Origin of the sequence: Clostridium phoceensis, from assembly GCF_001244495.1 — a bacterium.
GTDB classification, from domain to species: Bacteria; Bacillota; Clostridia; order Oscillospirales; family Oscillospiraceae; genus Lawsonibacter; species Lawsonibacter asaccharolyticus.
Genome location: NZ_LN866274.1, coordinates 2798323 through 2906945, shown reverse-complemented (window position 1 = coordinate 2906945; position 108623 = coordinate 2798323). Strand labels below are relative to the sequence as shown.

General features: G+C 61.1%; 130 protein-coding genes and 2 pseudogenes. 33 read left to right on the top strand and 99 right to left on the bottom strand.

Annotation, left to right across the window (positions count from 1 at the left end; genetic code table 11):
- Window positions 1-55: 55 nt before the first annotated feature.
- Genes BN1969_RS15065 through BN1969_RS15050 form a run of 4 tightly spaced genes read right to left on the bottom strand, consistent with a single transcriptional unit; the run spans window position 56 to window position 2803 of the window.
- Window positions 56-1210, bottom strand: coding sequence for a helicase RepA family protein (locus BN1969_RS15065; RefSeq protein WP_019541683.1), 1155 nt, complete (start codon window positions 1208-1210; stop codon window positions 56-58).
- 7 nt (window positions 1211-1217) lie between these two features.
- Window positions 1218-1538: a plasmid mobilization protein gene (locus tag BN1969_RS15060; protein WP_016412726.1), complete on the bottom strand. Its 321-nt coding sequence runs from the start codon at window positions 1536-1538 to the stop codon at window positions 1218-1220.
- Window positions 1538-2614, bottom strand: a complete 1077-nt coding sequence (locus tag BN1969_RS15055; RefSeq protein ID WP_016412725.1) for a site-specific integrase — start codon at window positions 2612-2614, stop codon at window positions 1538-1540. Before BN1969_RS15055 ends, BN1969_RS15060 begins: the two co-directional genes overlap by 1 nt.
- Window positions 2615-2803 (bottom strand): helix-turn-helix transcriptional regulator, encoded by a 189-nt coding sequence (locus BN1969_RS15050; protein ID WP_016412724.1) that lies wholly within the window; start codon window positions 2801-2803, stop codon window positions 2615-2617.
- Window positions 2804-2992: 189 nt separating this feature from the next.
- On the opposite strand from BN1969_RS15050, the gene BN1969_RS15045 reads away from it, so the two are divergent.
- Window positions 2993-3526: a helix-turn-helix domain-containing protein gene (locus BN1969_RS15045; protein WP_016412723.1), complete on the top strand. Its 534-nt coding sequence runs from the start codon at window positions 2993-2995 to the stop codon at window positions 3524-3526.
- 352 nt (window positions 3527-3878) lie between these two features.
- Here BN1969_RS15045 and BN1969_RS15040 read toward each other — a convergent pair whose 3' ends face one another.
- The 72 genes from BN1969_RS15040 to BN1969_RS14705 form a co-directional block, all read right to left on the bottom strand.
- Window positions 3879-4907: an N-acetylmuramoyl-L-alanine amidase gene (locus tag BN1969_RS15040; protein ID WP_050625028.1), complete on the bottom strand. Its 1029-nt coding sequence runs from the start codon at window positions 4905-4907 to the stop codon at window positions 3879-3881.
- Entirely contained in the window at window positions 4900-5268 is a 369-nt protein-coding gene (locus tag BN1969_RS15035) for a phage holin, LLH family (RefSeq protein WP_050625027.1), read from the bottom strand. The genes BN1969_RS15040 and BN1969_RS15035 overlap by 8 nt, the downstream gene beginning before the upstream one ends.
- An 18-nt stretch (window positions 5269-5286) precedes the next feature.
- Window positions 5287-5607, bottom strand: coding sequence for a hypothetical protein (locus BN1969_RS15030; RefSeq protein WP_050625026.1), 321 nt, complete (start codon window positions 5605-5607; stop codon window positions 5287-5289).
- Window positions 5608-5617: 10 nt separating this feature from the next.
- The gene (locus BN1969_RS15025; protein ID WP_242850356.1) at window positions 5618-5965 is read right to left on the bottom strand and encodes a serine/threonine protein kinase; all 348 of its coding nucleotides are present in this window, start codon (window positions 5963-5965) and stop codon (window positions 5618-5620) included.
- Window positions 5966-5978: 13 nt separating this feature from the next.
- On the bottom strand, window positions 5979-6755 hold the full coding sequence (locus BN1969_RS15020; RefSeq protein ID WP_050625025.1) for a hypothetical protein: 777 nt from the start codon (window positions 6753-6755) through the stop codon (window positions 5979-5981).
- 12 nt (window positions 6756-6767) lie between these two features.
- Window positions 6768-8465, bottom strand: a complete 1698-nt coding sequence (locus BN1969_RS15015) for a DUF6273 domain-containing protein (RefSeq protein WP_077138779.1) — start codon at window positions 8463-8465, stop codon at window positions 6768-6770.
- On the bottom strand, window positions 8407-9513 hold the full coding sequence (locus BN1969_RS15010) for a reverse transcriptase/maturase family protein (RefSeq protein WP_050625023.1): 1107 nt from the start codon (window positions 9511-9513) through the stop codon (window positions 8407-8409). Before BN1969_RS15010 ends, BN1969_RS15015 begins: the two co-directional genes overlap by 59 nt.
- Before the next feature lie 71 nt (window positions 9514-9584).
- On the bottom strand, window positions 9585-9800 hold the full coding sequence (locus tag BN1969_RS19120) for a DUF6273 domain-containing protein (RefSeq protein WP_367711460.1): 216 nt from the start codon (window positions 9798-9800) through the stop codon (window positions 9585-9587).
- A 42-nt stretch (window positions 9801-9842) separates the two neighbouring features.
- Window positions 9843-10262 (bottom strand): four helix bundle protein, encoded by a 420-nt coding sequence (locus tag BN1969_RS15005; RefSeq protein ID WP_050625022.1) that lies wholly within the window; start codon window positions 10260-10262, stop codon window positions 9843-9845.
- A gap of 220 nt (window positions 10263-10482) precedes the next feature.
- Entirely contained in the window at window positions 10483-11211 is a 729-nt protein-coding gene (locus BN1969_RS15000) for a hypothetical protein (protein WP_050625021.1), read from the bottom strand.
- Window positions 11212-11215: 4 nt separating this feature from the next.
- On the bottom strand, window positions 11216-11905 hold the full coding sequence (locus tag BN1969_RS14995; RefSeq protein ID WP_050625020.1) for a hypothetical protein: 690 nt from the start codon (window positions 11903-11905) through the stop codon (window positions 11216-11218).
- Window positions 11905-13092 carry a baseplate J/gp47 family protein gene (locus tag BN1969_RS14990; RefSeq protein WP_050625019.1) on the bottom strand — a complete coding sequence of 396 codons (1188 nt, stop codon included), beginning with the start codon at window positions 13090-13092 and terminating at the stop codon, window positions 11905-11907. The genes BN1969_RS14995 and BN1969_RS14990 overlap by 1 nt, the downstream gene beginning before the upstream one ends.
- Window positions 13089-13463 (bottom strand): contractile injection system sheath initiator, encoded by a 375-nt coding sequence (locus BN1969_RS14985; protein WP_021750534.1) that lies wholly within the window; start codon window positions 13461-13463, stop codon window positions 13089-13091. Before BN1969_RS14985 ends, BN1969_RS14990 begins: the two co-directional genes overlap by 4 nt.
- Window positions 13464-13466: 3 nt before the next feature.
- On the bottom strand, window positions 13467-13805 hold the full coding sequence (locus BN1969_RS14980) for a PAAR domain-containing protein (RefSeq protein WP_077138778.1): 339 nt from the start codon (window positions 13803-13805) through the stop codon (window positions 13467-13469).
- Window positions 13806-13819: 14 nt separating this feature from the next.
- Complete coding sequence (locus tag BN1969_RS14975) at window positions 13820-14356, bottom strand: Gp138 family membrane-puncturing spike protein (RefSeq protein WP_050625018.1); 537 nt, start codon at window positions 14354-14356, stop codon at window positions 13820-13822.
- 15 nt (window positions 14357-14371) lie between these two features.
- On the bottom strand, window positions 14372-15217 hold the full coding sequence (locus BN1969_RS14970; protein ID WP_050625017.1) for a phage protein: 846 nt from the start codon (window positions 15215-15217) through the stop codon (window positions 14372-14374).
- Complete coding sequence (locus tag BN1969_RS14965; protein WP_050625016.1) at window positions 15214-15570, bottom strand: phage baseplate plug family protein; 357 nt, start codon at window positions 15568-15570, stop codon at window positions 15214-15216. The genes BN1969_RS14970 and BN1969_RS14965 overlap by 4 nt, the downstream gene beginning before the upstream one ends.
- A gap of 6 nt (window positions 15571-15576) precedes the next feature.
- Window positions 15577-16173: a phage baseplate protein gene (locus BN1969_RS14960; RefSeq protein WP_050625015.1), complete on the bottom strand. Its 597-nt coding sequence runs from the start codon at window positions 16171-16173 to the stop codon at window positions 15577-15579.
- Between the two features lie 42 nt (window positions 16174-16215).
- The gene (locus BN1969_RS14955) at window positions 16216-18708 is read right to left on the bottom strand and encodes a phage tail family protein (protein ID WP_050625014.1); all 2493 of its coding nucleotides are present in this window, start codon (window positions 18706-18708) and stop codon (window positions 16216-16218) included.
- A 39-nt stretch (window positions 18709-18747) separates the two neighbouring features.
- Window positions 18748-18882: a hypothetical protein gene (locus tag BN1969_RS18100; RefSeq protein WP_021750527.1), complete on the bottom strand. Its 135-nt coding sequence runs from the start codon at window positions 18880-18882 to the stop codon at window positions 18748-18750.
- A gap of 46 nt (window positions 18883-18928) precedes the next feature.
- Complete coding sequence (locus tag BN1969_RS14950) at window positions 18929-19198, bottom strand: hypothetical protein (protein ID WP_021750526.1); 270 nt, start codon at window positions 19196-19198, stop codon at window positions 18929-18931.
- Window positions 19199-19276: 78 nt separating this feature from the next.
- Window positions 19277-19690 carry a phage structural protein gene (locus BN1969_RS14945; RefSeq protein WP_050625013.1) on the bottom strand — a complete coding sequence of 138 codons (414 nt, stop codon included), beginning with the start codon at window positions 19688-19690 and terminating at the stop codon, window positions 19277-19279.
- Between the two features lie 19 nt (window positions 19691-19709).
- Entirely contained in the window at window positions 19710-20786 is a 1077-nt protein-coding gene (locus BN1969_RS14940) for a DUF3383 family protein (protein ID WP_050625012.1), read from the bottom strand.
- Between the two features lie 5 nt (window positions 20787-20791).
- The gene (locus BN1969_RS14935) at window positions 20792-21334 is read right to left on the bottom strand and encodes a phage neck terminator protein (RefSeq protein ID WP_050625011.1); all 543 of its coding nucleotides are present in this window, start codon (window positions 21332-21334) and stop codon (window positions 20792-20794) included.
- Window positions 21331-21720, bottom strand: coding sequence for a hypothetical protein (locus BN1969_RS14930; protein ID WP_227126817.1), 390 nt, complete (start codon window positions 21718-21720; stop codon window positions 21331-21333). The genes BN1969_RS14935 and BN1969_RS14930 overlap by 4 nt, the downstream gene beginning before the upstream one ends.
- Window positions 21720-22361: a hypothetical protein gene (locus BN1969_RS14925; RefSeq protein WP_050625010.1), complete on the bottom strand. Its 642-nt coding sequence runs from the start codon at window positions 22359-22361 to the stop codon at window positions 21720-21722. Before BN1969_RS14925 ends, BN1969_RS14930 begins: the two co-directional genes overlap by 1 nt.
- A 4-nt stretch (window positions 22362-22365) precedes the next feature.
- Window positions 22366-23019 carry a head-tail connector protein gene (locus BN1969_RS14920; RefSeq protein ID WP_242850355.1) on the bottom strand — a complete coding sequence of 218 codons (654 nt, stop codon included), beginning with the start codon at window positions 23017-23019 and terminating at the stop codon, window positions 22366-22368.
- Window positions 23020-23051: 32 nt separating this feature from the next.
- Window positions 23052-23174, bottom strand: a complete 123-nt coding sequence (locus BN1969_RS18930) for a hypothetical protein (protein ID WP_272867233.1) — start codon at window positions 23172-23174, stop codon at window positions 23052-23054.
- A gap of 36 nt (window positions 23175-23210) precedes the next feature.
- A complete protein-coding gene (locus tag BN1969_RS14915) occupies window positions 23211-23627 on the bottom strand; it encodes a hypothetical protein (RefSeq protein WP_050625009.1) in 417 nt (138 codons plus the stop codon).
- Between the two features lie 58 nt (window positions 23628-23685).
- On the bottom strand, window positions 23686-25254 hold the full coding sequence (locus BN1969_RS14910; protein ID WP_050625008.1) for a phage major capsid protein: 1569 nt from the start codon (window positions 25252-25254) through the stop codon (window positions 23686-23688).
- Window positions 25255-25268: 14 nt separating this feature from the next.
- Window positions 25269-26258 carry an HK97 family phage prohead protease gene (locus BN1969_RS14905; RefSeq protein WP_021750516.1) on the bottom strand — a complete coding sequence of 330 codons (990 nt, stop codon included), beginning with the start codon at window positions 26256-26258 and terminating at the stop codon, window positions 25269-25271.
- A 12-nt stretch (window positions 26259-26270) separates the two neighbouring features.
- Window positions 26271-28508 carry a phage portal protein gene (locus BN1969_RS14900; RefSeq protein WP_242850354.1) on the bottom strand — a complete coding sequence of 746 codons (2238 nt, stop codon included), beginning with the start codon at window positions 28506-28508 and terminating at the stop codon, window positions 26271-26273.
- A 2-nt stretch (window positions 28509-28510) separates the two neighbouring features.
- Entirely contained in the window at window positions 28511-28684 is a 174-nt protein-coding gene (locus tag BN1969_RS18095; protein ID WP_154669738.1) for a hypothetical protein, read from the bottom strand.
- 10 nt (window positions 28685-28694) lie between these two features.
- Complete coding sequence (locus tag BN1969_RS14895; protein WP_021750513.1) at window positions 28695-30131, bottom strand: hypothetical protein; 1437 nt, start codon at window positions 30129-30131, stop codon at window positions 28695-28697.
- The gene (locus BN1969_RS14890; RefSeq protein WP_050625007.1) at window positions 30115-30630 is read right to left on the bottom strand and encodes a hypothetical protein; all 516 of its coding nucleotides are present in this window, start codon (window positions 30628-30630) and stop codon (window positions 30115-30117) included. Before BN1969_RS14890 ends, BN1969_RS14895 begins: the two co-directional genes overlap by 17 nt.
- 33 nt (window positions 30631-30663) lie before the next feature.
- On the bottom strand, window positions 30664-31359 hold the full coding sequence (locus tag BN1969_RS14885; protein ID WP_021750511.1) for a methyltransferase domain-containing protein: 696 nt from the start codon (window positions 31357-31359) through the stop codon (window positions 30664-30666).
- Entirely contained in the window at window positions 31356-32915 is a 1560-nt protein-coding gene (locus tag BN1969_RS14880) for a ParB N-terminal domain-containing protein (RefSeq protein WP_050625006.1), read from the bottom strand. Before BN1969_RS14880 ends, BN1969_RS14885 begins: the two co-directional genes overlap by 4 nt.
- 176 nt (window positions 32916-33091) lie before the next feature.
- Window positions 33092-33775 (bottom strand): ParB N-terminal domain-containing protein, encoded by a 684-nt coding sequence (locus BN1969_RS14870; RefSeq protein WP_050625004.1) that lies wholly within the window; start codon window positions 33773-33775, stop codon window positions 33092-33094.
- Window positions 33765-34376, bottom strand: coding sequence for a ParB N-terminal domain-containing protein (locus tag BN1969_RS14865; RefSeq protein ID WP_021750508.1), 612 nt, complete (start codon window positions 34374-34376; stop codon window positions 33765-33767). The genes BN1969_RS14870 and BN1969_RS14865 overlap by 11 nt, the downstream gene beginning before the upstream one ends.
- A gap of 74 nt (window positions 34377-34450) precedes the next feature.
- On the bottom strand, window positions 34451-34927 hold the full coding sequence (locus BN1969_RS14860) for a hypothetical protein (protein ID WP_021750507.1): 477 nt from the start codon (window positions 34925-34927) through the stop codon (window positions 34451-34453).
- 199 nt (window positions 34928-35126) lie between these two features.
- Window positions 35127-35636, bottom strand: coding sequence for a hypothetical protein (locus tag BN1969_RS14855; protein WP_021750505.1), 510 nt, complete (start codon window positions 35634-35636; stop codon window positions 35127-35129).
- Between the two features lie 80 nt (window positions 35637-35716).
- Entirely contained in the window at window positions 35717-35944 is a 228-nt protein-coding gene (locus tag BN1969_RS14850) for a hypothetical protein (protein WP_050625003.1), read from the bottom strand.
- Between the two features lie 59 nt (window positions 35945-36003).
- Complete coding sequence (locus BN1969_RS14845) at window positions 36004-36321, bottom strand: hypothetical protein (RefSeq protein WP_050625002.1); 318 nt, start codon at window positions 36319-36321, stop codon at window positions 36004-36006.
- Window positions 36322-36338: 17 nt separating this feature from the next.
- Window positions 36339-36824: a Gp49 family protein gene (locus BN1969_RS14840; protein ID WP_021750502.1), complete on the bottom strand. Its 486-nt coding sequence runs from the start codon at window positions 36822-36824 to the stop codon at window positions 36339-36341.
- Window positions 36821-37045: a hypothetical protein gene (locus BN1969_RS14835; RefSeq protein ID WP_021750501.1), complete on the bottom strand. Its 225-nt coding sequence runs from the start codon at window positions 37043-37045 to the stop codon at window positions 36821-36823. Before BN1969_RS14835 ends, BN1969_RS14840 begins: the two co-directional genes overlap by 4 nt.
- A complete protein-coding gene (locus BN1969_RS14830; RefSeq protein WP_021750500.1) occupies window positions 37042-37269 on the bottom strand; it encodes a hypothetical protein in 228 nt (75 codons plus the stop codon). The genes BN1969_RS14835 and BN1969_RS14830 overlap by 4 nt, the downstream gene beginning before the upstream one ends.
- Window positions 37266-37802: a Holliday junction resolvase RecU gene (locus tag BN1969_RS14825; protein ID WP_021750499.1), complete on the bottom strand. Its 537-nt coding sequence runs from the start codon at window positions 37800-37802 to the stop codon at window positions 37266-37268. Before BN1969_RS14825 ends, BN1969_RS14830 begins: the two co-directional genes overlap by 4 nt.
- Window positions 37768-38085: a hypothetical protein gene (locus BN1969_RS14820; protein ID WP_021750498.1), complete on the bottom strand. Its 318-nt coding sequence runs from the start codon at window positions 38083-38085 to the stop codon at window positions 37768-37770. The genes BN1969_RS14825 and BN1969_RS14820 overlap by 35 nt, the downstream gene beginning before the upstream one ends.
- Window positions 38086-38103: 18 nt before the next feature.
- On the bottom strand, window positions 38104-38295 hold the full coding sequence (locus BN1969_RS14815) for a hypothetical protein (protein ID WP_021750497.1): 192 nt from the start codon (window positions 38293-38295) through the stop codon (window positions 38104-38106).
- Window positions 38292-38588, bottom strand: coding sequence for a hypothetical protein (locus BN1969_RS14810; protein ID WP_021750496.1), 297 nt, complete (start codon window positions 38586-38588; stop codon window positions 38292-38294). Before BN1969_RS14810 ends, BN1969_RS14815 begins: the two co-directional genes overlap by 4 nt.
- A 15-nt stretch (window positions 38589-38603) precedes the next feature.
- Window positions 38604-39431: a DUF5131 family protein gene (locus BN1969_RS14805; RefSeq protein ID WP_021752045.1), complete on the bottom strand. Its 828-nt coding sequence runs from the start codon at window positions 39429-39431 to the stop codon at window positions 38604-38606.
- 7 nt (window positions 39432-39438) lie between these two features.
- Window positions 39439-39792 carry a hypothetical protein gene (locus tag BN1969_RS14800; protein WP_021750494.1) on the bottom strand — a complete coding sequence of 118 codons (354 nt, stop codon included), beginning with the start codon at window positions 39790-39792 and terminating at the stop codon, window positions 39439-39441.
- 3 nt (window positions 39793-39795) lie between these two features.
- Complete coding sequence (locus BN1969_RS18090; protein ID WP_021750493.1) at window positions 39796-39957, bottom strand: hypothetical protein; 162 nt, start codon at window positions 39955-39957, stop codon at window positions 39796-39798.
- A complete protein-coding gene (locus BN1969_RS14795) occupies window positions 39954-40868 on the bottom strand; it encodes a DUF6273 domain-containing protein (RefSeq protein ID WP_050625001.1) in 915 nt (304 codons plus the stop codon). Before BN1969_RS14795 ends, BN1969_RS18090 begins: the two co-directional genes overlap by 4 nt.
- Window positions 40869-41081: 213 nt before the next feature.
- Window positions 41082-41705 (bottom strand): DNA cytosine methyltransferase, encoded by a 624-nt coding sequence (locus BN1969_RS18380; protein ID WP_207642599.1) that lies wholly within the window; start codon window positions 41703-41705, stop codon window positions 41082-41084.
- Between the two features lie 3 nt (window positions 41706-41708).
- A complete protein-coding gene (locus tag BN1969_RS17640; RefSeq protein ID WP_021750489.1) occupies window positions 41709-42299 on the bottom strand; it encodes a cell wall hydrolase in 591 nt (196 codons plus the stop codon).
- A complete protein-coding gene (locus BN1969_RS14780) occupies window positions 42287-42985 on the bottom strand; it encodes a DnaD domain protein (RefSeq protein WP_021750488.1) in 699 nt (232 codons plus the stop codon). Before BN1969_RS14780 ends, BN1969_RS17640 begins: the two co-directional genes overlap by 13 nt.
- 60 nt (window positions 42986-43045) lie before the next feature.
- Window positions 43046-46831, bottom strand: a complete 3786-nt coding sequence (locus BN1969_RS14775; RefSeq protein ID WP_050624999.1) for a metallophosphoesterase — start codon at window positions 46829-46831, stop codon at window positions 43046-43048.
- Window positions 46824-46964, bottom strand: a complete 141-nt coding sequence (locus BN1969_RS18335; RefSeq protein WP_021750486.1) for a hypothetical protein — start codon at window positions 46962-46964, stop codon at window positions 46824-46826. Before BN1969_RS18335 ends, BN1969_RS14775 begins: the two co-directional genes overlap by 8 nt.
- On the bottom strand, window positions 46961-47989 hold the full coding sequence (locus BN1969_RS14770; RefSeq protein ID WP_021750485.1) for a hypothetical protein: 1029 nt from the start codon (window positions 47987-47989) through the stop codon (window positions 46961-46963). The genes BN1969_RS18335 and BN1969_RS14770 overlap by 4 nt, the downstream gene beginning before the upstream one ends.
- A gap of 64 nt (window positions 47990-48053) precedes the next feature.
- On the bottom strand, window positions 48054-48503 hold the full coding sequence (locus tag BN1969_RS14765; RefSeq protein ID WP_050624998.1) for a hypothetical protein: 450 nt from the start codon (window positions 48501-48503) through the stop codon (window positions 48054-48056).
- Between the two features lie 318 nt (window positions 48504-48821).
- Window positions 48822-49724, bottom strand: a complete 903-nt coding sequence (locus BN1969_RS14755; protein WP_050624996.1) for a DUF8626 domain-containing protein — start codon at window positions 49722-49724, stop codon at window positions 48822-48824.
- Window positions 49721-49990 carry a hypothetical protein gene (locus tag BN1969_RS14750; RefSeq protein ID WP_050624995.1) on the bottom strand — a complete coding sequence of 90 codons (270 nt, stop codon included), beginning with the start codon at window positions 49988-49990 and terminating at the stop codon, window positions 49721-49723. Before BN1969_RS14750 ends, BN1969_RS14755 begins: the two co-directional genes overlap by 4 nt.
- Window positions 49991-50001: 11 nt before the next feature.
- The gene (locus BN1969_RS14745) at window positions 50002-50358 is read right to left on the bottom strand and encodes a hypothetical protein (protein ID WP_050624994.1); all 357 of its coding nucleotides are present in this window, start codon (window positions 50356-50358) and stop codon (window positions 50002-50004) included.
- A gap of 43 nt (window positions 50359-50401) precedes the next feature.
- Complete coding sequence (locus BN1969_RS14740; RefSeq protein ID WP_050624993.1) at window positions 50402-50791, bottom strand: hypothetical protein; 390 nt, start codon at window positions 50789-50791, stop codon at window positions 50402-50404.
- Between the two features lie 229 nt (window positions 50792-51020).
- Window positions 51021-51248 (bottom strand): hypothetical protein, encoded by a 228-nt coding sequence (locus BN1969_RS14735; protein ID WP_021750479.1) that lies wholly within the window; start codon window positions 51246-51248, stop codon window positions 51021-51023.
- A 3-nt stretch (window positions 51249-51251) separates the two neighbouring features.
- Window positions 51252-51467 (bottom strand): toxin-antitoxin system antitoxin component Xre domain protein, encoded by a 216-nt coding sequence (locus BN1969_RS14730; RefSeq protein ID WP_021750478.1) that lies wholly within the window; start codon window positions 51465-51467, stop codon window positions 51252-51254.
- Between the two features lie 63 nt (window positions 51468-51530).
- The gene (locus BN1969_RS14725; RefSeq protein WP_021750477.1) at window positions 51531-51956 is read right to left on the bottom strand and encodes a hypothetical protein; all 426 of its coding nucleotides are present in this window, start codon (window positions 51954-51956) and stop codon (window positions 51531-51533) included.
- A gap of 5 nt (window positions 51957-51961) precedes the next feature.
- Entirely contained in the window at window positions 51962-52660 is a 699-nt protein-coding gene (locus BN1969_RS14720; RefSeq protein WP_021750476.1) for a DUF2786 domain-containing protein, read from the bottom strand.
- A 43-nt stretch (window positions 52661-52703) separates the two neighbouring features.
- Window positions 52704-52940, bottom strand: a complete 237-nt coding sequence (locus BN1969_RS18080) for a hypothetical protein (protein WP_036630961.1) — start codon at window positions 52938-52940, stop codon at window positions 52704-52706.
- A complete protein-coding gene (locus BN1969_RS14710) occupies window positions 52933-53148 on the bottom strand; it encodes a hypothetical protein (RefSeq protein WP_021750474.1) in 216 nt (71 codons plus the stop codon). The genes BN1969_RS18080 and BN1969_RS14710 overlap by 8 nt, the downstream gene beginning before the upstream one ends.
- A gap of 5 nt (window positions 53149-53153) precedes the next feature.
- Entirely contained in the window at window positions 53154-53666 is a 513-nt protein-coding gene (locus tag BN1969_RS14705; RefSeq protein WP_021750473.1) for a hypothetical protein, read from the bottom strand.
- A 319-nt stretch (window positions 53667-53985) separates the two neighbouring features.
- Between BN1969_RS14705 and BN1969_RS14700 the strand changes: the two genes are divergently transcribed.
- The 4 genes from BN1969_RS14700 (at window position 53986) to BN1969_RS14685 (ending at window position 56905) form a co-directional block, all read left to right on the top strand.
- Window positions 53986-54384 (top strand): helix-turn-helix domain-containing protein, encoded by a 399-nt coding sequence (locus BN1969_RS14700; protein WP_021750471.1) that lies wholly within the window; start codon window positions 53986-53988, stop codon window positions 54382-54384.
- A gap of 27 nt (window positions 54385-54411) precedes the next feature.
- A complete protein-coding gene (locus BN1969_RS14695; RefSeq protein WP_021750470.1) occupies window positions 54412-55185 on the top strand; it encodes a type I restriction enzyme HsdR N-terminal domain-containing protein in 774 nt (257 codons plus the stop codon).
- Between the two features lie 251 nt (window positions 55186-55436).
- Complete coding sequence (locus BN1969_RS14690; RefSeq protein WP_050624992.1) at window positions 55437-55697, top strand: hypothetical protein; 261 nt, start codon at window positions 55437-55439, stop codon at window positions 55695-55697.
- Between the two features lie 146 nt (window positions 55698-55843).
- Window positions 55844-56905, top strand: coding sequence for a site-specific integrase (locus tag BN1969_RS14685; RefSeq protein ID WP_227126848.1), 1062 nt, complete (start codon window positions 55844-55846; stop codon window positions 56903-56905).
- A gap of 76 nt (window positions 56906-56981) precedes the next feature.
- Here BN1969_RS14685 and guaA read toward each other — a convergent pair whose 3' ends face one another.
- The 4 genes from guaA to BN1969_RS14665 all read right to left on the bottom strand — a co-directional run bounded on the left by guaA (window position 56982) and on the right by BN1969_RS14665 (window position 64096).
- Entirely contained in the window at window positions 56982-58523 is a 1542-nt protein-coding gene (gene guaA, locus BN1969_RS14680) for a glutamine-hydrolyzing GMP synthase (protein ID WP_050624991.1), read from the bottom strand.
- 260 nt (window positions 58524-58783) lie between these two features.
- Window positions 58784-59680, bottom strand: a complete 897-nt coding sequence (locus tag BN1969_RS14675; protein ID WP_050624990.1) for a hypothetical protein — start codon at window positions 59678-59680, stop codon at window positions 58784-58786.
- Window positions 59681-59804: 124 nt separating this feature from the next.
- Window positions 59805-63014 (bottom strand): carbamoyl-phosphate synthase large subunit, encoded by a 3210-nt coding sequence (gene carB / locus BN1969_RS14670; RefSeq protein WP_050624989.1) that lies wholly within the window; start codon window positions 63012-63014, stop codon window positions 59805-59807.
- Window positions 63014-64096, bottom strand: coding sequence for a carbamoyl phosphate synthase small subunit (locus BN1969_RS14665; RefSeq protein WP_050624988.1), 1083 nt, complete (start codon window positions 64094-64096; stop codon window positions 63014-63016). Before BN1969_RS14665 ends, carB begins: the two co-directional genes overlap by 1 nt.
- Window positions 64097-64302: 206 nt before the next feature.
- Here BN1969_RS14665 and BN1969_RS14660 point away from each other — a divergent pair, with 206 nt between their 5' ends.
- On the top strand, window positions 64303-65034 hold the full coding sequence (locus BN1969_RS14660; RefSeq protein ID WP_242850353.1) for a YetF domain-containing protein: 732 nt from the start codon (window positions 64303-64305) through the stop codon (window positions 65032-65034).
- Window positions 65035-65037: 3 nt separating this feature from the next.
- A complete protein-coding gene (locus tag BN1969_RS14655) occupies window positions 65038-65427 on the top strand; it encodes a DUF4363 family protein (RefSeq protein ID WP_050624987.1) in 390 nt (129 codons plus the stop codon).
- Between the two features lie 83 nt (window positions 65428-65510).
- Here BN1969_RS14655 and BN1969_RS14650 read toward each other — a convergent pair whose 3' ends face one another.
- The 4 genes from BN1969_RS14650 to BN1969_RS14635 form a co-directional block, all read right to left on the bottom strand.
- Entirely contained in the window at window positions 65511-66833 is a 1323-nt protein-coding gene (locus BN1969_RS14650) for an MATE family efflux transporter (protein WP_147577114.1), read from the bottom strand.
- A 310-nt stretch (window positions 66834-67143) separates the two neighbouring features.
- Complete coding sequence (gene buk / locus BN1969_RS14645) at window positions 67144-68235, bottom strand: butyrate kinase (protein ID WP_050624986.1); 1092 nt, start codon at window positions 68233-68235, stop codon at window positions 67144-67146.
- 25 nt (window positions 68236-68260) lie between these two features.
- Window positions 68261-69163, bottom strand: a complete 903-nt coding sequence (locus tag BN1969_RS14640; protein WP_050624985.1) for a bifunctional enoyl-CoA hydratase/phosphate acetyltransferase — start codon at window positions 69161-69163, stop codon at window positions 68261-68263.
- Window positions 69164-69310: 147 nt separating this feature from the next.
- Entirely contained in the window at window positions 69311-70945 is a 1635-nt protein-coding gene (locus BN1969_RS14635) for a class I adenylate-forming enzyme family protein (protein WP_050624984.1), read from the bottom strand.
- 650 nt (window positions 70946-71595) lie between these two features.
- Between BN1969_RS14635 and BN1969_RS14630 the strand changes: the two genes are divergently transcribed.
- The 8 genes from BN1969_RS14630 (at window position 71596) to BN1969_RS14595 (ending at window position 77166) form a co-directional block, all read left to right on the top strand.
- Entirely contained in the window at window positions 71596-71919 is a 324-nt protein-coding gene (locus BN1969_RS14630; RefSeq protein ID WP_050624983.1) for a YerC/YecD family TrpR-related protein, read from the top strand.
- A 61-nt stretch (window positions 71920-71980) separates the two neighbouring features.
- Entirely contained in the window at window positions 71981-73723 is a 1743-nt protein-coding gene (iorA, locus tag BN1969_RS14625) for an indolepyruvate ferredoxin oxidoreductase subunit alpha (RefSeq protein ID WP_050624982.1), read from the top strand.
- A 3-nt stretch (window positions 73724-73726) separates the two neighbouring features.
- On the top strand, window positions 73727-74299 hold the full coding sequence (locus tag BN1969_RS14620) for an indolepyruvate oxidoreductase subunit beta (protein ID WP_050624981.1): 573 nt from the start codon (window positions 73727-73729) through the stop codon (window positions 74297-74299).
- 15 nt (window positions 74300-74314) lie between these two features.
- Window positions 74315-74878: a GNAT family N-acetyltransferase gene (locus BN1969_RS14615; protein ID WP_050624980.1), complete on the top strand. Its 564-nt coding sequence runs from the start codon at window positions 74315-74317 to the stop codon at window positions 74876-74878.
- Complete coding sequence (locus BN1969_RS14610) at window positions 74875-75078, top strand: hypothetical protein (RefSeq protein WP_050624979.1); 204 nt, start codon at window positions 74875-74877, stop codon at window positions 75076-75078. The genes BN1969_RS14615 and BN1969_RS14610 overlap by 4 nt, the downstream gene beginning before the upstream one ends.
- A gap of 44 nt (window positions 75079-75122) precedes the next feature.
- The gene (locus BN1969_RS14605; protein WP_050624978.1) at window positions 75123-75335 is read left to right on the top strand and encodes a hypothetical protein; all 213 of its coding nucleotides are present in this window, start codon (window positions 75123-75125) and stop codon (window positions 75333-75335) included.
- A 73-nt stretch (window positions 75336-75408) separates the two neighbouring features.
- Window positions 75409-76710: a phenylacetate--CoA ligase family protein gene (locus BN1969_RS14600; RefSeq protein ID WP_050624977.1), complete on the top strand. Its 1302-nt coding sequence runs from the start codon at window positions 75409-75411 to the stop codon at window positions 76708-76710.
- A gap of 24 nt (window positions 76711-76734) precedes the next feature.
- Window positions 76735-77166, top strand: coding sequence for an ACT domain-containing protein (locus tag BN1969_RS14595; RefSeq protein WP_050624976.1), 432 nt, complete (start codon window positions 76735-76737; stop codon window positions 77164-77166).
- 61 nt (window positions 77167-77227) lie between these two features.
- Here BN1969_RS14595 and BN1969_RS14590 read toward each other — a convergent pair whose 3' ends face one another.
- The 3 genes from BN1969_RS14590 to BN1969_RS14580 form a co-directional block, all read right to left on the bottom strand.
- Complete coding sequence (locus BN1969_RS14590; RefSeq protein WP_050624975.1) at window positions 77228-78013, bottom strand: enhanced serine sensitivity protein SseB; 786 nt, start codon at window positions 78011-78013, stop codon at window positions 77228-77230.
- 67 nt (window positions 78014-78080) lie between these two features.
- On the bottom strand, window positions 78081-78311 hold the full coding sequence (locus BN1969_RS14585) for a DUF4177 domain-containing protein (RefSeq protein WP_050624974.1): 231 nt from the start codon (window positions 78309-78311) through the stop codon (window positions 78081-78083).
- 93 nt (window positions 78312-78404) lie between these two features.
- On the bottom strand, window positions 78405-79253 hold the full coding sequence (locus BN1969_RS14580; RefSeq protein ID WP_050624973.1) for an amidohydrolase family protein: 849 nt from the start codon (window positions 79251-79253) through the stop codon (window positions 78405-78407).
- Window positions 79254-79477: 224 nt separating this feature from the next.
- Here BN1969_RS14580 and BN1969_RS18700 point away from each other — a divergent pair, with 224 nt between their 5' ends.
- The 3 genes from BN1969_RS18700 (at window position 79478) to nrdR (ending at window position 82397) form a co-directional block, all read left to right on the top strand.
- Window positions 79478-80068 (top strand): hypothetical protein, encoded by a 591-nt coding sequence (locus tag BN1969_RS18700; RefSeq protein WP_050624972.1) that lies wholly within the window; start codon window positions 79478-79480, stop codon window positions 80066-80068.
- A gap of 235 nt (window positions 80069-80303) precedes the next feature.
- Entirely contained in the window at window positions 80304-81791 is a 1488-nt protein-coding gene (gene gltX / locus BN1969_RS14570; protein ID WP_050624971.1) for a glutamate--tRNA ligase, read from the top strand.
- A 150-nt stretch (window positions 81792-81941) separates the two neighbouring features.
- Window positions 81942-82397 (top strand): transcriptional regulator NrdR, encoded by a 456-nt coding sequence (gene nrdR / locus BN1969_RS14565; RefSeq protein WP_050624970.1) that lies wholly within the window; start codon window positions 81942-81944, stop codon window positions 82395-82397.
- Between the two features lie 304 nt (window positions 82398-82701).
- On the opposite strand, the gene BN1969_RS14560 is transcribed toward nrdR, so the two are convergent.
- On the bottom strand, window positions 82702-83133 hold the full coding sequence (locus BN1969_RS14560) for a hypothetical protein (RefSeq protein ID WP_050624969.1): 432 nt from the start codon (window positions 83131-83133) through the stop codon (window positions 82702-82704).
- Window positions 83134-83320: 187 nt separating this feature from the next.
- Between BN1969_RS14560 and purF the strand changes: the two genes are divergently transcribed.
- Entirely contained in the window at window positions 83321-84706 is a 1386-nt protein-coding gene (gene purF, locus BN1969_RS14555; RefSeq protein ID WP_050624968.1) for an amidophosphoribosyltransferase, read from the top strand.
- Window positions 84707-84793: 87 nt separating this feature from the next.
- Here purF and BN1969_RS14550 read toward each other — a convergent pair whose 3' ends face one another.
- The 6 genes from BN1969_RS14550 to glnA form a co-directional block, all read right to left on the bottom strand.
- Window positions 84794-85333: an FUSC family protein gene (locus BN1969_RS14550; RefSeq protein ID WP_050624967.1), complete on the bottom strand. Its 540-nt coding sequence runs from the start codon at window positions 85331-85333 to the stop codon at window positions 84794-84796.
- Window positions 85334-85583: 250 nt separating this feature from the next.
- Entirely contained in the window at window positions 85584-86093 is a 510-nt protein-coding gene (locus tag BN1969_RS14545) for a hypothetical protein (protein ID WP_050624966.1), read from the bottom strand.
- Between the two features lie 143 nt (window positions 86094-86236).
- Window positions 86237-87460 (bottom strand): LL-diaminopimelate aminotransferase, encoded by a 1224-nt coding sequence (locus tag BN1969_RS14540; RefSeq protein ID WP_050624965.1) that lies wholly within the window; start codon window positions 87458-87460, stop codon window positions 86237-86239.
- A 67-nt stretch (window positions 87461-87527) separates the two neighbouring features.
- Window positions 87528-88322: a diaminopimelate epimerase gene (dapF, locus tag BN1969_RS14535; RefSeq protein ID WP_050624964.1), complete on the bottom strand. Its 795-nt coding sequence runs from the start codon at window positions 88320-88322 to the stop codon at window positions 87528-87530.
- An 82-nt stretch (window positions 88323-88404) separates the two neighbouring features.
- Window positions 88405-88944, bottom strand: a complete 540-nt coding sequence (locus BN1969_RS14530) for an ANTAR domain-containing response regulator (RefSeq protein ID WP_050624963.1) — start codon at window positions 88942-88944, stop codon at window positions 88405-88407.
- A 36-nt stretch (window positions 88945-88980) separates the two neighbouring features.
- Window positions 88981-90312, bottom strand: a complete 1332-nt coding sequence (gene glnA, locus BN1969_RS14525) for a type I glutamate--ammonia ligase (RefSeq protein ID WP_050624962.1) — start codon at window positions 90310-90312, stop codon at window positions 88981-88983.
- A gap of 509 nt (window positions 90313-90821) precedes the next feature.
- On the opposite strand from glnA, the gene BN1969_RS14520 reads away from it, so the two are divergent.
- The 9 genes and pseudogenes from BN1969_RS14520 to BN1969_RS14480 all read left to right on the top strand — a co-directional run bounded on the left by BN1969_RS14520 (window position 90822) and on the right by BN1969_RS14480 (window position 100407).
- Entirely contained in the window at window positions 90822-92930 is a 2109-nt protein-coding gene (locus tag BN1969_RS14520; protein WP_050624961.1) for a glutamine synthetase III family protein, read from the top strand.
- 205 nt (window positions 92931-93135) lie between these two features.
- Entirely contained in the window at window positions 93136-93702 is a 567-nt protein-coding gene (locus tag BN1969_RS14515; protein WP_050624960.1) for a sugar O-acetyltransferase, read from the top strand.
- Window positions 93703-93704: 2 nt separating this feature from the next.
- Window positions 93705-94232, top strand: coding sequence for a GrpB family protein (locus BN1969_RS14510; RefSeq protein ID WP_050624959.1), 528 nt, complete (start codon window positions 93705-93707; stop codon window positions 94230-94232).
- Window positions 94233-94569: 337 nt separating this feature from the next.
- Entirely contained in the window at window positions 94570-96402 is a 1833-nt protein-coding gene (glmS, locus tag BN1969_RS14505; RefSeq protein ID WP_050624958.1) for a glutamine--fructose-6-phosphate transaminase (isomerizing), read from the top strand.
- Between the two features lie 89 nt (window positions 96403-96491).
- Window positions 96492-97937, top strand: coding sequence for a M48 family metalloprotease (locus BN1969_RS14500; protein WP_050624957.1), 1446 nt, complete (start codon window positions 96492-96494; stop codon window positions 97935-97937).
- A 24-nt stretch (window positions 97938-97961) separates the two neighbouring features.
- On the top strand, window positions 97962-98612 hold the full coding sequence (locus BN1969_RS14495; protein WP_050624956.1) for an RNA polymerase sigma factor: 651 nt from the start codon (window positions 97962-97964) through the stop codon (window positions 98610-98612).
- Between the two features lie 71 nt (window positions 98613-98683).
- A complete protein-coding gene (locus tag BN1969_RS14490; protein WP_050624955.1) occupies window positions 98684-99022 on the top strand; it encodes a PadR family transcriptional regulator in 339 nt (112 codons plus the stop codon).
- A gap of 28 nt (window positions 99023-99050) precedes the next feature.
- Window positions 99051-99158, top strand: a pseudogene (locus tag BN1969_RS19115) (hypothetical protein); the annotation flags it as partial.
- 367 nt (window positions 99159-99525) lie between these two features.
- Window positions 99526-100407 (top strand): FtsW/RodA/SpoVE family cell cycle protein, encoded by an 882-nt coding sequence (locus BN1969_RS14480; RefSeq protein ID WP_050624953.1) that lies wholly within the window; start codon window positions 99526-99528, stop codon window positions 100405-100407.
- Window positions 100408-100680: 273 nt separating this feature from the next.
- On the opposite strand, the gene BN1969_RS19195 is transcribed toward BN1969_RS14480, so the two are convergent.
- Window positions 100681-101499 (bottom strand): cadherin-like domain-containing protein, encoded by an 819-nt coding sequence (locus tag BN1969_RS19195; protein ID WP_423243662.1) that lies wholly within the window; start codon window positions 101497-101499, stop codon window positions 100681-100683.
- A 912-nt stretch (window positions 101500-102411) separates the two neighbouring features.
- Here BN1969_RS19195 and BN1969_RS14470 point away from each other — a divergent pair.
- Window positions 102412-103272, top strand: coding sequence for a patatin-like phospholipase family protein (locus BN1969_RS14470; protein ID WP_050624952.1), 861 nt, complete (start codon window positions 102412-102414; stop codon window positions 103270-103272).
- Here the strand turns inward: BN1969_RS14470 and BN1969_RS14465 are convergent.
- The 3 genes from BN1969_RS14465 to BN1969_RS14455 are packed head-to-tail and all read right to left on the bottom strand — an operon-like array spanning window position 103253 to window position 104518.
- On the bottom strand, window positions 103253-103459 hold the full coding sequence (locus tag BN1969_RS14465; protein WP_050624951.1) for a hypothetical protein: 207 nt from the start codon (window positions 103457-103459) through the stop codon (window positions 103253-103255). The two genes, BN1969_RS14470 and BN1969_RS14465, sit on opposite strands and share 20 nt — an antisense overlap.
- 55 nt (window positions 103460-103514) lie before the next feature.
- The gene (locus tag BN1969_RS14460; RefSeq protein ID WP_050624950.1) at window positions 103515-103949 is read right to left on the bottom strand and encodes a hypothetical protein; all 435 of its coding nucleotides are present in this window, start codon (window positions 103947-103949) and stop codon (window positions 103515-103517) included.
- Window positions 103946-104518: a type II toxin-antitoxin system RelB family anti-toxin gene (locus BN1969_RS14455; RefSeq protein WP_050624949.1), complete on the bottom strand. Its 573-nt coding sequence runs from the start codon at window positions 104516-104518 to the stop codon at window positions 103946-103948. The genes BN1969_RS14460 and BN1969_RS14455 overlap by 4 nt, the downstream gene beginning before the upstream one ends.
- A 142-nt stretch (window positions 104519-104660) precedes the next feature.
- Between BN1969_RS14455 and BN1969_RS14450 the strand changes: the two genes are divergently transcribed.
- Complete coding sequence (locus BN1969_RS14450; protein WP_050624948.1) at window positions 104661-105368, top strand: ClpP family protease; 708 nt, start codon at window positions 104661-104663, stop codon at window positions 105366-105368.
- Between the two features lie 256 nt (window positions 105369-105624).
- On the opposite strand, the gene BN1969_RS14445 is transcribed toward BN1969_RS14450, so the two are convergent.
- Window positions 105625-106953 (bottom strand): acetyl-CoA hydrolase/transferase family protein, encoded by a 1329-nt coding sequence (locus BN1969_RS14445; protein WP_050624947.1) that lies wholly within the window; start codon window positions 106951-106953, stop codon window positions 105625-105627.
- A gap of 282 nt (window positions 106954-107235) precedes the next feature.
- Between BN1969_RS14445 and BN1969_RS14440 the strand changes: the two genes are divergently transcribed.
- From BN1969_RS14440 to BN1969_RS18330, 3 genes and pseudogenes are all read left to right on the top strand, one after another.
- Window positions 107236-107607, top strand: coding sequence for a GntR family transcriptional regulator (locus BN1969_RS14440; protein ID WP_050624946.1), 372 nt, complete (start codon window positions 107236-107238; stop codon window positions 107605-107607).
- Entirely contained in the window at window positions 107604-108311 is a 708-nt protein-coding gene (locus BN1969_RS14435; protein WP_050624945.1) for an ABC transporter ATP-binding protein, read from the top strand. The genes BN1969_RS14440 and BN1969_RS14435 overlap by 4 nt, the downstream gene beginning before the upstream one ends.
- Window positions 108305-108623 (top strand): annotated as a pseudogene (locus tag BN1969_RS18330) (hypothetical protein); the annotation flags it as partial. The gene BN1969_RS14435 and the pseudogene BN1969_RS18330, both read left to right, overlap by 7 nt.

Below are 108623 nucleotides of genomic sequence, written 5' to 3'. Positions count from 1 at the left end.
GATGTTTCAGACACCGCCGCCACTCTCAAAAAAGCCGTCACAGCCGTCACGGTCGTCACGCCTGGGACGGTTCCAGCGTCAGGCTGATACTTCTCCCGGCGTGGCTCCTGCTGTTCTCATAGCGGATGTGGTAGTCTGTCAGCAGCTTCCCGGCCCGGACGTTTAGCCGCATCGCCAGGGCGTTGGGCTTCATGTCAGTCTGGAGCGCCGCTACCAGCTCGGTGGCCGTACCACCCCAGGTCGGCTTCTCCACCGTCACAAGGGCGGCTATGGCCTCCAGCACCGGGTCGGGCGGCTCTGTCCATGCCTCCGTTTCCGTACGCTCCAGCGTCCATATCAGCCGTTCCTTGTCCTTGGTAAGATAGAATCGCTGGTCTTGCTGGTCACGCCCGGCCACGTCCAGAACGGCGCTGCCGTCTGTCCGCTTCTCCTTTTGAAGAAGAAAGGCCCCGTCCGCCGCTCCGAGCAGGCCGTTGGTGCCGGAAATCATATCGAACTTATCATCGGCCTGTTGTTTGCGGGTGTGATGTACCAGCAGGAGGCAGACGCCGCAATCATCGGCAAGGCGTTTCAGTTTCCCCACCACTTCGTAATCATTGGCATAGCTGTACTTATCCCCGCCAGCCTCCCGGATTTTCTGGAGAGTGTCAATGATAATCAGCTTGGTGTTCGGGTGTTCCCGGACGAACTTCTTTAGCTGTTCCTCCAGGCCAACGCCAAGCTGTTTGGCGTAGACCGCAAAGAGCAGATTGTCGGTGCCCTCTGTGCCGAACATTCGGTATAGCCGCCCCTGCAAGCGGCGGTGGTCGTCCTCCAACGCCAGGTAGAGGACAGTCCCCTTGTGAACAGGATAGCCCCACAGGGGGAGGCCCATGCTGACATGGTAGGCAAGCTGAGCCATCAGGAACGACTTGCCCACCTTGGGCGCTCCCGCAAAGAGGTATGTCCCAGGGTAGAGCAGACCGTCAATGACGGGCGGTCTGCTCTGGTAGATGTTCTGGTAAAGGTCGTTCATAGAAACCGTGTGGAGGTAGGCCGGGTCGCTCATGCGCCGCATATCTCGGAGCATTTCTTCCAAACTTTCCTCTTGGGGGTTGTTTTCAGCCGTTTCCTCTGCTATACTTTTGGCAGTTGTTTGTGAAATGGGCTGTTCCCCGTCTGTTGGCGCAGACGGAACCGGGACAGTCCTTTTCGTTTCTCTGGAATCCATCAATCTATCAATCCTCCTTCATGCCGCCCATGATAGCGGCGATCATCCGAATGGTGTCCAGCAGCTCGCTGTCCACGTTGGCCCCGTCCCTGATCCGCCACAGCTCGGCCAGCACAGTGGCCAGTTCGTCCCGCAGGGCCTTATACACCCTGGGATTGCCCTGCACTACCACGTCCCGGCACAGGAGCCGCTTGGTGATGTAGTCTTGCTTCGTCAGGCCAGAGAGCCGCACAGCGGCGTCGATCTGCTCGTTTTCCTCCGGGGATACCCGGAAGGCCACGGTCTTGTTCCTCCAGCGGTTGTGAGTGTCCAAATTCTTAGCTGACATTACGCTCCCATCCTTTCAAAGTCCAGTTTGTCCGCCATCTCCGTCTGCTTGGACGGAAACAGGTGGGCGTAGCGGTAGGTGATCTCGATACTCTCATGCCCCACGCGGTCAGCAATCGCCACAGCGGAGAAGCCCATGTCAATCAGAAGTGAGATGTGCGAATGCCGGAGGTCGTGGATTCTGATACGCTTGACCCCTGCCGACTTCGCCCCTCTGTCCATCTCATGGTGGAGATAGCTTTTCGTGATGGTGAAAATGCGCTCCTTCTTCTTGATGCCGTAGAGCATCCCCAGGTAGTCCTTCATCTCGTCACAGAGGAAGTTGGGCATTTTAATGGTGCGGTTGCTTTTCTTCGTCTTTGGCGTGGTAATGACGTCCTTGCCGTGGAGCCGCTGATAGGACTTGCTGATTTTCACCGTCCCGGCCTCAAAGTCAAAGTCTGCCGGGGTCAGGGCCAGCAGTTCCCCCTCCCGAATACCACACCAGTAGAGCATTTCAAAGGCGTAGTAGGAAACGGGCTTGTCCATCATGGCGTCCGCAAACTTCTGGTACTCCGCTTTCGTCCAGAACAGCATTTCCTTCCGTTCCTCTGACCCCATGTTTCCAGCCTTGGCGGCGGGATTGGAGCGCAGCTCATAGAAGCGGACGGCGTGATTGAAGATGGCGCTAAGCTGGTTGTGCAGGGTTTTGAGATAGGTAGCCGAATAGGGCTTGCGCTTCTCGTCCCGGTAGGCCAGCAACTCGTTCTGCCATGCGATCACGTCCTTGGTGGTGATCTCGCTAATCTTCCGCTTGCCAAAGTAGGGCAGAATTTTCTTCTGGATGATGTTCTCCTTGGTCAGCCAGGTGTTCTCCTTGAGCCGGGGTTTCACATCCTTGGTGTAAAGCTCGGTAAAGGCTTCAAAGGTCATATCCAGGTCGCCGGAGGTCTGCATCTGGAAACTGCGCTCCCACTCCTGGGCCTCCCGTTTGGTGGCAAAGCCACGCTTGCACTTCTGTTTGCGCTCCCCCGTCCAGTCCTGATACCGCACCATGACGTACCATGTTCCTCTTGCTTCGTCCTTAAAGACTGGCATTTAGTTCCCTTCCTTTCTGGCCCCGTAGAGCCGTTCGTTGAAATACTGGCGGTTGACCCGCCCTGCGATGGTGATGAAGCCCTTGTCCTTCAATTCTTCGTTGAGCTGCCGGATGAGTTTATAGGCGTAGGGCTTCGATACACCCAGCTCGTCCGCAACTTCTTCCGCCCGGATGAATCTGTTCTCCATATGGATTCCTCCTTTCTTTTGATTTAACGCTATTTGCTTAACGTAGTCCTATTATACTAACTCTATTCCGTTATGTCAAGACCTTCCAACGAGAAAATATAAACAAATTTATTTATTTTTCTCTTGACTGGTCTAAACATATCTGTTATACTTCAAGTGTCCCCATTACATAGATTGGAGTTGGCAGTTATGGCGATTGGTGAACGTATTCGTTTCTTCCGCAACATGAAGGGCATCACACAGAAGTATCTTGGCATGGTGGTGGGTTTCCCGGAACGCTCCGCCGATGTGCGTATGGCACAGTATGAAACCGGGAGCCGCACCCCCAAGGCCGACCTGACAAAGACACTGGCTGACTTCTTTGATATTTCCCCTGATGCCCTGACCGTCCCTGACATAGATACCGACATCGGCCTGATGCACACCCTCTTTGCTTTGGAGGATATTCGGGGGCTGACTATTGGGGAGATTGACGGCGAGGTTTGTCTGCGTCTGGACAAATCCAAAGGCAAGACCTATACCAATATGCTTGATATGCTGTCCGCCTGGGCGGAGCAGGCCAAGAAGCTGGAGGCCGGGGAGATCACCAGGGAAGACTATGACCGCTGGCGGTACAACTACCCCAAGTACGACACCACTCACCGCTGGGCCAAAGTCCCCTCCAAAGAGTTGAGCGATTTTCTGGTAGAAGCGTTCCGGGACAGGCTTGACATAGACGAATAGACAGCAAAAGCCCTTACCGACGTTGCCATCGGTAAGGGCTTTCTAATATGGTTGTCCTCACTTATAAGCCGTAAAAAAGCATTCTTTACCCGCAATCCAGTGGGAATATAGAATGATACGGTATATGGGGAGCGTTATCAAATCGTTATCAAAAGAGAGATATAAAACCGTAAAATCGTTGTGCCACAACGGGTTCGGAGTTTCAAAAAATCACTCCCACTCGATTGATGGGGGCTGTTTCGCCTTATTTTTCGCGGTATTTCGGTCTATCTGCCTGTCCTGTGTTGCGGTGTTTCTCCATAGTCTCCACCGCTTTCAGGCGGCGTAATGCCAAAACAATTCCACGCGCAGATTATACCACGGTCAGGTAGGACAGCGCAACCCAGGACGTGATTTCCTTGAGAAGCGCCTCCTGGACCCCCTTGTGGGTGGCGATCTGCTTCACGGTGTACCGGCGGTTCTTGCCGCTCACGTAGTCCGGGACCTTGGCCCCTCTGGAGGTGGCGAGGCCGCCGTAGACGGCCCCGGCCTGGATGGTGACGGTGCTGCCCACCGTCACGGCCTTGGACGCCGTAGAGCTGCTGGTGCCGTTCTTGGTGGCGTAGTCCAAAGAAATCCACCCGGCTCCGCTCTTGAGCTTGCCCCACTTGGAAGCGCCGGTGCCGCCGGCCTCCGCAACGATGGTGTAGACGCCGGGGTTGATAGCGCCCTTGCTGCCGTAGTTGGTGCCGGGGCCGGAACGGATATTGAGGTCCGTCGCTGTCACTTTCACCGTGTAGTTTACGGCTGTCTGAGCGCTGCCGGATGCGCCGGTGCCGGTGCTGGGGCTGGTGGTGCTGGAGCTGCCACCCAGCCGCTTCGTGACCTCGGCGGCAATCTCGCCGTGGAGGTTGTAGAGGTAATCGCCGGGGCAAGACTTGTTCGCAAACCAGCGGTGAACGGTCATCACCATCTCCCCGGACTTGGGGGCATAGGCAAGGGTCTTCGCCTTGTCCCCGAACCAGAGCAGCTTCTTGGCCCCGTTCCGGCGGCAAATATCCGTCACAAGGTCCAGCAGCGCGGCATAGGCCGCCGCCGTGACCTTGTAGGGGGCCTTGTTCTCGCTGGCCGTCTCAATGGTAATGGCGCGGTGGTCGTTGGAGGAGCTGGAGGTACACCAGCTCCGGTCCTTTTCCTCCACGCACAGGCCGATGGAGCCGTCATAGCCCACAACGTAGTTGCAGGACGCTTGCTTGCTGGAGGGCTGGAAGACCTCACACCCGCGCTTAGCGGTCACTTGGCCGACGAAACAATGGATGCTGATGGTGTCGATTTTATGATTGCGGGGACTGTTCTTGTTGGGGCTGATGAGGGTATAGGTCGCAAGGCTGCTGTTACTCATGGTTGGTTTCCTCCTTGTCCTCGCTGACTTCGGTAGTGGTCTCAATGGCGATGCCCTCCAGAGGGATGATGCCCTGGGTCAGCTCATAGACGGCGGCCTCGATGAGCGCGTCAAGCTCATTCTCATTCACAGTGACGCCGCGCTCTTTCAGCCAGGCAATAACGTACTGCTTCTTCTCTTCTCCGTGCCCGCTGCCCTTGAAAATCTGCTCAGCAGCGGAGACGGCGATTTTGACCCAGGCGTTGATTTCCGCCTGCTGGGATGCCGTGGTCTTGGACTTGATGAACGGGATGAGCACACAGGTAACGATGACGCCGATCAGAGCGGCCACAGCTTCGATGATAGGGGTGATGTCGTACATGATAAATCCTCCTTGTTTTTATCCGAGTGTAGGTCCGCTGGTGTCGGACCCGCCCTCTGTGTTGTTGGTTTGGAATGGGTTTCCGTCAGCGTCCAGCCCGTGGCGGTTTCGACTGACTTTTTCGGTGGTGGATGCCGCCGCATAGCTCACCAGATAGCCGATGCAGGCGGTAAAGATGGTGGTGGTAACATCGCTCGCGGTCTGCTTGTCCAGGTAGGCGAGGATGTAGGAAGCTACGGCGGTGGCCGTGGCAATAAGGACGGCCCACGCAGCGAGCTTCTTTTTGAACTCCCATGGGCGGCGCGTCTTGGCGCGTTTCCCCTCATACTTACCAGCCATAGCGTCCCCCTCAGTCCATCAAGGAGGAAACGCCTTGCCGGGTGAGGAAGTCCTTTTGCTTGTGTTTGATGTCGGCGGCGTAGTCCAGGGCGTCGTGCATATCCCCGTTACAGTGGGCGTCGGGGATGCGCTGGACGGCCCTTGCAGTCGCTTCCCCCAGGGCAATAGCGGCATTGGTCCCCTGGACAACCAGGACGAAGAGGTCCTTTTGGCCCTGTTCCTGGGCCGCCTGTTCCTTTTCCCGCTTGTCGATACGGCGCTCCAGACGCCAGATGATAAGGCCCATGATCGCGCTCGGAATACCCATAGCCGCGACAAAAGCAAGCACCATCTGGCCCAGGCCGATGTTTACTTCCATTGGTCTCACCCCTTTACTCCGTCACGACCTTGTAGTAGTCGTCCAGGAGCGCCGGGGGCGCCCAACCATCCTGCTTGGTGAAGACACGCAGGACCTCATACTCCGTGCCGTCGTGGGTGAAATGGTCGCCTACCTGGAACGTGTGATTGGCCTCCAGTTCATCCCAATCCGGGACATTCCCCGGCTCCGGCCCCGGTTCTGGTTCCGGCTCCGGCTCTACTTCTTCGTAGAGCTTGTACTCAGAGGGGACCAGGTGGGGGTAGTGCGGCTCATAGAGCGTGACGCCCGCCTCCTTGATGGGGGTATAGAGCTTCTGGTCCACGGGGTCCCGGCGCACCGCTCCGTAGGGGACGTGCTCGCCCCACATGAAGTCCAGATACCCTCCGGGTTCCTCCGGCTCGCTACGAAGCGGACGGAACAACGTCCGCCCGCCCACGGTTCCAGGTGCCCAATCCGCCTGCGCCTGGTGCTGCGTGGTGCAGATGTAAAGCTCGCTGTCCGGCCCCACGATAGGCTCATCCTTGAAGATGGTCCCCATGGTGGCACTCCAGATGCGGGTGCCGTCCGCCGCCGCGATGATTTTCAGCTCGGCGTCGGTGTAGTCTCCGCTCTCAACCTGTCCGGCGCGGATGAGGTTCGCCCGCGCCCGGTTCACATGAAGCTCCGGGAGGCCAGGGCCGCCCATCTCCACCAGAGCGTCATGGGTGGCAAGGATGGCTGCCCACAGCTCATAGGTGTCCACGCTCTTTTCCTGCTTCTGGTAGGCGCGGGCTTCGTCAAGACTTCTCATAGTCATTCCCCCTTAGATGTAGCTTGCGGACAGAGAGTAGCAGGCGATGCTTTCATACCCTCCGACCTTGGTGATCTGGACGCGGACACCCACCGCAAAGCTATCCGCAGTCTTCGCGGAATTGCTGAAAATGTGCTTGAGGCCGAGCTGTGCAGTCTCCCAGGTCGGCTCTTCGTCGTTGTAGTTGTTGCAGACCTGGATTGTCACGCCGTCCTCGTGGGCGTTGTACCGCATGGAGACAAGGATTTTCTGAGCGGCGGCGCTGGTGTCATCCACCTTCCAGTCAAAGTCGATGATGGAGACGGACCGGGTAAAGGTGATGGTACGGGTGACGCTGTTCCCGGCGCTGTCCGAGACCTTGATAGTCATGGTGTGCGGCCCAGTGAGGGCGGCGAACTGCGCCGCCGTGAGCGCAAAGGTGTATTGGTGGTTCCGCTCTGCCGGGGTGATGGTATTAAGGGTCACACCATCCAGGCTCTCTACGATGGTGAGCGTGTCTCCGGCGTCCCCGTCGTTGACCGTGTACTGGAACGAGGGCGGCGTAGTCACCACGCCGAGCTGCTGATCGCTGCCGCTCACTGTCGGGTCTACATTGTGGGTGACGGTCCGGGTGGGGCTGGTGGTGTATGCGCTATACGCGGCCTTGCTGTCCTTGGCGCGGACCCGGTAGGCTACCGTGTTCATCGCCGTGGTGATCGTGTCGCTGAACTGCGTCGCAGCCCCGTCGTAGATTTTGGACCATGCGCCGCTATTGTACTGCCGCTCAAGCTCGTAGCTTACGGCGTCGCTGTCCGGGTCCACCGACGCCGCCCAGGAGACGGTGAGACCTTTACCGCTCCGCACGTCCTCCGGCACGGTGATGGACGGGGGCGTGGTGGGGGCGTTATTCCAGATAATCGTGTAGTACCCCTCTCCATCCGGTGTATCAGATACCAAGATGTCAGAGGACAGATTCAAAGCCGGGCGCACACCCCCGTTGCCGCCGTACGCGTAGCTGCTGCCGAGGCTCCCGCCCGAGCCCACGCAGCGCACGCTGTACGCGTACGACGAATACGGGGAGCGGAGCCACCAGTACCAGAACTGCGACGCGCTCAAGCTGCTATTGGTGTACTCGCTGTTGCTCACGGCCTGAGCTGTGGGCTTGCACTGGCGGCTTGCGTTGTCGCTGAACATAGCCAGCTTCGTGCCCTCCGCGACGCCGTTCTCCGAACCGAGGCCAACCTCTGCCATGGACAGCAGAAAAATCTTGTCTTGGACGGTCTCGGACCCGCCGCCGTCCGTGCCGGGCTTTGCGACGGTCAGGGTGGTGGTGAGCAGCGCGGCCAGCATCTCCGCGCCGAAGCCGGTCAGGAAGCCGGATTGTGCGTCGTACGCGTTGTGGCCGTTCCAGACGTAGGAATTGGACGGGGGCCGGTCATAGCTGTGCTGGGCCTGATACCAGCCGGTCCCGCTCTTATTGAGCCACTGGCGGATGTTAGCCAGGGAATAGCGGTTGTTGCCGTATCTCTCCCGGTCCAAGATGCCGTCGCTCTCCATAGCGTCGAAGCAGCAGATTTTGATGATGCTCTCGGCCACAAGGGTTGTGCTGTTGGCCGGATAGCCTGCGTGGTTTTTATCACCGATTTCCCAGCCGATGGGGATGCCGTAATACTTAGTCTTTGCGTCCCGCACTTTCGCCTTTACGGGTAGGGCGCTGATTTTCTGCGGCATGGTTTGACTTTACACTCCTTTCAAAGATGGAGGCGCAAACCGCGTCGTACTTGGTGATGAGTTCCCGGCATTGGCCGTGGGAAGCATGAGACCTCCAGCTCTGGTAGCTCTCTTCAATCTGCTTCCGGGTCATAGCGCCGTTTTCATACATCACCGCGTATTTCCGCAGCTTGCGCCTCATACGGTCTTTGCTGGAACGCCTAACTTTCCGTATTACCTTTCCGGTGTCGGTCAGGTATGTGTGGAAGCCCAAAAAGTCCAGGCCGTTCCGCAAGGGGAAGATCTGTGTCTTCTGGTTTAGCTCAAGACCTCTCGGGGTCAAGAACTGCTCGACTTTCCTCCACGCTTCACGAAGCGCCTCCTTGCTCTCGCAGATGATATAAAAATCATCCATGTAGCGGCCATAGTACCGCATTCGGAGGACTTCTTTGACGTAGTGGTCGAGTTCATTCAGATACAATAGGGCGTACACCTGGGACGATTGATTGCCTATGGGGATGCCGACATTACCAGGGGTGCTATCTATGATAGCGTCGGACAAGGCCCGGCTCCGTGGGTCTGTGAGCAGCTTATTGACATCTCGCTTGAGAATGTCGTGCCGGATGCTGGCGAAGTAGTGCCGGACATCCGCTTTCAGGACCCAGCCGTCGGCGCTCCCGTGCTTCCGGTAATACTCCCGCATGAAGTCACGGAGGCGGTCGAGGCCGAAGTGGGTTCCCTTTCCGACTTGGCTCCCGTAGTTATCCAGGATAAAGGGGCGGCTCAGGACGGGGTAAAGGATGTTGTCGCAAAAGGCGTGTTGCACGATTTTGTCCTTGACGCTGTTCGTCTGGATGAGGCGTCGCTTTGGCTCAAAGACGTAGAACTCATGGTAATTTCCAGGCTTGTAGAGACCGTCCCGCAGCTCAGCTTGCAGGACGGTGATCGCCTCCAGAGTGTTCAGCTCCACTTTGGCAACGGAGTCTTTCCATCGCTTGCCTTTCCTGGTTGCCCGATACGCCGCATAGAGATTAGCGAAGTCATAAACGACTTCAAAATTCTGTTCCATAATAGGCTCCTTGCGCCGCTGGTAGCGCCGAAGCTCCAATGGGCGAGCCTCAGCGCGTCGGCGCTATGTGTTTATCCCTGCCCTGTCAGGCCGGGACCGGATACGTCCTCCTTTGATGGTGGGCTTCTGCTTTCTCCCTTTCGGGTTACTCGGTCACGGTATTCCACCGAAGCCGGGCGCACACCCCTGTTGCCGTTGTACGCGTTGTTGTTGTTGAGGCTCCCGTCCGAGTTCACGTAGCGCACGTTGTTCGCGTTCGACGAATTCGGGGAGCGGACAAGGCACACCCAGGGGGATGCACGTACAGGACGCACCCGCGGCCTCTCAAATCATCGCCGTGCGCCGCCGGTCTGAACTTGCTGCCGGAAGCGCTCGGCGTCCTTTTTACGCCACGACGCGGCAAGGTTCTTTACGTCGGTGGTGAGGCCCGTCCAATATTCACACCGCCTGATGTCGATATACCCCTGCTCCAGAGCTATATCCAGGAAGTTCAGGAAGACCTTGCAGTTGGTCAAGACCTCTTTCTGGAGGTCAAGGCGCGTGTTCATCTCAGCGACGGTCCGAGGGTATATCTCGTTGGCCGCTATGATGTCATGCAGGATTTGGATTGAGAGGTTCTGCATCCTCTGGCAGAGGGTGAAGCGCACCTTTTTAGGGAACAGCTTAGTGTTGTTCGTGAGCTGCAAGGTATGGTTTACCAGGTCTTTTGCCTTGCAGATGATGGTGAGTTCACCGTGCCGGTTCTGCAAACAGGACACCTCCTTTCACGCAGGGCCTCCAGCTCATCAGCCGGTACGCCGTCCACTTCGAGGACGCCGGGCCGGACGCGGATAGTGACCCTCTGGCCTTTATATCCCAAACCGCAGAGCACAAGCCCCTCCAGGCCCTCGCAGGGGCAAGGGGTCTCCAGCTCTGCGATAAGGTTCGGAATAAGACAGCTCGCCTCTTCGGGGCTGCAAAGTAGCCCCGTCATGCTGTGATGGAGCGTCCGGTCTGGCTCCAAACTCCGTCGCGCATGGCGATACCGGCGAGGGTGGCAAAGTCGGCGGTCTTGTTGATGCCTCCGGGCATATCGCCGGACACCAGATCGTTGAGTAGGTCGATTGCGGCCGCATGGTCGCTCAGGGTGTTGGCGAGGCCGGAAACGTCGCTGATTTCATGGCTGTGGCCCAGGAGCGCATACTTTTCCAGGTCCACCACGCGGGCCAGGGCGTCCGGGTCAATGATGGCCGAAACGCTCGCCGCCGCGCCCACAATGTTGATGATGTTGAAAGTCACCATCTTGTTTACCGGGCTGCCCTGGGGCCTCATCCACTCCGGCTTGCTCTGGAGGGGAAGATAGGAATAGGCAACGTCTCCATCGCCCTCCGGGTCCTTGATGTAGAGCATGACGCCTTTGACGTAGAAGCCGGTCTCGACGCCCACGCTGGTAGCCTGGACCACCACCGTAGCCTCGCCGGTGCCGGTGTTCTCGCACTTGGCAATCATGGCGTCTCCGGCATATTCAACCGGGGCGGTCAGGTCCTCAACCGCCGTTCCCTCCGGGAGATCGCCGCTGTCCAGCTCCGCTTTTGTGAACTGGATGCCGCCGCTCCCGGCCATGACTTTGCCCAGGGCGGTGTAGCCGCTGTTGAGCAGCACCGCGCCCTCTTCGCTCTCCGCGATGTCAGGAGAGGCCAGGATTTCTCTGTTTGGCATGGTATTACCTCGCTTTCATAGATGCAGTTATCGACACGTCCTCCCACACGGCCAGACCCACATAGCTGCGGGAGGTTGCCGTGCGGAATGGGGTTGTCCGGGGTTTCGCCTCAATCTCGTTGTAGATCAGCGCCGGGACCGCGTAATAGCTCCGGGACCGTGCTGTGTGGTAGGTCCGCAGGAAAACACGGGTCCCGACGCCTGCCGCCGCGATGCGCTTCATCAGCTCCGCTATCAGGGGCGCGGCCTCCAGGCGCTCATAGTCCAGGACAGCTTCATCGACATAAATCCAGATTTTCGCCGGAAACAGCTCTCGGACCTCTATCTCCGATACGTCCACGTTGAAGAGCGAGGCCGCAGCGGAGATGATGGTGTCGATGTCACCGCCGGAAAGCAGCGCAATCATCTTGATTTTGATGAGCAGGCGGTAAAAGGTATCGTCCGCTCCACCGCGAGCGACGCCGAAATTGGCCCCGTAGCGGTCCAGGACGGACCCTCTGGCATTGTCTATGTCATCCCATAGCTTGAGCCGGTCCGCGTTCTCGTGGATGATTTCAAGGCCCCAGGCAAGGGTCCCGAATAAGCGCCCGATGTTCGTCTCCATGGGGAGGCTGTGTCGGCTGTTGCGGATGTCCGACCGGGCATAAGCCCCGGTCAGATACTCCAGCATTTGAGACAGGTAGCCGTAGCTCATCAGCTCACCTCCGCAATGGTGATTTTGTCGGTCGAGGTCACGGCCTTTTCCCTGGTGTCAATGACGATGTTCTCTTCCCCGTAGTCACTGGCGGTCTCGCTGATGCCCAGGTCGAAGTCCACCACACCGGGGACAGACAGGATGACACCGGGCAAGGCCATATAGAGAACGTCCGAGCCGATAGTCAGGCCGCCCCTCACATCGCCGCCGATGTACTCCACCAGGGCCTCCTTGATGCGGTCCTGCCCATCGCCCGGAAAGTCGCTGTTGGTCTCCAGGTTCTTGATTTGAATATACACGGCAACGGTGGTCGGCCTGGAAAACTTGATATTGATGCTCTGTCCGCTCTTGGCGATGACGGCGATAGAAGAGCTGCCGGAGGTCTGGATGCCCGCCGCCTTGCGCCGGAAGATGGCCTGCGCGATGTCGGCGTCCAGGCCGCCGTAGACGATGGCCTCAATGCTGTGCGGGGGGAGGCCCAGGGCGTCGGTTTCGTCGGTGTCGTTCTCGTAGCAGATCGCGGAGTAAACCGCGTCCACGTTCTGCATGATTTCACCGGCGATGGCGTCCGCGTTGACGCCGCCCGCATAGTCCACGGACTGATAATAGCGGTCCCGGAACTCTTCATCGGTTTCCCGGCCCCGCCCGCCGTCGATGGCTGCCGGGTTCGTGCAGGCGCTCACGCCGTCCATGGGGTTTGTGATTTCCTTGACCGTCTCGGCGGCCACGTTGTAGTCCGCTCCGGTCTCAACGGCCTGGACCGGCAACGTGACTTTCCCGGTATCGTCGATGCGGCCGGCGGCCAGGACTGCATACTGCAATCCGGCCACGGTGCGGACCAGGAAGCCCACGGGGATAGGAGTACCGGCGGCGCCGGTGAACTCGACGTAGCCGGACGCCTTTTGCGCGGGAAGCAGGGACAAGCCGATAGCTTTCCCCAGGTTGTAGAGGCTGGTCCCTACCGCCGTATCAACGAAACGGCTATTGTAGACATCTTCCATGAGGCTGAACAGGATGTTCAGCATCCATGCGAAAATCCGTAGGAAGATGCCCAGGGGGGACCGGACGGTCAGGTTGGCCTTGCTCCCGAACAGCTCCCGCGCCTTGTACTCGATGGCGTCCAGAAGCTCTACGTAAGTAGGCCGGTGGAAGCCGCGCTCGGTCACGCCCCATTCTTGATTGCTCATGCTGTGCTCACCTCCGTAGTGATGGTATTGCCGCTCTGGAGGCGGCCAGTCACAGAGACCTCCAGGCCCCGGCCCACAAGCTCATAGTCCACGGCGCTCACTTCGGCAACCTGTGGCTCCTGGAAGACGGCGTCCCGAATTACCTCCGGGATTTCGTCATCCTCCAGCTCGCTCCGCTTCTTGCCCATGATGCGCTCATACTCCGTGCCGTGGGTGGGGTCAAAGGGGAACTCCCCTCGGTAGACCTCCAGCGTCAGCCGGACGGCCTGGGCGGTGGTTTCATCGCCCGATATGGTCTCCAGCGCTCCGGCGTCATCGAGGATGAGGTCTCTGCTTTCGGGGTCAATTTTAAGGGTCCAGTTATCTTGCATATCTCACCCTCCGATCAGAACGTCCCCGCTGCCATCAGAGACGGCCCCGGTGCCATTGTGGGCGGCCAGGGTGTCCCCGATACGGGCGGCGGGTTTTCCGTTGATGAAGACGCTGCTGCTGCCCTGGGCGATGCTCCCTTGGCTGCTCCCGCAGCAGGCGTCATTTTCGGTTGTGGTGCTTCCGACATAGGCCGCCGGTCGCCCGTTGATGAAAACGTCCCCGGAGCACCCACCGGAGATCGTTCCCGTGATAGGGAGGGGACCGTGCGGGGTGGCGTGTCCGTTGTGCTCCCCCGCTGTGGTGCCTTGTATGGCGTCCCCTTGCCGTGCAGCTCCAGGCATAGCGCATACCTCCCTCAGTTCAGGTTGACCACGCCGCCAGTAACGGTCAGGTCCCCGGTGATGGTCACATTCCCCTTGATGTCGATGCCGCTTGGCGAGATGGACAGGTACACGCCGCCGTCGGATGTCCCCAGGCTCAGGGACCCGGCGGGGAGGCCGGATATGGAGTTGCCGCCGGTGCGGATGCCGCCCACAAAGACAGCATCATCCCCGCTGTGCAGGCGCTCGGTGTTGGGGTCTGCCTCCGCACCTCCAGCGATAACGGCGTCACTGTCCCGGTCCAGGTAGACCACCACGCCGATGTCCCCGGCCTTGTAGACAGGACGGATGACAAAGCCGCCCCCGTAGATGGTAGCCACGGGGACGGCCAGGACCGGCGGCTTGGTCTGGAATGTGTCTTCGTCGGGATAACGGGTGATCGGCTGAACATCGACGGTCAAGGCCGCCTCGTCAAAGGCAAGGACCTTTACAACGTCCGCAACGCAAAGGCCCGCCGCGTCCGCCTGTTTCTTGGCGTCCTCATAGGCTTGCTTTCGGTTTTGTCTCGGCATGGTAAGGTCCCTCCTTTACGCCGGTTTCATTTCGATGGTGGTTTTCCAGTTGCCTTTCGGTGTGCCGGTGTGCTTCCCCTTGGCAACGATGAAGCGCCCGTTGAGGCTATGAGACTGGATGACAACTTGCTCAGCCGGTCCGATGTGGTAATTGAGCAGGCACTCACGGGTCACATAGTTGCCCTCTCCGCTCTTGGTGGCGCTGCTTTTCTGGCTGTCGCTGCCCACGGCTATGACGGTTTCCTCAACCTCATTCCCGGACAGCAGCAAGCCGCTCTGAGGGGTAAGGACAAGGCCATTTGCGATGCCCTTAGTCGGGTCATTGATGAAGACGCTCCCGTTGCGTATAAGGAACCGGCTCTTGCAGTCGTTCACCACAATGCGCTTGAGTTCGTCCTTTACCTTGCCGTTGCACACCAGCCCCCGGTCATAGACCTTGTTCGTGGCGAGGGAAAAATCCCCGATTTCAACCCCAAAGATATTGAGCAGATCGGAGACAATCTCTTTCGCCGTGCTGCCCTTGGCATAGGTCTTGGAGACCTTGGAGTTGAGCCATTGGTCCATAGCGGCGGTTGCTGAGATTTCGGTGATCCACTCGGTATTTTGGTGCTTGTGGCTGCAAGCGCTCACTTGGCCGACGAAGATAGCCCCCACGTCGCCCTCGTAGCCTGCGTTGAGGATGATAACGTCCCCGCGCTTGATACCCTTTCGGGTGCTCTCAGACAGGTTGTAGGCTTTGAATTTGGCCGTCTGGATGGTGTCGCTGTCCTCAAAGGGGACCTCAAACTCAAAGTACAGATTGTCCATACTGTACTTCTTGCTCCCAATCTGGAGACTGGCCTCTCTCATCCAGAAGCTCATTCCGTTCCCTCCCTGTCGAAGAGATAGAGCTTGACCTCTTCCCCCAGGTTCTCCCACGTCACGGCGTCCACATCGTCCCCCGTGAGGCACAAGGGAATGATGACCGGCAAAGGAAAGCGCTCATCCTCAATGGGGCCGAACAGTGGCCGCCCGTAGCGGATGGGGTCTCCGTAGGCAAGCACTTCGCCGGTGGCCGTCACAGACAGGTCCAGGGTAAAGAAACCGCCGGTGTCGTTGTACCGGATGGTAAAGGAATAGGTCTTGTCGCTGAGTTTCACGGAAAAGGTGTAGGGGACCTTGCTCACGTCGATGTCGATATACTCAACCTCTTGCCCAAGGTCAATAAGCTGCATGGTCCGTTACCTCCTCCCGGTGTTGCTGGGAGTAGCGCGGGACGTTGGCCCCGCGCTACTCTTCGGCTTGCTGTTGAAGCTGTTTACATAGGACATATAGGCGCTGGATGAAATCGTGGTGGAGACGGTGGTTTTCAGGCCGTCCGCCTTAGTGCTGGAGGTTTGGGAGGAAGACTTCTGCGCCGCCTTGGTGGTTGCCTTGGGCTGTGACGCGGAGGCCGCAGCGTCCATACCGGCCATAGTAGAGGCCGTTCCACTGTCCACGGAGCTACCCAGGGTGACTTGCTTTAGGGTGGCCGTAAACGTGAAGCCCCCACGGTTCTTGGCGTCGTGGGTGCTCTGGAGCTGCTGGATGACAAGGTTGCTGATGCGGTTCCTCCCGGTGTAGGTGATGATGTCGCCGCTCTTCCACATCTTTTGCAGGGCGGCGATGGTGTCCGCGCCATTGATGGCCGTCCCGCTGATCTGGAAGCTCAACGGCTGAGTAAAAACATGGTCTTGGATATTGGAGCCGCCCTCAACCGGGTTATCGGTGATCGTGCTGCTCCGGCTCACGCTCTCGGAGGTCACTACGCCGGTAGTCAGAGGCTCGAAGCGGACCACTCCGCATTTTCTTCCCTCAAGTGTGTAGATAGTAGCACCCCCTTATGCAAAGCCAGCCTGCATAGCGCGGTCCGTGTAGTCCTGGGCCTGGGCCTCTTGGTAAAGCTCATCGAACAGGGCGCGAAGCTGCTCTTTCAGGTTGGCAACGGTGGAGCTGTCGGCATTACCCGCAATCGTGATTTGGACGCTGGGGGCAAAGCTGACGCTCCGGCTGCTTCGGTTGTTGGTCGTGTTGTTGGTGTAGGATTTCATCAGGCGGTCAGTCTGGTCCGCCGGAATGATGGCAGAGCCGCCGGGGAGGATGGCAAGCTCGCCGCCCTCTTCGTTCATCCACGTGGGACCGCCCTCAAAGTTATCCGTGCCTCCGGCGTTGTGCGGGATGCTCGCTCCTATCTGGACATTGGAGGCGTTGCTCGCTTCACGGGCCGCCGCCGTGATACGGGAAAACTGTGCGACGATGGCGTCCGTGCCTGTGGTGGCTGCGGTCTGCATGGCGCTCCAGGCCGTCTCCGCGTCGGTCTGCATGGTCCCATAGGCCGCCGTAGCGGACGCGCCCATAGCCATGAAATTTACGTCGGTTATCTCGGCGGCCTGGTTGGAGCTTTCGGTGACGGCCTCGGTGGTGGTCTCCGCTGCTCCGGTGACTTCCTCCTTGTACTGCGACGTATCGACCACAAGGGAAGTCTCCTTGCTCGCGGCGTCATCAAGGCCATTGATGGACCCGCTCAGGTCGTTTACCGCCTCTTCGCTGTCCTTGGCTCCGCCGAACAGGTTAGAGAAGAAGCCTACGACCTTGCCCACGCCGTCGGCCAGCCAGCCTACCACTTTGCCCAGGACCTCAGCGATGACGCCCAGGACATCTCCGATGACCTCAAGCACAGGGCTTACGGCCTCCAGGATGGGGGAGATCAGGCCCAGCAGTTGCGCAATGGGCGGTAGCAGCGCCTCGGCCAGCTTTTGAATGACCGGCACAAGGGGCTGAATGATGGAGGTATTTAGGGTGTTCAGGATGTCCACCAGGGGCGGCATGACGGTCTCGGCTATCATGCCTATGATGTCCGCCACAGGCGGTAGGATGGTCTGCGCCAGGTCTCCGAACACTTGCAAGAGTGGGAGGCCGGCCTCGAACACGGTCCCCAGCACGTCCGTTAGGACGGGCAACAGGGTCATGCCCAGCTCCGTGATGACCGGCATAGCCTGGGCAAGCCCGTTGCTCAGCATATCCACGAACTGCATGAGCATCGGCTCTATGGTCGGCCAGCTATCCAGGATGGTGCTGAACAGGCTTTCGATGACCGGCGTAAACCGGCTGCCAGCGTCGGCCATGAACTCGCTCCAGATGCCCTTGAGGTCTTTGGTGCTGTTCACCAGGCCGCCGGTGCTGTTGGCCGCCGATTGCTGGATTTTCTCGGTCTGCCCCAGCAGGGCATTCATGCGGACCTGGGCCAGAGTAGCATCGTCCATTTCGTCTATCTGGTCTCCCAGGCCCATTGAGAGCGCGGTATTTTTCAGGGCCACTTCATCAATGTGGATGCCGTACTCTTCGAGTGCCGCATTGTTCCCGCTGATGTAGTCCTGGACCACGCCCAGGGCCTCGGTGTCATCCATGGCAAAGGCGTTGCCGAAGTCATAGGCAAGGGACGTGGTGGCCTTGGACAGCTCTGCGGCCGCGTCCCCGGTGATGCCCATTTCCCCGTATAGGGCCTTATTGGACACCATGAAAGACTTGACCTCATCGCTGCTCCGGTGGATGGCGTCGGCGTAGTTCTCTGCCCACTCCCCGGCGTCGGTGCCTGAGAAGTTGGCCTCAAACTTCCGGCCCACATTCTCAGCGGACCCGGCTGCTTCGATGGCCGCCGCGCCCAGCTCCTTGAGCATATCAATACCGGCCTGGATTGCCTCAAAGCCGATAAAGGCGGCGAGGGCGCCCTTGATGGCCTCTTTGATTTCGCCTCCGGCCTTGTCGCCCTCATCCCCCATATCGTCCAGGTCTTTTCGCGCATCGTCGGCCTCATCGCCCACATTGTTAATCCTGTCGGCAGCGGCCTCCACCGCGCTCAAGAACTTCCCCCGGATGGTGTTTATCGGGTGCGTGAACGCGGTCCCGATGCCCTTTACTCCGGTCTTCACCTTGCCGGTGAAGTCGGAAAACTTCTTTTGGGAGTAGCCTATGGCCCCGTCAAATCCGGCCTTGATGGTCTTGGAAACGCTATTGGTCTCTTTGGCCGCAGCGCCCATAGATTTTCCTACGGCAGCACCGAAGCTGTCCGCCTCTCTGCCAATATCCCGGAAGCTGGTGCCTACATCGTCGGCGTCATCCTCCAGGTCATCCAGGGCGTCGCCTGCATCTCTGGCTCCGTCTCTGATCGCGTCAGTACCGGCGCGGACGCGAGCGCCCATATCCTGAGCGGCGTCCTCAACGTCCTGGGCGCGGTCCACGATCTGCTCCAGGCGGTCTATCGTCTCGCCCAGGCGGTTTATCGCGTCATCCAGGCCAAAGTCCATGCCAAAGGTAAGCTCCCGGTTGTCTGCCATTGGCTCCACCCCCTTTCTGCAAAAAGTAAAGCAGCGGGGTCACTCGCCCCGCTGCTTGCTCCAGTCTTCGTTGTAGAGTATGCGGGCCTGCACCGCCTCCTGGTACTCAGCCAGGTCCATGCCCTTGAAGTCGGCATAGCACAGGCCGCCGCCGGTGAAGATGAGGACCCACATATTCCGGTTTCGCTTGGCCTTTCTGATTGCGCGGTCTACGTTAAGCTCACTCTCGCAGAAAGGTTTCGATGGCCTTAATCAGCTTCTCCGGGGTCTTGATGTCATCCTTTTCATCGAAGTAGCTGATGCCGTCGGCCTTGACCTCGGCGGGAGAAATGACCACGTTCTTGAGCATGGTGTCAATGTACTTGGTGGTGTCCCGGCGTCCGCCGCCGGTCATGCCGCAATCGTCATTGACGCCGAAGTACCAGGTGGGAGAGACGGACTGGAGGGTGTATTCCTCGCCGTTGACGGTGACTTTCTTCTGCTTAGCCATAAATTTTCGGTAGCCCCTTTCAGATAGTGATTTTGGTTTGTTCGGCCAGTTGGGATAGCCTTTCATGGGTAGCCCCCCTTAGCGGGGGACTACCGACGGTGCATAGATGTTGACGGTGATCGTGCTCTGCTCCTTATTGCGGGTGAGGTCGGGCATTTTCATTACCCGGCAGTTGTCCGCGCTGAGGGTGAACGCGTCCGCGTCGTTCACGTCGGAGATCGTCACGTTGACGGCCCGACGCTTCGCCTCCAGCTCCCGAAGATAGGACAGGCTGGAAGACGTGGACATGAGGGTAATAGCGATGGTGCCGCTCTCGTTGGCGTTCTCGGAGTAGGTCACGTCGCCCTTTGCGCCTACGGCGGGGGTGATGCTGTCCTCGTTCTTGGTGACGGACACGACACCATCAGCAGCAAAGCCGGTGATGGTGCGGCCCCCGACAATGACGTTGACCTTTTTAGGGTCATAGCTCGCAACTTCGATGCCTTTAGCCATGATGAATTACGCTCCTTTCTCACGCGCTCAGGGTGGCCCGCAGTACGCCCTTGACTTTGACGGTGTGGACCGCGCCCTCAAGCTGCGCCTCCCAGGTGATGTCCGGCATTTGCCGGGCGCGGGCCTCTTCGTCGGTGGCCTGGGACCGCTTGGGGACTACAACGGTAAAGACGCCCTGCTCGCTCTCCGGGTCCAGGGCGATAATGCCCAGGTCGGTAGCGCGGTTCAGGGCGGAGAACACACCGGCAGCGACCAGGGCAAAGCCCGCGTCGGTGTAGCCAATGGTGGGGTTCTCCAGGAAGATGTCGTAGAGGTTTTCCCTCATGTTCTTGGCGATGTAGTCAGCGCCCATCTGGACGTCGATAAATTCGCCGTCGGCGCACACGCCGTTCTTCACATACTCCCGCTTGTACTCGACGGTCAGGAAGTTCACGTTGGCCTCTTCCAGAGCGTCGCGCTCGGCGTTGGTGAGGTCCGGGACGGTGAGGCCCTGGGGCCGCTTGAACTTCCACGTTACGCTCTCAGGATAGAACGGACCCACGTTGCCCACATAGGCGGCGTCGGGGTATTCCTCATCCTGGTCCCCGTAGATGACGATGGACCGGCGGTTGGTGACGGCAAGGCTCTTGTTCTGGGTGCGCCCAAAGTAGAGCTTGCGGTGGTCTTCCTCGCCCGCGCCCAGCTCCGCTTCGGTAGGCTCGGTAGCCTCGGCCCAGGCGCAGAGGGCTTTCACGGCCTCATCGCCGTCCTGGTCGGTCAGCAGGATATACCAATCATCATCGGTCTCCCGCAGGGTCTCCACGGCCTGCACCAGAGCAGATGCCTTTTCGGTCTCACCGCTCCCGGAGGGGGCAGCGATACCGGCGATTTTCACTTTGCGGATAAGGGTCTCCGCAAGGGTGGTCTTGCCCTGCTCAAACAGGGCTTCGGCCATAGCAGCGACCTTTTTCCCGGTGAACGCCTCCTTGATGACGTCCAGATCGCGGTAGACGGCCACGTCCTTAGCGCCCTCGGTGGACAGCAGCAGAATGTCCAGGTTCTCCGTTCCGCTGGGCTTGGCGTCGATATTCACGACCACAACAACGTCTTTCGGCATTAAAATCACTCCTTTACGTTTCCTTTGATTGTGGGTTTCTCAAGTTTGCTGATGGCCGCCGCGTCGGTCCGGGTGTACCGGAGCCGGACATCGAAACCGAACCGGCGGCCCATTTCGTCAAGCTCCAGGGCGTCCCGGCTGGTGGCGTTGGTGACATCAACAACGACGAAACCGGCCCCCGCTATGGCGTCTCTCCCGGTATGCAGGAAAAAGCCCTGGGCCAGCGTTGCCAGCTCCAGGGCCTCATCTGCACCCAGGACTTGCACCTGGGAGCCTTTATCGTCGTAGCAGCGGTTCACGCTGCAAGCAGTAAATGACAGGGTGGCGGTGGGCTGCTCTTCCCGGACCTCCACCAGATCGTCTTGCGTCGCACCCTCACCCAGCGAGTAGTTGCCCAGGCCGCCGTCCGGGATGTAGTCTGCGGTCACTGAGTAGACGATGAACGGGGGTTCTGCCTCCGGCTGGACCTGGGAGGCCAGCAGGACCGGGACGCCCACGGTCTTATGAAGCGCGGATATGAGGGCATTCCGCTTCGTGACGAAACTCACGCCCCACCGCCCCCTTTCGGCGCCGCGCCGGTTCTGGCCTCTACCAGATACCGCTTCATCGGGTGGATGCTGTTGTGGCCCAACTCCTGGGTCACGGTGTAGGTGTTTCCGCTGTCAGGGTCATAGACCTGTGCTCCCACCTGGAGCGCATGGCCGTTGGTATAGATTTTCTCGCTCAGATCGGACACGGTGCCGGTGATTTCACGCCGTAGGTCCTTGTCGCTCACAGGGAGGACCGCGCCCTCAAAGGGGACGCGCACAGGCTCACCGGCTACCCACTGGCCGCCCTTGTCCTGGTCGTAGTGGCCTCCCGCCTGGACCTCGTACATGGTATGCAGCAGGCCGCCCGGTATCATGGGCTGCGCCATTTTGAACGGGACGCCCATTATTCCTCAACCTCCCACGTGATCGAATTTCGGAGCCGTCCGGTCACCATGAGAGGGCTGTCCGCATAGGACGGATAGCGCTCCCTCTGGATTTTTCCTTTCGGCTCAAAGTTGCTCGCGTCGCTCATAAACTGCTGGATAAGGCCCACGGCCTGCCCGCCTATCCACGATATGGCCCCGTCCGCCGTCTGCTGACCTTGCCAGATGCGGGCAACCTCATTCTGGACGATTTCGGCCAGCTTGTTCTTGTTGTGGTCGAAGCCCGCCCGGATGAAGCTGCGCTCCGGTATGGTGACGGAGGGCAGCAGCAAGAACAGGAACTTGAGGTTATTCGGATTATCCTTGTCCCTCCGTCCCTTTTTGGCTACGACGCCGAACAGGTAGCCGTCCCTGGACCGGATAAAGAAGAGGTCCTGGAAGTCCCTGGGGCTTTTGTCGTAGCTGTCCTTGTGGATGGGTATGCAGAGGTTTCGGGTGGCCTTGGGCGTGATGGTGGCCCCGTACTCATGGACACGGGCAATCATCAGCAGCTCACTGTCTGCGTTGCCCTGGATGCCTATTTTTATCCGGGTGTGGTTCAGTTTCTCCAGCTCGGCCTTGACCCGCCGCAGGTGCGGTAGGACGTTATCGCGGACCTGCATAGGCTCACCACCTCATGTAGTGGGCCAGGGTCTCCATCCAGGAGGCGCGGGGTTCCTTGTCAAAGGTCCACGACACGTCGGAGATGGAGAACGCCGCAAGGCCCTGAGCGCCGTTCCGCAGGATGGAGAACTCCTGTTCCGCGATGCCCCAGACAATCGCCACGATGTCCTCCGGTAGATCGGATGGCTCATCTTCGGTCGCGTCCTTGGGCAGCACGTACCCGGCGGTGAACTTTACTTCCAGGTAGCGCCGGGGGGCTATGTAGTCGTTCGCAAGGCCGCCGACATAGCCGCGGAATACCCATCCCTCATCGCGGTACAGTACGCCCACGTCTCCGGTCATGGTGAAGTCGTAGCTGCCGGGGGCAATGTCCACGCCGTTCTCGGTGTCCCGGACGTACTCAACCGCCCGGATAGGGTACTGAGTGAGCACAAGCTCCTGAGCACCGGGGGCAACATATCTGTGGGTGTAGGTGGCCTTGCCGAACTTTCGCCCGGTGATGGTCTCAATCCAGGCAGACGCCGAATTGATAAGCCGGATGATGTTGTTCTTTACGGCGGTGTCTGCCGCCTCCGGTGGGATGCCCAGGCGCTCCATCGTGTCTTCGAGCGTTGTCATGGCGTTTGAGGCCAGCTTTACAGTCGGTTCATTTTCCACGGTGTCGCCTCCGTTCTCAGGGGAGGCGCGGGCTACTCGCCCGCGCTCTCCTTTTTGCTGTCGTTCTTAGGGGTTTCCGATTTCTTCTCCTTGGGGCCTGCCTCCCACTTGTTCTCGGCGGGTTTCACACCCTCAGAGGGATAATGTCTTGCCATAGCAAAAACCTCCTTGTAGGGCCTCTCAGGGCCTAATTAAACGGGGACCTCGGAAGCGTCGCCCAGGGCCAGGGCGGCAGTCGCGGTGCAGGACGGAGAAGAGCCGCCGGTGCAGACCATTTCCACCTTGACCTTGACGTACTGCTTGAGGCCCACCAGGTCCAGGTCGAAGTTGACCAGCTCGCCGCCCTCCGCGTCAGTGGAGACGGAGATCGCGCCCGCAGCGTCCAGGGGCGCGTTGCCCACGCAGACCAGCTTATCCTTGACGGGCGCGTAGCCGGTGCTCTGCTGGTCGCTCTCGGTGATGGTCAGCTTCACGGCCATACCCGTAGGGGAGCCGGAGGGAGAGCCGACCTTGACGGCCAGGATGCCGGAGAGGAAGCCCTCGCGGTTGATGGCGTCCTCGCTGGTGTACGGGGTCACTTTGACACTCTGAATAAGTGCGCGTTTCATAGTTGAAATTCCTCCTTGTTGAAATTATAGGGCCGGGGCGGTATGCCCCGGCCTCTGATTAAAACGCCTTGATGTTCTTGACGTGCAGGAAGCTCTCCTTGTGACGGGCGGCGATGTCCACGTACATGAGGGCGCGGGTGGCGGCCAGGTTCTCTTCAAAGGCGTTGTGCTGGTTGCCCTCTTCATCGACCCAGGAGCCGTCCAGGGTGGTGTAGGTCTCAAGGCCCATCTGCTCGCCCACCAGGAGGTCCGCCCAGTTGCCAAAGGCCAGCTCAGTGAGGCCGGTGGTGTCGGTGGTGATCTGGTTGGACACGCGATAGGGGAAGCCCAGCAGCTTGCCGGTGTTCATCTCATCGCGGTAGATGTACGCGCCGGTGGTGGTCTTGAGGTTCATCAGGTAGCCCTCCAGGACGGAGTTGAACGCCCAGCCGAGCTTGTTATCGTCCACGTTCTTTGCCAGGACCTTAGAGCGGACGAACACGGGGAAGTCGGCAGTAATCTTGCCGTTGCTGTCGGCCAGGTCCTCGTTGCTCAGGGTCTTGGCGTCCACGTGCTCAACCTCCTTGTCGGTGAACACGCCGAGGGGCTGGAACTCGCCGCCCTTGCCGAACATAGCGCCGAAGTCAAGGCCCAGCTCCATGCGCCGGGTCAGGTCGTTGGCGAAGAGCTGATCGGCGGAGTAGTTGGTGCTCATCAGCAGCTCGCGGGTCTGAGGCACGATGGCCTCCAGGCGCTTTGCGGACAGACGGATGTTGCCGTAGGTGGGCTGGGTCTTCGCAATCTTGCGAGCCTCACCGCCCCAGGTAGCGCGGGCGCCGCCGGTCATCTTGGGGATGTTCAGGTTGCCGTTGGCCATGGGGACTTTCTGAGCGCCCAGCTCAAAGATGACGGTCTTGGAGTACAGCAGCTCGATGATCTGGTCCAGGTAGATTTCGGGGATGAGGTAGCCGCCGGCAGCAGGGTTGGTGGCAGACAGGGCCTTGAACTCGCGGGCCATGTCCGCATCGTCATACTTCCGCTGCGCGTAGAAAGAGGCGGCGTCGGGGTCATGCTTGCCGAACACGTCCAGGCACTTGATAGCGCGGGCGAGCTGGATAGCAGGCGGGACGGACTTCTTGGCGGTGCTGGTGGGGGTGGTACGGCTCATGTAAATGGAGCTGTACTTCCGCTGGACGGGGGAGGCCGCGCTCTTGCGGGCGCTTTTGGTCTGGTGCTTGCGGGCGGCGGCCTTGCGCCCCTTGGCCTCATCAGTCACTTCCTCATCCTCCTTGACCTCTTCCTCAACGCCGTCATCCTCCTTGGCCTCGCCCTCGGTGGCGTCGATAATCTCACCGACGGCCTCCATGACTTCCTCGGCGGTGACGTCGCCCAGCTCTTCGCCGGCCTCCTTGCGGCTCTTGCGCTTCTCAGCGACAACGGCCATAGCGTCCTCAATCAGACCGGAGATGTCAGCGGGGGCAACCTCGGCAACAGCGTCCTCGGTCCCCTCTTCGCCCTCGGCCTTGGCCTCGGCCTGCTCATCCAGGGCCTCCTTGACGCAAGCCTTGATTTTCTCGGTCAGCTCATCGGCCTCCATCTTCATAGACTTGCGGCCAGCGGGTGCGGTTCCTTTCTTGGGAATAGCCATTTGTAATTTCCTCCTTATAGCAGAATTTCATAGGTGATGCCGGTAGTCGGCGCGGACTTCTCGGCTCTGGTGTTGGCGGTACGGGAGATGGATTTCTCGGTGTCGCTTGCCTCTCGGATGATGCCGTCAAGGACCTTGGTAGCGGCTTTCATGGACGCGCTCGCGTCCTTGAGGGCCTTTAGCCGGGTCCCGCTGATTTTCCGACCGGCCTTGACTTCGGCGGTGGCTGCCTCCAAAAAGGCGTCCAGGAAACCGGCGGCGTCGGTGGCCTGCTTGTAGTCGGTGATCGTCGCCTCCGGGTTCATGGCCCAGGTAACGACGGAGACCTCCCACAGCTTGACTTCCCGCAGATGCCGGATGCCGTTTTCGTCGTAGTCAAAGACGATGGGGTCATATCCGATGGACAGCTCAGTGAGAACTCCATCTTTCAGCAGCACTTTGATGTCGCGTCCCATCGAAGTGTCGCTGATTTTGGCCTTAATGAAAAGGCCGTTGCTGTCTTCCCTCAGCTCCAAAGGTCTGCCAATGGGGAGCCAGCAGTCGTTGTGCAGGGCGAGTATCTTCACCCTCTCCCAGCCCTCGGCGATTGTCTTCGTGAAGGCACCAGGCTCAATTATGTCCCCGCCACTGTCGATGTTGCCATAGACGGCGGCGTAGCCACTAAAGATGCCGCTCTCTTCGTCGTACTCTTCGGTACGGAAAGACAGCGTTTTGTGCTCCGTCTTGGAGCTTTTCACTTTCACCCCTCTACGGAGCGAAGCCTCCCACGCTTTCAGGCCCCGCCCGGAGGCATAGTAAAACGGCGAGACCCGCAGATGTGCCGCTGCGAGCTTCGCCGTCATAACGGGGTCATCGTTGGTAATATTCGTGTCCGGGTTTGCGGTGCCGTGTTCAAGCTCCGCATTCATCCCGGCTGTCAGGGCTTTCAGGTCGAACCGCTCTTTCTCCAGGTCGATACCCGCAGATCGGGCGGCCTCCTGAGCCTGCATCTCGGTAAATTCCATCAGGCGTCCTCCTTATTTGTCGAATGTCAGGAAACAGTGGCAGTTCACGACCTCGGCGGGGTCCGTGCAATCCGGGTCACAGGGCTGCATGAGGCCGTTTGAGAATTTGGCGTCAATAGGGACCCGCTCACCGTTCAGGCGCTTGTGGGAGGGTCTGGCGGCGCTCATGTTGGCAACGTGCCAGGTCTTCCAGGCGGCCCCGGCCTTTCGCATCATGTCGTAGTGGCCGGTCAGGAGTGAGGTATTGCACTCTTGGGTAGCGATGGTACGCGCCCTGGATGCCGTGGTCTGCATCTCCTGTTCAATCTGCTTGGCGATGGTGGCCCGGCTGTCTCCGTGCTCCAGGCCAGCGGAGACGATACGGGCGATGGACTGCTGGGTGGTCTCTGTGATGCCTTTGACCCGGACGCCGCCCCGCAGCTTCGCCGTGCTGACAAGCTCCGGCCTCTGGACCGCCTGGAGGTTGTAGAGCTTGGCAGACACCCCAGCGCCTTTGTCGTAGCTCTCTTTCCACAGCGGCTCAAAGATATTCAGCAAGGCCGTTTCCTCCTTGGGCCAGTCGATGAGGCCCAGGGTAAAGGCGCTCACAAGGCGGGTGCGGTCTGCCTCGCTCAAAGAGGACCACGCCGCCGCGCTCTGCTCCGCTGCGTCCTCGCTGTTCGGGTCATAGCCGGGGATGGCCCCCATGAGAATGTCCCAAACGCTCCGCTCATCCTTGGTGGTGCCGCCCATGGCGTCACTCACCCGGCGGCCCTGCTCCCGCAGATATTTGAGGGTGGCAATCTCAAAGCGCTGGGTCTGCTCCCTCTCAGCTTGCAGCAGGGCGCGTTGTGCGGCCTGCACCTGGAGGCTTTTCCGCTCTTCCGGGGACGTACCCTTGGAGGACACGATTTCTATGCCCTCTGTGCCGTCTCCCGCCCCCTCTGAGCCGTTTTCGGCGTCCAGGGGTATTCCGTTATCTGTTATCTCAATGTCCTGTTCTCCGCCCGTCTCAAGCGGTGGTGCGCTCTCTGCATACTGGAGGTTAGCCGCCGCCGTGGAGATCGCCACAGGGTCATCGTCTTCCCGGATGTAGACATCGGAGAACTGCGTCTTGTAGACGTCGCCGCCCACCAGGGCCGGAGGCATACCCAGCTTCTCGCGGGCCTCATCCTTGGTGAGTAGTCCGGCATTCCAGCCGTCGATGCCCAGGGCCTTGTCAAACTCCTGGTTCCGGGGGATGATGTCATCGAAGCGCCACACCAAGTCGTTTCCGAAATACGGGATGATCTGGTTGTTGATGGCCTCTTCCCGGCGGCGTAGGTTGGGCATAAGGACGTTTTGGGCATAGATGAACTGAGCCGCCTCCGACGTGGCCCGGTTGCTGCTCTCCGTGATACCCATAATCTCACGGGGGACGCCGAAGTGCTCAAGGACGGCATTCCGCAGGAATGTGCGCCCGTTCACCATGTCCATGTCTTTCATGCTGTCTCCAACCTTGTTCACCGTGACCTCGCCGTTGACAGTAGCGACGCCGTGGCTCTGGAACACTCCCCGGAAGCGCTCAAGCCATTCAGACCGGAAGCGCTGTCGCTGCTCCGGGGTGGACTTGGGCATACCGATGATGAGGTTCGGCGTGGCGTCGTTGAAGAAAAAGCGCTTTTGGAACTTGGCCGCGTATTCGTCGGTCTCAATCTCATCTGCCAGGGCCTCAGCTTGCCCCAGGCCGCGCTTGAACGGGTCTATCGGGTTCAGGTCTTTCATCACGAACATATCATCTACGGACACGTTCATCAGCAGACCGTTGGTGAGCCGGACGGTGTAGTACGGGTGGTCCAGGTACGGGGTCATCTGTACCCAATGGACAGGGACCGGCCACAGCTCCACAGGGACGCCCAGGGGCGATTTCTCCATGATGAAGTACCCCTCTCCCTTGAGCTTGAGGTAAATCTCCAGGAGCCGCCACAGGGCCGCGTTGCTCATCTCATGCAGCGGGTTTGGGTTCGCCCAAAAGTCCAGGAACGGGTGATGAGTAAGCTCCTGTTCGTCTCCGTTCTCATCCACCCGGTAGAGCTTGCCCTCTGCAAAAGACAGATCGGAGGCGATGCGCTCCACGACGGACAGGCGGGGGTTGGTGTGAAACGCGTCTATCCATTCCTGGGTGTTGCGCTCCGGCGGGTTGGTCCACCTGGGCAGCATAACGCTGTCGCTCCGGTAGGTCTGGCTCGCCCTCCCCGCACCACCCCCTCTAAATCGGTTCCAGAATGGCACGGTTATTCGCCTCCCTCGCGCTTCGGCTTTTTACCGAGCACCTGGGAGACAGCGGGGTTTTTGGGGCCGCCGGTCATCTTCTGCCAGCGGCGCCGGGCCTCTGCCGCCGTATTTGCCCGGATGTACTTCATCGGCCAGCCGTCAGCCGATACAAGGTAACTGCATTTCGCTTTCATGGTGTCCTCCTTAGTCAATGCTCCAGTCGCTTACCAGCGGGTCATGCAGGGCCAGGGCCAGCGCGTCTCCCATATCCGGGGAGGACAGGCCGCGCTTTTTCATGGCCTCTTTCCTCTCCAGCTCAATCTTGCCTGCGCTGTTCACCACGTATTTCCGGTTGGAAAGTTGGCTTATCTGCTTATCATCGGGATATAGTTTGATGCTCTGCGTCCGCAGGGCCTCCCGGACCGCGCCCCACATAAGGCCGGTGCTGTTCTGGTAGTCGATGGGGTCATCGTCGCTGATGGTGCCGCCCTCGCCGCCGAAGTGACACTCCACGATGTCCAGGGAGAACGGGGGTGGGGCGTCCTCATCGTCGGCATACCGGCGGTCTCGCTGGGCCTGAACTTCCTCCACGATCTGCTCCCGCAGCTCCATGAGGCGGTCAAAGACGCCGACGCCCAGGCCGTCACAGTCGATTTTGACGTGTATCTCTGCCCAGGGCTGCTCCAGGGCATAGCGCTTGATGAGCTGGACGGCCTTGCCGCTCAGCTCCATTGTGTCGTTGTGGTGGTATATCTCCGGCTTTTCCTGGAGCTTCTTGTCCAGGACAGGGGATAGGACGCTGCTGTCATCGCCGTAGCGGGCGACGTCAATCCCGATGTCCACGCGGGCCGCCCGGTCAATCTCCGGGGCCTCAGCCTCGCTTGCCCGCTCTGCCCACTCCATCGGTATGAAGCTGTCAGGCAGGGCCTTGGGGAACTCCCCAGCCACACGGACTCGAAAGACGTCGCTGTCCTCACCAAACATATCAATGATGGTGTCGATGAACTGCTGATCTACTCGGCTGCTGTCCCGCCCGTCAATGTGCATGGCGTTGTAAAGCTCGCGGGACTTGTGGTGGCTGTCATAGAAAAAGCCGGTAATCTTCGTGGGGTTACCACACATTACCAGCTTTGCGCCCTCCGTAGATAGTGCGCCGAGGACCGGCTCGAATATCTCATCTCGGACGCCGGAGGCTTCGTCGATGATGTAGAGCACGTGCTCGGCGTGAAAGCCCTGGAGGGCGTCGGGCTTACTGGCCGTCCGGCCTACCGCGAACCACTCTTCCGGGTGGCCTCTCATGTAGACCTTTTCCTTGGTCCATATCAGCTCTTGAGACAGGGCCGGGTTACTGCGGAGCCATTTCGCAATCTCGGCCCACAGGATGTCCCATAGCTGGTGCTGGGTGGGGGCGGTGCAGGGTATCTTGGGATATGGCCTGGTAGTCAGAAACCAGATGGCAAGCCAGCTCTCCACCGCGCTCTTGCCGATACCGTGGCCGGAGCGAACAGAGGTCATGGGGTACTGCGCTACACTGTTCAGGATGGCCTTTTGATTGCTGTCCGGCTTGGCCCGTATAATGTCCTCTACGAAGTCCACCGGATTGTCGGCGTAGTAGAGGATGGCGTCACTTGTCAGGTTCATTCTGCTGCTTCCTCCGTTCCCACGCCTCAGAGATGACGGCGGCAAGGCTGCTGTCGGCCTGCTCATTCGCCTTGCCCGGTGCTGTGTCGGCCTCCAGCTCCATGCGGTTCTCACGCTCCAGCTTGGTAGCCTCCCGGATGAACGCCACAAGGTTCTTCGGGTCTATCTCGCTGGGGTCCATGTCCTTGAGGGCCCGCAACGCCTTTTCCTGCAATTTCAGGGCGATGCTGATATGACGGTCAGCCATTTTCCGGCGCTTCTTGACGGCCTGGGCATGGGCTTTCCTCTGGACGTCAACGTCGTATGCGGCGGTCCGCTCCACCCACTGATAGGTGCGGCTCCATCGGCCTATGAGCGTGGTACTTTTGTTTAACTGCTTAGCAACCGCCCGGATGCTGCGCTCTTCCCCCAGCTCCAGGTAGACCGAAAACGCCTCATACGCTTTGACACCCTCGCCCTCCAGACGCTCCCACGGCTCGGTGTCTCTGTGCTTCGGCATTCCGATCTACCCTCCTTTCGGGGCCGGTAGCCGTCACTTAACGGCTATCCAGCCACAGAAATTCAGGCAGCGCCAAAACATATCGACTTGCCGAAAACCGGCGGTCCGCATCATGTCCACGCTCCACTCGGCCTTGAGCGGAGACAGCACATTTTCCAGGCTGCGCCGCTTGGACATGATTTGCTCATCGGTATAGCCGTTCTCCCGCTTCATCTCGTAGTAGAGGTCCACCATCAGGTCATCCATGTTTTCACTGAGGATTTTCTCTACAAAGATGAGCGCCCCGCCGTCGGTCAGGCCGTCGTAAATCTGCTTGAGCATCCGGGGCCGGTAGGACGTCGGCATGAACTGCATGGACAGGACGGAGAGGACCAGGCTGCTCTTTTGCTCAAATGGCAAATACTCCCAAATATTCCCTTGCCGGACCGTGACGTTGACGTCTGCCCGGAAGCGCTTCTCGCAGGCTTCCACCATGGCCGGTGCGTTATCCACCAGCAGAAAGTTGTTGCTCTGGCCGTACTTCACCACGAATGGCTCCACGGCCAGGCCGGTACTGCACCCGACATCCACAATCAGGGTCTCCGGCTGGATGAAGCGCTCGCCCAGCTTGTAGGTAAGCGCCCGCATAGATCGGTAGTCCGGGATGCTGCGCTCAAGCATATTGGCGAAGCAGGCGGCCACTTCTCCGTTGAACTCCCATTTCTCCCCAGGGTGTACGTTGTCTCTCATTTTGCCTCTCCTTTCGTCGGAGGGGGCAGGCGAATACCGAGCCGGTGCTCAAACGCTTCCCGCGCTCGCTGAGACAGTCCCATGCGTGAGCCGTCCGGGTAGGGAAGCTCAAATTCAAAGTCCAGCGCAGCGGCCAGGGCCGCAGGGTCCACAATCGGGTCTGCCGCCTCCATGTACCAGAATTTTGTTATCATCTCCAGGCGCTTCACGGTACGGAAGCACGGGGCGAAGATCGCCCGCATCTCTTCCTCGGTGTGGCCCTTTTGGACCTTGGGGTGTGCTCCGATGTCCCCCAGGATGGTGTTAGGCTCATAGTCCAGGTCAAAGGTCAGGATTTTTTCTGCGGCCATGAACTTTTTCTTCGTGTTCACGAACTGCGGGGCCTTGTTGCTCTGGCACCAGCAGACCACCATCCCGTCCGGGGCGCACAGGGCTGCCGCGATGACCGCAATCTGCTTCCGGTCCGCCATAAAGGGTACGCTGTTGAACACGCTGGAGATAAAGACGCTGCTATACGGCGTCCCGGCCTCAACTTCGTCCAGGAAGCGGGCGGCAATCTCCAGGCTCTTTTCCTTGTGGATTTTCTCGCCCACGGTCACGAAGTACGGCTCAAAGGCTGATACCTGAATACCGGCCTTGCGGAGCGTCCTGGTGTTGTTGAGCTTCCCGGCTCCAAAGTCTACCACGCTGGACCCGTAGTGTCGGCGCCAGGTCTCCAGGGCCGCGCCCTCCAGCTTGCAGAAGTCCCGCCCGCAGTTTTTCGGGAACACGCCCTTAAAGAAGCCGTCCCCCAGGGCGGCGTTGCCCTCGGCGTCGGTCTCCCTGGTGTTCCGCTCCCGCATGAAGCTGTTGAAGCGCAGATCGTCGGCGTAGGTGCTCTCCATGTCAAAGTCCATGGATAACAGGTTGAGCATGGAGGACGCGAAAGCCTCTTGCTCCGGCCTCACCTTGACGCAGGCGATGACCTTTCTGCCGGCCTCCGCTGCTACTTGCAGGCGGCCTATCCCGTTGATGACGTTCCCGGCCTCCCCGATGACTACCGGCATGGCGTTCCCGATTCGGCGCTCCAGGGATTTTGCAAGCTGCTTGATGTGGGTGTCGAAGCTCCGGTGATTGAGCTTTGCCAGCTTCACGACGTCCATCCGACGCAGGGCGTAGACGCAGGGGAATGATGCTTCGGTCCCCGGCTCGATGTCCGGCAGCTCCCCGGTCATGGCCTCGATGTCCATTTCATAGAGGCGGCGTCGGATGATGGCGCAAGTGTCCTGCTTCTGGAGGTCATTCGTGGCCCGGTTGAACAGGACGTTCACGGCCCGCCGCTCGCCCAGGGTCTTTCCGCTCACATACTCCACGGGTATCTGCCGGAAGCCCATGCGGGAGGCTACAAGGTGCCGCTGGTGTCCGCTCAGGATTTCGCCGCTCTCATCGGCGTAGATCGGGAGCAGAAAGCCCAGCTTACGGAGGGACAGCTCTGTGAGGGCAAGGCGCTTTTCGTCGTTGCGCCGGGGGTTATACTCCGACGCTCGCACAGCGTCGATGGGGACAAGTTTAATCATGGCGCAGCAACCTCCGTTTCATCTCCTGGGCAATTTCTCCCTGGTCGAAGATACCGGCGTCCCGGATGCTCTCGACCAGGCGCTTGTAGCGCGGGACCTCGACCTTGAAGTGTANCTTTTCGTCGTTGCGCCGGGGGTTATACTCCGACGCTCGCACAGCGTCGATGGGGACAAGTTTAATCATGGCGCAGCAACCTCCGTTTCATCTCCTGGGCAATTTCTCCCTGGTCGAAGATACCGGCGTCCCGGATGCTCTCGCCCAGGCGCTTGTAGCGCGGGACCTCGACCTTGAAGTGTAGGTGTCCAATTCGGACACCCGTAGTCCCCATGGCGGGCTCATCGTCCCCGCCGGCGGGTTCGTCCTCTTCCTCGCCGTCGGCGTCCTCGGCGTCCGGGTCTTCGTCCTGGTCCCAATCCGGGTCATCGTCGGCGTCCTCGCCCTCGCCGTCCCCGCCGAGCTGCCGGTAGACCAGGACCTCGTCGCGGTCAAAGCCGGTCTCAAACTCCAGGACCTCATCATCCCGCAGCAGCTCGCCCAGGCGGTCGGTGTCCCAGCGGCCCTCGATGCGGTTCAGGGCAAGGCAGAGCTTCATCTCCTTGCTTTCGTCCGGCTGGTCGATGACGGAGCAGAGCACTTCTTTCCATCCCAGGTCCCGGAGGACCACAAGGCGCTGATTACCACCAATGCAGCGCATATTGTGGAGGTTCACGACCGGCGGCTCCACCATGCCGTTAAGCTCAATACTCCGGCGCAGGGCCTTGTACTCATCGCTTCCGCTCTCGATGTCTTCACGGGGGTTATACGGGGCGGCCACGATGTCGGAGAGCTTCAGCATCTCCAGTCTGGTTTCATACTTCATCGAAAAGCCTCCCTTTCAGCTCCGCGCAGACAAGCTCCTGAGTAAAGCCCACCTTTTCCCGGACGTCTGCCATAAGGTCCTCAAACTCCGCTTCCTCCAGACGGAAAGAGAAGTCGCCCACGATACACTTAATGCCGTCGGCGGTGTCCTCTTTCTTGCCCAGGGAGGGCGGTTCCTCATCCTCGCCCAGCTCACCGCCGATTTCCCCCAGGAGATCGTCAATGTCTGCCTGGGTAAAGCCGGTGGCGAGTAGGTTCTCTCCATCGTCGATGAGCTGCTGGATGATGTCGGCCAGTTGGCCGTAGTCCCATTCGCCGTCCAGCTTGTTCAGGGCGATGCACAGCGCCTTGGCCTGGGCCTCCGGCATATCCACCACGACGGCGTTTGTCTCCGTCTCCCCGGCGGCCAGCAGGACGGAAAGCCGCTGGTGTCCTCCGATCAGGCAGTTGTCCCGGATGTTCACGATGAGAGGCAGGACCAGGCCGTTTTCCTCAATGCTCGCGTCCAGGGCTTTATACTCCTGGTCCTTGGGCGTGAGCTGCACCCTGGGGTTATAGGGGGCCGGTTTGATGTCGGCCAGCTTGATTACTCTGGTTTCCACGCTTCCACTCCTTTCAGATTTGGGCAATAAAAAAGCGGGGCGCTCTCGCGTCCCGCCTGGTGGCTGATATTCAGTTATCCGAATAAGCTGCATTGGTCGAAAGCCGGGACCCTCGCCATGCCCGCCGATTTGATGAAGCGGTCATAGGGGGCGGCCTCAATACCGAACCGCGCATACATGGCCCGCGTCTTCGGATTGCTCTCCACCGCGTAGTAGTGCGCCCCCTCCGGGCCGTTCTGTGCGCCGTGCCGGGGCAGGATGAAGCGCCGGAGGGCGCTCTCCTTGAAGACCGGAGGCTCCGCGTTGATGTCGTTGAAGTACCACTCCTGGGGCTGCCAGCCGGTCTTCCGCTTGATGTTCGCCATAGTCTGCTTCATCTGGTAGTCCGGTCTGGCCGTCACGATGATAACATAGTCATCCCGGATGGCCTCAATCAGATCGGCCCGGTACTCTTCGGCCTCCATGCGCCGGGAGAATGGCCGGAGCATTCGCGTGTCCGCCTGGTTTCCTACCAGGGTGTAGTTTAGATCGAGTAGGCAGATGTTTTTCATAGGTTAGTTACTCCTTTGCTTTTTCCTACCGTAATTATACCACATTTCAGGGCTTTTGTCACAGGTTTTCCCAAAAAATATGCCGTGAACTTGGTATTTATGACGGTTTTCTCTACCCACACTCTTTCATTGTGGATGAGTATAACACAGATAAATTGCACCGTCAAATTGTAAAATTGCACGGCAAAATTGCAAGCCCTTATCTCAAGGCTTCCGCGCCGTATAGCCAGACTGCGACGCGCTGCACAAGCCTCTTTCGGTGCCGCCAGACGGTGGAGGTATCACACTCCAGGGCCTCAGCTATGTCCCTATCGTCCACGTCATCCAGGTACTTCCCGGACAGCGCCCGGTAATAGGGGTCATCCCGGACCGTGGCGAGCGCACGCTCCAGGGTCTCAATCTCATAGCGGTCCGCCGCGATGGTGGCCTCCATGTCCATGAGAACGGCCTCCCATATCTCATCCGGGGTGAGCCGGTTCCCGTTCTTGACAAACCGGGTGATGCTCTTGCTCCGCTCTCGCGGCCCGTAGAGCTTGAACTCTTCCAGCCGCTCAAGGTCATCCTCCAGCTTGATTTTCAGGGTGGGCAGGCCGTAGAGACGGCGCTCAGTAGCCTTGAAAGCATCTTTGGCGGTGCGCTCGGCAGAGATGCGTCCGGCTTCAACGGCCTGCATGATGATGTCCCTGATGTTCTCCTGTGATTTGCCCATTGATTTTGTCGCCTCCCATGTGGTAAAATAGCTTTGTCACGGGCTGTCTTCCCTCCGGGGGAGGCGGCTTTTTTATTTGCTCAGGGCTTCCCGCCCTTTATGATCTGGAAGTTTCTCCGGCGCGTCTCTGCGGCCCTCGCTCTCCGCTGTTCGACTATCCTCTGCATCTCAAGGTACTTTTCCGGGAGCTTGTGCCTTGGGCAGTCCGGGCGCCACTGGCTGCGCTTGGAGAAGTCGCCGTCGTAGTGCTTGCACTCATCGCAGCAGAAGCAGATGTCCTCGGCGTTCTGGACCTCGCCCGGCGTCATGTACCACGCCTCAAGCTCCGAATTGTAGAGACAGTGATCGCAGGCGCACCCATAGCAGCTCATGGCAGATTGATGTCTACGGCGATGCACTCCACCCAGGGGAGGGCGTTGTAGGCTTCCTGGGCCTCCTTATCCGTCATGGAGAGAAATTCATCGTACCCCTTTACTTCGATGAGGACGGCCTCAACATCTTCATCGTCAAAGAAAAAGATGTGCTCTTCCGACACCAGGTACTTTGTGACGCTGGCCGCGCCCCAGGACCCCCGCCAGCGGGCGTAGCCCTCATCACAGACAATCTCGCTGTCCACCATCGGGACGATGGGCAGCTCCGGGTGAGCCTTAATCAGCTCCAGCAGATCGGCAATATTCTTATCCATACCTAAACCTCCACAGCTCACTTGACGCCATTAACCGCAGTCTGGAGCAGAAAGCCCAGGAGATACCAGACGCGGTCCTTGATTTTCTTCATGCAGATTTCGCGGCCCAGCTTCTCATCGTAGTTTTCAGGGCTTACGCAGGAAGACGCCTCCACCAGCTCAAAGCCATTCCGCAGCATGGCCCGGACGATGGTAGTCTTCTCCCCAGCGGTCTGCGTCCAGGTCTCCAGGATGAAGTTGTCCACCATCTCCTGACTGATGCTGGGCTTGCCGGTCCGCAGCTCCTTGTTGGTCTCCAGGGGAAGATAGGCCCGCTCAAACGTGTCCTTGGGGGACCAGCTCACATACCCGTCCGCATACCGGACGCGGTAGCCGTCCTCCACGCTGGGGAAGTTGGGGAACGCCTCGGACGGGTCATCGGTGATGGTGACGCGCCCCTGACCGTCCATGCAGCGGTAGGCAGGCTCGGCCTCAATAATCTTGGTCCCGATGTACTGTTTCATTTCTCATGTCCTCCAGTAAAGATATTTTTGAGCCGGTCCAGCAGGCTCAGCCGCTTGTCGGGGTGGGTGTCGGCTTCCTCCTTGCTCCACACGGCTTCCAAAACGTAGTCCTCTCCGCCGTCTCCCTTGGTGTGGATGAACACCGGAGTAGCGGCGATGGTCTCCAGCTCCGCGACCCGGCGCTCCAGGTTGCGGAGACGGTGCTCCCGGCGGGCGCTCATCTCTGACCCTCCATCAGCTCGCCCAGGCGGTTTTTCACCCGGACCAGGATGTCAAGCTCACGCTGGGCCGCTTTCTGTGCGGCCGGCATAGCGGCCCGCAGCACCGGCGAGATCGCGCCCATGATGGCGGTGCTGCCCTCCGGCGGGTTGACTTGCTTCTCCCGCTTCTCAATGAGGCCCTGGAGGTCCGCAAGAAGCTGGACGTCTTTCTGGAAATTACTCATGGTCTGTCCTCCAATCCCTCCAGGAACAACAGCACACCGGGGCCGCCGATGCGGACCTCATAGGGCGCTGCCTCCTGGGGCGTGATGTACTTATGCCCAAACCGGCCTTTCATGTCCCGCCACACTGTCCATGGGATGCGGTAAAATCCCACGGACCCAAAGGAGCACAGGACAAAGGCCACGGCTCCGAATTGATGCGCCCGCTCCAGGCGCTCCGTCTGGTCCGCTGTCACGCGGTCCTGGGTCATCTTCTCAACGTCGGTGTACTTGGCCTCGAAGTTGACCGCCCGGCCTCCGAACAGAAAGCCCTTGTAGTCGGCCTGAGCCGTGCTGGTGTAGTGCGCGATGAACTTCCCGCCGCCCAGGTCCTTAGTCGGCTGCATCGGCTCCGGCGTCTTCTCAATGTCAGCGATCTGGCGGCTCCGGTAGAAGTCGCAGGCCCCGTTTATCATCTGCTCAAAAAAGGCTCCCTGGGCGCGGTTCTTCCGGTTCTGGTATCTAAGGGCCGCTTTCGCCCTCTCGCTTGGTGTCATGCTCTAACATCGTCCTCCCCTCAGCCTCGGTGGAGAATACGGTCTTTCCCCAGGCGTCCAGCAGGGCCAGGGTAAAGGGCGTAGGCTCCACGATGCGGCGCGGGGTGACTACTCGGCCAAAGAGGAATTTCTCAGCCTCCCGGACCCCATAGTGACAGGCCGGGTTATCCCGTACCCGCCATACCGTAGCCCCCAGGGGGACCGGCAGGCGCAGCAGCAGGCCCGCCGCCTCATCCCTCCGGTATTGCTCAAGCTCCCTCAGCGCCGCACCGTAGATGCCCATTGTCTACTCTCCTAACTTTTAAGGCTTATTTGTTTGCTTTTTGTGGTGTTTTCCACAAATTCCACACACTTCTCCACAGAATTTGGCCGCCCTCATCAGCTCATCCACCACGCGCCCAGGGGATATGCCCAGGCGCTCAGCCTCGGCCTCCAGGTGGTAGGCTGTCTGCGACGATACGCGGATGGTGATTTTCTTTCGGTGCTCGCTCATGCCTCGCCTCCGCCAGTAGGCCGGAGGTAGCCATTTTCAACGGCCATGGCCCGGATTTTGCGGATGGTGGCGTCGCTGACCCGCAGGCCGGTGTCGCTCCTGGTAGCCAGGCTGTCAATAAAGCCGTTGATGACTTTCTCAAGCTCATCCTGCGAGATGACGATGGGCTGGTTGCGGGCCTCCAGCTCATCCAGGTAGGCACAGAGCTGAGCGTCGGTCATCTTCCGCACCCGGATTGCCCGGTCGTGCTGCTCCTGTTCAAAGCCGGTCCTCCGGCAGCTTCGCTTCTTCAATAGTTCTCCCTCCAGTTATTCTCCGTCTACCCGCACCATACCCTCGGGGTACTCCTGAATGAGAGGGCCGCCCCACAGGTCTTTCAGACTGTTTTTCATAAAGACGGGGACCCCGGCAGACTGAGCAACTTCCGTGATGGCCGCTACCCATTCCCGCTTCGGCTGCTTTCGCTTGCTCCCCGGTCCGGTCATGGCTCCGATGATGACCCAAAGAGGCTCACCGAGCCGCCGGAAACCGGCGCAGTCATCCGCGCTGAACGGCTCCAGCAGCGGCTCGATGCTCAGGAACGTGTTGACGCAGGAAGCTCCAAAGTATTCCGTCTCAGGGCCGGTGATCGTGGTCCCGTACCAGAAGTTCCGCTCCATGGGGAGCTTCCCGGCATGGCCCATGTCAAGATACCTCTGCGGGTTCTTGGTGAGGAACAGGTAGGTATGCTGCGGCGCTCGCTTGCAGGCAGCGAAGACATCCTCAATCCAGATGTCCGGCACCCACTCCCCAAACAGGTCTCCCATGCTGGAGACGAATATCCGCGCAGGCGTCTTCCGCTTCTCAGGATAGTCCATGGTGTAGGCGTGATAGGTGGGGGCAAAGCCCTTGGGGTACGGGGTGGAGCGCACAGGCTCCCCGTTTTCGTCGCAGAGCTTGGTAGGCTGCTCCACGTAGTAGCACCCGGTCCCCTTGGGCAGTACCTCCAGCGGCTCAATGATGGGCCGCTCGCAGGGGTGCGGGCCAAACCTGGACACCATGCGCCGGGCGTAGCAGTATTCGCACCCGTGCTTACACCCCGTTACAGGGTTCCATGTGTGGCTGCACCACTCAATGTCGGTCTTGTGAATATTCATAGGTCAGTTATTTCCTTTCCCTGAGCCAGCCGCACCGCATATTGCAGTCAGAGGAACAGGAGGCGCAGCAATCGTATGGCTCCGAGCAGTAGGCGGCGGCCCCACAATGCCCGGTCGGGCTTTTCCCCGTGATGCACTTCCCGTTCAGCGGCCCTTTCTCAGTTTCGGCCTCGCCGCCGCCCGGCTTCACAATGTCAAATAGGCTGCATTGGTTCTCCATCATCTTCCGGTCGGCCTCTTCCTGCTTTATCTTCCGCAGGCAACAGGGACCGTACCCATCCCGCAAGCCCTGGGAGGATGTCAGCAGACCTCCACACCGCTTGCACCGGCGGGCGGGGATGGTGAACACTTCATCGTGCATAGGCTACACTCCAAACGCGATTAGAATAGACAGGGCCAGCATACCCGCAGATGTAACCTTTGCGCCGTTGCTCCGGTCATTCATGGTCTTGCCCCCAAAGGCGTAGCAAAAGCCAGTGAATGTAATCAGGATGAAGAGGGTCCACGTAAACAGCAGCATCGTCATTCACCCAGCAGCTCACAAAGGTGCTCCAGCTTGGCAATCTCCATGTCGGTGTTGTCACCGAAGATGACGTGGAGCTGGTTCAGCATGATTTCCACGTCGGCCCTCTCTTCGGAGATCGCCGCCAGGATTTCCGCCTCATCGCCCTGCTCATGGTCCTTGAAGCGCAGATACTTGAGTAGGGCCTTTTGCAGCTCGCTCATCTCTTCCACCGCCATGAGGATTTGAGCGCTCTCCCCGAACTGCTCCACGGCCTGCTCATAGAGGGCCATTTCCGCTTGCTCCGGCGTCTCATCCACCCCAGGCTGAGGACCGTCGGCGGGCCGGATTTCCGCCGCTCTCTTCTTGTCCTCGGCGTCGAGGATAGATGCCAAGATGTCAGATTTCAGAGTTAAAGCCGGGCGCACACCCCTGCGGCCGTTGCACGCGCTGTAGCTGTTGAGGCTCCCGTCCGAGCTCACGTAGCGCACGAAAGAGGTCCCGGAACTCTTCGGGGTCCCGTCCGGCGTGATGAGCCAGCGCCAATGCTCCGGCGCGGGGTGCAGATCGCGGGTCTGCCGGTATTCTTCGGCGGTGAGCATCGTTACCTTGTCCAGACAGTTTCCGTAGTCCCGGAGGCCGTCATCGGCGGTCAGGTCGCGGTAGGTGGGGACGATGGCGTCTTTCAGGCCGGGGCATTCAGCGATGAGCTTATCCAGGAACTCGCCGTTGAGCTGCTTCCGCAGGCTCGCCTTGTTCCAGTCGTTGCAGTCGTTCTCATCAAAGGGGGCCTGGAAGACGTCTTCGGTGGCCTCGCAGAAGTGGAGATCGGAACAGTCCGGCGTCGGCGCCGGGGTGGTCCGCAGCACAATCCAGTCCAGACCGGCCACGTGGAACACGTCTCCGTACTTGAAAGTCCTCTTTTGCTCTTGCATGGTAAATTCCTCCTGATTTTTATTTCCCCGGCTTCTGGCCGTGGGCTGTCTGTGGCGGCTTGACCTGTCCGCACCGGGTCGGGTGGTTCAAGCAGGGGTTCTTGCAGTTCTTATCCCGGTAGCCGCAATCGGCGCAGCAGATGTTACCGTGCCGCCGGTCGCAGTTGAAGATATTGCATCGGCGTGGATATGTTTTCTGCATGGCGTCTCCTTTCATGGGTTCGCCTCGTAAAACGCCTGAGCGAATCCAGGCGGGGTGATGGCTCTGAAATCGGCATCGCTTTTCGGTTTGGCCCACGCAAGCTGAGGGATAAGGGACTGAGCCGATTTGTGTAGGTATGCAAAATTTGGTTTCCCTCTTCCCGGCCTTGTGTATAGGGGCAGCTTGTCAGGTACGTCCTCCCACCGCTCATATAGCTTTTTCGGCGGGGTGAATGTACCCCAAAGCTCGGTTCTCTTGGTCCAGGGGTCTCCGTACTCCCATGGCTGGAAAATCATTGTAGACGGCCCCATGTATTCCCGCAGATGTCCAACGGGGTTTTCCATGGCCCACCATTCAGGACGGCACTTTTCAATAATTCTCAGACAGGCCATCACGACTTTCAGGCCCTCTTCCGGGTTCCGCGCCCGCGCCTCTGCCTTGCAGTTCAAGACCGAAAACTCCGTGCATGGAGGGGCCGCAAGAACGCCGTGGACTTTTTGGGGCGGTTCGTAAGTCAGTACATCATAGTCCGGTAGGGTTATGTTTCTAACGTCGTACCCCCCCCCCGCTACATACGGCCTCGACCAGCTACCGGAACCTCCGCATAGGTCGAGGATGATTTTCTTCTCGCTCACCGTCTACCTCCCAAAGTAGATGCCGCAGTCCTCGCAGCAGATGACGTCGGCTCCCTGTTCAAATTCGGCCTGGTAGATGTACCCCTGCCCGTAAAGGTCCGAGTGTTCGCCGCTCAGGACGTCCCGTGCGGTCTCCCAGGCCCGCGCAACGGCGTGGGCCTCTCCAGGGTTTTCAGCCCGGTCCGGCCACACTACGCCGGTCCAGTAGAAGCGCCCGTACTGCCGGTAGGCCGTGAGCACTTCCTCCACGGTGTCCGGGAAGCGGTCATCCTCCATCCGGTTCAGGATGACATCGCCCACACGATGGCGGCACAGGTCGCAGCAGGCGTCACCGCCCGCCTCCTGGTAGATCGCGCAGGCCAGCATCTCAACCTCTTCCTCGGTCCAGCCGAAATAGGGCGAGACAGTGGGGACCGGCGATGCGGTGAGGGTAGGCGTCGGGTCCAATACCTGGACCGGATGCGCCGCCGTGTCCTCTTGCTCATCAAAGGCCGCGCCTCTGGCCTGCCCCGGCGTAAACAGGGCACTCACGAACACCAGGGCGCACAGGGCGCCGCAGGCAAGGGTTATCGTCCGTTCTTTCACTTGTTCCATCCTCTCCGTTCATAGAATTTTTCTTCGTTCTCGTAGGCTTCCTCTACGGTTTTAATGCCACAGTCCCTAAGATTTCGCATGACGCTCTCAATGTACCCCCAAAAGAGCTTCCCGCGCTTCCGGCCCTGTTCAAAGGCGTAGCCCAGCAGCTCCTTGTTTTCCTCCGGGAACGATATAGACCACTCATCTGTTTCCTCATCATGGTACTGGACCATGATCTGGAAGAACGTCCGCTTCTCATCGTATGGTCCAGGGGTCTTGCCTGGAAAGAACTCTGCCCACAGGTGGGCGGTTGTCTCCGCAAGCTCCACCCCCAGGGCCTCCGTGTAGCCGAAATAGCTTGTCGGGTCCTCTTTGAACTCTGCCAGGAAGTCTCCCTCCAGGTCATCCGGGGGCGGCTGCCAGCCCTCCATCTCTTCCACTGAGCGGAGATGGTAGGTGCTGGGCCGCCCCTTGATGCCAGGGGTGAAGTCCAGATAACCGCCGTCTATAAGCTCCTGTCGGGCGGATATGGCAGTCCGTTTTGCCGTGGTGTTTATCATCGTGCATAGCCTACTGTTGTCCAATGCGAAGTGCTCCGGCCAACGCAGGCTATTGGCTAAATCCATCAGCTTGTACCATAGGAGCTGCGCGGCCATGGATAGAGGGGTCCGCCTCATGCGGTTGGCGAAAGCTCGGTGCTCCATGATGTACCTCAGGCGGACCCCTCCTTTCCGTGGATTTGAGGCCGCCCGGCCTCATGGGTTTCACTCCATCGTTACAGAGCTACCGTCTTCGCCGCCGGTCACGATGATATTTTGACTGAACCGCGCTTTCATGGTCGGGTCATGGGAGATAGCCAAAATCCGCATATTGGGGTTTCTGGCCGCCATGTTCACCAGCGCGTCCGCGTAAGCCTCCGTCCCGTCCGCGTCCAGGAAGGGCGGCTCGTCGATGAAGAGCATACCGAGCTGGACGCCCGCCCGCCGTGCCTTGACGTCGGCCAGGCCCAGGGTGACGGCCAGGGCAATCTTGACCTTTTCGCCGCCGCTGTGGGACTGATAGGGCCGGTTCCCGCCGGTGATGGTGTTAATCCAGACCTCCAGGCTGTTGACTACCGTTTTCGTGCTCTTCTGCTCGCGCTCGGTGCGGATGTCAACGGCCATGCGCCCGCCGGTCATGGCGGCCAGGATGTCGTTGCTCTGCCTCATAATCTCCGGGACTACGCCCCGGATAATCATGTACTGAATACCGTCCAGGCCAAAGGCTTGAGTGAGCACCGTGTAGTCATTCAGGGTGGCCGCCGCGTCCTCGATGTCCCGCCGGAGCTTTGCCGTCTGAGCTTCGGCCTCGGAGATCGCCTCCAGCTTGGCCTTGATGACCCCGCGCTGGGTGGCAAATTCGGTGAGGCTCTTCCGGCGGCTCTCCAGGACGGCCCGCAGGCCCTTAACGTCCCCAGGCGCTTTCGGTGCTCGCTGCCGGATGTCCTCGGCCTCCTGGTGCGCGGTGATGACTTTCCGGGTCAGCTCTGCAATCTCCAGGCGCAGGCGCTCAAGCTGCGGCTCCAGGGCGTCGGCGGTCGCGCCGGCCGCTTGGCAGTCGGCCAGATGTCCGGCGATGGGTTCATCGTCTTCGATGCTCTTCTGCGCGGCCTGGTACTCGATGACCGCCAGCCCCAGGGCCGCCCGCTCCGCGTCAATCTCCACAGTCCGCTCCTTGGCGTCCTGGGCGGTCTGCTCGGCGGTCTGGATGGAGGCGGTGATTTCCTCCAGCTTCGCTTCCGCCGCCGCGATCTGCGGCGCGATGGCGGTCATGGTCCGGTAGGTATGCTCCTTGGCCTCCAGCTCTGCTAGGTCCCCCGACGGATTGCCCAGGGCCTCATGCGCTGCCAGGGCCTCTTCATAGGCTTTCGTCAGCTCTTCATACCGGGCGCGGTCCTCCGCTTTCATGGTCTCCAGGGAGTAGGACAGCTCCGGGATGGCGGCCTGAGCCGCCACAGCGGACACCAGGAACTTGCAAGTAGCGGTCTCCGGCACGGGGCAACCGCTGTCGGCCAGCTTCCCGGCCTCCGCCTGGGCCGCCGCAAGGCGGGATTGCAGCTCCCCGATGCGGACCCGGCTGTCTGCCAGGTGCTTGTCCTTGGCCTCCCGTGCGGCCAGCAGCGCCTTGGTGGTCTCAAAGGACTTGGCAAGCCGCTCCTGAGCCTCCGCTTTCGCCGGGGCCAGGGCGTCAAGCGCGGCCTGGGCCGCCTCCACGTCTGGCTTTCTGCCGATGATGTCCTGATACTGCCGGAGCTTTCTCCGGGCCGCCTCCGCGTCCAGCTCCGCCTTGCCGATTGCTTCCCGGAGGCGGGCCAGCTCTTTCAGCAGCTCCTTGTCCCGGTCCACCTTGGGGGAGAGGTCCTGGAGTTTGGCCCGTGCCGCCTTGACCCTCTCAGCGGCGTCCTGGGCGTCTCTGAGGCCGTTTGCAAGGTGGCGGGCGTCCTGGTATTGGCCCTCCAGCTTCTCCAGCTCCAGGGCCTTTCTGTCGCGCTCCCGGTCATATTCCTTGGCCTGGGCGTCCTTGTCCTCGGCCTGCCGTATCACTTCGGCAAGCAGGGCCTCGGCACTCTCCAGCGCCCGGATGTCCGCCTCGCCGGATGCTACGTCATGGACAGCTTCGTCCATCTCTTCGGACAGCACCATGTCCTCATCCAGCAACTCATCCTTTTCGCTGATCTGCTCGCCCAGGACGTTGATGCGCTCCTTGAGGGCGGCGATGGCGCGGCGCTGCTCCGTAGCGGACGCCTTGGCGATGTCCCCCATCCTGCCGTAGATGTCCAGGCCCAGGAGCGCGGACAGGACCTCCATGCGCCGGTCGCTGTCGGCGTCCAGGAAGAGGCCGTAGGCGTCCTGCCGGATGAGGGCGATACTGCAAAAGGTGTTGCAGTCCATACCGAGCAGCCGCTCAATGCGGGCCTGGGTCAGTTTCATGGTGGTGTCGCTCTCATCTGCCCAGGCGTCCCCCTCCGGGTTCCACCGCTGGAGGGCCAGGGTACCGCGCCCGCTCTTGGTCCTGGTGCGGATGACCCGGTAGTCCTGCCCGCCCAGGGCAAAGGTAAAGGTGATGCTGCCGCTCTTCGTCCCGTCGCGGACCCAGCCGCCGATGTCCTCTTTCCGGGTCTGCTCATAGAGGCAGTCCGCGATGGCGTCCATGAAGAGGGAGGACTTGCCGACACCGTTCTGGCCGTTCACCATTGCCATGTGTACCGGGGAGAAGTCAAAGGCCGCCTCCGTGTAGCTCCGGTAGTTCTTGACCTCAATCGTCCGGGGCATAAATGCTCCAGCGTGTTTGCTGTCCTCGCGTCCATCGTCGGCCTGCTTGATGATCGGCGCGGCCAGCTCCATGAGGCGGGCCGCTTTCTCGCCTGTGATGTCGTTGGTCTCCAGCCAGCGTGACAGGCACTCGGCGGGGCCGTCGTGCTCCGTGAGCTGGTCCTTGGCGTCCAGGGCCTCCACGTCATCCGGGATAATCTCGGCCACATAAAACGCGCCAGCGTCCATCAGGCGCTTTTGCAGCTCGGCCCGGTTAAAGGCTTTTTCCTGCTCCAGTGTGCAGGAATACCGGACCCGGACCACGCGCCCCTCCACGTCCCCAGGATTGAGGGTGCCGCTGGAGATGAAGTCTGCCACGTCCTGCTGCTTCATCGTCACCGTCCGGTGTACTCGCTCCGGGGTGCGCTGGAACTCCGAGACAACGCTCCGGTCCCCGTCTGAAAGCTGGTGCAGCCAGAAGCCGTGAGCGGTCCCCTCATCGTTGAAAGTGAGCTGGTTCACGCTCCCGCAGTAGTAGGCCGGTGTGGTGGAGCTGAGACGCTGGGGCTTGTGGATGTGGCCGAAGCAGGCCAGGTCCACGCCCGCCGCGTCGATGGTAGCCGGGAGGACCACCACATCCTGTCCAGCAAGGAACGTGCTGCCGTTGTCTGCCTCGCTCCCGCTTACCGTGTAGTGAGCCGTGAGAATGGAGGGGAGGCTCCTGTCCAGCTCCGTAGCCAGCCCCAGGATGATGTCGTTGACAAGGGCGGTGGCGTTCCGGTTCTCCGTCTCCTTGTCGGCGCCGGGGCAGAAGAGGCGCAGCCGCGCCTTGTCGAAGCCGGGGACGGCCATAATCTGGACCGGCCCCTCCGATGTCACCAGGCGTTCCACCCTCGGCTCGGTGTAAATGTGTAGGTTCTTGAGGTCCGGCGTTGCCTTGCGGATGACCTCAAAGGCGCGGGGGTTATCATGGTTCATCGTGCCGAACAGCAGCACCACCGCGTCGCTGTACTCGCACAGAGGGACGATGAAGCGGGAAATGGCGTCGTTGACGTCATCCAGGGCGGTATCGGCCCACACGCGGGACCGATTGAAGAGATCGCCCGCGATGATGGTCACGGTCGGCCCCTCCGTCCGGGCCTTGTTCACAATGGCGTCCATGCACCGCAAGGTGTCTTGGCGGCGCAGATTTGCGCCGTCCTTGGTGGGGCCTGCCAGGTCCCCCAGGTGAATGTCGCCGGTGTGCAGTATCTTAATCATGGCCTTTCGCCTCCTCATCCTCTCGCTTCTGCGCCCTCGCGCCGTCCAGGTAGGCCGCCCAATAGCGGGCATCGTCAAGGTTGTAGCCGCTCTCTTCCTCCAGCCGCTTTTCCGCGAACTCAATAACCGTCATCTCCGCGCTCCTTTCATCTTCTCCTGACACTCAGGGCAGAGGACCCGCCCATAGGTGCGCTGACTATACCCGGCAATGTCCTCCGCGCTCCACTTACGGCCATTCCTGCTCTGACCGCCGGTAATCTCCCGGCGGCACTCCGAACAGAACACGCCCTGCGGCTCCGGGTCCGCCCAATCCGGGGCAGCTCCGTACTCCGGCGATCTGCTCCAGCTATCCTCCGGCTCTTCCGGTGCCTCATCCCAGGGCATAGGCCCCTCATCCTCGTAGGGGGTGACGGTCTCGGCGGCCTGCGCCGCCGGGAGGCTCGCCCTGGACGCCTGGGTGGGCATCTCAAAGAGCATACCCATCGACTGGAGGTAGTTGCTCGCCACGGCCTGCTTGATTTCCGGGGCGTCCAGGTTGGGGACCACGCGGGCCACGACAAAGGGCTTTTTCAGTTCCTCGTAGGCGTAGGTCCCGGCCAGGCCCAGGGCGGCCCGGATAGCCCGCATAAAGGCTTTGCTCTCAGCCATGGCGGTGCGGTGGGGGAGGAAGCGCCTGAACTGTTGACCGTTGGCTCCGTCTTTCATCCCGGCGGCCTCCAGTGTGCAGTCAATCTCCTTGGTGGCTTTCATCAGCCGGAAGCCGCCGGACGGCTCCGGGACCCGGATAGTCACGGTGACAGCTACGTCGTGGACGTGCTCACAGGTGCCGCATACCCTGGGCTTTCCGGTGGCCCGTGCCATTTCAATGCACCGCTGGCAACCCTCGGTCCGCTCGGTGGCGGTGTCCACGATGCTGATGTTGGCCGCCGCAGCCAGCTTCATGCCGCCTACCTTGGTGATGGCAAAGGCGCTGCTGGACTTCTCGTAGTAGATGTCCTTGCTCGGCCCCCGGTTGGAGCTGTCCTGCCGGACGTCGAGCTGGACCTCGGAGACGGTGATCCGCTGGAGGTTGCTCGCTACCTGCATGGTGGTGACGGGGACCAGGACGTTGTACTTGTCCTTGGGGTACTTGTTGAGTTGGACGATGGCATTTTCCATATTGGGTAATCTCCTTTCGGCTTGACAGGGCCGGTAGGAATGTGCTACAATAACTCCAGGTTAGTTATTTTCGCGCTTGGCCGCTTCCCGTTGCACCGGGGGCGGCCTTTTCCTTTCCTAAGCCAATCAAGATGATGTCGTTGATACTCTCTTCCAGCTTCCGCAGGAAGTCCAGGGCCTCCATGAAGTCGGTCCGCTCGGAGGCATCTATCACGCCGTCAAAGGCGATTTCCTCCAGGCGGTCGGCCACGTCTTGACCGTCCTCGATGAGCCGCCGGACCCTGAGCGTCGCATGTGCAAGAGGGCGGTCGGTGGCCGTTCTCCCGATTGCCCGTCCTACCGGACAGGTAGCGCAATACCTGGGTAGGATGTCCGGGCTTTGGTAGCACTCTGCATAGACCAGGGCGTCTTCCGGCTCCATCTCCACGTCGCCGCGCTCATGGCGTCCTATGGTCTCCGGCGAATACGGAACAACGGTTGACGCCGTTCCCCGGCTGACAAATCCAGCCCTCATCCTTGCCTCCCGCAGATACGCGGGGGGCTTTTTTGTTGCTGCGATAGCCACTCTCATTCACCCGCTTTCTGGTATGATTTTGGTAGATGGTTCAGACCTGGGGCGCGATGCACTTCAACCGGCGGGCGGCTCTCATGGCGTTGTCGGTCAACTGCCGCTGCCATGCCCCCTGCGACGGCGCCCACCGGAAGCCCTCTCCCTTGAGTTCAGTTCGGATGTCCGCGTCGGGTTTCCCATCGAAGATGATCTGGAGGCGGTTCTCCGCGGTGTTCACCACGACCCGGCCCCCGTCGAACTCCCAGCCCTNTGGTAGATGGTTCAGACCTGGGGCGCGATGCACTTCAACCGGCGGGCGGCTCTCATGGCGTTGTCGGTCAACTGCCGCTGCCATGCCCCCTGCGACGGCGCCCACCGGAAGCCCTCTCCCTTGAGTTCAGTTCGGATGTCCGCGTCGGGTTTCCCATCGAAGATGATCTGGAGGCGGTTCTCCGCGGTGTTCACCACGACCCGGCCCCCGTCGAACTCCCAGCCCTCCGGGGTGTTCTCGGTCCGCTTCTTGAGTTCTGCGATCCGGCCACGGATGCGCCGGATATTGGCGTTGTTGTTCTGGAGCGCGTAGGCCGGATAACCGATGCGCCCGCAGAAGTCCGGCGCTCTGAGCTTGGCGATGTCCTCCGGGGTGTAGCCCAGCTCCGCGAGCTTGGCGTCTCCCTTGGCCGGGTCTTTCATACGGATGGCGGCGTTGGCCGCTTTCATCATCTCCTGGTTCTTCTCCAGGGCGGCGAGCTTCGCCTCCAGCTTCTCCACGGCCTGCGGGTCATCGGAGCTGATACCGCCGGTGCCGACGCTGCGGATTTTATCAAGCAAGCCCTGGATGTGCTTCCACTCTTCGAGCCTGCGCTCTTCGGCCGCATTCTGCTTCTTTTTCTTTTGAACTGGGAAGTTCGCTCTGCCAGATACCAGCATAGAGGGGCAGCGGGCGGCAATGGCATACTTGTCATTCAAATTTTCTGCCAATTTCCGACAGTAGAGGTCAAGAAGCCGGTCGATTTTCTCATGGTACATGGGGTCCACGCGCTTCTTCTGGCGCTCGGCCAGCTCGGTAGCCTCATCCACCTGCCTCCGGTATGAAGCCGTGGCGCTTCCCTCGCGGTAGGTATAGTGGCTGTTTAAGTCGTTGGCGGTGCGGGCGGCCTCTTCATTGATGGTGTAGTAGCTCATTTCTTCGCGGCTCCTTTCTTAGTCTTCACAATGCAGATCAGGGCCTCGCTTCGCCACATATCGTAGATGTCCTGGAGCTTGTTGGCGTTGCGGTAGTTCCGCATACTGTCATAGCGCTTCTTAGCCTCTTGCGGGGTATCGTACTCAAAGACCATGTTCTTTTTCTCGCTGTCCGCGAGGAATGCCTTGAGCGCGGTTGTCTCTTCGCTGTCCTTACGGCTATTCTTCCGCTGGGGAAGCACTTGCAGATTGTAGGTTATTTTCACGCTTATTCCTCCTATGCCGAGTACACAAGATGGTCCTCGGTGATGATGTCTTCCCAGGTCATGCCGTCCGTGCCTGGGATGGGGTCATCCAGGCTCACGGTCTTAATGCGCCTGGATTGCTTGCGCTGCTCGTTGCCGATTGCACTCCGCATGGCAGCACAGGCGATGGTGGTAAACTCATAACGGTAAAGGTCCGGGCGGGCAAACCACCGCTTCACAGCCAGCAGATAGCCGAACACGGCAACATCGAGGTATTCATCCACCGGGAGGCCCCGATGTCTGACGTACCACTCCACAAGCCGGTAATGCTGCTCGGCTACGCTCCGTTCCGCCGGAGACAGGGTCGTGAGGGTCTGACGCCTGCACATAGTACCCCCCCCCGCAGCTTCGCTTCATCGTTTCGGCCCCCTCTCAGCAGTAGATCGGGTCCTTGCCACGGGGGACGGTCTCGCCCTGGAAGCAGCAGCCGCAGAATTGCCAGATACCGTTAGGCCACTCTCCGGCCACACGCTTGAACGTGTAGTAAGTAGGCCGGAGCCGCCCGGTCTCCGGGTCCTCCCGGTGGGAGTACGGTTCGCCCATCTGAGCGCACCGGGCGCTCATCGAGGCCGGAGGCAGACAGTCCATGGCGTCATCCACAACGGCCTGCTCCACATAGTCGCCTATCTTGGCCTCGGAGTAGTTGAAGTTCTCCTGGGTGAAGATCGGCTTGCCGTTGTACTTGGCCGGGCGGTCCTGGCAGTCGCACCGCTCTCCGGGGTCAAGCGCCGCTCCGCAGCGGTCACACTTGTAGGTCCACATGATTTTTTCTCCTTTCCTTGACCGGTCCAGGTTTTCAGCTCCCAGCCGGTGAATACCAAGATTGCCGCGCTCGCGGGGATTGAAAAAGCCCCGGCGGTCTGGATTTGAAGCTGGATAACATCAATCATCAGTAGAATGAGGCGGGCCGTCACCATGGCCGCAAGGCAGAGGACGGACAGCCGGTAGTAGGCGCGGGCATAGCTCCGGCGTCTCTTGCTCTTCTCCATGGCTACGCCCCCCGTCTCACGGGCGCGTTCAGCTCATCCAGGCCGTAGCGCTCATGGAAATACCGCTTGATGACGCGCCCGTCACAGGTGCATTTGCCCTGGTCCTCCAGCTCGCGGTTGAGGCTCTTGATGACCTTGTAGCTCTTGGACTTGGAGTAGCCCAAAATCCGCATCACGTCCTCCACGAAGTAGAACATATCGCGGGCGGTCTTGAGGGGCTTCGTCGCCATGGGTCATGCCTCCTTTTGCTCGTAGTTCGCCATGTACTCCCGGACAATGGGGATGAGCTGGTGGCCCGCACAGCGGCCCGTGGTGGTCTCGATCAGCGTCGTGTACTTGACGCCGGACCGCTCGGCCAGCTCTTTCACCGTCATTCCGGTCTGTGCGGTGAAGAGCCGGACCTCAATGCCGAAGTCGGTCTTCGGCTTAACTCGGTTTGCCGTTCTCATGCTTGGTTCCTCCTTGTGTCTAATTTATACGGCTTGTTTTTTGGGTGGTTTTGGTATATACTGTTACCAGGTGTCCCGGCGCGGAATGAAGATAAAATCTCCATCTACCGGGTCGCAGGGTTCACCGTCAAAGGCGTTGCCCTGCTTGGTGCAGATGTCCGGTTTCCGGCCAGCTCGCGGGTCCACGTCCACCAGGAGGCGGCCCGTTCCGTCATCGTAGACCGGGCGGCTCCAGCTATCTCGGCCACGGTGGAAGATGGGCAGCAGTCCGCAAGTGTGGGGGTGGTAGGCCACGCCCACGGCGTTCTCCAGCTTTCCAGCCGGCGTCCCGTAGATGCTTTCCCCGTTGGGGGTCAGCAGGGACAGCATCTCCGACATCGCGGCCCCGTCCCGGACGTGCCAGTAGGTGATCGGGGCGGCGTCGCAAACGACGCTGCGCCCTCCCGACCGGATGCGGATGACTTCGCACCCACAGTTCTTGCACTTCATCGGTATCAACCTCCAATCGCGGCCCGCTCCGGCGCACCGGACAGGCGAGTTGTCGGGTCAAATTGCTTGCCGTCCTGGTAGCCCAGGGCGCGGTAGGCGTCGCGCCAGCCGCCGGTCTTCTCCTTGCCGAAAGATGTCTTCTTGCCCATGTCGGCCATGTTGTCATCTACGGCCTTGGGGACCACCATCACAAGGCCCCATTCCTGGTGCTCTTCTTCCTGCTCGCGGAAAGCAGCCGCCACGCCACGGGTGAAGCCCCATCCGTAGGCGTTGCACTTCTCACGGTAGGTCCCGGACGGGTCGCTGGGGTCCCGCTTGATGTTGGCCTTGATGGAGGCCATCACGCAGTCGTAGGCGTAGAGGAAAATCCTCTTTGCAATCTCGAAGTCCTCTTCCAGCCCCACCAGGCCAATCCTGTTCGTCTTGCAGCCAGCGCCCCGGTTCCGGTAGGCCCGGCAGCAGTAGTGCTCCGCGATGATAGCGGAGAGGGAGACGGCCCAGGGGTTCGTCATAGCGGTGCAAGTGACGTCCAGGACCTCCCGGATGACTTTCACCTTGTCGGCCTTAACGACCTCTTCCGGCCTGAGCTTGTGCTCAGCCATGAGTTCGCGGGCCTTGAGCAGCGCGGCCTTGGCCTCGTTCTCATTCGGGCTTTCTGCCAGGGCCAGCAGCTTAGCGATTTTGTCCTTGATGTTGGTTGCCATTTGGTTAGCTCCTTTCGCACTTGGCCGCCGTTGCACCGGCGGTTTACGGCCTCTTGGTGTTGTAGTCCTTGAGCCTGATTTGGAGGGTGATTTCCTGCTTCCCGATGACCGCATACTCCAGGCGGGCTTCCAGAACTCCGGGGGACCCGTGCAGCTCCAGCCACCGCAGGCTCTTTGCGGTTCCGATGGTCTTAGGTCCCTCCTTGACGGTCACGGGAATATCATCGCTCGCCGCTCCGATGCAGCAGAGGAAAGACAGGACGCTTAGCCTCTTAGCCAACTTCATTCTCTCCTTTCAGCCATTCCAGGCACTCGGCCTTGGTTCCAAACTCTTCCGTCCAGGCATGGCCGGTGCTGTTGTCAATCCCGGTCCAGGTGCCGCCGGCCTCTCCCACCAGGAAGAGGCCCAGCGGCTCATACCGCCCGGTCTCAAAGCCGGAGGCCAGCAGATCGGCGGCCTCGGCCTGGGTGATTTCCTGCGGCTCCATGGCGTCTACTCCTTGTGGGCCGCCCGGTACGCCCGGTTCCGGGCGGTGAGGGCCTGGAAGAACTGCTTGCCGTTCTCAATCCCGCCCAGGATGCAGTCAAGCTCCCGCTCACAGGCCGCCTGCTTGTCTGCGTCGCCGCTCAGAAAGTGGGCCGCGATTTCGGCGTCCAGCTCGCACAGCCGCATTTCCGTTTCATAGTCAATCTCGGTGCTGCTCAAGGAGTAGATGTCGGTCTCAGTGACATCCACCCACCGGACGCCCTTGTAGACCTTGCCGGTAAACCGGGTGACGATACCGTCAATCTCGGCTTCCTGTTCCTGCATAGCCTTGTTGACCGCGCAGCAGGCGAAGCTATTTTCCATGCCGCTGTCCCGCATGGCCTCGCAAGCGCCGATGAGCTGCTGGTAGCAGTTCCAGGCGATGCGCCGGTCATCATGGGTTTCCTCGAAGCTCTTGAGGATGTCCGCGTACTTGTGGGTGAGGACTTCGCGGTGCAGATCGTACTTGTTGCGTTCCATAGGTCAGTTATCCTTTCCGCCGGTTGCACCCGGCCTTGTGGCTTCGGGATGGTCCAGAGGTTGCCGTTCGTACCGCCGTTACCGCCTGCCGGTCATCCCCGGAGCTATGCCCGCTTCCGACCCGGCTTTCACTGCCGCTTCCTGTTTTATCCTCTGGCCCGTTCCCTGGGCCGTTTGTTTTTGGGTTTTTACCTTATTCCTTTGGCTTGATTATATTATACCACATATGCGTGTTAAGTCAATAATATTAGCAAGCGAATGTGAGAAAATTTTTACCTTATTTTTTGGGTATTTTGTATTCCAGATTGGAGGTGTCTGAATGACGATTTGCGAGCGACTGTTTGAAGAGCTTGACCGGCGCGGCCTGACGGCCTACGGTCTTTGCCGACACCTCGGAGTGGCTACAAGCGTCACTACTGGATGGAAACAACGTGGGACGGACCCGCCTGCAAAATACGTGGTACGCATTTGCGAGTTTTTGGGGTGCTCAATCAGCTACTTCCTGACCGGCAGCGACACGGAGCCAGAAACAAAAAAATCGCCCGCCCCCGGAATATCCGAGAACGGGCGAGAGATGCTGGAGCTTTACGAGAAGCTGCCGGAACGGGAGCAGATACTCTTGATAGGCCGCCTCCAGGAAATGACCGCGCCCCTGCTGGGCGAAGTCAAAAAGGGCGGAACCACCGAGGCCGCGTCCTCAAGCGGACGGGCCGTGTAATCTACGTCGATTTCAGGGGGTGATACCATGCAGAAGATAAGCCCGCAGACCGAGGCGCGTCTATCGGCCGGCGTCCAGAAGTTCCAGCCTATCCTACGCCGCGCCCAGCTTGCGGGCCGGAATGAGAGCGACACGGTAATGATAATCACGGACATTCTCTGTGAGGTCTTCGGCTATGACAAGTACGAAAACATCACTTCCGAGCTGTGCATCAAGCAGCAGTTTTGTGATCTGGCCGTCCAGCTCAACGGCAAAGTCCGCCTGTTGCTGGAGTGCAAGGCGGTGAGCGTGGCCCTCCGGGATGTCCACGTCTCCCAGGCCACAGGCTATGCGGCCAGCGCGGGGATTGATTGGGTGGTGCTCACCAACGGTATCACCTGGAGAATATACCAGGTCCTCTTCGGGAAGCCGGTGGAGACGGTGCTTGTCTGCGAGTTCAACTTCTGCGAGCTGAATGTGAACCGGCCAGAGGACTACGCGCCCCTCTACGCGCTGAGCGTCGAGGCTTTCCAGGAAGAGGGCAACGCGGCCCTGTCCCAGCTCTACGCCCAGCGCCGGGTCCTCAACCGCTTCATAGTGGGTCAAGTCCTCTTGAATGACTGGATGATTGGGACCATTCGCCGCTCCCTGGAGCGCCACTACCCAGGCGTGAAGATGGATGACGGGGAGGTCCGGCGCATACTCCGGGAAGAGGTCTTCCGCCATGAGATCGTCGAGGGACCCCAGGCAGAGGACGCCCGCCGGGACGTGGACGCCGCCAACGCCCGGATGCGGGCCGCGCAGAAAGAGCGTCGGAAATAGCCTGTTGAAAACTCTGTGGAAAAGCTGTTGAAAACTGGACCACCGAGAAAGCGGCCCGGAAAATAGGGTATCAATTGATACCGCATTTCAGAAAATAGGGTATCAATTGATACCGCAAACCCAAAAAATGTGGTATCAATCAGCACCCCATAATAAGACAGTATGTATATAAGACTTAGTAATTATAATATTCCTCTATGCGCGTGCGCGTGCGCGAATAGAGCGTACATCGGTATTGGAGGTTGTGAACTGTGGAAAACTTGCCTATCGGCTATCTGAGCTGTCGGAGCTGCGGCTCCATCGAAAACTGCGCGGACCTGGTCTCCGGCCTCTGCCCTGTATGCCGGAGGGAGAGGGCAGCCCACCTTGCCCAGCTCCAGAGCGACTACCAGGAGGCGCTGCAAGCCGGGGACCCCGCCGCCTCTGTGGAGATCGCCCAGCTCATCCGGGACTACCAGCAGTCCGAGGGCGTCCGGCTCAAGAACGTGCCAGAGGCCTACCGGGTCTCCTGAAAAGGGGCCTGTGCGTATTTGGCCCGTGGGAGGTCCTATAAGCGCTTCTCCGTTCTGGGGGTCCTGGTATATTCATAGACCCCCTATCGTGGCTCCTGGGCCGTCCTGCACCCGCTCTGGCATGAATTTGGGAGACTTCCGAAAGGGTGATTGAAATTCCAGCATACAAAGACGAACTGAGGAACACATGGTACGCGTCGTTTTACTACACCGACTGGCAGGGCAAGCGACGCCTCAAAAAGAAGCGGGGCTTCCAGCGCAAGAAGGACGCCCAGGCGTTTGAGGAAGAGTTCTTGCGGACCCGCGCCCGGAGCTGTGACATGACCTTTCGCTCTTTCGCAGAAATCTACCTGGGGGACATGGAGCCGCGTCTCAAGCGGACCACCATGCAGAACAAGCGGTATCTCATCGAGCACCGGGTCCTCCCGTTCTTCGGGGACCTCCCGCTCAACGAGATTACCCCGGCCCACGTTCGCAAGTGGCAATCGCAGCTTCTCGCGGACAAGGTGGCCCCGACCTATGCAAAGACCATCAACAACCAGCTTTCGGCCATATTCAACTACGCCTGCAAATACTACGGCCTGGGTATCAATCCGGCCCGCCTCGCCGGTAGCGTGGGCAAGAAAGACGCCCAGGAGATGTCATTCTGGACGGTGGAGCAGTTCAACCAATTCATCCCCCACGTCAAGAAGCTGCCCGCCCGGACCGGCCTATCGGTTCTGTTCTGGACCGGCCTGCGGATAGGGGAGCTGCTGGCGCTCTGCCCGGAGGACATCGACCTGGAGGCCCGGACCCTTACCGTCCGCCGGAACTTCCAGAGCGTAGAGGGCGAAGAGGTCATAACGGACCCAAAGACCCAGCGAGGCCGCCGGGTGATACCGCTGCCGGAAAAGCTGTGCGATGAGATACGGGCCTATGAGAACGCCCTATACGACCCCCAGCCGGATGACCGGCTATTTCCGTTCACGAAGCACTATTTCCGGCGGGCGATGCTCAAGGGGTGCGCGGAGGCCGGTATGGACCCAATCAGGCTCCATGATCTGCGTCATTCCCACGCGGCCCTACTCATCCACCTGGGGACGCCTATTCTGCTGGTGAAAGAGCGCCTGGGCCATGAGGACATACAAACGACGCTGCGGACCTATGGGCACCTGTACCCCACCACCAGCGATGAAGCAGTCAAAAAGATGGATGATTTGATGCGTTAATGCCAAAGTAATGCCACAGAAACAGGAAAAGCCCCGCAAACCCTTGATTTATCAGGGCTTGCGGGGCTTTTGTACTTTATTCCCACTCGATGGTGGCCGGGGGTTTACTTGTGATGTCGTAGACGATGCGGTTGATGCCCTGGACCTCATTGACGATGCGGGTAGAGATCCTGTCCAGTACGTCGTAGGGGATTCGGGCCCAGTCGGCGGTCATGAAGTCGCTGGTGGTGACGGCACGGAGGGCCAGGGTATAGTCATAGGTCCGGCCGTCACCCATGACACCCACCGAACGGGTGTTGGTGAGGACGGCAAAATACTGGTTGATGGAGGCACCCAGGCCGGCAGCGGCGATCTCCTCCCGGTAAATGGCATCGGCGTCCCGCAGGCGGTCCAGCTTGTCCTTGGTCAAGTCTCCGATGACCCGGATGGCCAGGCCGGGACCGGGGAAGGGCTGACGCATCACCAGATATTCCGGCAGCTTCAGCTCCCGACCCAGCTGACGGACCTCATCCTTGAACAGCAGACGCAGGGGCTCGATGATCTCCTTGAAGTCAACGTAGTCGGGCAGCCCTCCTACATTGTGGTGGCTCTTGATGACGGCGGCATCTCCGGCTCCCGACTCGATCACGTCTGGGTAGATGGTGCCTTGGACCAGGTAATCCACCCGGCCGATCTTCTTGGCCTCCTCCTCAAAGACCCGGATGAACTCCTCGCCGATGATCTTCCGCTTGTGCTCCGGCTCAGATACCCCGGCCAGCTTGATGAGGAAGCGCTGCTCCGCGTCCACGCGGACGAAGTTGATGTCCCACTTGGAGAAGGCGGCCTCCACCTCGTCTCCCTCATTTTTCCGCATGAGGCCGTGGTCCACAAACACGCAGGTGAGCTGACTGCCCACCGCCTCGGCCAGCAGGGCCGCGGCTACGGAGGAGTCCACTCCGCCGGACAGGGCCAGCAGCACTTTCCCGCCGCCGATCTTCTCCCGGATCTGAGCAATGGCGGTCCGGCAGTAGTCCTCCATAGTCCAGTCGCCCTTGGCGCGGCACACCTCATAGAGGAAGTTGTGGATCATGTCGATGCCGTGCTGGGTGTGGTTGACCTCGGGGTGGAACTGGACCCCATAGAAGCCCCGGGCCTCGTCCGCAATGGCCACATTGGGGCAGCTGTCGCTGTGGGCGGTGAGAGCGAAGCCGTCAGGCACCTTGGCCATGTAGTCCCCGTGGCTCATCCAGGAGATACCCTCCTGAGGCAGGCCCTTGAAGAGGGGAGAGGTGGTGTCGTAGTAGGTCTGGGTCTTGCCGTATTCCCGAGCGGAATCGTCCTGGGCCTCGGTGACCTGGCCGCCCAGGGTGTGGGCCATGAGCTGGCAGCCGTAGCAGATGCCCAGGATGGGCACTCCCCAGGTGAAGATCTCCGGGTCCACGTGGGGGGAGGAATCCAGATACACACTGTTGGGGCCGCCGGTGAAGATGATGCCGATGGGGTCCATGGCTTTCAGTTGGGAAAGGGGCGTGGTGCAGGGCATGACCTCGCAGTACACATTGCACTCCCGGACCCGGCGGGCGATCAGCTGATTGTACTGGCCGCCGAAGTCCAGAACGATGACGGTCTGATGGGACATAGACTCATCCTTTCTTCAGTGAGTAGATTTTACAGAAATTTCACCAAACTTCCCTTGTATCCCCGGGAAAAGAGGAGTATGCTGAAGGCAGACAGAGGGAAAGGAGATGATCATATGATGCAATTCCAGGAAAACAGCCGGATCGACCTGGAGGACCTGCTCTACGACGGACAGGAGCCTGCGGTCAGCGAGCGGTAAAGGGGCCCCCTGCAAGGAACCACACCACTTTGGTGTGGGTTTTTTGTTTTCAGCAGACAGACCTATGATATATCCGGACAGAAAAACAGGCTGTCCTGTATCTGAAATTCTGCCGCAGAAAATCCGGCATCCTGATATGTATCGGTTTTATGGTCATAGATGTGGTAATGAAATACGATGCGGTAACAGCCATCCGGAAAGCCGTCTCCGTAATGCTGGGGCAGCTGGGATATGGAGGTCCGGCCGCCCGGTTCTAAAGTGTAGGACTCTGCGGTGACACCGTAGTTCAAATCTGTTTTCCACGGAACGCCATACCACAGACCATCCAAAAGGACTTCTAGACCCGCGCTGCCGGAATTCCCGTGTAAAAGGGCGTCATTGCTTTGATTGGAGACGCTCCATTCCAGGGTATGGCCTGCAGGGGAAGAGAGAATCATGGGGACGTCTGCTCTGGGCGTCCCCAGGGAACCCTCCGGCAAAAACCGGCAGTCCCACTGACCTGACAGAAGGGCAAGCTCACGAAGGCAGGGGAGAGAGGACATGCCCTCCCTGGTATGGGTGTCAACAGAAAGCTGCTCCCAAAGAGAGGAAAGGTCCAAATCAGTGGAGAGGACCCGGCCGCTGTTATCGATCCAGAGACCGTCCCATACAACGGCATCAAAGTCTTTGCGGACACCAGCGACAGAGAGACCATACACGGGCTGGGAAGCATCAGCATGCTGCTGAAGCTGAGCGGGCCGAGCCCCGGCTGTCAAGAGTGTAAAATGAAATTTCAGCATGTCCTGCCATGTATAGATCAATTTCTGCTGGGTCGTTTCACCGTTGTAGGCAGTAAGAGTGACACTCTGGCCGGGCCAAATAAAGGGAAGCGCGAAAAAATGCCTCCAAATCAGAAGACTGGCCAGCAGGAGCAAGACGATTGCGGAACGAAACCGGCGCGCAGACTGAAAGAACTTCATGGCAGGCACCTCCGTTTTTGTGTTCTGCCTTATGAGACGATCCAAAAACAAAAAAGTTCCATAGGAGGCGGGGAGGTCCGTCAGGGCATCTCCCCGGGCCCAAACGGGCCCGGGGAGATGATGGTCAGATCTGCGTGATGTCGATGGGGGTAAGATCCTCGCTGCGGCTCTGCTGACGGACAGTGAGGATGGCCCGGGCGGTGTCGATGGCGGTGATGCAGCCCACGGAGTGCTCCACCGCAGAGCGGCGGATGCGGAAGCCGTCGGTGTCGTGCTTGCGGCCCTTGGTGGGAGTGTTGATGATCAGGTCCACGGTGCCGGAGGCGATCATATCCAGAATGTTGGGGTGGGCCTGAGAGACGCGGTTGACCCGCTTGCACTCGATGCCCGCCTCCTGGAGCACGTCGCAGGTGCCGGAGGTGGCAAAGAGCTCGATGCCCATCTCTTCAAAGCCCCGGGCGATGCCCACGATCTCCTGTTTGTCCTCGTCCTTGACAGTGATGATGATACGGCCGCCACGCTTGGGCGCCTTCAGACCGGCCCCCTTGAAGGCCTTCAGCAGGGCCTGAGGGAAGGTCTCGGCCAGTCCCAGCACCTCGCCGGTGGACTTCATCTCCGGGCCCAGGCCAGTGTCTACATCAGTGAGCTTTTCGAAGGAGAAAACCGGGGCTTTGACGGCGTAGTAGTCGGCTTCCCTGTAGATGCCGGTGCCGTACTCCAGGTCCTTCAGCTTCTGGCCCAGCATCACTTTAGTGGCCAGATCGATGATGGGCACGCCGGTGACCTTGGAGATATAGGGGATGGTGCGGGAGGAGCGGGGATTGACCTCGATAACATAGATGTCGTCGTTATAGAGGATGTACTGGGCGTTGATCAGTCCAATGACGCCCAAGTGCTTGGCCATGTTCTTGGTGTGCTTCAGGATCAGCTCCCGATGCTTGTTCTCCAGGTGGAGGGGGGGATAGACCGCGATGGAGTCGCCGGAGTGGACGCCGGCCCGCTCCACATGCTCCATGATGCCGGGGATGAGGATGTCCTCCCCATCGAACACGCCGTCCACCTCCAGCTCCCGGCCCATAAGGTACTTGTCGATGAGGATGGGATGCTCCTGAACGGTCAGGTTGATGATCCGCATGAACTCCTCGATGTTCCGGTCGGAGTAGGCGATCTCCATACCCTGCCCGCCCAGTACGTAGGAGGGCCGGACCAGCACGGGGTAGCCCAGCTCATTGGCCGCCTGAAGGGCCTCCTGGGTGGTAAAGACGGTGCGGCCCTTGGCCCGGGGGATGGCGCACTTCTCCAAAATCTCGTCAAAACGCTCCCGGTCCTCGGCGGCGTCCACGCCGTCGGCAGAGGTGCCCAGGATCTGCACCCCCATCTCAGTCAGCGCCTTGGCCAGCTTGATGGCGGTCTGTCCGCCGAACTGGACCACGGCGCCCCAGGGCTTCTCCAGCTCCACGATGTTCTGCACATCCTCGGCGGTCAGCGGCTCGAAGTACAGCTTGTCCGCCACATCGAAGTCAGTGGAGACGGTCTCGGGGTTGTTGTTGATGATGATGGTCTCATAGCCCATGCGGCGGAAGGCCCACACAGAGTGGACAGAGCAGTAGTCGAATTCGATGCCCTGGCCGATGCGGATGGGGCCGGAGCCCAGAACCAGCACCTTCTTCTTGCCGGAGCCGTTGTCCACCGCCTCGTTCTCTCCGTCATAGGTGGAGTAGTAATAGGGGGTCTCGGCGTCAAACTCGGCGGCGCAGGTGTCCACCATCTTGAAGGAGGGGATGATGCCGTACCGCTCCCGCAGGGCCTTCACCTGGGCCTGGGTCATGCCGCACAAGGTGCCGATATAGCTGTCGGCGAAGCACATCTCCTTGGCCCGCTTCAGGGTGTCCATATCGGGCTCACCCTTACAGCGGGACAGCTCGTTCTCCATGTCGATGATCCGCTGGAAGCCGTCCAGGAACCAGATGTCCATCTTGGTGATGTGGTTGATCTTCTGGGGGGAGAAGCCGCGGCGCAGGGCCTCGGCCACCACAAAGAGACGCTCGTCGGTGACCTGGACCAGCAGGTCCTCGATCTCGTCGGTGTACAGGCCCTCCAGCTTGTCCAGCTTCAGGGCCCGCACGTTCAGCTCCAGGGAGCGGATGGCCTTCATCAGCGCGCCCTCGAAGGAGTTGGCGATGGCCATGACCTCGCCGGTGGCCTTCATCTGAGTGCCCAGGGTACGGCTGGCGGTGGTGAACTTGTCAAAGGGCAGGCGGGGGATCTTCAGCACGCAGTAGTCGATGGTGGGCTCGAAACAGGCGGTGGTCTTGCCGGTCACCGCGTTGGGGATCTCGTCCAGGGTGTAGCCCAGGGCCACCTTGGCGGCCACCTTGGCGATGGGGTAGCCAGTGGCCTTGGAGGCCAGGGCAGAAGAGCGGGACACACGGGGATTGACCTCGATGACTGCATACTCGAAGGAGTCCGGGTTCAGGGCGAACTGCACGTTGCAGCCGCCCTCGATCTCCAGGGCGGAGATGATGTCCAGGGCGGCGGAGCGGAGCATCTGGAACTCCCGGTTGGCCAGGGTCTGGGTGGGGGCCACCACGATGGAGTCGCCGGTGTGGACGCCCACGGGATCGATGTTCTCCATGGAGCAGATGGTGATGACGTTGCCGGCGGAGTCCCGCATGACCTCGAACTCGATCTCCTTCCAGCCGGCGATGCACCGCTCGATGAGCACCTCGTGGACCCGGGACAGGTTCAGGCCGCGGTCGCAGATCTCCCGCAGGGAGACCTCGTCGTAGGCGATGCCGCCGCCGGTGCCGCCCAGGGTATAGGCGGGGCGGACGATCACAGGGTAGCCGATCTCGTTGGTGAAGGAGACGGCATCCTCCACGGTGTTGACCACCTTGGAGGTGACGCAGGGCTGGCCGATGGACTCCATGCAGTCCTTGAAGCCCTGGCGGTCCTCCGCCTTGTGGATGGAGGCGGGGCTGGTGCCCAGCAGGCGCACGCCGTACTTCTCCAGGGTGCCGTTCTCATACAGCGCCATGGCCAGATTCAGGCCGGTCTGGCCGCCCATGTTAGGCAGAAGGGCGTCAGGACGCTCCTTCTCAATGATCTGAGTGATGGAGGGCAGGTTCATGGGCTCGATATAAACGTGGTCGGCGATGTCCTTGTCCGTCATAATGGTGGCGGGGTTGGAGTTGATCAGGACGACCTCCAGGCCCTCCTCCTTCAGCGCGCGGCAGGCCTGGGTGCCGGCATAGTCGAATTCGGCGGCCTGGCCGATGACGATGGGGCCGGAGCCCAGCACCAGGACCTTCTTGATATCGGTGTACTTCGGCATTACTTGGCACCTCCCATGGAGTCGATAAAGCGGTTGAAGAGGTATTCCGTATCCTTGGGGCCGGCGTTGGCCTCGGGATGGAACTGAGTGGTAAAGCAGTTGGGGCGCTTGTACTTCAGTCCCTCGCAGGTGCCGTCGTTGACGTTGATGTGGGATACCTCGGCCACGGCAGGGTCCACCGTGTCAGAGAGGACCATATAGCCGTGGTTCTGGCTGGTGATGAACACACGTTCCTTCTCCAGGTCACGGACGGGGTGGTTGCCGCCCCGGTGGCCATAGGCCAGCCGGCCTGTCTTGGCGCCGGTGGCCAGGGCCAGAAGCTGGTGGCCCATGCACACGCCGAAGATGGGGATGGTGCTGTCATAGAGCTTGCGCAGCTCAGCGATGATCTCAGTGTTCTCAGCGGGATCACCGGGGCCGTTGGAAAGCATCACGCCGTCAAAGCCGCTGGAGAGCACCTCGCTGGCGGGGGTGTAGGCGGGCAGGGCCACGACCTTACAGCCGCGGCGGCGCAGGCACTCGATGATATTCTGCTTCACGCCGTAGTCCATCACGGCCACCAGGTGCTTTTCCTCGCCATAGGCGTCAAACACCTCGGGCTCGGTCCGGGTCACCCTGCGGATGGTGTCTTTCACCTCATAGGAGCGCAGCCGCTCCATGACCTCGGCCACATTAAAATGCTCCGCACAGGTGAGCATACCGTTCATGCTCCCCTGACTGCGGAGTATTTTCGTCAGTGCCCGGGTATCCACGCCCTGGATGCCGGTAATGTCGTATTGTTTCAGATAGCTGTCCAGTGTGTCCTCACAGCGGAAATTACTCCCCTGGGGAGACAGATGGCGGACAACAAGGGCCTCCACCCAAGGGCGGCGGGACTCGTTGTCCTCGTGGTTGACGCCGTAATTGCCAATGAGGGGATAGGACATCACCACGCCCTGTCCAGCATAGGAGGGGTCGGTCAGGATCTCCTGATAGCCGGTCATGGAGGTGTTGAACACCATCTCACAGATCCGGTCGGAGGTGCCGCCGATGCTGGTCCCGGAAAAAACGCTTCCGTTGGCCAGGATCAAAGTCGCTTTCATCAATTCTCTCACACGCCTTCCGTTCCAGGTTCTCATACGCATTGCTTCAGGAGGGCATGACCCTCCAGTTTGCTTCTTAATATTTTATCGGAAAACGACCCGCAATGCAAGATGTCGTTTCTCCTTTTTTCGAAAAAAAACACCGGCGGCTTTTGGAGAAAACGCACCGAAGAATTAAAGAATAATAGGGCCGGAGAAGGGCAAGAATGAGAGGGATGGAACGAAGCGCCCGGCGGGCCGGGGGCGGACAGGAGGAAGCCATGTTCACCGCGCTGATCCGTACCGTGATCCTATACATCCTCATCATCGCCGGGGTGCGGCTGATGGGCAAGCGCCAGGTGGGGGAGCTGGAGCCCTCGGAGCTGGTGCTCTCCCTGCTCATCGCGGACCTGGCCTCGGTGCCCATGCAGGACCTGGGCATCCCCCTCCATGCCGGGGTGGTGCCCATCCTGGCCCTGCTGTCCCTGACCATGATCCTCTCGGTGCTGACCATGAAGAGCATCCGCTTCCGCACCCTGATGTGCGGCCGGCCCAGCATCGTGGTTCGGGACGGAAAAGTGGACCAGGGGGAGATGCGCCGCAACCGGCTGACGGTGGATGAGCTTCTGGAGGAGCTGCGGGGGCAGGGCTACACCGATCTGGCTGGGGTGAAATACGGCATCCTGGAGACCAACGGCCGGCTGTCCGTCCTGCCCTACGCCGAGCAGAGGCCGGCCACCGCCCGGCAGCTGGGGCTGGAGAGCCGGGAGACCGGGCTGCCTGTGGTCATCATCAGCGACGGGCGCATTTTGCAGGACAACCTGAAGCGGCGGGGGCTGGACCTGTCCTGGCTGGACAAGCAGCTGGCGGAGCACGGGTATCCCGACTTCCGGGACGTGTTCCTGCTGACAGTGGACGAGGCCGGGGGCGTGTATTTCGTCCCCAGGGAGGGAAAGTAGGGAATGGGAGAGATGAAGCGCCTTTGGGCGGCGGTGGGCATCCTGGCCGCTCTGCTGGCCGCCGCCCTGGGTACCGGCTGGTGGGTGGACGGACTGACTGCAGATTATGTTTCCCGGCTGGAGCAGGCCCAGGCCATGAGTGAGAGGGGCGACTGGGAGCGGGCTGCCCAGGTGACGGGAGGGGTGTACCGGAACTGGCAGGAGAGGAGCTTCTGGCTCCATGCCCTGCTGCGACACAGCGACACGGACCAGGTGCTGCTCCTGTTCCGCTCGGTGGAAGAGTACCTGAAGCTGGAAGAGATGGACCAGTACGCAGCCGCCAACGCCCAGCTCATCGCCCAGCTGGAGCTGCTGGCGGAGATGGAGGACCCCTCTCTGGAAAATGTGCTGTAAGAGAGGACCGGCCCGGACATGGCATCCATGTCCGGGCCGGTCCTTTGCATGACGTGAAGACAAGGGGGCGCTTCTCACGATTTTTACGACCGTGCCCTGCCCCTGCGGGCATAGAGGGCGTAAAATCCAGCGCCCAGGGCCGCGGTGACGGCTTCGGTGAGGGGAAAGGCCAGCCAGACGCCCGTCATGCCCCAGCAGGCGGCCAGCAGGAAGGCCATGGGGAGGATCAGGAGGAAACCCCGCAGCAGGGAGGTGATATGGGCAGGCAGGGCCCGCTCCACCGAGGTGAAATACATTGACAGGATGATGTTGAACCCGGCAAAGAGCGCGCCGGTGAAATAGAGCCGCAGGCCCTCTTCGGCGATCTGCTGGAGCCGGGGGTCCCCCTCACTGTTGAAGATTAGGGCCACCGGTCCGGCAAAGAGGAACAGCAGGAGGTAGAGGGCGGCGGACAGGACCAGGAGGGTGATCAGGGCATAGCGCAGGTACTGGCGGATCAGACCGGGACGGTCCTGGCCGTGGGCGGTGCTCACCAGAGGCTGGATGCCCTGAGAGATGCCGGTGTACACGGCGGTGACCACCAGGGAGATGTTGGCGATGACGCCGTAGGCCGCCACTCCCGTGTTGCCCTCCAGACCCAGGATGATGCTGTTGAAGGCGATCATGACCACGGCGGAGGACAGCTGGGCCAGCAGGGAGGGCAGGCCCAGGGAGAGGGCAGAGGCTGTGGGGCCGGGGGAGAGAGGGCCGGGGACCAGGCGCAGATCTCCCTTTTTGCGGATACAGTGAGGAAGCAGGATGAGGATGCCCAGCACGGGGGACATCCCGGTGGCCAGCACCGCACCGAAGATGCCCATCCCCATGGGGAAAATAAAGATGTAGTCCAGCACGATGTTGGCCAGGCTGCCTGCTGCAGTGGCCAGCATCGACAGCCGGGGGTCCCCGTCGTTGCGGACGAAGCAGAGCAGCACGTCGTTGACGAGGGTGGCGGGGGCGAAGAGGAGCAGCACCTGGAGATAGGTCCGGGTCATCTCAAACACAGCTTGGTCGGCCCCCAGGAGGACGGTGATCCCATGGGAGCAGAACAGGCCCAGCAGGAGGAAGGGGATGGAGAAGAGGACGGACAGAAGAAGCATGCCGGTGAACATCCTGGAAGCGCCGCCGGGGTCCCCCCGGCTCTGATGAATGGAGTATTTGGTGGCCCCGCCCATCCCCAGCATCAGGCCGGTGCCGTGGATGAAGTTGTAGATGGGGATGGCCAGATTCAGGGCGGCCAGCCCGGCAGTGCCCAGGCCCTGGGCCACGAAGAAAGTGTCGGCCAGGATGTAGCAGGACACCGCGATCATGCCGCAGGAGCTGAGGGCGGAGTAGCGGACAAACTCCCGCAGAGGAGTGGACTGTGACATATTCTGCACCTCTTTCAGTAAGGTCCAGCCCCGGCCGCGCCAGGGCAAAGAAAAAGCGTTGTGATCCCGTATCTTACAAAGGCCTAACGATACAGGAAAACAACGCATGGGGCCCACCCGGCGGTGGACCGTCTATCCAATTTGTACTCTTAAGATACCAGAAGAGGGCGGGAATGTCAAGGCCCTTCCAGGAGGGGAAGGGAGCTGGCGGGTTTGGTCTGGACCGATCCCGCCGGAGGAGTCAGGCGCGGGGGGATGGGGCGGTCTGCCCATCTGGGCAGGGCGGGCCGGAGAAAGAAAACAGGGCTGCCTACGGGATAACAGACAAATCGCAGGCGGGGGCGAAGGTGTGCACCGGCTCCTCCCCCCGCAGCAGGCGCAGGCCGCCCAGGGCCAGGGCCTCCATCTCATTTTCCCCCGGGATGACCACCACCCGGGCCAGGTTGTGGAGGTAGCCGATGACCATGTCGGTGAGCATCTTGGAATAGGCCAGCCCGCCGGTGAGGATCACTGCGTCGATCAGTTCGGTGAAGCAGCCCAGCAGGGTGCCAACCCCCTTGGCGATCTGGAGGGCCTGGGCCTTGTACACCAGGGCGGCCCGCTCGTCTCCCGCCTGGATGCGCCTCTCGATCTCCCGGCAGTCGTGGGTGCCCAGCAGGGCGGACATGCCCCCCTCGCCCCGCAGCTTTTTCAGCATCTCCGCCTTGGTGTATTTGCCGGAGTAGCACAGGTCCACCACATAGAGGGTGTTGGTGCTTCCCGAGCGGTCAGGGGAGAAGGGGCCGGCGTCATCGGATACCGAGTCGATGATTCGACCGTGGCTGTGGGCACTGATACTGATGCCGCCCCCCAGATGGGCCACCACCAGATTCATGTCCTTATAGGCCAGCCCCCGGCTCTCGGCGTACTTGTGGGCGGTGGCCCGGGCGTTGAGCACATGGCAGAAGCTGGTGCGGGTGACCCCCTTGAAGCCGGTGATCCGGGCCTCGGGCAGCAGCTCGTCGCTGGTGACGGCGTCATAGATGTAGGCGGGGATGCCCAGGGGCCGGGCGAAGGCCAGGGCCATCACGCCTCCCAGGTTTGAGGCGTGCTCAAAGACCGGATAGTGGAGCAGGCAGTCCACCAGGGCGTCGTTCACCTGGTAGCCCCCGGCCACGATGTTGGGCAGGATGCCGCCTCGGCCCACCACGGCGGTGAGGGTGGACAGGTCCACCCGCTCCTGGGCCAGCAGGCCCCGGACCAGGGCCACCCGGTAGTCCAGCTGGTCGTTGAGGGTGGGGAAGGGGGCAAGGTCCTGATTGGAGTGGGGGATGCTCCGGGAAAAGAGAGGCCGGGTGCCGTCATACACCGCCGCCTTGGTGCTGGTGGAGCCGGGGTTCAGGATAAGCAGCCGTTCCGGCATGAGAAACGCCTCCTTTTTGGCAGGATCACCGCCGGGACATGGCGGCGCAGATGAGGATGGAGTTATATTTCTCCTCCCAGGAAGCCCCCCGGGAGTTGAGGGCGATGGGCACCGAGGCGCCCAGCACCACACCGGCCATCTTCCCGCCGGCCAGCCCATAGAGGGCCTTGCCCAGCAGATTGCCGGCGGCGATGGAGGGGACGAGAAGGATGTCCGCGTCCCCCGCCACCGGGCTGCAGTAGCCCTTGAGGCGGGCCGCCTCAGCACTGGTGGCCAGATCCAGAGAGATGGGGCCCTCCACTAGGCAGGGGCCGAAGTCTCCCCGCTCCCCCTCCTCCCGGAGGGCGGCGGCGTCTCCGGTCTCGGGCATGCGGGGACTCACCGTCTCCGCAGCACACAGCGCCGCCGCCTTGGGCCTCTCATACCCCAGAAAGCGGCACAGTGACAGGGCGTTGCGGAGGATGGCCCGCTTCTCCTCCAGGCCGGGAGCGATGACCAGCCCGCCGTCGGTGATGTAGAGCAGCTTGTGGTAGGCGGGGACCTCCAGAATGGCCACATGGGAGAGCAGCCCCTCCCCGCGGATGCCGTTGGCACGGTCTACTACAGCCCCCAGCAGGGCACCCGTGGACAGACGGCCCTTGATGAGCAGACTGCCCCGCCCCTGGCGGACCAGGGCCACGGCCCGGGCGGCGCACTCCGCCTCTGTTCCGGCGGGGACCAGGTCCTCCTCCGGGACCGAAGCGCCCAGACGGTCCAGCAGGGGGCGGAGCTGGTCCGGGGGCCCCACCAGGATGGGGTGGATCAGGCCGTCCCGCCGGGCGGCCAGTACGGCCTGGAGGGTGTGCTCATCCTGGGCGGCGGCCACCACGGCGGACCGGGGACCGGACTGATGGAGCTGCTGCCGGAGCTGGGCAAAGGATGAAAGCATGGAAAAAACCCTCCTTTTTTGGATAGTTTACCACGGAAGAGGAAAAATGTACATCATTTTTCTCTGGGAGGCCTGGGCGGAGGATAGGGGGAAACAAAGACCGCCCGCCCCCCATCGGGGAGGCGGGCGGTGGATCAGGCGGTCAGTTCATCCTCGGTTCTGGGCCTCCACCAGGCGGACGCCGCAATACTGCTCCCGCAGCTTGGGCTTTTCAATCTTGCCGGTGGCGTTACGGGGGACGGGGGCGAAGATGATCTTCCGGGGGCGCTTGTACCGGGGCAGGTCAGTGCAGAACTGGTTGATCTCGCTCTCTGTGCAGGTCATGCCCTCTTTGATCTGGATGATGGCGGTGGCGATCTCCCCCAACCGCTTGTCGGGCAGGCCGATGACGGCCACATCGTGGACCTTGGGGTAGGCGGCCAGGAAGTCCTCGATCTGCACCGGGTACAGGTTCTCGCCGCCGGAGATGATGACGTCCTTTTTCCGGTCCACTAAGAAGTAGAAGCCGTCCTCATCCTGCTTGGCCATGTCGCCGGTGTGGAGCCAGCCGTCCTTGAGCACCTCGGCGGTGGCCTCCGGATTGTGGTAGTAGCACACCATGACGCCGGGGCCCTTCACACACAGCTCCCCCACCTGGCCGAAGGGGACGGGCTGGTCGTTCTCATCGGTGATCTTCACCTTCCAGCCGCAGCCGGGGACGCCGATGGCCCCCACCTTATGGAGATTGCCCAGGCCCAGGTGGACGCAGCCCGGTCCGGTGGACTCGGACAGGCCGTAGTTGGTGTCGTACTGGTGATGGGGGAAATAGCTCATCCAGTGCTTGATGAGGGAGGGGGGCACCGGCTGGGCGCCGATGTGCATCAGCCGCCACTGGGACAGGCGGTAGTCCTCCAGCTTCAGCTCACCACGGTCCAGGGAGGCCAAAATGTCCTGGCACCAGGGCACCAGCAGCCAGACGATGGTGCAGCCCTCGTTGGAGACGGCATCGAAGATGGCCTTGGGGGAGTTGCCCTTGAGCAGGACGGCCCGGCTGCCGGTGAACAGGGAGCCGAACCAGTGCATCTTGGCGCCGGTGTGGTACAGGGGCGGGATGCAGAGGAATACGTCCTCGTGACAGGTCTCGTGGTGGACGGCCTCCATCCGGGCGGACTGGAGCAGGGCCTGGTGCTTGAGGAGGATGGCCTTGGGGAAGCCGGTGGTGCCGGAGGAGTAGTAGATGGCCGCGTCATCCTCATCCTGGATGAGCACCTTAGGGGGCTCACTGGAGCAGTTGGCGGTGGCGGTGTGGTAGTCCTCGGCAAAGGAGGGGCAGTTCTCTCCCACAAAGAAGAGCAGGCGGCCCCGGGACAGGGAGGGCGCCACGTCCTCCACCCGGCCGATGAACTCCGGGCCGAAGAGGAGCACATCCACGTCGGCCAGCTGGACGCAGTACTCGATCTCCTGGGCGGTGTAGCGGAAGTTCAGAGGGACGGCGATGGCTCCGGCCTTCAGAATGCCGAAATAGATGGGCAGCCACTCCAGGCAGTTCATCAGCAGGATAGCCACCTTGTCCCCCTTCTTCACCCCGCGGGAGAGGAGCATGTTGGCCACCCGGTTGGCCTTCTCGTCGAAGACGCCCCAGGTGATCTCCCGGCGGTAGGGGACGGTGGATGCGGGCTCGATGAGCTCATATTCCTTCCACGTGACCCGGTGCTTTTCCTGGATCTCCGGGTTGATCTCCACCAGGGCGGTCTCGCCGCCGTAGAGCTTGTGATTGCGCTCCAGCAGGTCGGTAATGGGCATTTGCCTCGGTCCTTTCCAAAAGGCGGCGGTGCCGCCTGACTTCATTGATTTTACTCGTTAAAGTATCATAGCGAATTTTTTCCCGAATGTCAAGAGGAAAGGTCCTTTCTTTCCCAAACGCCTCCTGCTGGCGGGATCTTTCAGAGGCAGCGTCTTTGGAGCGAAGGAGGGGACCCCTGCCTGGAGACACAGAAAATCCCGCTTGACAAATGGGAAGAGAGGTGTATAATGCAAACCAACAAAGGCGCAGACGGAGACAGCATAGAGCGCGGAGAGAGCCAGTCAGAGAGTTCCCGGTAGGTGCGAGGGGCCTGGTTCCGCAGCTTGAAATTTCCTCTCCCGAGCCGTCCGAGGAACGCTCCCTCCGGGGGCAAGTAGAGCGGAACCGGGTCCTCCCGTTACAGAGGCTGGGTATTGCTGGATACCCATTGAGGCCGCACTCGCGAGGGGGCGGTAAAAAGAGGTGGTACCACGGGGCACGCCCCGTCCTCTGGCGGCAGTCGCCAGAGGTTTTTTTGTACCCTTTTTCAAAAAACGGTCCCCGCCAGGGCGGTTTTCTCTTTACCTTCACGCTTTGATGTGCTAAAATCACTTTAAACCATTGAACCACGGGCGTCCCTTTGCCCGCGGCGCGAAAAAGGAGTGACACTATGCCCAAAGCGGAACATCAGAGGGGCCGCAGCATGGCCCTGTATGAGACAATCCTGAAGCTGAAGGACCTGGACGAGTGCTGCCGTTTTTTTGACGACCTGTGCACCCCCACCGAGCTGCGCTCCCTGGAGCAGCGGTTCGACGTGGCGGTCTACCTCCAGCAGGGGTTGGTCTACCTGGACATCCTGGAGAAAACGGGGGCCAGCAGTGCCACCATCAGCCGGGTCCGCCGGGCCATGCTGGACAACGGCGCCGGCGGTGTGATGCAGGACGTCATTATCCGGGAGGGCCTGGGAGAGCCCAAAGCAGATCCTGAGCCGTGACGGTGCGGGAAGCCGTCCGGCTTTGCGGGGAAGAACAATACAGAAAGCAGGGAACAGATTCATGAAACAACTGATGTTGGGCAACGCCGCCGTTGCCCGGGGACTTTACGAGGCGGGCTGCTGCGTGATCTCCAGCTACCCCGGCACCCCCAGCACCGAGATCACCGAGGAAGCCGCCAAATTCGACGATATTTACTGTGAGTGGGCCCCCAATGAGAAGGTAGCCATGGAGGTGGCTTTCGGCGCCAGTCTGGCAGGAAAGCGGTCCTTCTGTGCCATGAAGCACGTGGGCCTCAACGTGGCCGCTGACCCGCTGTTCACCGTGGCCTATACCGGTGTCAATGCGGGCATGGTCATCGCGGTGGCCGACGACCCGGGGATGCACTCCTCCCAGAACGAGCAGGACTCCCGGCACTACGCCATCGCCGCCAAGCTGCCCATGCTGGAACCCGCCGACTCCGCCGAGGCCCTGGCCTTCACCAGGCGGGCCTATGAGATCTCCGAGGAGTTCGACACTCCGGTGATCCTGAAGATGTGCACCCGGGTGGCCCACTCCCAGTCCATCGTGGAGACCAGCCCCCGGACCGAGGGGCCGGAGCGTCCCTATGAGAAGAACATCGCCAAGTATGTAATGATGCCGGGCAATGCCATCCGCCGCCACCCGGTGGTGGAGGACCGGATGCGCCGCCTGGCCCAGTACGCCGAGACCTGCGATCTGAACCGGGTTGAGATGGGGGACACCAAGCTGGGCATCATCACCTCCAGCACCTCCTACCAGTATGTGAAGGAGGTCTTTGGGGAGGAAGCCTCTGTCCTCAAGCTGGGGATGGTCCACCCTATGCCCGAGGGACTGATCCGGGACTTCGCCGCCAAGGTGGACCGACTGGTGGTGGTGGAGGAGCTGGACCCCATCATCGAAAACTACTGCCGTCAGCTGGGCCTGACCGTTTCCGGCAAGGAGGCCCTGCCCCTGGAGGGGGAGTTCTCCCAGAACCTGGTGGCCGCCAAGCTGGGCGGCGCGGTACATACCGGCACCGCCCTGGAGGACGCCATCCCGCCCCGCCCGCCGGTGATGTGCGCCGGCTGTCCTCACCGCGGACTGTTCTACACCCTGGCAAAAAACAAGTGTACCGTGCTGGGCGACATCGGCTGTTACACCCTGGGGGCGGTGGCCCCTCTGAACGCCATGGAGATGACCCTCTGCATGGGCGCCTCCATCAGCGGCATCCACGGCTTCAACAAGGCATTGGGGGAGAAAAGCGAGGGGAAGACGGTGGCCGTCATCGGAGACTCCACCTTCATGCACTCCGGCATGACCGGCCTGGCCAACATCGCCTATAACCAGTCCAACTCCACGGTCATCATCCTGGACAACTCCATCACCGGCATGACCGGCCACCAGCAGAACCCCACTACCGGCTACAACATCAAGGGGGAGCCGGCGGGAAAGATCGATTTGGAGCAGCTGTGCCGGGCCATGGGCTTTGAACGGGTCCGGGTGGTGGACCCCTATGACCTGAAGGCCACCGACCAGGCGGTGAAGGAGGAACTGGCCGCCCGGGAGCCCTCCGTCATCATCAGCCGCCGGCCCTGCGCCCTGCTGAAGTATGTAAAGCACCAGGCCCCTCTGGCGGTGGATACGGACAAGTGCGTGGGCTGCAAGAGCTGCATGCGCATCGGCTGCCCCGCTATCTCCATGAAGGAGGGCAAGGCCCATGTGGACAACACCCTGTGCGTGGGCTGCGGCGTGTGTGAACAGATGTGCGCATTTGGTGCCTTCCAGAGCACCGAGAAGGAGGGCTGAGCCATGAAGACCAAGAATATCATGATCGTAGGCGTGGGCGGACAGGGCTCCCTGCTGGCCAGCAAGCTGCTGGGCCATCTGCTGATGGAGCAGGGCTATGACGTAAAGGTGTCCGAGGTCCACGGCATGTCCCAGCGGGGCGGCAGCGTGGTCACCTATGTGCGCTACGGCGATCGGGTAAATTCCCCTGTTATCGACAAGGGGGAGGCTGACTACATCGTCTCCTTCGAGCTGCTGGAGGCCGCCCGCTGGCTCAGCTATCTGAAGCCCGACGGCCAGATCGTCACCTCCACCCAGCAGATCGATCCCATGCCCGTTATCACCGGCGCGGCCCAGTACCCGGAAAACCTGGTGGAGAAGATGAAAGCGGCCGGCGCCAAGGTGGACGCCCTGGACTGCTTGGCTCTGGCCGAGGAGGCAGGCTCCTCCAAGGCGGTGAACATCGTGCTGATGGGCCGGCTCTCCCACTACTTCGATCTGCCCGACGAGGCGTGGCAGAAGTCCCTGGAGGTCTGTGTGCCTTCCAAGTTCCTGGAGCTGAACAAGAAGGCATTCCAGCTGGGTAAGAACGCCTGAAAGGAGGGCGGAGAGATGGCGGAGGAGCGCGTCCCTTTGGAGATCCGCAGGGCAGAGCCGGAGGACGCGGCGGAGCTGCTGTCCATCTATGCCCCATATGTGGAGGAGAGCTGGGTGACCTTTGAGTGCGTCCCGCCCACGGTGGAGGAGTTCCGGCGCCGCATGGAGGAATTTTCCCGGCACTACCCCTATCTGGTGTGCTGCCGGGCGGGGGAGATCCTGGGCTATGCCTACGCCCACCGCCACATGGAGCGGGAGGCCTACCAGTGGAACGCGGAGCTCACTGTCTATGTGCGCCGGGGTCGGGAGGGCTTGGGGATCGGCACCGCCCTCTACGGGGCGCTCATCCCCAAGCTGCGGGAAATGGGGCTGGTCAACCTGTACGGGGTGCTGGGACTGCCCAACCCGGGCAGTGAGGCCCTGCACCGCCACTTCGGCTTTACCCGGCAGGGGCTGTACCCTCGGATGGGATTCAAGCTGGGGGAGTGGCACGACGTGGCCCAGTACGGCCTGCGCCTCACCCCCCCGGACCGGCCGCCGGAGCCCCTTTTTCGGACAGAAGGGGGGACGCAGGGATGATCTGGAAGTATCTGCTGCGGATCTGGGGCTGGGTGTGCCTGCTGGCAGCCGCCCTGCATGGGGCTTTGACCCTGTATGCGGCCGCTGTGCCGTACAATATCTATCAGCCGGGAAGCACCGGACTGGCGGAGTGGCTGGGCATGGGGCTGATCTCCCACGGCCTGGCCCATGTGATGGCCCGCCTGGACGAGCTGGGATGATCGCAGGGGGTCCATAAAAAATCAGGACAGAGGGGGGGACATGGATGAAATTTGTCATTGTCATAGAGTGGCTTTTGGGGCTTTGGGGAGCATTTGCCCTCTATGTGGCTCTGGTGTGCGGAATTGCTTTTTTTGATGCGAGCACGCCGGAAAATCTGGCCATGTTCCTGTTGAGCGGGTGTGCCGCCCTGTTTTCCTTTGCTCTGATCGCGGTGCTGGAACTGCTTCGGAAAAAGCAGCAGACATCGCCTAAATAAAAGCCGAGAATTTCTTTGACTCCTTTTTTGCATGAAAGAGAAGAAATATGAAAACGAGAGAGGGATGATTCCATTGGAACGCTATTATCAGCCGGAGATCGAGACTGCGTCCCGGGAACAGATCAAGGCCTGGCAGGACGAGCGCCTGGTAAAGCAGGTCCAGCATGTGTGGGACAACGTGCCCTACTACCGCAAAAAGATGGAGGAGAAGGGGGTCACACCGGCGGATATCAAGTCCAGCGACGACCTGTACAAGCTGCCCTTCCTCACCAAGTCTGACCTGCGGGATGCTTACCCCTACGGGCTGGTGGGGATGCCCCTGAAGGACTGCGTCCGCATCCAGTCCACCTCTGGCACCACTGGCAAGCGGGTGGTGGCCTTCTACACTCAGGAGGACATCGATCTCTGGGAGGACTGCTGTGCCCGGGCTATCATGGCTGCGGGGGGCACCAATGAGGATGTGTGCCAGGTGTCCTACGGCTACGGACTGTTCACCGGCGGCCCCGGCCTCAACGGAGGCAGCCACAAGGTGGGCTGCCTCACCATCCCCACCTCCTCGGGCAACACCGAGCGTCAGATCATGTTCATCAAAGACTTGAACGCCACCATCCTGTGCTGCACCCCCTCCTATGCCGCCTACATCGGCGAGACTATGAAGGAGATGGGAATGAGTCCGGAGGAGATCCCCCTGAAGGCGGGCATATTCGGTGCGGAAGCCTGGTCCGAGGAGATGCGCCAGGACATTCAGAATACCCTGGGCATCAAGGCATATGATATCTACGGGCTCACCGAGCTGTCCGGCCCCGGCGTCTCCTTCGAGTGCTCCGCCCAGAGAGGGATGCACATCAACGAGGACCACTTCATCGCTGAGATCATCGACCCGGACACCGGCGAGGTGCTGCCCGAGGGCAGCGAGGGCGAGCTGGTATTCACCTCCATCACAAAGAAGGCGTTTCCTCTGCTGCGCTACCGCACCCGGGACATCTGCACCCTCACCCGGGAAAAGTGTCCCTGCGGCCGCACCCATGTGAAGATGTCCAAGCCCAGGGGCCGCACCGACGACATGCTCATCATCCGGGGGGTCAACGTATTCCCCTCCCAGATCGAGACGGTGCTCCTCAATTACGGTTATCCCGCCAACTACCAGATCATCGTGGATCGGGTCCACTCCACCGACACCCTGGACGTGCAGGTGGAGATGACCCCGGAGATGTTTACCGACAAGGTGGGCGAGGTGGACCGCCGCCAGAAGGAGTTGGTGGACGGCCTGCGCTCCATGCTGGGCCTGTCCGCCAAGGTCACCCTGGTGGCTCCCAAGTCCATCGTCCGCAGCGAGGGCAAGGCGGTCCGTGTCATCGACAAGCGCAAGATCTGACTGATTTGACAGGAGGGAAGAGTTATGAGCGTCAAGCAGCTTTCCGTGTTCCTGGAGAATAGGCCCGGTGCCCTGTATGGGATGACCGGTATCCTCTCCCAGAACAAGATCGACATGCGGGCCCTCTCGGTGGCGGAGACCCGGGATTTCGGCATCCTCCGCATCATCGTGGACGACCCGTACAAGACGGCCACTGTCCTGAAGGACGCGGGCTATGTGTACAACATCACCCCCGTGCTGGGGGTGGCGATCCCTGACGTGCCGGGCGGATTGAACAAGGTGCTCCAGGTGCTCACCGATGCCAGGATCAACGTGGAGTACATGTATGCATTCCTGGGGGGCAAGACCGAAGCCGCCTATATGATCTTCCGGGTAGAGGACAACAATGCCGCGGCGGAGGCCCTGGCCTCCCGGGGCATCAAGACCCTGGAGGAAGCGGATATCCAGCGGATGTAAAGCGAAACAGCTTTCAAGAAAAAGGACAGACCGCGCGCCAGCCGGCGCGCGGTCTGCTTTTTCAGGTCCGGTCGTAGAAGGGGAAGACTCCCTTGGAGGCGTCCTGGCCAAAGCGGGAGGAGTGGGGGACCAGATCCACCGTTTTTCCCTCCAGCCAAGGGCGGGCGGCCCCGGCAATGGCGGAAAAGATAGCGTCCTGCTCTCCATCCTGGTCCACTACCACCAGATAGCTGGGCTCCATCTCACCCTCCCGGACCATCAGGCGCAGGTAGAGTGCCTTTACAGCTGGGAGCTCACGGGCAGCGGAGCAGATGGCCTCCACCATCCGCTCCGGGTACTCCGCCGGGTCCCCCAGCATGACTCGGGTATCCTTCTGAATCACCTGCCGGACCGGTGGAGTGCCCTCTGCCTTCTGCCGGGCCAGGCGGGCCACCGTCTCCCGGTCCAGGGTGAGGCTGTCCCCGAAGGGATCGACCACAAAGCCGGCGGCCCGGCTGTCCTGCTGGAGCATAGAGGCATAGTCGTCGAAGGTGAGGACCAGGGTCTGCTGGTCCCGGGGGCCGCACAGCTTCCGCAGCTCCCCCCAGTTGGTGAAGGCGGGAAAGAAGGGACGGCCCTCCTGGCTGGAGATGAGCTGAAACTGGATGGCGGTGTTCTGCCCCAGTGTAGTCTGGCCGGAGACAGCGGGGGGCGGCGCGGGGGTGAGGACCACAGGCGCGAGCAGATGGGCCTGGGTCATGAGCTCCCTCAGCGCCCGGTCCTGGTTGGCGGGCGTGTTCTCCCGGTGGAGGGCGGCGAGGGCTTCAGACAGACGGGGATTGACGATGGGCTTTGTGACATCAACCATGGCGGTGACCTCCTTGTGTGTCATGGGTAGGGTGCGGGGCCTGACCTGCTTGTCTCTGCTTGGAGCCTCAGGAAATCTCCCGTTCAAAGATCACCTGATAGCACTGGGCGGAACCCACACCCCGCCCCTCACAGAAGGGGATCACGATCTGCTTGAATCGCCACCCATTTGCTGCCTCTTTTTCGATTACGTCCTTACAGGCATCGAAGGTAGACCCTGCTTTCGGGGGACGGGAAATGATCCCCTGGGTATTCCAGGCCACAGGGACCTGTATGAATTTGTACTCGTACTGCTTCATCAAGATGACCTCCCTGCGGGCTTTCTTGCCCGCTGCTTTATGTACTGACGGCCTGGATCTCTCCGGAAAATGGGAGAAAAAGGCCCCGAGTGGCTACAGCCCCAGCAGGCGCTGGGCGTTGCCGCCCAGAATGGCGTCCCGCTCTTCTGGGGAGAGGGGCAGGGCGCGGATAGAGGCCACATCGGCGGATTGGTCCCCCCAGGGGCTGTCGGTGCCGAAGAGGAGGCGCCGGGCCCCAAATTTTCGGACAAAGCGGACAAACTGCTCCTGTTCCATCATGTGCAGCTGGTCCTCCGAAAAAGGGTGTCCCTCCAGGGGGGTGAGGTCGCCGTAGGAAAAGGCGGTATCCAGCAGCACGCTGGACTGGGGGAGCAGGGCCTCTACCTGGTCCCACTGGCGCCAGCCTCCCATGTGGGCCAGGATCAAGGTCACCGGGCCCACCTGTTCCAGGGCGCGGAGCACCATCTCCGGGTCGCAGTAGGTGGGGGCGGGGATGCCGATGTCGATGCCGGCGTGGGTGAGGACCACGAGCCCCAGCTCGCCGGCCCGGTCCAGGATGCGCAGATAGCGGATATCGTCGAACCGGGTGGCCTGATAGGCGGGGTGGAGCTTGATGCCCTTCAGACCCAGGGCAGCGATCCGAGCCAGCTCTCCCCTGGGGTCCGGACAGTCCGGGTGGATGCAGCCGAAGGAGTAGATGCCGGTCCCGCGGCCCCGGGCGTTGATCTGAGCGGCGCTCTCGTTGACATGGGCCACCTGATGGGGGTTGGTGGCCACCGGCAGGACTACGGAGCAGTCGATGCCCGCCCGGGCCATGGAGGCGGCCAGGCCGGCGTTGGTGGCGTCGGTGAAGGCCCGGGTATGACAGGCACCCTGGAGCTTGCGGATGGTGGGGGCCGCAAGCTTGTCAGGGAAGGTGTGGGTGTGGATATCAATGACCATGGCGGTCCTTCCTTTCCTGGGAAATGATGCCGCAGCCAAGGGAGCGCGGCATGTCGGTCCCAAGCATACCACATTTTTCGCTCGGAGGCAACGACAGCCCGTTCGAGGTCCGTTTATCTTAAAACTCCAAACTCCGCTGGGGTTGAAGCGGCGGTTTCGTATTGCCATACAGAATCGGCTGCGGTATAATCAGGGCGGCAATCAAAAGCTGCGGAGGTATGTCCATGAAAACGATCTATGAAAAGTATATGGCATCGCCGATCGACAAGGAGCTTTTATGCTTGGAGCATGGCGAGATCACAGAGCCATATTTTTGCTACCCTGTCAATGCAGAGCCGATAGGATTTGAAGGGTGTATCCTGTACTGCTTTTTGCCGGAGTATGGAGAGATGGTATTTGCCTGCGACCCGGAAAGCTGTGCAGATCGGAATGTATATCCACTGGCAAAAAATTTCGAGGATTTTCTCCGTTTGATCCTGGCGTGCGGCACCGCTGATCCAGTGGAGCAGATCGTTTGGATGGATAAAAGGCAATTTGAGGAACACATGGAACACGAAGAAAAAATTTTGACACAGGAGCAGAGGGCGGCGGTACAGCAGCTTCAACGCGAAATGGGTCTGCTGCCAATGGAAACCCCGTTTGAATATGTCAAGGCGATCCAAAAAGACTTTGATGACAGTAAAATACAGTACAGCGATGAATATTACGAGGTGACTGGCAGAGAGGCCCCGAAAGAAACAGACACGCCCAACAAAACTTTATTGGAATTTCAGACTGTCACAGTTGAAGTTCGCGGCCAAAATGATAGAGCCTGACAACTTCTGATCTATCTTTCAGTTACCCGATAAGGTCAGCTGCGGCTTGACTGTTTTGTAAGGAGCATTTCCAAAACTGCTTCTCAGCTAAAAAGAGGAAAAGGGGACCGCCCCGGCGGGCGGGGGATGGGAGGAGCAGTGCCGGACTGCGTTCCGGCCCTTGCCAAATGGCGGGAAAGCATCTATAATACCAGTAAAACAACGGCAGAACGTCTGCCGCGATGGAGGGAACGACATGGCTCTGGATATGAAGTATTTTGAGGAGATGGAGGCCAAGATCCCAAAGGGGAAGGTCCGCACCCGGTTTGCCCCCTCTCCCACCGGCTATATGCACGTGGGCAATCTGCGCACCGCCCTTTACACCTGGCTCATCGCCCGGCACCATCAGGGCACCTTTATCCTGCGCATCGAGGACACTGACCAGACTCGGCAGGTGGAGGGCGCCACAGAGGTGATCTACCGCACCCTGGCGGAGTGCGGGCTGGACCACGACGAGGGCCCCGACGTGGGCGGCCCGGTGGCCCCCTATATCCAGACCCAGCGCCGGGACACCTATGGAAAGTACGCCCGGCTGCTGGTGGAAAAGGGACACGCCTACTACTGCTTCTGTGAAAAGACCAAGTCGGAAGAGGACTCCGGCCAGTTCGACCGGGCTTCGGACCCCTGCCGCGCCCTGAGCCAGGAGGAGGCTCAGGCCCGGGTGGACGCGGGCGAGCCATATGTCATCCGCCAGAAGATCCCCAGCGGCGGGACCACTACCTTCCATGACGCCATCTTCGGGGACATCACCGTGGAGAACGACACCCTGGACGACCAGGTGCTCATCAAGCGGGACGGCCTGCCCACCTATAACTTCGCCAATGTCATCGACGACCACCTGATGGGCATCACCCATGTGGTCCGGGGCAGCGAGTATCTGTCCTCCGCTCCCAAGTATGATCTGCTCTATCAGGCCTTTGGCTGGGAGGTGCCCACCTATGTGCACTGTTCCCCCGTGATGCGGGATGCCCACAACAAGATGTCCAAGCGCCACGGGGACCCCTCCTACGAGGACCTGAAAGCCCAGGGCTACCTCACCCCCGCCATCCTGAACTATGTGGCCCTGCTGGGCTGGTCCCCCAGAGGAGAGCTGGCGGAACAGGAAGTATTCTCTCTGGAGGAGCTGGTGGCCGCCTTTGATCTGGCGGGTGTATCCAAGTCCCCGGCCATCTTTGATATTGAGAAGCTCACCCACTTCAACGCCCTGTACCTGCGGGCCATGGAGCCGGCGGACTTTGCCCGGGCGGCAGAGCCTTATATCCGCCAGAGCGTGAAAGACCCGGCGCTGGACGCGGCGGAAATCGCCGGCCTGCTCCAGGCCCGGTGTGAGCGGCTCACTGACATCCCGGAGAAGGTGGACTTCTTCGATGCCCTGCCTGACTATGATGGGGCTCTGTTCACCAACAAGAAGTCCAAGACCGACCCGGAAGTGGCCCGGGCCATGCTGGAGGCCGCCATCCCCGCCCTGGAGGGGCTGGACGGCTGGACCACGGAGGGCATCCACGACGCCCTCATCGCTCTGGCGGAGAAGCTGGCGGTGAAGAACGCCACCCTCATGTGGCCGGTGCGCATCGCCGCCGCCGGAAAGGCGGTCACTCCCGGGGGCGCGGTGGAGATCTGCCACGTGCTGGGCCGGGAGGAGACTCTGCGCCGCCTGCGCCTGGGGCTGGACAAGCTGCGATAAGATCCACCTGTCCCCGGCGGCCTGTGCCGCCGGGGACATTTTTTCCGAAACAGGAAAAAACAGGCTGTTCAAGGCTGGGCCGGGATGGTATAATAGCGGAGAAAACACATGCCCGCGGCAGCCGGGCAACCACAGAATGGAGGAATCGAGATGAAATGCCCCTTCTGCGCCTATCTGGAGAGCAAGGTGGTGGACTCCCGTCCCGCGGACGAGGGAGCCAGCATCCGCCGCCGCCGGGAGTGTCTGTCCTGCCATAAGCGCTTCACCACCTACGAGACCATGGAGAGTCTGCCCCTGATGGTGGTCAAAAAGGACGGCAGCCGCCAGAGCTTTGACCGGAACAAGGTGATGAACGGCCTGATCCGGGCCTGTGAAAAGAGGCCGGTCTCCTTCAGCACCATGGAGGAGATCGTCAACGAGATCGAGCAGACCCTCCAGAACGAGATGGAGCGGGAGGTCAGCTCCGCCGAGATCGGAGAGCTGGTGATGGAGCGGCTGAAAAAAGTGGACGAGGTCTCCTATGTGCGCTTTGCCTCCGTCTACCGCCAGTTCAAGGACATCAACACCTTCATGCGGGAGCTGAACAAGCTGCTGGAAGATAAGTGAGCAATCCGGCCCCGGGACCACATGGTCCCGGGGCTCAAATCGTCGCAAAAGGCCGTCGGGTCTTTTGCGACGAAGGGTTGCATGACAGATGAGGCCTATTTTTTCTTGTCAAAAAGCCGCCTCATCTGTCATGAGAGGTGTCATTTTCCAGAAGCATGTCCCGGGAAATAATGCTTTTGATTTGATTCTGTCTTCCACGGATGACAGAACTCTGCGGGGCCCCCTCTGGGGGAGATTTTTCACTAGCGGAAGCGGGGGGCCGAGCCATCGGCCTCCCGCTTTTTGTGCCGCGCCAGGGCGGAGCTTAAAGGAACCGCTTCATCTGCTGGATGTTCTGTTCCTCGGTGTGCAGCAGGCGGCTGCCCAGGGCCAGCAGCTCCGGGTCCGCCTTGCCGGTGTACTGGTGGATGCGCCGGGTCATCTCCACAGTGCCCATGGTGCTCCCCTGGATCATCAGCTGAGCCAGCTTGGAGGTGGTGTGGTCGGCGGCAGTGCGGGCCTTGAGCATGGCACCGGACATGGCCCGGACAGCCAGACCCGGGGTATGGAGCCGGGCACCATGCTTCCGGGCATAGGCCTGTGACTGGGCGGCGATGGTCCGGTACTCCTGGAGCTGGCTGTTCAGGGCCTGGCCCATGGCTCGGCTCTGGGGCAGGGACAGCACCTGGGGGATGGCGCTCACCCCCATGGCCGCGTTTTTATGAATGAAAGACAAAAACTGCTGATCGTGATCCATGAAATTTCTCTCCCTTCCTCCATATTATCTGAAAAATTCTGCAAAATATACGAGAAAGAGCAGGAATTTTGTAAAAATATTTGAGATCCTGTCCTTGATGGTCGGAGCGGGGGGCGCTATAATAAACTATCTTTTTCCCGGGGCACGCGGGGCACCGGAGTCGAAAGGGGCGGAGAATATCGTGAGTATGGAAGACATCCGGCTGGAGCAGGGGCTCCACGAGGAGTGCGGTGTATTCGGGATCTATGACCCGGAGGGCAGCTGCGCCCAGACCACCTATTACGGGCTGTACGCCCTCCAACACCGGGGGCAGGAGGCCTGCGGCATCGCGGCTATCAATGACCGGGAGCAGTCCTTTTATAAGGACGTGGGGCTGGTCAGCGAGGTCTTCGACCGGGAGACCCTTCAGCGCCTGAATGGGACCATGGCGGTGGGCCATGTGCGCTACGCCACCACCGGCGCTGGGGCGCGGGAGAACGCCCAGCCCCTGACCATCAAGTATGTGAAGGGAACGCTGGCGGTGGTCCACAACGGCAATCTGGTGGACGTGGACCGGCTGCGGGCCCGGTTCGAGTACCAGGGGGCCATCTTCCACACCACCAGCGACTCGGAGCTCATTGCCTACGCCATTGCCCAGGCCCGGCTCCACGGGCCCAGTGTGGAGGACGCGGTGTGCCGGGCTGTGGGGGAGCTGAGAGGGGCGTTCTCCCTGATCGTCATGTCCCCCCGTAAGCTCATCGCCTGCCGGGACCCCTGGGGCTTCCGCCCCCTGTGCATGGGCCGGAAGGGGAAGGCGGTGCTGTTCGCCTCTGAGTCCTGCGCCATCGAGAGCGTGGGGGGCACCCTGGAGCGGGAACTGGACCCAGGAGAGATCGTGGTGGTGGAGGAGGGGCAGGTGCGCTCCATCCGAGACAACTGCAGGGGCCAGTCCCACATGTGCATCTTCGAATATATCTACTTCGCCCGGCCCGACTCGGTGATCGCCGGGCAGTCAGTCCACGAGGCCCGGGTGAACGCCGGCCGTCTGCTGGCCCGCCGCCATCCAGTGGAGGCCGACCTGGTGGTGGGGGTGCCTGACTCCGGGCTGGACGCCGCCCGGGGCTATGCCCAGGAGAGCGGCATCCCCTACGGGGTGGGCTTTGTGAAAAACCGCTACGTGGGCCGCACTTTCATCACTCCAGACCAGACCAGCCGGGAGCAGGCGGTGCGCATCAAGCTGTCTGCCTTGCGCAGTGAGGTGGAGGGCAGGCGGGTGGTGATGATCGACGACTCCATCGTCCGGGGAACCACCTGCCGCCAGATCACCAACCTGCTGCGGGAGGCCGGGGCGAAGGAGGTCCACATCCGGGTGTCCGCGCCCCCCTTCATCGCCCCATGCTACTTTGGAACCGATATCCCGGACCGGGAACGGCTCATCGCCTGCCAGCATTCCCTAGAGGAGATCCGGGAGATCGCCGGGGCGGACAGCTTGGGCTATCTGCCTCTGGAGGACCTGCACCAGCTGGCCCCCAAGGCGGCCTGCGGCTTCTGTGACGGCTGCTTCACTGAGCGCTATCCGGTGGACCTGGAGTGAAAAACGAGCCCGCGCGCCTGCAGTGTTCTGCGGACGCGCGGGCCTGTTCTTTTTTGGTGGGTTCTTGCTGACAAGGAGTTCAGCCTGTCACTTATCCTGGGGCTGTGGATTTCTGGTGGGGAGCAGGGAGTTGATGAGGAAGGCCACCGTTACTCCCACCACAGTCTCCGACACCCGGGCGGCGGCGTAGTAGTAGCGCTGGATGCCGGACACGTCACCGGAAATGAGCATGACGCAGGGGAGGATGCAGGCCATGCCGCAGGCCGCGGGCCGGTTGAAGAGCATGCAAAGCCAGATCCCGCACACACAGGCGGCTCCCAGCATCAGGACGATGCCCACCCAGTGGGACAGCAGGGGCTCCAGGAGCAGCATAGCCACCCCCAGGATGGCACCGATGAACACCCCCACAAAGCGGGAGAGCCCAACCTGGAGGGTCTGCTCCAGGGAGCTCTGCATGCACACGATGCAGGCGATGCAGGAATAGGTGGGGCCCACATAGGCCAGCACCCCAGGGTAGCTCTCGTTATAGAGGAGGCCGAAAGGGACAAAGATCAGGTAGGAGAGCATCACTGCCACGGCGGTCTTAGTGGTGCGCATCCCAATATGTGGGAACTTGAACTGTTTCATGGGGCAGACCTCCTGCTGTGTCCTGTTGTGCCAGGCCCCGCAGCCGGGGCGCCCTGCTAGGATGCCCGGAAAGTCTGAGCAGTAACAGGGGAGAGGGTAGAGTTTGGGAAACAACTCGATTGTATCCTGAGGCGGGGGGAAAGTCAAGCCGTCCACGCCCTGTACCCTTTTCCCCTATGGACCGGTCTTCAGGACAGAAACCCTCCCCGCGTCCATTCAGATGAGGGGGATCTGCTCCAGGTCACACGGGTCAATAAGCAGAAGGCGAATTATCATTCGCTCTAGTGATCTCAATCACTTCTAATTGCAGATGATATGTGTTTTCCTCTCCATCCAGATCAACTGTTTTCAGCTCAAACCAAAGACCATCAACTAAATTATCAATATCATCAGGGATAAGAATGTCCCCGGTTATTTTTCCTATATCCTCGGAAATATTTATTGCGCCTCCTGTTTTATCTTCAACTCTATTGGACATTAAAATATTCTCTTCACCATCTGATGTAAAATAAATGGTAGCTGAGTATGAAGCAATATCCGTAAACTTATCTTTTCTTGTTTCCAAATTACCGCCATAACAGATCTCTTCTTCAGCGTCTAAAACGATGACCCCATTTGAAACAGAAATAAATTCATTTTCCCCGCTAAAAGAATAGACTGCTAGCGGCTGCCCTTGCCTGCTTTGAGAAGAAATACTGCACCCTGCGAGCAGCAAAGCGCAGAATACGATTGCCATCAAAACTGGTGTTACCTTTTTCATGACACCACCCACTTAAAATTGTGATTTATCCCTTTTTGCTTTCATTAACGGGATGAAAGGGGGAAGTCGTCCTCTGCCGCTCCAAAGGGAACGCTCCCTCCGGGCAGGAAAAAATTCCCCGTGCCCCTGGCACGGGGAATGGATCACTTGCGGACAGCGGCCTTCACCCGCTCCACGGCTTCCACTGTGGCGGCGGCGTCGCCAAAGGCGGTGAGGCGGACGTAGCCCTCACCGCTGGGGCCGAAGCCGGCGCCGGGGGTGGTGGCCACATTGGCCTGATCAAGCAGCAGATCAAAGAAGTCCCAGGACCCCATACCGCCGGGGGTCTTGAGCCAGATATAGGGAGCGTTGACCCCGCCGAACACCTGGAGCCCGGCAGAGGTGAGGCCCTCCCGGATGACCTGGGCGTTTTTGCGGTAGTAGTCGATGGAGGCGCGGGTCTGCTCCCTGCCCTCGGGGGTGTAGATGGCGGCGGCGCCCCGCTGGACCACATAGGGGACCCCGTTGAACTTGGTGCACTGGCGGCGGTTCCACAGGCTGTTCAGCTTGGCACCGTCCCGCTCCAGCTCCATGGGGACCACGGTGTAGGCGCAGCGGTTGCCGGTGAAGCCGGCAGTCTTGGAGAAGGAGCGGAACTCGATGGCACAGGTTCGGGCACCCTCGATCTCAAAGATGCTGTGGGGGACATCCTCCTCGCAGATGAAAGCCTCATAGGCGGAGTCGTAGAGGATGACGGAGCCGTTGGCGTTGGCGTAGTCCACCCACGCCTTCAGCTGCTCCCGGGTGGCTACCGCGCCGGTGGGGTTGTTGGGGAAGCAGAGGTAGATGATGTCCACCTTCTCACGAGGGGGAACAGGGGTAAAGCCGTTCTCCTCCACACAGGGCATGTAGACCAGCTTGTTCCATCGGCCCAGCTCCTCCTGGTAGTCACCGGCCCGGCCGGCCATGGCGTTGGTATCGACATAGACAGGGTACACCGGGTCGCACACCGCCACCACGTTGTCCAGACCGAAGATGTCGCCAATGTTGCCGCAGTCGCTCTTGGCGCCGTCGGAGACAAAGATCTCCTCCGGCTTGATGTCCACGCCCCGGGCGGCGTAGTCGTGCTGGGCAATGGCCTCCCGCAGGAAGTCGTAGCCCTGCTCCGGGCCATAGCCGTGGAAGCCCTCGAAGGTGCCCATCTCGGTGACGGCCTGGTGCATAGCCTCGATGACAGCAGGGGCCAGGGGGCGGGTCACGTCGCCGATGGACAGCCGGATGATCTTGGCGCCGGGGTGGGAGGCGGAGTAGGCGGTGATCCGGCGGTTGACCTCGGAGAAGAGGTAGCTGCCGGGCAGCTTCAGATAGTTTTGGTTGATGTGGGCCATGGGGAGACCCCTCCTTTGCAGAAAAACTTACAAACTATTATGGCGGAATTTTGCCCCGCTGTCAATCCTAACCTCCGGGCCACTCCCCCTCGAACACGGTGACGGCGGGGCCGGTCATGCGGATGTGCCCGCTGGCTGTGTCCAGAGACAGGACCAGGGAGCCTCCGGGGAGAAGGGCGGTGACCTCTGGGGGGCACAGTCCCAGGAAGTGGGCGGCAGCCAGGGCGGCGCAGGCGCCGGTGCCGCAGGCCAGAGTCTCGCCGCTGCCCCGCTCCCACACCCGCAGCCGCAGCTGATCCCCCTCCACGGCCACAAATTCCACGTTGGTCCGGTCGGGAAAGACGGGGTGGCGTTCCAGGGCGGGGCCCAGCACGTCCAGGGCGATCTCCTCCGGGTGGGGGCAGAAGAGGATGCAGTGGGGGTTGCCCATAGAGACGGGCATGACGGAGTAGGTGAGCTCCATCAGAGGGATGGAGATCTGGGGAAAGACGGAGGGCTCCCCCATGTCCACCTCCACCTGTCCGATGCCGGCGGGGCCGGGGAGGAGCCGGAGGGCACGCAGGCCGGAGTCGGTGTCCACCTGGAGGCTGGTGCGGCGGGTGAGCCCCTTATCGTACACATACTTGCCCAGGCAGCGGATGCCGTTGCCGCACATCTTTCCCCGGGAGCCATCGGCGTTGTACATCTCCATGGCAAAGTCCCCCCGCCGGCCGGGGCAGACGCAGATCAAGCCATCCGCCCCCACACCAAAGTGGCGGTCGGAGAGCCGGACCGCCAGACCGGCGGGGTCGGGGGGACGGTGGGAGAGGCAGTTGAGGTAGATGTAGTCGTTTCCCAGCCCCTCCATTTTGGTGAAGCGCATGCCATCACTCCTTTTCGGGGCGCGGCGGGCGCGCCCGGTCTGGAGGATGGATATGCGCCGGCAGGCGGGAATATGCCGCAGCTCAGCCTCCGCCCTGGGCGAGGGTCCGCCGGGCGGTCTGGACCAGTGTGAGGCCCTGGTCCATACTCCGCTTCTGGAGGGTCCGGTGGGCCTGTTCCTCGGTGAGCCCGTCCCGCTCCATGAGCAGGGCCTTGGCACGAGCGATGAGATCCTGCTCTAAGGGGGAGCGGCGGTGGCGGGTATAGCGCTCCATCCGGTGTCCGAACTGGAGCAGCAGGGAGACGGTGGAAAGGGCCTCCTCACGGCGGATGGGGGTCGGCAGCTTGAATATGTCCGGGTCAGAACACAGGGCCAGCTGGTGGGCGGGCCCCACCATCAGCAGGGAGCAGAAGGGGGGCAGATCCCCGCACAGCCACTCCGCCGGGCCGTCGGACAGACGGGTGCCGCAGACCACGCAGTAGATGGGCTGGGCGGCGGCGGCGCGGCGCACCTGGCTGCCCGAGTGGCAGATGAGGCAGGCGGCGGAGCCGGAGCCCTCCAGCAGATCCCGGAATTTGCGGCAGAGGGAGTCACTCTCAAAGGCGACGATGACCGTATCCAATGGGGGGCTTCACTCCTTTCAGCGGGGGGACGGGGCTCAGTAGGTGACCAGATACTTCTCCAGTTCCCAGTTGGACACCCGGATGCAGTACTCGTTCCACTCCTTCATCTTGCCGTGGATGTAGTGAGAGGCCACATGGCCGCCCAGCACGTCCATGATGACGGGGTCGGCCTCCATCTCCCGCAGGGCCTCCTCCAGGGAGGAGGGCAGGGCCTGGATGCCGCTGGCGGCCCGGGTGCTGTCGTCCATCTCATAGATGTTGCCGGTGATCTCAGGGGGAGGGGTGAGGCCCCGCTGGATGCCGTCCAGGCCGGCGGCCAGGCAGGCGGCCACCGCCAGATAGGGGTTGCAGGAGGGGTCAGGGCTGCGCAGCTCCACCCGGGTGGACTGGCCCCGGGCGGCGGGGATGCGGATGAGGGCGGAGCGGTTGGAGGCGGACCAGGCGCAGTAGCAGGGAGCCTCGTAGCCGGGGACCAACCGCTTGTAAGAGTTGACCAGGGGGTTGGTGAGGGCGGTGAAGCCCTTCACATGCTCCAAAAGGCCGGCAATAAAGGAGTAGGCCAGGGAGGAGAGCTGTTTTTCCCCCTTCTCGTCAAAAAAGATATTTTTTCCGTCCCGGAACAGGGACATGTTGATGTGCATGCCGGAGCCTGCCAGCCCGAACAGAGGCTTGGGCATGAAGGTGGCGTGGAGTCCGTTCTTTTGGGCAAGGCTCTTCACCGCCAGCTTGAAGGTCATGATCTTGTCCGCACAGTCCAGGGCTTCATCGTACTTGAAGTCGATCTCATGCTGGCCCCGGGCGCACTCATGGTGGCTGGCCTCGATCTCAAAGCCCATCTGCTCCAGATTCAGGCAGATCTCCCGGCGGGTGCTCTCACCGTGGTCCAGGGGGCCCAGATCGAAGTAGCCCGCCTCGTCCCGGGTGAGGGTGGTGGCGTGGCCCTGGTCGTCAGTCTCAAAGAGGAAGAACTCCAGCTCCGGCCCGATGTTGAAGGCATCAAAGCCCATGTCCCGGCTGCGCTGGAGCACCCGGCGGAGCACCCCGCGGGGGTCGCCCACAAAGGGGGTTCCGTCAGGGTTATACACGTCGCAGATCAGCCGGGCCACCTTGCCCTGGGCGGGCCGCCAGGGGAAGATGGCAAAGCTGTTCAGATCGGGGTAGAGGTACTGATCGGACTCATTGATACGGGTGTAGCCCTCGATGGAGGAGCCGTCAAAGGTGATCTGGTTGTTTACCGCCTTTTCAATTTGGGAGGCGGTGATGGCCACATTCTTCAGCTGTCCGAAGATGTCCACAAACTGCATCCGAATGAATTCGATGTCCTCCTCCTTCACGATGCGGATAATGTCTTCCTTAGTATAGCTCATGGTGTGTCTGCCCCTTTCTCACCGCCCCAGGGACGGAAAATGTTTGGATAAAACAGTATTGCACTGAAGGGGGGCGGCTGTCAAGACTTTTCCGAATGGGAGTGCTGGAGAGGACGAGTACCGAGCCCGCCGCGCAGGGCGCGGCGGGCCGGCAAATGGATGGGGCGGACTTCATTGGGGCACTTTGCGGGCAAAGGCGGCCCCGCGCGGCCACCCGGTCTCCGGGAACCTGCCGGCGCCATCTCACGGGAGAGGGATTTGTGCGTTTTCGCAACTCCTGCCCCAGAGGGCCCCAAAAAAATGGGCGTTATGGTGGAAATGAAAAAAACACTTGCAAAAACTTCCGGAAAGGAGTATGCTGTCAACCAGAAAGCAGTCCGGTCCGCCGGTCCGTTTGGGAACGAATGAAGACAAAGACGTCTTGATAGGATGTCTTTGTCTTTTTTGTTTTTGCGGCTGGGAGATCAGGAGCGGCTTGGAATTACGGAAATGGAAAGGGTTGACTGGAAATGAGTACTGCGATCACCGAGCTGTTTGGCACAAATGTGTTCAGCGTCTCCGTCATGCGGGAGCGCCTGCCCAAAAAGGTGTTTGCCGAAGTGACCAATGTGATGGAGAATGGCGGCAGCATCAGCATGAGCACCGCCGATGTGGTGGCCAACGCCATGAAGAATTGGGCGCTGGAGAAAGGGGCTACCCACTATACTCATTGGTTCCAGCCCCTTACCGGCATCACTGCGGAGAAGCACGACTCCTTCCTCACCGCCCCGGTGGAGGGCAAGACCCTGCTCCAGCTGTCGGGCAAGCAGCTGATCCAGGGGGAGCCGGACGCCTCCTCCTTCCCCTCCGGGGGCCTGCGGTCCACCCACTACGCCCGGGGCTACACCGCCTGGGACATGACATCCCCCGCCTTTGTGAAGGAGATGTCCTGCGGCACCATCCTGTGCATCCCCACCATCTTTGTCTCCTACACCGGCGAGGCACTGGACAAAAAGACTCCCCTGCTGCGCTCCATGGAGGCCATCAACACCCAGGCCCTGCGCATCCTGCGGCTGTTCGGAAACACCGAGGCCCACAAGGTGACCCCCTCCGTAGGGCCGGAGCAGGAGTATTTCCTGGTGGACCGGGAGAAGTACCTGAAGCGTCGGGACCTGATCTACACCGGGCGGACACTGTTCGGTGCCCCTGCCCCCAAAGGGCAGGAGCTGGATGACCAGTACTTCGGCGTCATACGGGAGCGGGTGGGCGCCTTTATGAAGGACCTGAACGTGGAGCTGTGGAAGCTGGGCATTCCGGCCACCACCCAGCACAACGAGGTGGCCCCCGCCCAGCATGAGATGGCCCCCATCTATTCTATGTGCAACTTAGCGGTGGATCAGAACCAGCTGGCCATGGAGACCATGAAGCGGGTGGCGACCCGCCACGGTCTGGTCTGTCTGCTCCATGAGAAGCCCTACGCCGGCGTCAACGGCTCGGGTAAGCACAACAACTGGTCCATCGGCACAGATACCGGGGAGAACCTGCTGGACCCCGGGGACACCCCCAATGAGAACATGCAGTTCCTGCTGGTGCTCTCCTGCATCATGAGAGCGGTGGACCGCCATGCCGACCTGCTGCGCCAGTCCGCCTCCTGCGTAGGCAATGAGCACCGTCTGGGTGCCCAGGAGGCCCCTCCCGCTATCATCTCCATCTTTTTGGGGGATCAGCTGGACGATGTGGTGAGCCAGATCGTCTCCAACGCGGACTCCATCAAGCTGCTCACCTCCAGCGGACTGGATACCGGTGTGTCCACGGTTCCCGTCATCAAGAAGGATGCCACCGACCGCAACCGCACCTCCCCCTTTGCCTTCACGGGCAACAAGTTCGAGTTCCGCATGGTGGGCTCCTCCGACTCCATCGCCGACGCCAACACCACCCTGAACGCCATCGTGGCGGAGTCCTTCTGTGAGGCGGCAGACGAGCTGGAAAAGGCGGCGGACTTTGACTCCGCCTGCACCAAGCTTATTCACGATATGATGACGGAGCATCAGCGCATCGTATTCAACGGCAACGGCTACTCCGACGAGTGGGTAGAGGAGGCGGAACGCCGGGGCCTGCCTAACCTGCGCTCCATGGTGGACGCGGTGCCCGCTCTGCTCACCCCCAAGGCGGAGGCTCTGTTCACCAAGTTCGGCATCTACACCAAGGCGGAGCTGGAGGCCCGGGCAGAGATCATGTATGAGACCTATGCCAAGGTGCTGAAGATCGAAGCCAAGACCATGACCCACATGGCAGGCAAGCACTATGTCCCCGCAGCCATCACCTATACCACCCGGCTGGCCGAATCCATCACCGCCGTCACCGCCGCCTGTCCCCAGGCCGACCTGACGGTGCAGCGGGAGCTGCTGGAGAAGGTGAGCCTGCGCCTCACCGCCGCCACCAAGGCCCTGAACAGCCTGACCGAGCTGGTGGAGCAGGTGGACGCCATGGAGGATGTGAAGGAGATGGCCCTGGCCTACCACGACCAGATCGTCCCCGCCATGGCCGCGTTGCGCAAGCCGGTGGATGAGATGGAACTGCTGGTGGATAAGTCCATCTGGCCGGTGCCCACCTACGGCGACCTGATGTTCGAGGTGTAAGGACCAGCAGAGATCCTGATGCATACAGAGCCCCGGCGTCTGACGGCGCTGGGGCTCTTTCCGTTCAAAGAAATCTGCCTTTTCAGAACGGCGGAAAAAGAAAAAGATTTTCAATGGCGGAGGGTATTTACTCCAGGCCACCGGTCTCGTATAATAAAGCGTCCCACCCGAGCTATGAAGCAGGAGCGAGACAGGAGGAGAAGCCATGACTGAGCGGGAAAAGATGCTGTCCGGCGCACTATATGCTTCAGAGGACCCGGAGCTGGCCGCGGCCCGCATCCGGGCCCGTACCCTGTGCGGCAGGCTGAACCAGACGCCGCCGGAGGAACGGGAGGCGCAAGAGGAGATCATCCGCAGGCTGTTCGCCTCGGTGGGGGAGAACAGCACCGTCAATCCTGTCTTCTGGTGTGACTATGGCAGCAACATCACCGCTGGGGACAATTTTTATGTCAACTACAATTGTGTCATCCTGGACTGCGCACCCGTCACCTTCGGGGACAACGTATTCATTGCCCCCAACTGCGGCTTCTATACCGCAGGCCACCCCCTGGACGCCCCTACCCGGAATGCCGGGCTGGAGTACGCCAGGCCCATCACCGTGGGCAGTGACGTGTGGTTCGGAGGAAACGTGGTGGTACTGCCCGGGGTGACCATCGGCTCCGGCTCGGTGATCGGCGCGGGCAGCGTGGTCACCAGGGACGTGCCGCCCGGGGTGCTGGCGGCGGGCAACCCCTGCCGGGTGATCCGCCGCCTGGTACCGGAGGAGGGGTGAGCATGCCGCAGCACGTGCGGGTGATCCCGCCGGACCCGGCCTGGGCGGAGGGCTATCGCCGGGAGCGGGCCCTGCTGATACCAGTCTTCGGGCCGCTGCTGGTGGAGCTGCACCACATCGGCAGCACGGCGGTGGAGGGACTGTGGGCCAAGCCCATCCTGGACCTCATGCCGGTGGTCACCAGCCTGGAGGCGGTGGACCGGCTGGACCCGGAGCTGGAGGCCCTGGGCTACCAGTGCATGGGGGAGTTCGGCATCCCGGGCAGGCGGTATTTCCGCAAGGGCGGGGACCATCGGACCCACCAGCTCCACGTCTTTCAGGCGGGCGACCGGAAGAATATCCTCCGGCATCTGGCGGTGCGGGACTATCTGCGGGCCTGCCCGGCGGAGCGGGAGGCCTATGGGGCGCTGAAGCGGTGGCTGGCCGGACAGTACCCGGAGGACATTGAGGGTTACTGCGACGGAAAGGACGCCTTTGTCCGGGCGCTGGAGCGGCGGGCCCTGGACTGGTACGACGAGAAACGGCCGTGATATGAGATATGAGGGCCCGCCGCCCCTGGCGGTGGCCTTGATATACCAGCTTCGCAGAGAGAAAGGAGGACCATGGGCTCTGGCCCATCAGAAGCGCCAGCGCCCTTCCCGGCAGAACGCCCGGGGAGGGACGACGAGGGGAAGGGAGTATCGAGGGGGAGCGCCGCCGGCACAGGGGGCGCTCCGGTTCGGCGGATGCCCTTCCGCGCCGCTCCGGGCGCGTGACATGGCTCGAAATATGCGGGCGACCGCAAAACAGAGGGGCAGTGACCGGGGAACGAGGTGCAAATGGCTGCGAGTTTGTCCTCCATTTCAATTTAGGAGGATCATCATTGCAATGTGTGGTATCGTAGGATATATTGGAACGGAAGAGGCGGCCCCCATCCTGCTGGAGGGGCTGCGCCGCCTGGAGTACCGGGGGTATGACTCCGCGGGGCTGGCGGTGCTGGACCCAGAGCAGGGGCTCCAGGTGGCCAAGGCCAAGGGGCGGCTCCAAGTGCTGGCCGACCTCACCGGTCAGGGGCAGAAGCTGACCGGACACATGGGGCTGGGGCATACCCGCTGGGCTACCCACGGGGCGCCCAACGACGTCAACTCCCACCCCCAGGTGAGCCAGTCCGGCCGGATCGCTGTGGTCCACAACGGGATCATCGAGAACTATGCCCGGCTGAAGGAGTTTTTGGAGTCCAAGGGGATAGCCTTCGTCTCGGAGACAGATACGGAGGTGGTGGCCCAGCTGCTGGACTACTACTATGAAGGCGACCTGCTGGACGCGGTGGGCAAGGTGCTCCACCGCATCGAGGGGGCTTATGCCCTGGGCATCGTTTGCGCCGACGAGCCAGACCGGCTGGTGGCAGTGCGGAAGGACTCGCCCCTGATCTTGGGATACGGGGCGAACTTCCACATGCTGGCCTCTGATGTCACCGCCGTCATCCAGCACACCCGGGAGGTGTGCTATCTGGAGGATGGGGAAGTGGCGGTGCTTACCGCCTATGGGGCCCAGGTGTACAACTCCCTGCTCCAGCCGGTGGAGAAGGAGATATCCCATGTAGATTGGGAGATCTCTGCCGCGGAAAAGGGGGGCTATGAGCACTTTATGTTCAAGGAGATCATGGAGCAGCCCAAGGCCCTGCGGGACACCATTTTCCCCCGCCTGCGGGACGGGGAAGTGGTGCTGGACGAGGTCTCCCTCACCCGGGAGGAGCTGGAGAGGCTGGACCGGCTGTACGTCATCGCCTGCGGCTCCTCCTACCATGTGGGGGTTGCGGCCAAATACACCCTGGAGCGGCTGCTGCGCATCCCGGTGGAGGTGACACTGGCCTCAGAGTTCCGCTACTGTGACCCCATCGTCACCCGGCGCACCCTGGCCGTCGTCATCAGCCAGTCCGGCGAGACTATCGACACCCTGGCCGCCATGCGGGAGGCCCGGAGGCTGGGAGCCCGGCTGCTGTCCATCGTCAATGTGGTGGGGTCCACCATTGCCCGGGAGTCGGACGACGTGATCTACACCTGGGCCGGGCCAGAGATTGCCGTGGCCACCACAAAGGCATACTCCACCCAGCTGGCGGTCATCTATCTGCTGGGCCTGCGTTTCGCCCATCTGCTGGGCACAGTGGGGGAGGAGGAGTACGCCGGCATGGTAGCCCAGCTGAGGCAGCTCCCCGCCAAGGTGGAGGAGATCCTGTCCGACACAGAAAAGATCCAGTACTACGCCTCTATCTACTTCAACCACGACTCCGTGTTCTACATCGGGCGGAACATCGACTATGCGGTGGGGCTGGAGGGGTCTTTGAAGCTGAAGGAGATCTCCTACATCCACTCGGAGGCCTACGCCGCCGGGGAGCTGAAGCACGGCACCATCTCCCTCATCGAGGACGGCACCCTGGTAGTGGCCCTGGCCAGCTGGGGGGACCTGTTTGACAAGCTGATGAGCAATGTGAAGGAGGTAAAGGCCCGGGGGGCGGACGTGGTTGGCATCACCACACGCAGCCATGGGGCGGAGCTGGCCAAGAGCGTGGACAGCGCCATCCAGATCCCGGACACCCACCCCATGTTCCTCCCCTCCCTGGAGGTGGTGCCCATGCAGCTGTTCGCCTACTATGTGGCCCTGATGCGGGGCTGTGACATCGACAAGCCCCGGAATCTGGCGAAAAGCGTCACGGTGGAGTGACGGCCCGGGGCTGCACAGAAAAACAGGAGCGCGCGTCTCCTTCTGACGCAGAGGGGGGCGCGCGCATTTTTGCGGAGGAAAAGAGAGAGATGGGACATCTGCTGTGTTTTTATCTGCTGGAGCTGGGGATGGCGGCAGCCTGGTGCCGGTGGGTCATCTGCCGCGAGGTAGACCTGCCCGCCCTGCTCCGCACCGCCCGGACCGTGTGGAGCGGGGAACGGCAGGTGCTGGGGGAGCTGCTGCTGGTCCGCCGCCGCTGGACAGAGGGGGAGGAGACAGAGCGCTTCCGCCAGGCCTGGCGCAGGATCGCCCTGCGCCTGCTCCCGCCTCTGCTATACCTCACCCTGGGTGGGGCGCTGGCCCCAGTGCTGGCCTGGAGCATGTTTCCGGAGGGGGCCGGCCAGCTGGCGATGGGCTGCTGTGTGCTGGCGGGGCTGGCAGGCGGCTGCTTCAAGGCGGGGACCCAGAGGACCGTAGAGGAGCTAAGCTGGATGCAGGGGGAGCTGGAGGGCCTGCGTTCCCGACCTGGGTTTCTGAAAGAGCACACGCGGCCAGTGGAGTGGGACCAGAAAAAGAGAGGGCTCCTTGTCTTGCTCCTGCTGGCTGCGGCAGCCATTTTTGGAACCGTCTGGGGGCTGAGCCACAGTCTGGCCGCCGCCGGTCCGGTGGGAGAGGCGGCGGCCCTGGTTCTGCTGGCCCTGCTGTGGCTGCTCTCAGAACAGCCCTGGCGGAAGAAAAAGGGGAGGAGCGCAGCAGCAGAGCCGGGTGTGACCATCCAAGGGAGCAGCCTGGAGCGGTATCAGGAGGCGCTGGAGGACTTCTGCCGGGCGATGAAGATCCCGGCCCTGCTGGTAACGGAGACCCAGGAGGGGACGGTCAACGCCAGCGCCCGCCTCTCCCCAGGCCAGGTGCCCGAGCTGCGGGTGACCGGGGGACTGCTGAAGCAGGCTGAGCTCCTCTTCCAGCGGACGGGAAACCTGGAGCAGATGGACCGGACAGTGCTTTCCATCCTGGGCCATGAGCTGAGCCACATCGCCCACCGGGATGCCCTCCAGCTGGAGCGGCGGGCACGGAAGGCGGCACTGGTCAGCGGAGGCCTCTTCCTGCTGCTGGCGGGAGCGGTCCTGCTTCTGCCGGCGGCTGCCCCACTGCCCGCTCTCCTGCTGGTCCTCTATCTGGGAGCAGACCTGCTCTTTGGGAAGATCCTGACGGACCGCCGGTTCTGGGGACAGATGTGTGAGCTGCGGGCGGACCGGACCGGCCTGCGCCTGAGCGGGGCGTCCGGGGAGGAGTGGATGCAGTTCTGGGAGATCGCGCGGCTGCTCCAGGCGGAGGAGAAGCGGCAGGCGCGGCTGAGAGGGGAAAATGTGCTGTACCAAGGTTACCGGCGCTATCTCAGAGTGGAGTTCCACCCCTCCCTCCGGCGGCGAAGAGCCATGATGGAGCGGGGGCGGCCCTGGGGGTGGCGGGACTATCTGGATCAGCTCTGGTATCTCCGGATGGCTCTGTGGCAGGGGAGGGGCTGGAATGAGTGAGAGACATGGGGAGGAGAGCCGCATATGAGTTTGGAGCGGGCCCGGCAGGCCGCCCTGGTCCAGGCTGCCCTGCGAGGAGACGAGCATGCCCGGGAGGAGTTGGGCGCGCTGGCAGAGGAATATTTGCGCCGCTGTTTCTTCCGGCACGCACGGCGGTGCTATGGGGACGGTGTGAGAGAGGAGTTAGAGGACATCGCATCCGACGCGGTGGAGAAATGCCTGGCAAGGCTGGACCGGTTTCAGGGGGGAAGAGCTCTGTTCACCACCTGGGTCTATGGGTTCGCGAAGAATGTCCTTCGGAACCACCACAGGAAGAGGGCACGCCGAGATCGGATCTGGGAGGAAGTGCGGAAGGATCAGAGTGCATGGTGGCATGAGCCGCCACCGGATGAGCCCCACTTCGGCGGCGACCCGCTGAGGTGGGTGATCCATCAGGAGAAACTGGAGGCCCTCCACTTGGCTATGGCGGATCTTCCAGTCAACGATGAGGTCATTTTGACGCTGAGGGTGGCAAAGGCACGGCCTGAGGCAGAGACAGCCAGACAGCTGAAGCTGGAGGATGAGGAGGCGGAAAAGCTCTATCGGTGCGCCCTGGAGCTGCTTCGGGAGCGGTTTTTCCGCTACTATTACGGAGCCCCCAGGCGGAAGAGAGCGGGGCAGCCGAAGTCGGCCTGAAAAAATTGTCCTTGACAAAAGGATGGGACCGCCTGTAATATATAGATATCCGATATATAGGAGGTCTATCTATGAGCATCGATAAAGGATGGATGGCCGGGAGCACAGCGATGCTGCTCCTTCGGCTGCTGGAGGAGAGAGACCGGTACGGCTATCAGATGATCGAGGAGCTCCGCCGCCGCTCAGACCATACGTTTGACTTGAAAGCAGGAACACTTTACCCTTTGCTTCACGGGCTGGAGGAGAAGGGGTGGATCACCTCCTATCAGGGGGAGGGGGGCGGAAGAACCCGAAAGTATTATCACTTAACAGAAAAGGGAAGGCGGGAGCTGAAGGAGAAGCGGGCGGAGTGGGACCGCTACACCCGGGCGGTGTCCCGGGTGCTGGAGGGGGGCGTCTGTTTTGGATGACTTTTTTGCGGATTACCTGGATCAGGCCATGGAGCAGGTGCGCTGGAGGCGCGCCCGGCCCGCTCTGGCCCAGGAGCTGCGCACCCACCTGCTGGACCAGCGGGACGCCTGCCTGGCCCAGGGGATGAGCCAGACGGAGGCGGAGGCGGAGAGCCTGCGGCAGATGGGGGACCCGGTGGAGGTGGGTACCCAGCTGGACCGGGTGCACCGGCCTGTGCCCCAGTGGGGCATGCTGGCCCTGGTTGGGCTGCTGCTGTGCTCCGGATTTTTCATCCAGGCCACCGTGATGCAGCAGCTAGGCAGAGTTCAGCCCTATATGCCTACCGTGATCGTAAGCATCCTCCTGGGGGTCGCCGCTATGGCGGCGGTGTACCTGGGGGACTATACCCTGCTGGGACGGCGTCCGGTCCTTCTCTATGGGCTGGGCATGACCGGCCTGGTCCTCCTGACGGTGACGAGTGAAGTCAAGGCCCAGGGCGTCANGATGTGTATAAGAGAAAGCGATGGGCTATCCCCTGGTGGGGCCGGTGCTCTACGCCTTGCTGGTCTATGGCCTGCGAGGGAGGGGCTGGGGGGGACTGCTCCGGGCCCGGGGGGGGCTGGTCCCGCCGGTGGTCCTGCCCTGCCTCATCCCGAATTTCACCAGCGGTGCCATCGCCGGCCTCAGCGGAGCAGCGGTGGTGCTCACCGCGGCGTGGAAGGGCTGGATGGGGGTGCCCCGGAAGAAGGGGGCAGCCGCCGTGGCCGTTGGGCTCCTGGTATTGAACGGGGCCGCGCTGTGGCATCTATCTCAAAGCCCTTATGCGTTGGAGCGGGTCCGATTCGCCCTCCACCCGGAGCTGGACCCCCTGGGGCTGGGATATTTCCCCATGATGGTCCGGGAGATGCTCTCCGGCGCCCAATGGCTGGGGAAAGGGGAGCTGGGGGAACTGAGCGGAGCGGCTGGCTATCTCCCTGGCGTTTCGGATTACTGGCTGGCCCGGGTGATCCACGAGCTGGGCTGGGCCGCTGGGCTGGCCCTTCTGGCCCTGATGACTGCCCTCTTCGCACTGGGGCTGCGGCGCTGTATGCGGCAGAGGGGGATGCTGGGACGCCTGCTGTCCACCGCGGCCCTGACGACTCTGGTCCTGGAGACAGTGTGCTTTGTGGTCTATGATCTGGGATTCCCCCTGGCCGCGCCGCTGGTGCTCCCCTTCCTGTCCACCGGCGGGCGGTATATGGTGGTCAATCTGCTGCTGCTGGGGCTGATGCTGTCCGCCTTTCGGGAAGAGAGGCTCCCGCAGGGGCAGAAGGGGCCCGCCGCACAGTCAAGCCGGGGCCGCCCTCTGATCTCCTGGAGGGACGGGGATCTGGTCATCGCCTTGGGCAGAAGGACGGGAAAATGACCGCAGGGGAAGTCTCCGACGCATCTTGAATAAAAGGCCCTCCAGCGGGGATTATCTGGAATTTTGTTTTTTCCCGGGACATGTGTCTGGGAAGGGACATCCCATACAAAAGATGCCTCAGACAGACAAAACCTCCGGCTCAGCCGGAGGTTTTGTCTTAAAAGTGGAGCTGTTTCGGATCTCCGCATCAGGACCAGCTGAACCAGATGCTGCCGTCCTGATCTGCCATCACGTCCATCGCGCCGTCCAGCAGCTCGGCCACGTCGGCCCGGGTCAGCGGGTCGGCCATGGCCTGGGCGCTGTCGTCCCCNCGTCGGCCCGGGTCAGCGGGTCGGCCATGGCCTGGGCGCTGTCGTCCCCGCCGTGGATAACGCCTGAGGCGGACAGGTTGGCCGCGGCCTGGCCGGCCCAGTGGCCGCCGCTATCAGAGGCAAAGACCTCCACGGGCACGTCCAGGATGCCCATGAGGTTATCCAGCATCACCGTGGCCTCCCCCCGGGTCACCGTCTCACCGGAGCCGAAGACGGGCTGGCCCTCCTGGTCCAAACTGCCTTGGATAGCCCCTGCCTTCAGGGCAGAGGAGACATAGCCCTTGGCCCAGGTGGGGATGGCCTCGTCGTCATAGAAGCCGGTGAGGGTCACGTCCTCCAGGGGTTCCAGGCCGGTGGCCGCCATGGCCATGGTCAGAAATTCCGCCCGGCTGACCGGCTGGTCTGGGTCAAAGAAATAGCTTCCGTTGACATAGGAGCCCACAAAGATGCCCTCTTCGGCCAGGCGGATGGAGGCCTTGTGGGCAGGGTTGCCCTCCATATCAGCGTAGGTCACCTTGGTGTCCGGCTTTTCGATCTGGATGGATACCTTGGCCTCGGGAGATACGTTGCCCGCCGGGTCCACCGCCACATAGGTGAAACTATCCTTGCCAGTCTTGTTCTCATAGGGGGTATAGACGAACTGGCTGGAGCCGTCCTCCGCCACAGTCACGGCCCCCCGGGCGGGGGTGGAGGTGAGCTGGAAGGTGAGGGAGTCCCCTTCGCCGTCCTCCGCGTCGAACCAGCCGGTGATAGCCACATTTTTATAGGTGGACAGGTCCATATTCCGGGCGATGGGGGCCTCGTTGGCCTCGGTGAGCAGATATAGGGTGACGGTCACCTCCTCACCGGTCTCTCCGGTGGTAAAGGAGGGAAGGAAGGTGAAGGCAGTCTCGTTGACAGAGGGGGTGGGCAGAGCTTGGAACTGGAGCCCGCTCAGGGCGGAGGCGTCCACCAGGGCGCCCTCGGTCAGGGGCTGTCCTCCTACGGTGAGCATCCCTGCGCCGATATCGGGCAGAGTTTTCAGCGTAATGGCGGCCAGCGCGGTCCCGCCGCTGCCGCCGGAGACAGGGAAGTCCTCGGCAGAAAAGGAAATGACCTGCCCCACCATGCCGTTTTTGGAGAAATCGGAAACGCTGGGGACATCAGTTTTCTTGTTCCAGAAGAAGGCGGAGGCGGGCAGGGACAGGGTACAGACCAGCGCCAACGCCAGCACCGGGGCGAGCATCCTGCGGAAAGCTGGGGAATGATTCAAAGGAATGACCTCCTTACTTTGTTGATGTGCCCTTATTTTCTGTGCTAACAGGAAAAATATGCGGGCCCACATGCCGGAAAAGCCCATGGAAGATATTGAGAACCAGCAAAAGGAAGTGCAAAAGGAGCTTTGAGGCAGATCCTCCACATCATCTTATTTAGATACAGAACGGGCAGAACGAAGTGCTGCCGTGATGAATGGGGGGGATGTTCTTCCATCAGAACAAATCGCCGGGATCGGGCGTGTATGGGACACGCCCCTGTGTGAGACGGCAAGACCTGGCGCGCCGCGCCGGGCTCAGCGATCAAAACCATCCGAAAGAGGGAAGATAATGACAGGTGCCTTGACGGGGGGCGGCAAAGGGGATACAATGAAAAAAACTATGGATGTCCACGGGATGCCGCCGGGGGCGCGGCACCGGCCTGGAAAGGAAGTTTCATCATGAAGACTGGATTGGTGCTGGAGGGCGGAGCTCTCCGGACGATTTTTTCCAGCGGGGTGTGCGACGCCCTGCTGGACGGTGGCGTGATGGTGGACTACGTGATCGGGGTGTCCGCCGGGATCGCCTATGGGGTGAGCTATATCTCCCGCCAGCCCCGCCGCAACCTGGAGATCGTGACCCGGTACGCCGGGGACCGGCGGTATATGGGGATGAACAACCTGGCGGACCGGCACAACAGGAGCTACTTCGGCCTGGAGTTCGTCTATGACACCATCCCCAACGAGCTTGTCCCCTTTGATTACCAGACCTTTGCCGCCTATCCCGGTCAGGTGGAGGCGGTGGTGACCAACCTGAACACGGGGGAGGCGGAGTATATGCCAGTCCCGCGGGAGGATGACAAATTCCTGCTGCTCCAGGCCACCTGCGCCCTGCCTCTGATGTTCCCCATCTACCATCTGAATGGACAGCCCTATCTGGATGGCGGCGTGGCCGACTCTATCCCCTATGAACGGGCCTTCCAGCAGGGGTGCGACCGGGTGGTGGTGGTGCTGAGCAAGACCCGGAGCTATGTGCGCCGGCCGGAGAAGCTCCAGCCGGTGATCGAGCGGACCTACCGGGAATATCCCAACTTCTGCCGGGCTATGGCGCGGCGGGCAGAGCAGTACAACACCTGCCGGGAGCGCTTGTTCCAGCTGGAGCGGGAGGGCAGGGTACTGGTGCTGGCCCCGGTGTCCACCCACAAGGTATCCCGCATCGAGCGGGATACCAAAAAGCTGAGGATGCTGTGGGGAGATGGGTATCAGCAGGCGGTGGACCGAATGGACGAGATCCGGGCTTTCCTCACGCCGGACAGGGCGTGACCTCGTCCTCCTCCGCAGCTGGACAGCTGGGCTGGAGGGCCAGCAGAGCCAGGGCGTCCCCCAGCACAGTGAAGAAGGCGGCCATGCGGCCCCGCTCGTCCACGTCGGCCTCCCAGGCCAGGAGGACGGCCAGCAGGACGGCCGCCGCCAGAAGGATGTAGGAATTTCGGGAAAACATATGGGACAAAAAAGACCACCCCCCGCAGTCCATTCTATGTGGACGGCGGCGGGGCGGTCTCTTTTTAGTCAGAAAGTGGGGCGGTACAGTAGACCGTCACGCCCCCGGCAGTAAGATAGAGGGCGGCCTCCCGGCTGCCATCGGTGTGCCCTGTGATACCATACACCGCCCAGCCTGCCTCGGCGCCGGGGAAGGACAGGGGGTAGGCGGTAGTGCCGTCGGAGAGGGCCTCGCCGGGGGCGAGGGTGCCGCTCCATCGCTCTCCGGTCTCCGGCCGGGTGAGGACCACGCTGTCTGCCTCCACCTGGACGGACAGGGAGAGACGGGGAACGTCCTTTCCCCCTTCCCAGCCTGGGGCGGCGGAGAGCAGCGCGCCTCCCTTCTGGTCAGTGACGGTGAGGGCCTGCCAGTCCAGACCGCGGGGGATCCCATTCCCCAGCCCACAGCCGGGCAGGGGGAACAGGAGCAGCGTCAGCAGGAGAGGGAACAGGCGCTTCATTTCAGCCTCCTCTCCAGGCAGTGGAGCCGGAAAACCAGTACGCCGCAGGCGGCGCACAGGAGGGCCAGCAGTGCCGGCCGGAACCAGGCGGGGAACAGGGGAGCCGAGGAAGTGATGATAACGGTGGGGCCCTCCGCGCTGCCGATGACCCCCATCTGGGGCTCGATCACCCAATGAAAGTAGAGCTGGGAGACGCCGTAAACCAGGTACGGCAGCAGAAAGAGGAAGCAGAAGACCGCCGCGGCGGTGCAGACCCACCGGAACAGCCGGAGATAGCGCAGGACGGTGGTCTGCTGGTACTGGTCCATAGCGCGGGCCGCCACCTGTCCCGCCTCCTCTACGGACAGAGTGGGGGAAGAGGTCCGCTCCCCCTGGAGCAGCTCCACCAGAGAGACCTCCAGGGTCTGGGCCAGGGGCTCCAGCAGCTTCAGGTCGGGAAATCCCCGTCCTGTCTCCCATTTTGAGACGGCCTTGTCCGTCACGTGGAGCCGCTGGGCCAGCTCCTTCTGGGTCAGCCCCCGCTCCTTTCTCAGCTGGGCCACAAAGGACCCAAAGCGTATGTTGTCCATACAGCCCCTCCTTTTCTATTTTATTATGACATGGGGCGGAAAAAAGTCAACCTACGAAAAGTAGACAGGGCCAATGAGGGAAAATCAGGAGTAAAATTCCGGACTTCGGCGCAAGCTACTTCTGAAAAAGGAGGAATGCATTATGGAGGAGAACCAGCAGGGGGAGCAGCAGGAGATAGAGCAGGCCATCCAGCCCATCGTGGAGATGGGGTCCTCCACCATTCGGACCGGCCGCGGTACGGTCCATGTCCTCACCATCGTGGGGCAGATCGAGGGACATCAGCTGCTGCCTCCTACCAGCAAGAGCACGAAGTATGAGCATGTGATGCCGCTGCTGGCCATGGTGGAGGAGAGCGAGGAGGTGGACGGACTTCTGGTCCTGCTGAACACGGTGGGCGGGGATATCGAGGCAGGGCTGGGCATCGCGGAGCTGATCGCCAGCATGTCCAAGCCCACGGTGTCCCTGGTGCTGGGCGGAGGGCACTCCATCGGCGTGCCGCTGGCTGTGTCGGCCAAGCGCTCCTTTATCGCCCCATCCGCCGCCATGACTATCCATCCGGTGCGGCTGAATGGGCTGGTGATCGGCGTGCCCCAGACCTTTTATTATTTTGAGCGCATCCAGGAGCGTATCCTGCAATTTGTGACTGCCAACAGTTCCATAAAAAGGGAGACCTTTACAAAGCTGATGCTCCAGACCGGAGAGCTGGCCGCCGACGTGGGTAGCGTGATCTACGGTGAAGAGGCGGTGGAGCTGGGGCTGATTGACCGGATCGGCGGCTTGTCAGATGCCCTATCCTGTCTGCACGAGATGATTGAGGAACGGAAGAGCGGGGCCGCCCCTTCCCCGTAGGGGACCCATCAAAGCTGGTGCGGCCCGGAGGATACTTTCGGTTCTTGCATAAGGGAGGGGGGCCCCTCCCGCCTCCAGCTTATAGGGGGAGTTGTCACGGCGGATGCAGTGACGGATGAGAGGACACCAGGGCAGTCAAAAAAGCTGTGAGGAATTTTCCTCACAGCTTTTTTTATAAATCGGTACTCTGAAGCTTTTCTGAAGAGAACAGTGAACTAAAGGGGAGGAGCGATAGACTGCGGGAAAGGCAAGGAGCCTATCTGGTCCCAAAATGTTCGCCAGCGTAGCGGAGGAGCTCCTCCCGGAAGCTTGGGTGGGCGATGGAGGCCATAGCCTGGGCCCGCTCCAGCAGGGACAGGCCGGTGAGGTTGACGACCCCGTACTCCGTCGCCACATACTGGATCATGGTACGGGGGGCGGAGACCACGCTGCCCGCCGGGATGCAGGGGACGATGTTGGACTTCAGTGTGCCGTCCTTCTTTTGGTGTGTGGAATTGAGGCAGATGAAGCCCTTTCCGCCCTTAGACCGGAAGGCACCCTCCAGGAAATCCAGCTGCCCGCCGATGCCGGAGAGCTGCCGGGCGCCGGCGCTCTCTGCGTTTTCCTGGCCCATAAGGTCCAGTTCCACACCGCCGTTGATGCTGATCACATTGCTCATCTGCCCGATGCGTTCCGGGGAGTGGACATAGTCCACATCGCTGGGGCGGAACAGTCCGGGCTCCCGGTCCAGCCAGTCATAGAGCTCCTGGGAGCCCATGGCCAGGTTCCAGGTTGCATATCCCCGGTCCACCTCCTTGCGGCTGTTGGTCAGCTTTCCCTTCTGGAACAGGCGCAGAAAAGCGTCGCTGATGGTTCCTGTGTGACAGCCCAGATCCTTGATGTCGGAGTCGGCCAGCATGCTTGCTACCGCAAAGGGGACGCTTCCCACCCCCAGGGAGAGGACCGCTCCGTCCGGAATCTCCTGGGCCACCAGCTGGGCGATCCTGAGATCAGTGGGGCTGGGGTCCCGGTAGGTGCGCAGGGGCAGGGGTTCATGCTCACCCTCCACGATATAATCCGCCTCCGAGAGATGGACGCGGTGGCTGCCGTCCACCCCTTGCAGCCGGGGCAGGCGCTCGTTGATCTCAAAGACCACCGTGCGGGCGGACTGGAAGATGGTACGCCAGGCGTAGTTGGAGATGCCCAGGCCGCAGTAGCCCTGGTCATCCGGCAGAGAGACGGGGACAAATGCCGTGTCGCAGCGGATGTGCCGGTCCCGGTAGAGGCAGGGCAGGGAGCGCAGGATCATGGGCAGGAACTGGACCAGGCCACGGGCCTGCAGCTTCCGCTCGTAATCCCCCAGGTGCCAGCTGTAATAGTGGAAGGAGATCTGCTCCGGGTCGCACTCCACCACCTCGATCCTGGGGCGGATGACCAGTCCGCCGCGGATCTTCACGTCTGTCAGCCGGCCTTTCCGGGCGGCCAGCGCCCTGTCCATCAACTCCGGATATCCGCCGCCGAAGCCGTAGTCTACCCAGTCACCGGAGCGGACCGCCCTCTCCGCGGCCACCTCCGGTGTCACAAATTTGCTCCTGTCAAGCTCCATATTGACCTTGTCCTCCGTTTCTGTCTCTGTGTGGTGCGGCCCGATAGAGATCCGCCGGTGATTTGCTATGTCCCATATAGTACACAGAAATGCGGACTCTGTAAATAGAAATGAGCATAAGAAATATCTCCGGAAACAGAAAGCGCTCTGGAGAGAGGAGGCCCGCTCAGGAACACAAAATGGGATCGGGAGAAATTTTTAAAAAGGGGTTGACAAATTTGCACCAATGTATTATTGTACTAATTGCTTAATACAATAATACGAACAGAAAGGAGCACAGACATGCAATGGCAGCTGGAAGGCGACCGGCCCATCTATCAGCAGCTGGTGGACCAGATCATGATGCAGATCGTCAGCGGGCAGCGGAAGGCGGGGGACAAGGTCCCTGCCGTGCGGGAGCTGGCGGCGGAAGCCGGGGTAAATCCCAACACCATGCAGCGGGCGCTGGCCGATCTGGAGCGCCAGGGCCTTCTGTACACCAATCGGACCAGCGGACGGTATGTGACGGAGGATGAGGAAATGATCACAAAGATCAGGGAACGGATCGCGGAGGAGCGGATCTGTGCCTTTTTGGAGAGCATGTCCCAGCTGGGCTTCACCCAGGAGCAGGTCCTGGGGCTGATCCAGCGGGAGAGAGAGGAGAAGAACGCATGAGACAAGACAACGATTTGGTGGTCTGTCAGGGACTGACCAAGCGGTTCGGCCGCCAGACGGCCTTGGACCGTCTGGACCTGAATTTGCCCAGGGGCAAATTCATCGGCCTTCTGGGCCCCAACGGAAGCGGAAAGACCACCATGATCAAGCTGATCAACGGGCTGCTGACTCCCACCGAGGGGACCGTTCTGGTGGACGGACAGGCGCCGGGGACCTACACTCACAGCATCATCAGCTATCTGCCGGACCGCCCCTACCTCAGCGACTGGATGCGGGTGTCCGACCTGCTGGCCTTTTTTTCCGACTTTTACAAGGATTTTGACCAAGTGAAGGCGGACGAGATGCTCAAGGACCTGAAGATCGGCCCGGGGCAGAGACTGAAGGTGCTCTCCAAGGGCACCAAGGAGAAGGTGCAGTTGATCCTGACTATGAGCCGGAAAGCCCAGCTCTATGTGCTGGATGAGCCCATCGCCGGGGTGGACCCGGCGGCTCGGGACTACATCCTGGGCACTATATTGTCCAATTACAGCGAGGAGGCCAGTGTCCTGCTCTCCACCCACCTGATCGCCGACATCGAGCGGGTGCTGGACGAGGTGGTCTTTATCCGGGAGGGCGTCATGGTCCTGCACAAGGACGTGGACGCCATTCGGGAGGAGACGGGCAAGTCGGTGGATACTCTGTTCCGGGAGGTGTTCGCATGCTGAGCAAACTGATTCGATACGAGTGGAAGGCGGTCGCGCGGGTGTGTATCCCCATGTATGGCGGCCTGATCCTGGCGGCGATGCTGACCCACTTCCTGCTGGGGAACCTGGAGCGGTTCAGCTCCACGCTCTATGATATCATCACTATGGCGATGAGCACCCTGTGCTTCGGCCTCTTTATGGCTGCCTTCGTGCTGACCCTGATCATCCAGATCCAGCGCTTTTCCAAAAATCTGCTGGGGGACGAGGGATACCTGATGTTCACCCTGCCCGCCAGTGTGTCCCAGCATATCACTGCCAAGCTGGTTGTGGCGG

Bases quoted from the DNA above. Each gene is read 5' to 3' on its own strand.
- BN1969_RS14885 (WP_021750511.1), bottom strand. From the start codon at position 31,359: ATGAGAGACAACGTACACCCTGGGGAGAAATGGGAGTTCAACGGAGAA.
- BN1969_RS14770 (WP_021750485.1), bottom strand. From the start codon at position 47,989: ATGGAAAATGCCATCGTCCAACTCAACAAGTACCCCAAGGACAAGTAC.
- BN1969_RS14910 (WP_050625008.1), bottom strand. From the start codon at position 25,254: ATGGCTATTCCCAAGAAAGGAACCGCACCCGCTGGCCGCAAGTCTATG.
- BN1969_RS14580 (WP_050624973.1), bottom strand. From the start codon at position 79,253: ATGGTCATTGATATCCACACCCACACCTTCCCTGACAAGCTTGCGGCC.
- BN1969_RS15040 (WP_050625028.1), bottom strand. From the start codon at position 4,907: ATGAGTAACAGCAGCCTTGCGACCTATACCCTCATCAGCCCCAACAAG.
- BN1969_RS14450 (WP_050624948.1), top strand. From the start codon at position 104,661: ATGGAGGAGAACCAGCAGGGGGAGCAGCAGGAGATAGAGCAGGCCATC.
- BN1969_RS14455 (WP_050624949.1), bottom strand. From the start codon at position 104,518: ATGGACAACATACGCTTTGGGTCCTTTGTGGCCCAGCTGAGAAAGGAG.
- nrdR (WP_050624970.1), top strand. From the start codon at position 81,942: ATGAAATGCCCCTTCTGCGCCTATCTGGAGAGCAAGGTGGTGGACTCC.
- guaA (WP_050624991.1), bottom strand. From the start codon at position 58,523: ATGTCCCATCAGACCGTCATCGTTCTGGACTTCGGCGGCCAGTACAAT.
- BN1969_RS14985 (WP_021750534.1), bottom strand. From the start codon at position 13,463: ATGCAAGATAACTGGACCCTTAAAATTGACCCCGAAAGCAGAGACCTC.
- BN1969_RS14515 (WP_050624960.1), top strand. From the start codon at position 93,136: ATGACTGAGCGGGAAAAGATGCTGTCCGGCGCACTATATGCTTCAGAG.
- BN1969_RS14840 (WP_021750502.1), bottom strand. From the start codon at position 36,824: ATGAAACAGTACATCGGGACCAAGATTATTGAGGCCGAGCCTGCCTAC.
- BN1969_RS14775 (WP_050624999.1), bottom strand. From the start codon at position 46,831: ATGATTAAGATACTGCACACCGGCGACATTCACCTGGGGGACCTGGCA.
- BN1969_RS14615 (WP_050624980.1), top strand. From the start codon at position 74,315: ATGGCGGAGGAGCGCGTCCCTTTGGAGATCCGCAGGGCAGAGCCGGAG.
- BN1969_RS14725 (WP_021750477.1), bottom strand. From the start codon at position 51,956: ATGAAGTGCAAGAACTGTGGGTGCGAAGTCATCCGCATCCGGTCGGGA.
- BN1969_RS14560 (WP_050624969.1), bottom strand. From the start codon at position 83,133: ATGGATCACGATCAGCAGTTTTTGTCTTTCATTCATAAAAACGCGGCC.
- BN1969_RS14945 (WP_050625013.1), bottom strand. From the start codon at position 19,690: ATGGCTAAAGGCATCGAAGTTGCGAGCTATGACCCTAAAAAGGTCAAC.
- BN1969_RS14930 (WP_227126817.1), bottom strand. From the start codon at position 21,720: ATGGGCGTCCCGTTCAAAATGGCGCAGCCCATGATACCGGGCGGCCTG.
- BN1969_RS14820 (WP_021750498.1), bottom strand. From the start codon at position 38,085: ATGGGCATCTACGGTGCGGCGCTGAGGGAGCTTGAGCAATACCGGAGG.
- BN1969_RS14795 (WP_050625001.1), bottom strand. From the start codon at position 40,868: ATGCAAGAGCAAAAGAGGACTTTCAAGTACGGAGACGTGTTCCACGTG.
- BN1969_RS14675 (WP_050624990.1), bottom strand. From the start codon at position 59,680: ATGAAGTTCTTTCAGTCTGCGCGCCGGTTTCGTTCCGCAATCGTCTTG.
- buk (WP_050624986.1), bottom strand. From the start codon at position 68,235: ATGCCGGAACGGCTGCTTATCCTGAACCCCGGCTCCACCAGCACCAAG.
- BN1969_RS14765 (WP_050624998.1), bottom strand. From the start codon at position 48,503: ATGAGGGCTGGATTTGTCAGCCGGGGAACGGCGTCAACCGTTGTTCCG.
- BN1969_RS14915 (WP_050625009.1), bottom strand. From the start codon at position 23,627: ATGAAACGCGCACTTATTCAGAGTGTCAAAGTGACCCCGTACACCAGC.
- BN1969_RS14905 (WP_021750516.1), bottom strand. From the start codon at position 26,258: ATGGAATTTACCGAGATGCAGGCTCAGGAGGCCGCCCGATCTGCGGGT.
- BN1969_RS18100 (WP_021750527.1), bottom strand. From the start codon at position 18,882: ATGTGGGTCCTCATCTTCACCGGCGGCGGCCTGTGCTATGCCGACTTC.
- BN1969_RS15030 (WP_050625026.1), bottom strand. From the start codon at position 5,607: ATGGCTGGTAAGTATGAGGGGAAACGCGCCAAGACGCGCCGCCCATGG.
- BN1969_RS14980 (WP_077138778.1), bottom strand. From the start codon at position 13,805: ATGCCTGGAGCTGCACGGCAAGGGGACGCCATACAAGGCACCACAGCG.
- BN1969_RS15035 (WP_050625027.1), bottom strand. From the start codon at position 5,268: ATGTACGACATCACCCCTATCATCGAAGCTGTGGCCGCTCTGATCGGC.
- BN1969_RS14755 (WP_050624996.1), bottom strand. From the start codon at position 49,724: ATGAGCTACTACACCATCAATGAAGAGGCCGCCCGCACCGCCAACGAC.
- BN1969_RS14620 (WP_050624981.1), top strand. From the start codon at position 73,727: ATGAAGACCAAGAATATCATGATCGTAGGCGTGGGCGGACAGGGCTCC.
- BN1969_RS18930 (WP_272867233.1), bottom strand. From the start codon at position 23,174: ATGGCAAGACATTATCCCTCTGAGGGTGTGAAACCCGCCGAGAACAAG.
- BN1969_RS14720 (WP_021750476.1), bottom strand. From the start codon at position 52,660: ATGGCAACCAACATCAAGGACAAAATCGCTAAGCTGCTGGCCCTGGCA.
- BN1969_RS15025 (WP_242850356.1), bottom strand. From the start codon at position 5,965: ATGGAAGTAAACATCGGCCTGGGCCAGATGGTGCTTGCTTTTGTCGCG.
- glnA (WP_050624962.1), bottom strand. From the start codon at position 90,312: ATGAGCTATACTAAGGAAGACATTATCCGCATCGTGAAGGAGGAGGAC.
- BN1969_RS14740 (WP_050624993.1), bottom strand. From the start codon at position 50,791: ATGTGGACCTACAAGTGTGACCGCTGCGGAGCGGCGCTTGACCCCGGA.
- BN1969_RS14745 (WP_050624994.1), bottom strand. From the start codon at position 50,358: ATGTGCAGGCGTCAGACCCTCACGACCCTGTCTCCGGCGGAACGGAGC.
- BN1969_RS14655 (WP_050624987.1), top strand. From the start codon at position 65,038: ATGGGAGAGATGAAGCGCCTTTGGGCGGCGGTGGGCATCCTGGCCGCT.
- dapF (WP_050624964.1), bottom strand. From the start codon at position 88,322: ATGCGCTTCACCAAAATGGAGGGGCTGGGAAACGACTACATCTACCTC.
- BN1969_RS14440 (WP_050624946.1), top strand. From the start codon at position 107,236: ATGCAATGGCAGCTGGAAGGCGACCGGCCCATCTATCAGCAGCTGGTG.
- BN1969_RS14550 (WP_050624967.1), bottom strand. From the start codon at position 85,333: ATGAAACAGTTCAAGTTCCCACATATTGGGATGCGCACCACTAAGACC.
- BN1969_RS14950 (WP_021750526.1), bottom strand. From the start codon at position 19,198: ATGGCTAAGCAGAAGAAAGTCACCGTCAACGGCGAGGAATACACCCTC.
- BN1969_RS14860 (WP_021750507.1), bottom strand. From the start codon at position 34,927: ATGAAAAACATCTGCCTACTCGATCTAAACTACACCCTGGTAGGAAAC.
- BN1969_RS14510 (WP_050624959.1), top strand. From the start codon at position 93,705: ATGCCGCAGCACGTGCGGGTGATCCCGCCGGACCCGGCCTGGGCGGAG.
- BN1969_RS14825 (WP_021750499.1), bottom strand. From the start codon at position 37,802: ATGACACCAAGCGAGAGGGCGAAAGCGGCCCTTAGATACCAGAACCGG.
- BN1969_RS14850 (WP_050625003.1), bottom strand. From the start codon at position 35,944: ATGACGCCGGGCGAGGTCCAGAACGCCGAGGACATCTGCTTCTGCTGC.
- BN1969_RS14610 (WP_050624979.1), top strand. From the start codon at position 74,875: ATGATCTGGAAGTATCTGCTGCGGATCTGGGGCTGGGTGTGCCTGCTG.
- BN1969_RS14520 (WP_050624961.1), top strand. From the start codon at position 90,822: ATGAGTACTGCGATCACCGAGCTGTTTGGCACAAATGTGTTCAGCGTC.
- BN1969_RS14460 (WP_050624950.1), bottom strand. From the start codon at position 103,949: ATGAAGCGCCTGTTCCCTCTCCTGCTGACGCTGCTCCTGTTCCCCCTG.
- BN1969_RS14880 (WP_050625006.1), bottom strand. From the start codon at position 32,915: ATGATTAAACTTGTCCCCATCGACGCTGTGCGAGCGTCGGAGTATAAC.
- BN1969_RS14970 (WP_050625017.1), bottom strand. From the start codon at position 15,217: ATGAGCTTCTGGATGAGAGAGGCCAGTCTCCAGATTGGGAGCAAGAAG.
- BN1969_RS15015 (WP_077138779.1), bottom strand. From the start codon at position 8,465: ATGCCGCAGAAAATCAGCGCCCTACCCGTAAAGGCGAAAGTGCGGGAC.
- BN1969_RS14585 (WP_050624974.1), bottom strand. From the start codon at position 78,311: ATGAAGCAGTACGAGTACAAATTCATACAGGTCCCTGTGGCCTGGAAT.
- BN1969_RS18700 (WP_050624972.1), top strand. From the start codon at position 79,478: ATGAAAACGATCTATGAAAAGTATATGGCATCGCCGATCGACAAGGAG.
- BN1969_RS14640 (WP_050624985.1), bottom strand. From the start codon at position 69,163: ATGCTTTCATCCTTTGCCCAGCTCCGGCAGCAGCTCCATCAGTCCGGT.
- BN1969_RS14730 (WP_021750478.1), bottom strand. From the start codon at position 51,467: ATGAGAACGGCAAACCGAGTTAAGCCGAAGACCGACTTCGGCATTGAG.
- BN1969_RS14890 (WP_050625007.1), bottom strand. From the start codon at position 30,630: ATGCCGAAGCACAGAGACACCGAGCCGTGGGAGCGTCTGGAGGGCGAG.
- BN1969_RS14995 (WP_050625020.1), bottom strand. From the start codon at position 11,905: ATGAGCTACGGCTACCTGTCTCAAATGCTGGAGTATCTGACCGGGGCT.
- BN1969_RS18335 (WP_021750486.1), bottom strand. From the start codon at position 46,964: ATGACGGTTATTGAGTTCGCGGAAAAGCGGCTGGAGGAAGAGAGCGGC.
- BN1969_RS14445 (WP_050624947.1), bottom strand. From the start codon at position 106,953: ATGGAGCTTGACAGGAGCAAATTTGTGACACCGGAGGTGGCCGCGGAG.
- BN1969_RS14540 (WP_050624965.1), bottom strand. From the start codon at position 87,460: ATGGCCCACATCAACCAAAACTATCTGAAGCTGCCCGGCAGCTACCTC.
- BN1969_RS15000 (WP_050625021.1), bottom strand. From the start codon at position 11,211: ATGCCAAACAGAGAAATCCTGGCCTCTCCTGACATCGCGGAGAGCGAA.
- BN1969_RS14870 (WP_050625004.1), bottom strand. From the start codon at position 33,775: ATGAAGTATGAAACCAGACTGGAGATGCTGAAGCTCTCCGACATCGTG.
- BN1969_RS15010 (WP_050625023.1), bottom strand. From the start codon at position 9,513: ATGGAACAGAATTTTGAAGTCGTTTATGACTTCGCTAATCTCTATGCG.
- BN1969_RS14605 (WP_050624978.1), top strand. From the start codon at position 75,123: ATGAAATTTGTCATTGTCATAGAGTGGCTTTTGGGGCTTTGGGGAGCA.
- BN1969_RS14480 (WP_050624953.1), top strand. From the start codon at position 99,526: ATGGGCTATCCCCTGGTGGGGCCGGTGCTCTACGCCTTGCTGGTCTAT.
- BN1969_RS14665 (WP_050624988.1), bottom strand. From the start codon at position 64,096: ATGAAAGCGACTTTGATCCTGGCCAACGGAAGCGTTTTTTCCGGGACC.
- BN1969_RS14955 (WP_050625014.1), bottom strand. From the start codon at position 18,708: ATGGCAGACAACCGGGAGCTTACCTTTGGCATGGACTTTGGCCTGGAT.
- BN1969_RS14590 (WP_050624975.1), bottom strand. From the start codon at position 78,013: ATGGTTGATGTCACAAAGCCCATCGTCAATCCCCGTCTGTCTGAAGCC.
- purF (WP_050624968.1), top strand. From the start codon at position 83,321: ATGGAAGACATCCGGCTGGAGCAGGGGCTCCACGAGGAGTGCGGTGTA.
- BN1969_RS15055 (WP_016412725.1), bottom strand. From the start codon at position 2,614: ATGCCAGTCTTTAAGGACGAAGCAAGAGGAACATGGTACGTCATGGTG.
- gltX (WP_050624971.1), top strand. From the start codon at position 80,304: ATGGCTCTGGATATGAAGTATTTTGAGGAGATGGAGGCCAAGATCCCA.
- BN1969_RS14780 (WP_021750488.1), bottom strand. From the start codon at position 42,985: ATGGAGCACCGAGCTTTCGCCAACCGCATGAGGCGGACCCCTCTATCC.
- BN1969_RS15060 (WP_016412726.1), bottom strand. From the start codon at position 1,538: ATGTCAGCTAAGAATTTGGACACTCACAACCGCTGGAGGAACAAGACC.
- glmS (WP_050624958.1), top strand. From the start codon at position 94,570: ATGTGTGGTATCGTAGGATATATTGGAACGGAAGAGGCGGCCCCCATC.
- BN1969_RS18090 (WP_021750493.1), bottom strand. From the start codon at position 39,957: ATGACGATGCTGCTGTTTACGTGGACCCTCTTCATCCTGATTACATTC.
- BN1969_RS14895 (WP_021750513.1), bottom strand. From the start codon at position 30,131: ATGAACCTGACAAGTGACGCCATCCTCTACTACGCCGACAATCCGGTG.
- BN1969_RS15020 (WP_050625025.1), bottom strand. From the start codon at position 6,755: ATGAGAAGTCTTGACGAAGCCCGCGCCTACCAGAAGCAGGAAAAGAGC.
- BN1969_RS14495 (WP_050624956.1), top strand. From the start codon at position 97,962: ATGAGTTTGGAGCGGGCCCGGCAGGCCGCCCTGGTCCAGGCTGCCCTG.
- BN1969_RS14735 (WP_021750479.1), bottom strand. From the start codon at position 51,248: ATGGCGACGAAGCCCCTCAAGACCGCCCGCGATATGTTCTACTTCGTG.
- BN1969_RS14855 (WP_021750505.1), bottom strand. From the start codon at position 35,636: ATGGGCAAATCACAGGAGAACATCAGGGACATCATCATGCAGGCCGTT.
- BN1969_RS15065 (WP_019541683.1), bottom strand. From the start codon at position 1,210: ATGGATTCCAGAGAAACGAAAAGGACTGTCCCGGTTCCGTCTGCGCCA.
- BN1969_RS15050 (WP_016412724.1), bottom strand. From the start codon at position 2,803: ATGGAGAACAGATTCATCCGGGCGGAAGAAGTTGCGGACGAGCTGGGT.
- BN1969_RS14630 (WP_050624983.1), top strand. From the start codon at position 71,596: ATGCCCAAAGCGGAACATCAGAGGGGCCGCAGCATGGCCCTGTATGAG.
- BN1969_RS14990 (WP_050625019.1), bottom strand. From the start codon at position 13,092: ATGAGCAATCAAGAATGGGGCGTGACCGAGCGCGGCTTCCACCGGCCT.
- BN1969_RS14595 (WP_050624976.1), top strand. From the start codon at position 76,735: ATGAGCGTCAAGCAGCTTTCCGTGTTCCTGGAGAATAGGCCCGGTGCC.
- BN1969_RS14940 (WP_050625012.1), bottom strand. From the start codon at position 20,786: ATGCCGAAAGACGTTGTTGTGGTCGTGAATATCGACGCCAAGCCCAGC.
- BN1969_RS18095 (WP_154669738.1), bottom strand. From the start codon at position 28,684: ATGAAAGCGAAATGCAGTTACCTTGTATCGGCTGACGGCTGGCCGATG.
- BN1969_RS14965 (WP_050625016.1), bottom strand. From the start codon at position 15,570: ATGCAGCTTATTGACCTTGGGCAAGAGGTTGAGTATATCGACATCGAC.
- BN1969_RS14815 (WP_021750497.1), bottom strand. From the start codon at position 38,295: ATGAGCGAGCACCGAAAGAAAATCACCATCCGCGTATCGTCGCAGACA.
- BN1969_RS14845 (WP_050625002.1), bottom strand. From the start codon at position 36,321: ATGGATAAGAATATTGCCGATCTGCTGGAGCTGATTAAGGCTCACCCG.
- BN1969_RS15045 (WP_016412723.1), top strand. From the start codon at position 2,993: ATGGCGATTGGTGAACGTATTCGTTTCTTCCGCAACATGAAGGGCATC.
- BN1969_RS14805 (WP_021752045.1), bottom strand. From the start codon at position 39,431: ATGAATATTCACAAGACCGACATTGAGTGGTGCAGCCACACATGGAAC.
- BN1969_RS14705 (WP_021750473.1), bottom strand. From the start codon at position 53,666: ATGGAACGCAACAAGTACGATCTGCACCGCGAAGTCCTCACCCACAAG.
- BN1969_RS14835 (WP_021750501.1), bottom strand. From the start codon at position 37,045: ATGAGCGCCCGCCGGGAGCACCGTCTCCGCAACCTGGAGCGCCGGGTC.
- BN1969_RS14710 (WP_021750474.1), bottom strand. From the start codon at position 53,148: ATGGAGCCGCAGGAAATCACCCAGGCCGAGGCCGCCGATCTGCTGGCC.
- BN1969_RS17640 (WP_021750489.1), bottom strand. From the start codon at position 42,299: ATGGAACAAGTGAAAGAACGGACGATAACCCTTGCCTGCGGCGCCCTG.
- BN1969_RS14925 (WP_050625010.1), bottom strand. From the start codon at position 22,361: ATGCAGGTCCGCGATAACGTCCTACCGCACCTGCGGCGGGTCAAGGCC.
- BN1969_RS14650 (WP_147577114.1), bottom strand. From the start codon at position 66,833: ATGTCACAGTCCACTCCTCTGCGGGAGTTTGTCCGCTACTCCGCCCTC.
- BN1969_RS14830 (WP_021750500.1), bottom strand. From the start codon at position 37,269: ATGAGTAATTTCCAGAAAGACGTCCAGCTTCTTGCGGACCTCCAGGGC.
- BN1969_RS14800 (WP_021750494.1), bottom strand. From the start codon at position 39,792: ATGCACGATGAAGTGTTCACCATCCCCGCCCGCCGGTGCAAGCGGTGT.
- iorA (WP_050624982.1), top strand. From the start codon at position 71,981: ATGAAACAACTGATGTTGGGCAACGCCGCCGTTGCCCGGGGACTTTAC.
- BN1969_RS14500 (WP_050624957.1), top strand. From the start codon at position 96,492: ATGGGACATCTGCTGTGTTTTTATCTGCTGGAGCTGGGGATGGCGGCA.
- BN1969_RS14470 (WP_050624952.1), top strand. From the start codon at position 102,412: ATGAAGACTGGATTGGTGCTGGAGGGCGGAGCTCTCCGGACGATTTTT.
- BN1969_RS14635 (WP_050624984.1), bottom strand. From the start codon at position 70,945: ATGCCCATTACCGACCTGCTGGAGCGCAATCACAAGCTCTACGGCGGC.
- BN1969_RS14695 (WP_021750470.1), top strand. From the start codon at position 54,412: ATGCAGAAGATAAGCCCGCAGACCGAGGCGCGTCTATCGGCCGGCGTC.
- BN1969_RS14660 (WP_242850353.1), top strand. From the start codon at position 64,303: ATGAGAGGGATGGAACGAAGCGCCCGGCGGGCCGGGGGCGGACAGGAG.
- carB (WP_050624989.1), bottom strand. From the start codon at position 63,014: ATGCCGAAGTACACCGATATCAAGAAGGTCCTGGTGCTGGGCTCCGGC.
- BN1969_RS14545 (WP_050624966.1), bottom strand. From the start codon at position 86,093: ATGAAAAAGGTAACACCAGTTTTGATGGCAATCGTATTCTGCGCTTTG.
- BN1969_RS14700 (WP_021750471.1), top strand. From the start codon at position 53,986: ATGACGATTTGCGAGCGACTGTTTGAAGAGCTTGACCGGCGCGGCCTG.
- BN1969_RS14975 (WP_050625018.1), bottom strand. From the start codon at position 14,356: ATGCCGAGACAAAACCGAAAGCAAGCCTATGAGGACGCCAAGAAACAG.
- BN1969_RS14490 (WP_050624955.1), top strand. From the start codon at position 98,684: ATGAGCATCGATAAAGGATGGATGGCCGGGAGCACAGCGATGCTGCTC.
- BN1969_RS14435 (WP_050624945.1), top strand. From the start codon at position 107,604: ATGAGACAAGACAACGATTTGGTGGTCTGTCAGGGACTGACCAAGCGG.